This is a genomic window from Bradyrhizobium sp. ORS 86, from assembly GCF_045571475.1.
Taxonomy (GTDB): domain Bacteria; phylum Pseudomonadota; class Alphaproteobacteria; order Rhizobiales; family Xanthobacteraceae; genus Bradyrhizobium.
On sequence record NZ_CP120699.1, the window covers coordinates 5,687,207 to 5,802,549 of the forward strand.

Sequence of the window (115,343 nt, forward strand, 5' to 3'; positions counted from 1 at the left end):
GTGCGTGAGGACGTTGTCCGCTATGGGTCATTCTCGACTGAGCCAGCCGGTTCTGCCCGCCATTCGATGTCCGCTCTGACCTAAAAGCGACCCAGTTGTTGCACGCCCGCGAAACGATGCGAAGGGCCACTTCCGGACATGCTTATAACTTAGAGCAGTCCGCCGAATAGTCCCGATGACCTTTAGCTTTCGTGTCAGCGTCGCCGGGAAGCTGTGCGCTCAACATCAGCCGCGCATTGGTCATTTAGAACATCACCAAGCCTGCCCACATCCTTGATACCGAAGTACACGTTGCAAGGTGTCTCGGCCAAACGGAAGTGAGGCAATCTGCGCCAGACTTTTACGAATCTGCGGTCACGAAAAACTGGCTCGGATTCATATATTTCGTGTCTGAGTTCACCGAACGAGCCAACATAACAGCGGACGCTTACATTTCCGTAGCTCCACAAGCCGGCATAGACACGAGCGCCGTTGAGGTATCTCAAATCATAGGAAGCAAAGCCATCCGTGTCGGCGACGCTCCTGAAATACCTAAGCAATCTGACGAGCATTCTCGTCTGATCTACTTTCACCATCATTCGTCTTGTCGTGAGAATATACGCAAAGGCGCCGCCTATGTGCAGCGCGAATAACTGAGGTATGAAAGCAAATATGATTATCACACAGACAACGATCCATCGTCCTCTTACGAGCCCTTCAATGGCGTGTTGCTCGGGTGTTAGCGTATAGATTCCATGGTACGCAAAAAGCGCCAGGAAAAACGCTCCCCACGTAGGAACTGCCGTTGAGCAGAAGAAAGTACTGAACCATCCTGGCGTGCCTAAACCCGCTCGTCTTCACCCAGCTTTGGTGTGACGCCAGAGGCGTCGGCCAGGTCTTTAGGCGGATCGAATACCGACAGACCACGCTTGATCATTGATAGAAAGCTCGCTTGCAAGACATCGCGGCAGCTACCTGATTAAGCAGTCGAGGACCATCAACGACGGAATTTGGGACCATGTGGCTCCGAGAAGACAAGGGCGAGCCAACACGTACTCACTCGGCATCAGTACTGGCGAACTGTCAGCTTCAGCCTGTTTTCGAATAGACCAGTCCCACCGAATGGCGATGAAAAGCGGAAGCGCTGGTGTCGCAAGCGGCCATCCCACCAACAAACCCCACGGCGTGCCTTCGGACCAGGAAAGATGCCAGCCGGGGCATCCAGCCGGAGGGGCAACCAGAAGCGGAAGCGCCGCTACCCCAGCCGAGAAAAGCGCCGCGATGAATACAGCCATGCGAGGAAAGTTCACTAGCTCGTCCTCAGGTTGCAGTTGAGACGGAAGACTATCTGAAACCACGGACCAACGCAAAAGCGAGGTCCACAATGGGTCACGAGCGTCGCCCTCTGCAACACTCAGCTGTCCGTGAACTTCCGCTATGCCCCGTTTGCGACCGAGGTCCTGTGGCGGCGCAACACGTCGCGAAGGGCCAGAAGGCGACATCACCTAGGGTGGGCATCCGATCAGAGCACGTCTGGCACTGCCGTCGGATCCATCATAGAGTGCGCCGTCGATTAGATTGCGGGCCAATGGTACAAGAACGGCCAGTGCGGGTTGAACGCAGATTATCGGCGATCTTGGCCGCCGATGTGGCTGGCTATTCGCGGCTCATGCATGATGATGATGAGGCTACCCACGCTAGGCTAACGGCGCTCCTCGCGGACACTGTCGCCCCTGCGATTGCGGAGCACGGCGGCCGTATCGTGAAGAACACCGGTGACGGGTTCTTGGCGGAGTTTCCGAGCGCGGTCGAAGCGGTACGCGCTGCCGTGCAGTTCCAGACCCGCATCAAGGAACTTACTATCTGCGAGGAAGACAGGCGCATTGCCTTCCGCGTGGGCATCAATATCGGCGACGTAATCGTCGAGCCCCATGATGTCTTTGGAGACGGCGTTAACATTGCGGCGCGGCTTGAGAGCATCGCGGAGCCGGGCGGCATCTGCATCTCGGCTTCTGCTTACGATCAAGTCCGAGGTAAGGTTGGGGCTGAGTTTTCCGATATGGGCGAGCAAAATCTCAAAAACATCGCTTCCCCGGTCCGAGCCTATGCCATGGTCGGGGACGGATCGAACCGGACAATACAGGGTGCTCGCGCCAAGCCGAACCTGCTTTCACCGCCTCGTCTCTCCATCGTTGTGCTGCCTTTCCTCAACCTCAGCGGCAACCCCAAGCAAGACTACTTCGTCGATGGTGTGACCGAGAGCCTCACGACCGACTTGTCGCGCATCTCAGGCTCGTTCGTGATCGGCCGACACACCGCATTCACGTACAAAGGCAAAGCGGTCGACCTCAAACAGATCGGCCGCGAATTGAACGTTCGCTACGTGCTCGAGGGCTCGGTGCAGCGAGGCGGCAACCGGCTGCGAGTGAATGTGCAACTGATCGACGCAGAGACCGGCAATTACCTTTGGGCCGAACGCTTCGACGAACCCGTTGCTGATCTTTTCGATATGCAAGACGAAATCGTATCGAGACTCGCCAACACATTGAATACTCAACTTATTGAGGCTGCGGCCCGGAGAGCCGAGCGTTCGCTCAATCCGGACGCATTGGATTTGCTTTTTCAGGGGGAAGCTTGCCTCAACAAGGGGATGACGTCCGAGTACATGATGCAAGGGCGGCACTTTTACGAACGTGCCTTGGCGCTTGATCCCGACAATGTTGACGCGCTGGTCGGAACAGGAAGGGTCGACGTGACATGTGCTTCGACCTCCATGGTTGACAACCGTGACGCTCTCCTCGCAGCGGCCGAGGCTGCACTGACCAAGGCTCTGTCGATGGCTCCGAGGTATGCTCTGGCCCATCTGTTTCTGGGCGTCGTCCAGATGGTTACGAACCGTCCCGCTCAAGGCATTCGCGAATGTGAACAGGCATTGACGCTTGATCGCAATTTGGCCGAAGCTCACGCCTGCATCGGCTTGGGGAAATATTTTCTTGGTCTTGGCGCGGAAACCGAAGCGCACGTCAACGAAGCATTCCGCCTTTCTCCTCGTGATACTGGCGCGTTTCGCTGGATGCAGTTTGTTGGCATCGCCAAGTTGCAGATCGGCGCCGATGCCGAAGCAATCGCTTGGCTGCAGCGGTGCCTAGAGGCAAATCGAAATCACGCCGTTGCTCATTTTCAGCTGGCTGCAGCGCTCGCGCTGCTCGGCAAGCTAGATCAGGCACAGGCCGCCGTGAATGCTGGACTTGTTCTCAACTCGACTTTCACTATCCGCCGCTTGCGCACCACCGCCTCAAGCGACAATGCGGCATATCTCGCTGGACGCGAGCGCATCTGTGAGGGCATGCGTATGGCCGGGGTGCCTGAGACGTAAATGTCCGAGTTGGGTCACACCCCGTAAAGCTCAGGACGAGCACAAGATTTCCGCTTCGCCTCCAAGACCCGACATTTTGCACGTTTATGCGTACACGCCCTAGCCTAGTCGGTCCACACGGATCGCGTAGCCAAAACGCTTACGAGCACGACCACGCAGGTGGTCGGAAAGAATTTCCACGCGGGTGCCAGCGGCACGCCTCGGATGGCGAAGGCGCAGTTTGGCGGACGATGCCGCGACGCCGAATGCCCGCATTGTGGTGCTGCCGGCCACATGATGATGGTCGAGCAGCCCGACGAACTGTTGGCGGCGTTGCGGTAGCGCTGCCACAGACTCCACTTTCCTTCTCCCCTTGTAGGAGAAGGTGGCACAGGCGGCTAATGGCCGCCGTTTCTAAGCAACGCCGACGCGGAGCGTCGGCTACGGCGCCGGATGAGGGGTTCTCTCGGCAGACGAACTCGCGGATAGAATCCCTCACCCGGCTTCATCTCGCTTCGCTCGATTTCGCCACCCTCTCCCACATCCGCCTTCGCCAAGGCTACGGCGGACATGAGAGGAGAGGGTGCACCTCACGCGCGGCTAGGATTGTCGTCACTGTTTCGCAGGCTTGCGCTCGATCGGATGAATATCGATCGCACGAAGACGGCCGAGGCGCAGCACGTCCATCGACAGGGTCCGGCCGATCCGGCTGTGATCGAGCGCGCGGATCAGATCGTCGACGCCGTTGATCTCGATGCCGTCGAGCCTGATGACGACGTCGCCGGGCAGCAGGCTTGCCCGCGCGGCAGGACTGTCGGGTTCGATCTGCATCAGCAGCGCGCCCATCTTGTTCTCGACGCCGGCGAGCACGGCATGCCGCCGCGGCACCGGCGCGGTCTGGCCGGCGACGCCGATATAGGCGCGGCGGACATAGCCGTGGCGGATGATCTCCGACAGCACGAACTGCGCGGTGTTGCTGGCGACCGCAAAGCAGATGCCCTGCGCGCCATTGATGATCGCGGTGTTGATGCCGATCACCTCCGCCTTCGACGACACCAGCGGCCCGCCGGAATTGCCGGGATTGAGCGCGGCATCGGTCTGGATCACGTCCTCGATGGTCCGTCCGCTGACCGAACGGATCGAGCGGCCCAGCGCCGATACCACGCCGGCGGTCACGGTCGATTCAAAGCCGAGCGGATTGCCGATCGCGACCACGAGCTGGCCGCGCCGCAAGGTCTTGGAGTTACCGAGCGAGGCATAGGGCAGATCGCGCGCGCCATCGGCCCGCAGCAATGCGAGGTCGGTGTCGGGATCGACACCGAGCACATGCGCGTCGGTGACGAAGCCCTCGGTGTCACGAAGCCGGATCTCCTTCGACGATCCGACCACATGGCTGTTGGTCAGCACGAGCCCATCGGGCGAGATCACGATGCCCGAGCCGAGCCCGCCGCGCTCGCGGGCATTGCGCACCTTCGGTCCGGTTTCGACCCGCACCACCGCCGGGCCGACGCGTTCGGTCACGTCGATCAGCGCATTGGAATAGGCATCCAGCAAAACCCGGTCATCCTCCCGGGCAGCATCGGCCGTTCGCGATGACGGCCTGTCATCGGCGATATCTGAGGTAAAATCTAACATGACGAGAGTCCTTTGGTCTCCTCAGATGGTGACCGGTTCCCGCCGCCGCAAGTGGTTACATCTGGCGCAGGCCAGCCCTGCTAGGGCGCCCGCCGCAGCGTGCCGCCGCGCGCCCTGACCGGGTCGAGCAGCGACCAGTCGCCTTCGGGCAACACATGCCCCTTCGGGAATGGCGCGCGGAGCTCGAGGCCGAGCGAGCGCAGCACGCGATCGTCCCGGTAGTAGCACTGCAGCACCACGCGGACGAGCGTCGCGGCCACAGCCCCGCTGCTGGCACGAAACTCCTTTGCCACGGCATCGCGCCTGGCGTCGTCGAGCTCGGCGAGCGGCCTGCCGGCGAGCCGCGCCAGATGGTCCAGCGCCTGCGCGACCGGCGCGGTGTCGCGGCCGAGCGTTGCGAGCATGTCGGCCTGGATTGCGGGATCATCGGCGCCCGGTACCTTGTACTCGGCGCTTTCGGGAACGATCATCGCGGCGATGATGCGAAGGTCGGCGCGCTGGGCTGCGGTCAGTTCATTGCTGTGGGACATGGCGAACCTCAGTCGAACAGATTGGCAAGACGCTGCTTCATCTGGTCGGCGATGTAGAGCGCGAGGGCCTGGATGGTGGAGGTCGGATTGACGCCACCGGAGGTGACGAAGATGCTGCCGTCGACGATGAAGAGATTCTTCACGTCGTGCGAGCGGCCCCATTCGTTGACCACGGAACGCGACGGATCGGTGCTCATCCGTGCGGTACCGAGCAGATGCCAGCCGCCCCACGGGATCGGATCGTTGATGCAGATGTCGGTGGCGCCGGCAACTTCGAGAATCTCCCGGCCGCGCGCCAAGGCATGGTCCATCATCTTCCGGCTGTTTGCGCTGATCGTGTAGTCGATCTTCGGCGCCGGGATGCCATGGCCGTCCTTCAATACGGGATCGAGCGTGACGCGGTTGTGCTCTTCCGGCAGGTCCTCGCAGATCGCCGAGACCGCGAGGCGGTGACCGTTGAGCTTGCGGAAGACACGGTGATGGTCCGCGCCCCACGGCAGGATGCCTTTCTGCTCGCTCGCGACCGCCTCGAACACCGGCCCGGCGCCGCGGCCGAACTGGATGCCGTAGCCACGCACGAAGCCGCGCGACAGATCCGTGTCGTAGAACTGCTTGCTCCACAGGCAGGTCGGCGGCGCGCGGTTGCTATCGGTCGGCTCCTGCACGAAGCCGTAGATCTGCGCGTAAGGGTGGAACATCAGGTTCTTGCCGACCAGGCCGGACGAGTTGGCGAGGCCGTTCGGAAACTTGCCGGAGACGGAGTTGAGCAGCAGCCGCGGCGTGCCGACGCCATTGCAGGCGATGATCACCACCTCGGCCGGCTGAAACTGCTCGACGCCATCCTTGTCGTAATAGACGACGCCGGAGGCCATGCCGTGCTCATTGGTCAGGATCTCGCGCACCCGGCAATGCGTCTTGAGCTCGACCCCGGCGCGGATCGCATGCGGCCAGTAGGTGATGTCGGTCGATGCTTTCGCGCCTTGCGCGCAGGCCGGCGTACAATGGCCGAGATTGATGCAGCGCGCCCTGCCCTCGTAGTCCATCGTCGCCACCGTGGTGTCCGAAGGCCACCAGTGCCAGCCGAGCTTGTTCATCGCCTTGCCGATCAAAGGACCGGACAGGCCGAGCGGCTGCGGCGGCATCGGCGGATGGGTCAGGGGCGACAGCGGATCGCCTGACAGGCCCGACGTGCCCATCATGCGGTCGTTCTCTTCGTAGAACGGGGTGAGCGCGTTGTAGTCGATCGGCCAGTCGTCGGCGACGCCGTCGAGCGTCTTGACCTTGAAATCGGAGGGATGCAGCCGCGGCCAGTGCGCGGTGTACATCACCGTCGAGCCACCGACGCCGTTGAAATTGACGACCTTGATCGGGGAATTGTCGTCGTTGATCGGATAGTCCTCGGGCCGGCGGCGGATATTCGGGCTGGTCGACCAGTCACCGTAGAATTTCGCCTCCCAGTCGCGGCCCGTGCTCGGATAGTCCGCCGGGTTCATCCAGCCGCCCTGATCGAGGCAGAGGATATGCATCTTGGTGTCGGCGAGGCTCCAGGCCACCGCAGCACCGGACGCGCCGGCGCCGATGATGAGGACGTCAACGGGATCGTTCTTCATTCTTATTCCTTGACCAGACCACAGATGCGCAAATTGCGCATCGCGGAATCTCGAGATTCTGGGTTCGGTCCTGCGGACCGTCCCGGAATGACGTGCGTAAAATCGCAACAACGATAGAGGAAATCCCGACGTCGAGTAAAGGCACGGCGCGCGTTGTCCGCCGCACCTTATGTCGCGTGCGCGGGTAAACCCCGCAAATCGCGATAGCTGCCCCGCTCTGCGCGGTTTGTCGGCCGCGGCGAGACCGGCTAGCCTTGGCGGCAATCAACAGGTCAGGGAGCAACGACAGGTGGCCGCACCGCGCCAGGATCACGCCCCGTCGCAGACGGCTGCGCTCGACTACGACGTCATCATCATCGGCGCCGGGCTCTCCGGCATGTATCAGCTCTACCGGCTGCGCGAGATGGGCCTGCGCGTTCGCGTGTTCGAGACCGGCACCGGCGTCGGCGGCACCTGGTACTGGAACCGCTATCCCGGCGCGCGCTTCGATTCCGAGAGCTATTCCTACGGCTACTCCTTCTCCAAGGAGCTGCTCGAGGAATGGGAATGGTCGGAGCATTTCGCCGGCCAGCCGGAGACGCTACGCTATTGCAACTATGTCGCCGACAAGTTCGATCTGCGCCGCGACATCCAGTTCGAGAGCCGGGTCACCGCTGCGATCTACCAGGACGAGACGCGAAGCTGGACGGTCACGCTCGAAAACGGCGCGCACCACACCTGCCGCTTCCTGATCACCGCGATCGGCCCCTTGTCGACGCCGACGCTGCCGCGCATCGAGGGCCGCGACAGCTTCAAGGGCCAATCCTTCCATACCGCGCGCTGGCCGAAGCAGACGGTGGACTTCGCCGGCAAGCGCGTCGCGGTGATCGGCACCGGCGCGACCGGCATCCAGACCATCCAGACCATCGCCGGCGAGGTCGGACATCTCACCGTGTTCCAGCGCACCGCCAACTGGGCGGCGCCGCTGCACAACGGCAAGATCGAAGCCGAGACCCAGGCGAAGATCAAGGCCGGCTATCCCGAGATCTTCGCGCGCTGCAAGGAGACCTTTGCCTGCTTCGTCCATACCCCTGACCCGCGCGGCGCGTTCGAGGTCACCGACGAAGAACGCGAGGCGTTCTACGAGAAGCTCTATGGCGAGCGCGGCTTCGGCATCTGGCAGGGCAATTTCAGGGACATCCTGATCGACCGCAAGGCCAATGCGACGATCAGCGATTTCGTGGCGCGGAAGATCAGAGAACGCGTCAAGGACCAGGCGGTGGCGGACAAGCTGATCCCGAAGAACCACGGCTTCGGGACGCGGCGCCTGCCGCTCGAGACCTTCTATTACGAGGTCTACAACCGCGACAGTGTCGAACTGGTCGATCTCAAGGAGACGCCGATCGAGCGCATCACGCCCGAGGGCATCCGCACCAGCGCGAAGGACTACGCCTTCGACATCATCATCTATGCGACCGGCTTCGACGCCATCACCGGCAGCTTCGACAAGATCGATCTCCGCGGCGCCGGCGGCGCGCTGCTGAAGGACAAGTGGAAGCACGGACCCGAGACCTATCTCGGTCTGATGATCGACGGCTTCCCCAACCTGATGATGCTGATGGGCCCGCACACCGCGCTCGGCAACATCCCGCGCAGCATCGAATACAGCGTCGACTGGGTCACCGGCCTCATCCGCTTCGCGGTCGAGAACGGCCTGACCTTCCTCGACGCCACGCCCGAAGGCACCGCCGACTGGACCGATCATGTGAAGGAGCTGGGTGTCGGCCTGCTGTCCAACGAGGTCGATTCCTGGATGACCGGCATCAACCGCAACGTCGACGGCAAGCAGACCCGCATCGTCGCCCGCTACAGCGGCAGCGCGCCGGCGTATCGCGCAAGATGCGACGAGGTGGCGGCGAAGGGGTATGTGGAGTTGCGGTTGGGGTAGCGGCCTGATTCACCGCTGTCGTCCCTGCGAAAGCAGGGACCCAGACTCTGCGGCGTGCATTGTGAACAGTACTCGTCATTCCGGCGGCGCACAACGATCGGCATTTCTGGCTATGGGTCTCGGCGTTCGCCGGGACGACACTGAATTTGCGGCGGCCGATGGGACGAACCTCCGCGTCACAGCCAGCGCGCTCGCCTCACCTACCACGCGTCGATACACGGCCGCTTGCGGTGCGTGCGCGGCTCCGGCGTCGGCACCGAGCGGAGGCCCGCCATGATCCAATGCCGGGTGTCGGCAGGGTCGATCACCTCGTCGATCTCGAGCACGGAAGCGATCGAGACCGCCTTGCCGTTGGCGTAGAGCTCGGTGACCTTGGTCTGGAAGTACTTTTCGCGCTCCACCGGGTCCTCGATCGCTTCCATCTCCTTGCGGAAGCCGAGCCGGACATAGCCTTCCAGCCCCATGCCGCCGAACTCGCCGGTCGGCCAGGCCACCGTGAAGAATGAGGCGTGGAAGCCGCCGCCGATCATCGATTGCGCGCCCAAGCCATAGCCCTTGCGCAGCACGATGCCGAACAGCGGCACCGTGATGCTCGCGCCGGTGACGAACATCCGCGCGACGTGACGCACGATCGCGGTCTTCTCGGCCTCCGGACCGACCATGAAGCCCGGCGTGTCGCACAGCGAGACGATCGGGATGTCGAAGGCGTCGCAGAGCTGCATGAAGCGCGCGGCTTTGTCGCCGGCCGGCGCGTCGATCGCGCCGCCGAGATGCTTGGGATTGTTGGCGATCAGGCCGAACGGCTTGCCCTCGATGCGGATGAAGGCCGTGATCATGCCGACGCCGAAATCGCGCCGAATCTCCAACACCGAGCCCTCGTCGGCGATCAAGTCGATCACGTTGCGGACGTCGTAGACCCGCAGGCGGTTCTCCGGAATCGCGCGGCGCAACAGCCGCTGGTCCGGCGCTTTCCAGTCCTTCACCGGTCCCTGGAAATAGGACAGATATTTTTGCGCCGTGGTCGTCGCCTCGGCCTCGTCCTCGACCAGGATATCGATCACGCCGTTCGGCGCCTGGAACGAGACAGGACCGACCTCGGCCGGATGATAGACGCCGAGCCCGCCGCCCTCGATCATCGCGGGACCGCCCATGCCGATCGAGGCGTTCTTGGTGGCTATGATGACGTCGCAGACGCCGAGCATCGCCGCGTTGCCGGCGAAGCAGTAGCCGGAGACGATGCCGACCACCGGCACAAGACCGGAGAGCCTTGCGAACTGCACAAAGGACGGACCGTCGAGGCCGGTCATGCCGAGCCGGTCGGTATCGCCGGGACGGCCGCCGCCGCCTTCGGCGTAAAACACCAGCGGAAGCCGCCACTGCTCGGTGAGCGTGAGCATGCGGTCGATCTTCTTGTGGTTCATGTGGCCCTGCGTGCCCGCCAGCACGGTGTAGTCATAGGCGATCACCATGCAGCGCGCGCCTTCGGGGCCGAAGTCTTTCGCGTTGACGGTGGCGACGCCGGCGATCAGGCCGTCGGCCGGCGTGTTCTTGATGAGGTCCTCGACCTTACGGCGGCGGCGTTGCGCCGCGATCGCGAGCGATCCGTATTCGACGAACGAGCCCGCGTCGACGAGATGCGCGACGTTCTCGCGCGCGGTGCGCTGGTTGGTCTTGCGGCGGCGCTCGACCGAGGCCGGGCGGTTCTCGTCCAGCGTGATCGCCTTGCGCGCGATCAGCTCGGCGAGATCAGGGCGGATGTAGTCGAGATCGATCGCCGCCTCTTCCTCCGCATGGTGCCCGTCGACCTCGGCGGGTTCGAGGAACAGGATCGGCTCGCCATGCATCAAGGTGACGCCGGGACCGCCCGCGATCTTCATCACACGGCCACCATGCGGCGCGGTGACGAGATGCTCCATCTTCATCGATTCCAGCACCGCGATCTGCTGGCCCGGGCGGACCAGATCGCCTTCCGCGACATCGATCGCGACAATCGTGCCTTGCAGGGGCGCCGGCACCGCAAGCGAGCCTTCCGGCACAGGCTCGGTTGCCTCCAGCGTGGCGGCCACCGCCGGGTTCACTTCGACCAACGGCGCGGCAAGATCGTTCGCCGCGCCGACCAGCGCCGCGACATGGGTATCGATGAAGTTGGTGCTGATCTTGTTCCGGACAAAGCTCTGGTGCGCCAGCACGGCACCGAGGAACGGGATGTTGGTGGCGACGCCGCCGATCCGGAATTCGCGCAAGGCGCGGGCTGCCTTGTGCACGACATCAGGCCACTTTGGGCTCGGCGAATGCACGATGACCTTTGCGAGCAACGAGTCGAAGGCCGCGCTGGTCTTGTAGCCGGAATAGCCGAAGGTATCGACGCGGACGCCGGGGCCGGACGGCAGGTCGAACATGGACAATGTGCCGCCAGTCGGCTTGGTCAATCCCCTCTCGTCCATCACCTCCATATTGACGCGAAGCTGCATGGCATAGCCGCGCGGCAACGGCACCGCGGCTTGCGCGAGCCCGAGCGAGGCCAGCGTCGCGCCGGCCGCGACCGCAAGCTGCGCGCGCACCAGATCGATGCCGAGCACCTCCTCCGTCACCGTGTGCTCGACCTGCAGCCGCGGATTGGCCTCGATGAAGGCGAACGCGCCCTCGCCTTCGCCGGCGTCGTCGTCGACCAGGAATTCGAAGGTGCCGAGATTGTCGTAGCGCGCGGCGGAAGCGAGCTGCTTTGCCGCCTCGATGATGCGCGCCCGCAAGGCCTCGCTCAGCGATGGACTCGGCGCCACCTCAATGAGCTTCTGGTTGCGGCGCTGGATGGTGCATTCGCGCTCCCAGAGATGGCTGATCGTGCCGTGGCGATCGCCGATGATCTGCACCTCGATATGGCGGGCTTTCCGGATCAGCCGCTCGACATAGACATCGCCGCTGCCGAACGCGGCCTTGGCCTCCGATTGGCAGCGCGCATAGGCTTCATCCAGCTTGGCCGCGTCGTCGACCACGCGCATGCCGCGGCCGCCGCCGCCGGCAATCGCCTTGATCATGACGGCGGCGTCCGCGCCGAGCGAGGCGAAGAACGCTTTGGCCTCATCGAGCGCGGTCGCACCTGACGTGCCCGCAATGATCGGCACGCCGCATTTCTTTGCCAGCGCTTTCGCCTTGGCCTTGTCGCCGAACAGCTCGAGCGCCTCCGGCGACGGGCCGACGAAGGTGATCTTCTCCTCCGCGCAGCGCCGCGCGAGCTCGGCATTCTCGCTGAGAAAGCCATAGCCCGGGTGCAGCGCGTCGCAGCCGGCCGCCTTGGCCGCCGCGATCACCGCCTCGATATCGAGATAGGCCCGCGCGCCGCGCCCGGGGATCTCGCGGGCCTCATCGGCGGAACGGAGATGCCGCGAGGCCGCATCGTCGGCGGGATAGATCGCGACGGTGGCAAGGCCGCTCTCTCCGGCGGCGCGCGCGATGCGGATCGCGATCTCGCCGCGGTTGGCAATCAGCAATTTCTTGAAGGACATGGACGGTTCCGTGAGTTGCTCGCCTAACGATCCTTCATGGTCGGATCGAGCACGACACGCAAGGATTCTCCGAGCGCGTTGAACGCCAGGGAGACGATGAGAATGGCAAGGCCCGGCGCATACATCTGCTCCGGGGCGATTTCCATATACTGATAGGCGCGCGCCAGCATGGCGCCCCAGCTCGGGTCCGGCGGCTGGATGCCGAGGCCGAGGAAGGAGAGGCTCGCTTCCGCCAGCAGTGCTGCGGCGAGCAAGAGGGTCACCTGCACGATCACCGGCTGCAGCGTGTTTGGCAGCACATGGCGCCAGAGCACATGCCAGGTCGGCGCGCCAAAGCCTTTCGCGGCGTCGACATAGAGCTCCTGCCGCACGATCAGCGTGCGGGCGCGAACGATGCGCGAAAGCGCCGGGAACATGGTGATGCCGACTGCGATCATGCCGTTGGTGAGCCCGATGCCGAGCGCGCCGGTGACGGCAATCGCGAGCACGACCGCGGGGAACGACAGGAAGGTGTCGATGATGCGGCTGATGATGTCGTCGATCCAGCCACCGAAATAACCGGCGGCGAGGCCGACCGGCAGGCCAATCAGAACCGCGACGCCGACGGCGAGCAGGCTCGCATAGACCGTCGCCGGTGCGCCATAGATCAGGCGGCTGAGCACATCGCGGCCGAGATCGTCGGTGCCCAGCCAATGCGCCGGGCCCGGCGGCGCCAGCATGTTGTTGACGTCCTGCGCGGTCGGCGCGTAGGGCGCGATCCAGGGTGCGCCGATCGCGACGATCACCAGCACCAGCAGCACCAGGATCGACAGCGCGGCACGGAGATCGCCGGCGAGCCAGCGCAGGACGCGCCGCAGCCGGGTCGGTTTGGTGGGCCGCTTGAGCTCGGCGAGCGCGAGGTCGGTCATTGTTCGATCCTCGGGTCGATCGCGGCGCAGAGCAGATCGGTGATCAGGTTCACCGCGATCACCACGACCACCATGGTGAAGACGACGCCCTGCACGATCGGGAAATCGCGCTGGATCGCGCCGCGCACGATCAGGCTGCCAAGCCCGGGAATCGCGAACACCGCTTCGATCACCACCGTCGCCGCCAGCATGCGGTTGACCAACAGGCTGATGATCGTGAGCAGATTGACACTGACATTCTTCAGCCCGTGCTGCCAGAGGATGCGAGACATCGACAGGCCCTTGGCGTGCAGCGTGCGGACATATTGCGACGACAGCACCTCCAGCAGCGCGCCGCGGAGCTGGCGCGCGACCTCGGCCATGCCGTAGGCCGCGATCGCGATCCCCGGCAAAAGCGCGTATCTGATCGCCTCGACCGGCGAGGCGGTGAAGGACTTGGCGCCGGTCGCCGGCAGCCAGTTCAGCTTCAATGAGAATTCGGCGACCAGGATCATGGCGAGCCAGAAGCCGGGAATAGCGACGCCGAGCGAGGCGATCACGCTGACCAATTTGTCGATCCAGCCGTTCGGCTTGATCGCCGCGATCACGCCCATCGGAATGCCGGTGACGAGCGCCAGCACCATGGCGATCACGACGATCAGGAGCGTGTTCGGGAAGGCGCGCCCGATCGAGGTCGCGACATTCTCGCCGGTCAGCAGCGATTGCGACAGGTCGCCCTGCGCGACCTTGCCGAGCCAGGCGCCGTATTGCACCAGGAACGGACGGTCCAGGCCGTAGATACCCCTGATCTCGGCAATGCGCGTGTCGGTGGCATTGTCGCCCGCCAAGGTCACGGCGATGTCGCCGGGCACGAGCTTCAACAGCGCGAACACCATGAAGGTCGCAAGCAGAATCACCGGCAGCGCCTGCAACAGGCGGCTGCCGATGACCTTGACCGGTGAGCGTCGCGCCATTGTTGTCAGCTCTCCAGCCAGACGTCGTCGTATTTCGGTTTGCCCAACAGGTTGGGCTTGTAGCCCTGTACCTTCTTGTTCATGGCGACAAGCTCGAACTGGAACGCGAGCGGCGCGACGAAGGCGTTCTCCATCACCAGCCGCTGCACCGTCGCGAAGGCCTTGCGCCTGACCTCGATATCCTCCGAGGCCCGCGACTGCTTGATCGCGGCCTCGAGCTCCGGCGGCACCGGCGCGCGGCCGCCATTATAGTAGGCGTCCTTGGTGAACATCAGCGAATAGGTCAGGCTCGGATCTGGGCGCCCGGTCCACGCCGCGAGCAGGCCGGAGCCCTTTTTCTCCGGACCGAAGAACGCGGCCGAGGCTTCCGCGATCGGCGCGTTGACGAAGCGTACATTCATGCCCGCCTTGCGGAACTGCTCGATCAGGATTTCCTCGCGCTGCACCGAATCCTGATCGGAGTAGCCGCCGATCTCGATCTGGGTGCCCTCCTTGAAACCGGCCTCGGCCAGCAGCTTGCGCGCCTTGGCGGGATCGTAGGGATAGAGCTTCGCGACCTCGGCGTCATAGGCCCAATGCGACTTCGGCAGGTTCATGTAGGCCGGCTCGGCGAGACCGGCGAGCGCGGCCTTGACGAAGGATTCGCGGTCGATGGCGAAATTGAGCGCCTGGCGAACCTTGACGTTATCGAACGGCGGCTTGGCCCAGTTCAGGAAGATCTGGAACACGTAGAGCGTCGGGCCGTGCACCACCTTGACGCTGGAGGCGCGCTCGATGATCGCCTTCTGCCGCGGCGGGAGCTGATAGATCAGATCGTTCTGGCCCGCGGTGACCGACCGCGCGCCGGTGGTGAGTTCGGGGATAATCGAGAACTCGATGCCGTCGGGATAGGGCCGGTTCGGCTTCCAGTACTTGTCGTTGCGCTTGACCACGATCTTCTCGCCGTCGGCCCAGCTTACGAAACGATAAGCCCCGGCGCCGACTGGCTTGCGGGTGACCACACCGCCTTCGGCCGCCTTCAGCGCCGTCGGCGACACCATCATGCCGGCGCGATCCGACAGAATGCCGGGCAACGCGGTATCCGGCGCGTTCAGCTTCAGCGTCACCTGCTGCGGCCCGGTGACCTCGACCGAGGCCACCGACAAGAGGTCGGCCTTGATGTTGGATTTCGGATCGCTCTTGTTGCGGTCGAGGTTGAACTTCACGGCCTCTGCATCGAGCGGCGTACCGTCATGGAAGGTGACGCCGGATCGGATATTGAGCACGAGCGTGGTGGGATCGGTGAACTTCCAGCTCTCGGCCAATCCCGGCCTCGGCTTCAGCGTCTCGAATTCCCATTCGACCAGCGTGTCGTACATCGTGAACAGGAAGGCGTGATCGGAGCCGGCGCCACCGGTGGCGGGATCGAGGCTTGACGGATTGGCCGGCGCGGAGATGCGCAGCGTACCGCCCTTCTTCGCCGCTCCTTGCGCGAAGGCAGGACCGCCGAGGCTGGCGCTCGCGAGCGCGCCCGAGATCAACGCAATGGCCTCGCGTCGCGTCGTTATTGTCATGGCAGGTCCTCCATTATCTCAGGGCGTCAATTTGAATCGGCTTAGCGGCAGACTGGCTGCACCTCTCCCGCTTGCGGGGGAGGTCGGATCGCATCATAGATGCGATCCGGGTGGGGGCTCTCTCCAAGATGTGACTCGTGGAGAGAGCCCCCACCCCAGCCCTCCCCCGCAAGCGGGAGAGGGAGTGCAGTTCCTTCAGGGTCGCTAATCGAACTGATCTCATCGCGCGCTAGCTCGGCGGGAAGTTTGGGCGGTCGGCGAAGTGGCACGCCACCCAGTGATCGGGCTTCAGCTCGCGCCACTCCGGCGCCCGCTCGGCGCACAGTGGCCGCGCGTGCGGGCAGCGGGTACGGAAGCGGCAGCCGGTCGGCGGATCGATCGGGCTCGGCACCTCGCCTTGCAGCACGATCCGCGTCTCCTGCCGCATCGACGACGGCAACGGCCGCGGCTCGGCCGAGAGCAGCGCCTTCGTATAGGGATGCAGCGGCCGCTCGGACACTTCCTCGGTCGGGCCAAGCTCAACGAACTGCCCGAGATACATCACCGCGACACGCTCGCTGATATGCGAGACCACGGCGAGATCGTGGGTGATGAAGACGTAGGTCAGGCCCAAGTCGCGCTGTAAATCGGCGAACAGGTTGAGCACGTCGCCGCGGATCGACATGTCGAGCGCCGCCACCACCTCGTCGCAGACGATCAGCTTGGGCTTGAGCGTCAACGCACGTGCGATCACCACGCGCTGCTTCTGGCCGCCGGAGAGTTGATGCGGGTAGCGCTCGCCAAACTCCTGCGACAGCCCGACACGCTCCAGCGCCTCCCTTGCCTGCCGCTCGCGTGTCGCGCGGGTGCCGACCCGCGCAAGCTTGAGCGGCTCCAGCACCGAGGCGAGGATGGTCATCCGCGGATTCAGCGCGGCATTGGGATCCTGGAAGATGATCTGGTAGTCGCGGCGGTGACTCTGGAATCGCTTGCGCGACAGCGCGAGCGGATCGATGCCGTCATGCAGGATGGCGCCGGCGCTGGGCTTTAAGAGAAACACCAGCGCGCGGCCGATCGTGGTCTTGCCCGAACCGGACTCGCCGATGATGCCAAACGTCTCGCCTCGGCGGACGTCGAAATTGACACCGTCGACCGCCTTCACGGTGGCGCGGCGATCCGAGGTCTGGAAGCGCACCTGGAGGTCGCGCACCGAGACGATGGGGTCGCGACCAGGCTCGGCCGAGGCAGCGGTCATTGCGTCGCGACCCTCGCTGCGAGGGATGTCTCGGGCGGATGCAGCGCGCCGGGCAGATTGAGCTCGGCGAAGCGCCAGCAGCGGACTCTTCTGCCGCCACCGGCATCCTGTAGCGACTGCTCCGCTTCGCAGCCCTTGGTCGCATGCGTGCAGCGGGCGCGGAAGCGGCAGCCGCTCGGCATGTCAGCGATCGACGGCACGCGGCCCGGAATCGACGGCAGCCGGCCGTGGCGCGGGCTCAAATGCGGCAGCGAGCGCAACAGGCCCGACGTGTAGGGATGCAGCGGCCGCACCAGCGCCTCGTCGACGGTGGCGTCCTCGATTACCTCGCCGGCATACATCGTGATCATTCGCGTGCAGGTCTCGGCGACGACGCCAAGGTCGTGGGTGATCAGCATCAGCGCGGTGCGCGAGGTCTCGCTGATGTCACGCAACAGTTCGAGGATCTGCGCCTGCACGGTGACGTCGAGCGCGGTGGTCGGCTCGTCTGCGATCAGGAGCTGCGGCCCGCAGATCAGGGCGGCTGCGATCATCACGCGCTGGCGCATGCCGCCGGAGAGCTGGTGCGGATAGTCGTCGATGCGCCGCTCCGGCGAGGCGGTGCCGACGCGGCGGAGCATCTCCAGCGTCTTGGCGCGTGCCTCTTCGTATCCGATATTGGTGTGGACGCGCAGCGTCTCTGCGATCTGGTGGCCGACGGTGAAGACCGGATCGAGCGCGCTCATCGGCTCCTGAAAGATCATCGCGATGCGCTTGCCTCTGATGTCGCGCATCTGCCGCGCGCTGCAATTGGCGAGATCGATGCCGTCAAACATGATCTTGCCATCAAGGCCAGCGAAATTGCCGGGCAACAGCCGCAGGATCGACAGGCCGGTGATGGTCTTGCCGCAGCCGCTTTCGCCGACGACGCCGACGCGTTCGCCCGGCGCAATGTCGAAATCGATCCTACGGGTCGCCTGCCAGATACCGTGCGAGGTCTTGAAACGGATGCCGAGCCCGCGCACGGACATCAGCGGCCGCGCACCATCGCGCGCTCCCTCGGTCTTGCGCTCTGCCGGCTGGCCTGCCTGCATCAACCCGCTGCCCGCTTCTTCTCTTTCACCAGTTGTTCCTCCATCAGCATCTCGGTGCCGATGATGCCTTCCCGCGCAAGCTCGTCGAGCTCGGCATCGCTGAGGCCGAGCATGCCGCCGAGGATCTCGCGATTGTGCTCGCCGAGCGTCGGCGGCACCGAGCGGATCGCAAAGGGTTCGGCGCCCTCGCGGAACGGCATCGAGGGCTGCGGATGCTTGCCGATGAAGGCGCGGTCGACCTCCTGAATGAAACCGCGGGCATGGAGCTGCGGATCCTTCAGCAGATCGATCGGCAGCCGCGCGACACCGGAGGCAACCCCGGCCGCCTGCAATGCAACCATCGCCGCATCCGGATCGCGTGCCGAGGTCCAGGCGGTGATCGCAGCCTCGATCTCGCCTTCGATGGCGCGACGGCCGGTGGCCGTCTTGAACCTTGCATCGTCGGCCCAGTCCTCGCGGCCGAGCAGCCGCGCGAGCCGGGGCCACATCGCATCGTCGGATATCGCGACCACGATCCAGTTGTCCTCGCCGGTGCAACGGAAGCAGCCATGCGGCACGAAATCGGGATGGCGATTGCCGTATTTGACCGGCGGCGTGCCGTCGATCGAGTGCGCGACGATCCAGGGCGCCGCGAACGGCATCATGCATTCGATCTGCGCGAGATCGATGAACTGCCCCTGCCCCGTCAGCCGCGCGTGGATCAGCGCGGTCAGCACCGCGGCGCAACCGTTGAGGCCGCCGACGGCATCGCCGAACGCGGTGTGGCTCATCACCGGCGGGCCGCCGGCATCGCCGACCACGCTCGGCAAGCCCGAGCCCTGCTCCAGCGTCGAGCCGTAGGCGCGGCAATCGCGATAGACGCTGCCGGCACCGAACGCCGACATCGACATCATCACCAGCTTCGGATTGAGCTTGCTCAGCACCTCGTAGCCGAGGCCGAGCTTCGGCAGCACCTCGACCGAATAATTGTCGACCACGAGATCGGCATCGGCGAGCAGGCGTTTGGCCAGCGCAAGTCCCTTCGGCCGGGTCAGATCGAGCGTGATGCCGCGCTTGTTGCGGTTCATGATGCAGTAGCGCACCGACTTCTCGTACATCTGCTCCAGCACGTAAGCCGGGCGCCGATCGACGCCGCGCCACCAGTCCGGATACTGGATCGCCTCGATCTTGATGACGTCGGCGCCGAGATCGGCGAGCGTGCGGGTACAGATCGGCCCGGCCCAGCCCATCGAGAAATCGACGACGCGGATGCCTTCGAGCGGCAGGCGATCGGCCGTGGCAGGCTTGGGCGCCGCCACGCGTGGCGCCGCCTCGCGCTTTGCCTGCTGCTCGCCGATATCGGGAACCCGGCCACCGCGAAGCGGCGGCGTGCCTGTCAGCCGCTGCATGGTGCCGGCGCTGAAGCCGCTCTCGTCGCCCACACTGATCGGCACGATAGCGCCGCGAGCCCGCTTCTCCTCATCGGCGATCAGGTCCGAGATCTCCGGCACCGGCACGATCGGGATCTTGCGCTTGAGGCCCTCGGCGAACCATTCCTGCGCAGTCCGTTGTTTGAGCTTCGGCAATATCTTGCGCTCGATCTCGGCGACATGTTGTAGCCGGTCGACGCCGAGAAACAGCGACGGATCGTCGCGCAGGTCGGTGAGGTCAAGCATCTCGCAGAACGAGCGCCACTGCGCCGGCGTCACCGTGGTGACGCCGAGCCAGCCCTGCCTGGTCTCGTAGATGCCGACCGGAAAGGTCGGCCAGAAGCGGTTGACGCCGAGCCGCCGCATGATGTCGCCGCGCGAGAACGCCTCGAACATGATGTATTCGGTGACGGCGATGCTGGCCTCGAACAGGCTGAGATGGCTGGAGCGGCCGCGCCCGTCCTGCATGCGCCCGAGTACCGACGAACTCGCTGCGATGAAGCCCCAGAGCCCGCCGAGGATCCCGGTCTGGAAATCCGGCGCGTGCATCGGCGGTCCCTGCTCCGGGCCGACCAGCTTCACCAGGCCGGTCAGCGCGCGAATGGTGGAGTCGGTCGCGGCAAAGTCGGCGTAGGGACCGCGATCGCCGAACCAGGAGAGGTCGAGATGGATCAGGCCGGGATTGTCCCGCTTGATCGCGTCGAGATCGATCGCGGGACAATCCGCCGCATCGAGGCCGCGGCCATCGAGCAGGACGTCGCAGTCGGCAATCAGCTCGCCCAGGCGCGATGTGGCGCCCGCGTCGTTCCTGTCGAGCACGACGCTGGATTTGTTGAAGTTGAGAAACGCAAACCACGCGCTCTGCCCGCTCAGCGTCAACGGCGCGGTGCGGCGAAGCGGATCGCCCTGTGGCGGCTCGACCTTCTGCACGTCGGCGCCGAAATCGGCGAACAGCCGCGCGCAATAGCTCGTCGCAGCCGCACTACCAACTTCGACAATCCGCAGATGCGACAACGCGCCCATCACGCTTCCCCGCGAGCAAAATGCCAGCCGATGACAACGGCTGATTCAGTTTCTTGTTGTTTGAACTTGAAGCCGTGCGAGAGCGATGATGCAAGTGGAATTTTTTCTCCCGCTTGACGGAATTCATCAATGGCGACGACACTTAGCGACACGCGCATTGCTATGAGAACATCGCTCGACGGTTGCTCGGCCCGGCGCGAGGCCAATCTGCGTTGGCGGGTTGCTGCCGTGCGATTGACGCATTGCTCGATCCGCTATTCTACTTCCTCAAGTCAAACACAGCGGGCAGGAAACCATGAGCAAAGCCACAACAATCAAAAGCGTCGAAACGCTCGCCTGCGATGCCGGCTGGCGGAATTATCACTTCGTCAAGGTGACGACCCAGGACGGGCTGGTCGGCTGGAGCGAATATGACGAGGGCTTTGGTGCGCCGGGCGTGACGGCGGCGATCGAGCGGCTGTCGGCGCGGGTGGTCGGCCGGAATGCGTTCCAGCATGAGCGGATCTATGCCGAGCTGTTTGCCGCGACGCGTCCGGCCGCCGGCGGCGTGGTCGCGCTGGCGCTCGGCGCGATCGAGAACGCGCTGCTCGATGTCAAGGCCAAGGCGCTGGGCGTGCCCTGCTACGACCTGCTCGGCGGCAAGATCCGCGACCGCGTGCGGGTCTACTGGTCGCATTGCGCGACGTGGCGCATCAATCATCCCGACTGGTACAAGCCGGCGATCACCGATCTCGACGGTGTCAAGGCCATCGGAGCCGAGGTGCGCGAGAAGAAGTTCTCGGCGATGAAGACCAACATCTTCGTCTACACCGACGGCAAGCCGGTGGGTTGGCGGCCCGGCTTCGGCTCGCCGTTCGAGCCCGAGATCAATGTCGACCGCACTGTGCTGCGCAATCTCTGCATGCACCTGGAAGCGATCCGCGACGGCGCGGGGCCGGATGTCGATCTGCTGCTCGACCTCAACTTCAACGCCAAGACCGAAGGCTATCTCAAGATCCTGCGCGCGATCGAGAAGATGGACATGTTCTGGGTCGAGATCGACACCTTCAACCCGCAGGCGCTGGGCTATATCCGCCGCCAGAGCCTGCATCCGGTCTCGTCATGCGAGACGCTGCTGGGCCTGCGCGAGTTCCTGCCCTATTTCACCGAGCAGGCGATGGACGTCGCGATCATCGACACGCCGTGGAATGGGGTCTGGCAATCGATGAAGATCGCCAATGCCGCCGAGCATTTCGAGGTCAACGTCGCGCCGCATAATTTCTACGGCCATCTCTGCACCATGATGAACGCGCATTTCTGCGCGGCGGTGCCGAACCTGCGGATCATGGAGACCGACGTCGATCGCCTCGCCTGGGACCACGAGTTGTTCACCCACGTGCCGGAATACGTCGACGGCCATCTCGTGATCCCGGATCGCCCGGGCTGGGGCACCGAGCCGAACGAGGAAGGCCTGCGCGCCCATCCGCCGAAGAACAAGGGCGGCCTGTTGAATTATGGGCTGAAGAAGTAGCAACGGCTCTCACCGCATTGTCGTCCCGGCGAAGGCCCATAGGCGTTAAGTTAGGCTTGCGGTGCGGGATGGTTCGTGATTCCAGCATGGCATGAGATATGAAGCACTGGCGATCGCGACTGGGCGGGGATCGTAACCCGGCTTGGAGGGGCCGCAGCGCTCGATCGGACCGCACGGGAGACGAAGGCTTTCGTGCGTCCGCGCGAGATACGCAATGCCGTGGACTTGCTGCGGTTGATCCTGGCGTATTGCCTTGGTGAACGGGGATTTCGATTGACGGCGGCATGGGCGACGTCGGTCGGTCTTGTCGATGTTTCGAGCGTGGCTCTGTTGTACCGCTTGCGCCAGTGCGGGGATTGGCTGGCGCTCCTGATCGGGCAGGCACTCGCTGCCGCAGCTCCGAGGGCCGGCCGAGGTCGCCTGATCCGCATCATCGATGCCACGACGGTGCCGAAGAAGGGGTTGAATGGCAGGAAGAAGAACGAGGTGTGGCGCATTCACAGCGCGTTCGATCTTCCGCAAGAGCGTTTTGGCCACTTCGAACTGACCGATCAACAGGACGGCGAGAGGCTCGACCGGATTCCGGCGGTTGCGGGCGAGATCCGTCTTGCCGATCGGGCCTATTTGCAGCCGGAGCGCATGGCAACATTGATCCAGGCCGGCGCAGACTTCGTCATTCGAGCGGGTTGGAAGAGCGCACGCTGGCTCGATGGTAAGGGCTGTGCATTCAATCTGATCGCCGAACTGCGCAAGGCGGCGGAACGAGGCCTCCTCGATTGTCCGATCTGGATCAAACCCAAGCGCGGCACGCCGCTCGCCATGCGTCTGGTCGCCGTCAAGAAGCCGCAACAGGCCGCTGCCGAGGCGCGGCGCAAGGCGCGCCGGACCGCACAGAAGGGCGGCCATCAGCTCTCCAATAAAACGCTGCAGGCCGCCGATTGGGTCATCCTGGTGACCTCACTTGCGCCAGATGACTTCACCACGGATGACATTCTCGCCCTCTACCGCCTGCGCTGGCGGATCGAGCTGGGCTTCAAGCGGCTGAAGAGCCTGGTTGGTTTGAAGGGGCCGCCGGGAACTAACGAGCGATCCGCCAGATCGCATATCCTTGCTCATCTGCTGATGATTCTATTGCTCGAGCCGCTCGTCGACGAACTCGAGGACTCTCCCCGCTTGGCGGAAGCCGCCTGACCAGTCCTGGCGCCTGGCGATTGCTCCGTCAGCTCATCGTCTCACTCTTGCAGGCCGTCATTCCGCAACCCGCAATGGCTCGTCTCCGCCAATCTCTCCCCATTCTCCAGCGCCATCTTCGCGAGCCGCCGAGGAAAACCCGACGCTATCAAACCATGGTCCGCTTACCTTAACGCCTATGGGCGAAAGCCGGACCCATAGCCACAAGATTGTGTTGTTGAAGAACGCTGTGGCCCACAGCGTCGTGAAACAATTGCCATTCGGGGCAATGGGTCCCGGCCTTCGCCGGGACGACGTGCGCTAGTTATCCTCCCGAACCGTCGTGAATGCGCTGTCGATCACGTCGCCGATCGGCTGCCAGGCAGCGCCGTCGAATTGCACCAGCCGCATCTGCTCGATCGGGCGAAAATCCTGCGGGCTGGTGTTGATGACGATGCCCGGCAGCGCGACCGGGGCATGGTAGTTCTTCAGCGACGCCGCCTGCCGCATGACGTTGTCGCGCGACAGGTCGTCACCGCATTGGCGCAAGACCTGGAGCAGCGTATCCGCCGCGGCATAGCCGAACACGGCGTAGAGATCGTCCTTGTCCCCGTCGGGGAAATACTTGTCCATGAAGGCGAACCACGCCTTGATCTGCGGATCCTCCTTCCAGGAGGCATCTCCGGCATCCTTCAGAAAAGAAGTCGAGATCACGCCGAGTGAATTCTGCAAGCCCGCCGGCCGCAGCGCGCTGGCGATCGAGGCCGACGCATTGTCGAGGATGAACACCGGATGCCAGTCGAGGTTGGCGGCGCTGCGGATCGCACGCGCGGCGATCGCCGGCGCGCCGTCGAACACCAGGATATCGGCGCCGGAAGCCTTCAAGATGCCGAGCTGGTTCTCGATCCTGGTCTCCGACGCATCGAAGGCGAGATCGGCGACAATCATGCCCGCGGTATCGCCGAGGCCCTCCTGCAATCCCTTGAACAGATCGCGCCCGAACTGATCGTTCTGCCAGAGCACGGCGATCTTGCGATCGGGATAGGACGCCTGGATGTAGTTGGCATAGATGCGACCCTCGGCGCGGAACGTCGGCTGCCAGCCCATGGTCCACGGAAACGTTCTGGGCTGCGCCCACGTCTCGTCGCCGGAGGCGACGAAGAGCTGCGGGACTTTCTTCTCGTTGAGATAGGTCCGCGTCGCCAGATTGTCCGGCGTGCCGAACGAGCCGAACATCAACAGCACGTTCTGCTTCTCGACGAGATCGCGGGTCTGCTCCATCGCGGTCTTCGGATTGGAGCTGTCATCGACCGAAATGAACTTGATCTTGCGCCCGTTGATGCCGCCGCGGTCGTTGATCATGTCGAAATAGGCCGCTTCCGCCCGCCCGATGGTGGCGAATGCCGCAAGCGGGCCGGTGTAGGGCATGATGTTGCCGATGCGAATGTCGTTGTCGGCGGCCGCCGCGGGTGCCTGTTGGGCGCGCGACGGCGCGACGAAGACGAGCGCTGCCGCCAGCACAAGGGACATCGACAAGGCGGTCTGTGTTCTTGTTTGTATCAACATCGCCACAAACGCCGGCAACGTGGCCGGCGCTCCTCCCGAGCGGGCCAAGCTTATCGCCCCAGGCAACGCCGGAAAAATGAAATGTTGATGGCGGAGTTCCGCTCAGCGCAACGTTATGTCGAGCCAGCCGAGCGCATTGACCACCACGCGATCGTCAGTGTCGACCAAAACCGTCGTTGTCTCGGCCTCGATGATCGCGGGCCCAGTCAGCGACTGGCCGGGCTTGAGATCGTCAAGCGCATAGACCGGCACCTCGCGCCAGGCGCCGAACCAGGCCTTCCGCTTGCCGCGCGGCACACACGGTGCAGTTGACGTCACAGGGCCAACATCGCCGGCGGCCGGCGCGACCTTGCCGACGGCGGCGACGCGGGCGTTGACGAACACCACCTCCTGCCCAGGCGAGGCGTAGGTGTAGAGCTCCTCGTGGCGGCGATGGAAGCGATCCTCGATCTGCGCGACTAGATCTGTGGCGTGTAGGTCGAGGTCGCCGAGCGGCACGTCGATCTCGAACACCTGCTCGCCATAGCGCATCTCTGCCGAGCGCTCGATCGCGATGTCGCCCTTGAACCAGGAGCGCAATCGGCCGACGGCCTGCTGTTCCAATCCGGCATACAATGCACGCACGTCGGCGGCGGCAATCCGGCCTGTGCCGTAATGAGTGCGGCTGACCTCGTAGCGCAGGTCGCTGGTCAGCATACCCCAGGCGGAAAGCACGGAGGCGACCGTCGGCACGATGATGCGCCTGATCTCGAGCTCGCGCGCCACCTCCGCGGCATGCATGCCGGCCGCGCCGCCGAAGCTCAGCAGCGCGAATTTGCGGGGATCGACGCCGCGGCGCAGCGTCATCAGGCGGATGCCGTCGGCCATCTTCAAATTGATCATCTTGTAGATGCCGGCGGCGGCCTCGAGCCGCGACAGCTCGAGCGCCGACGCAATGCGATCGACCGCGGCGTCGGCGGCTGAGCGATCGAGCGGCCGCGCGCCGCCCATGAAGGCGGCGGGATCGAGATAACCGAGCACGACATTGGCGTCGGTGACGGTCGCGGCGGTGCCGCCATTGCCGTAACAGGCCGGGCCCGGCACCGAGCCTGCGCTCTCCGGCCCGACCCTGAGCGTGCGGCTGCCGTCGACGCTCGCGATCGAGCCGCCGCCGGCGGCAATGCTGGCGATGTCGAGGCTGCGCAGCGCAATACGCTGGCCTGCGAGCATGCCGTCAGCGGACAGCGAGGCCTGGCCGTCTGAGATCAGCGAGATGTCGGTCGAGGTGCCGCCCATGTCGAACGGCACGAGATCGGGAATGCCGAGCATGTCGGCGCAGCGGCGGCTGCCCGAGATGCCGCCAGCCGGCCCCGACAGCACCGTGCCCGCGGCGAGCCGCGAGGCCTCCTCGACCGGCGCCATGCCGCCATGCGACAGCACGACGAACAGCGAGCCCGCAAAGCCCGCTTCATGCAGGCGCTGCTCCAGATTGGTGAGATAGCGCCGCACCGTCGGCTCAACATAGGCGTTCACGATCGTGGTCGAGACGCGCTCATATTCCTTGATCTGCGGAAGCACATCGCTCGAGCGCGACACGGTGACATCAGGCAGGTCGCGCGCCAGGCGTTCGACGGCGGCGAGCTCATGCACGGGATTGAGATAGGCGTGCAGGAAGCAGACCGCGACCGAGGTCGCACCCGACCGCTTCACGTCGGCGATCGCGTCATCCAGCGCGGCATCGTTGAGCGGGATCGCCGCGCTGCCGTCGGCCTTCAGCCGCTCGCGCACGCCGAAGCGCCGCTCGCGCGGCACCAGCGGCTCGGGCGGCGGCGTGCGCAGATCGTAGCGGTCCGGCTTCAGCCCTTCGCGCATCTCGACGACGTCGCGATGGCCCGCGGTGGTGAGCAGCGCGACCTTGGCGCCCTTGCGCTCCAACAGCGCGTTGGTGGCGACCGTGGTGCCATGCACGAGGCGGTCTGTTGCCGCCAGCATCGCCGCGCGCGTCACACCGAGCCGCCGCGCCAGCTCTTCCAGCCCCGCCATCACGCCGATCGACTGATCGGCCGGCGTGGACGGCGACTTCGCGAAAACGGTACGCCCGGTTTCGTCAGTGGCGACCAGGTCGGTGTAGGTGCCGCCGACGTCTATTCCGATCGTGAACATGCTCGCCTACACCGCTTTCGAAACCAGACCCTGGGCGACATCGCGCGCCCGCGCCTCCGCCGATCGCTGCTCGGGCGGCCCCCAGCCGCCGCCGCCGGAGGAGCGGACTTCGAGGCAATCGCCGGGACGCAGCTCGATGCCGACCTCTTTTGTCTTCAGCACGCGCGGCGCGCGGCCCTCCGACAACAGGCGATAGTGATGCGGCTCGCCGTCCTTGCCGCCGAGCATGCCGCACGGGCCATGCCGCGCGCCGTCGCCGGCGGTGTTGCCCTTGGCGGGTTTGGCCGTCTCCAGCACCATGTCGAGCGCAACGCCGAGGCCGCCGCGATGCTGGCCCTCGCCGCCGGAATCAGGACGGAATTCGTGCCGGCGGAAATGCAGCGGGAAGCGCACTTCGGCGACCTCGATGCTGCCGAACTTCAAGCCTCCGACCGTGTGCCATTCGCCGATCGACGAATAGCCGTCGCCGCCGATCGAGGCGCCGCCGCCGGGCCGCGCCTGGAACATGTGCCAGATGAAGTTGCGTCCGTTGCGCGGATCCTCGCCCTGGATCGCGATGCGGAAGCGGCGGCCCCAGCCGCCCATCACGCGGTCCGGACAGGATGCCGACATCGCCTTGATGATCGCCTCGACGATCTCGTTGGAGGGATGGCTGGTGCACAAGGTCACCGGACGCCCGGGATCGGCCCAGACGATGGTGCCCTGCTTCGCCACCACCTTCAGCGGCCGCAGCGCGCCGGTGTTCTTCGGAATATCGGCGTCGATCAGATAGGCAAAGGCCATCGCGACCGCGGCCTGCATGTTGGCATGCGAGGAATTGACGAAGCTGGTCGACTGCGGATCGGATCCGGTCAGATCGACCTCGATGTCACTGCCCTTCTTCGTGACCTTGGCCGCGATCTTGATGTCGGTGCGGCCGTGGCCGTCGTCATCCAGGAACGCTTCGCCGTAGAACACACCGTCCTTCCAGCTTGCGACGACGGCGCGGGTCTGCTGTTCCGTGGCATCGAGGATCGCCTCGATCGCGGCTTCGACGACCTCGGCGCCGAACTCGCCAAACAGTTTCGACACCCGCCGCTCGCCGAGATGGGCGGCGCCGAGCATCGCGGCGAGGTCGCCGCGGAATTCTCTGGGGTTGCGAATGTTCAGCGCCAGCAGATCAAGCAGATCCTCGCGCGGCTTGCCAGCCTCGTAGAGTTTTATGGGCGGGATGCGGATGCCTTCCTGGTAGATCTCGGTCGCGCCGGGATTGTAGGCGCCATGCGTAGCGCCGCCGATATCGCTCTGATGCGCACGCACGATGGTCCAGAGCAGCCGCTTGCTGCCGTCGAAGACAGGCACGAAGGCGGTGAGATCGGGCAGATGGCTGCCGCCCTGATAGGGATCGTTGAGCAGGATGACGTCTCCCGGTGCGACATCCTTGAAGCGCTCCTCAACCGCCAGCGTCGCCCAGGGCAAGGCTCCGACATGGACCGGGATGTGATCGGCCTGCGCGACCAGCCGGCCGCGCGTGTCGCAGATCGCCAGCGAGAAATCGCGGCTGGAATTGAGGATTTGCGAATAGGAGGTGCGAAGCATGGCTTCGCCCATTTCTCTCACGATCGAAGACAGGCGGTGCTGGACGACGGAGCGGGTGATGGGATCGATCTTGGCGGGCGCGGTCACGTGACTTCCAAAGGCGATGGAACCAGCCGTTATCTTATCGCCGTCGTCGCCGAGGTATAGACCCAAAACAGCACGGTCCCGATCAGCAACGCGACAGCCATGTACAAGAGCACTGCGGGCAGTCCGTACAGCGCCGCGACGCCGGCGGTGCTCGACTGCATCAGCGCCGCGCCAAGGAAGAAGGCGAGGTTCACTGCCGACAATGCCTTGCCGGTGTTCTGGGCGTCGATCAGTTGCCGCGTCATGCCGTAGAGCAGCGGTTGCGCCGAGGTGACAAAGCCGATCAGGATCAACAGCACGAGATCATATTCCGACGGCATCGCGGCGACGCCGAACAGGTTCGAGATCGGAAAATGCGGTGCGCCGGCCGCCATCAGCACGAACAGCAGCGCTGCCAGCGCATGGCTGCCGCCGACCACGGCGCGGCGATGTCCGAACTTGCGATCGAACAGGCCGATGCAGATCGGCCCGACCGTCATCGCCAGCGTGAACAAGCCGAGCACATTGCCGGCCTCGATGCGGCTCAGGCCCTTCACATCCATCAGCCACGGCCCGCCCCACAGCGCGCGCAGCGCCAGCACGACGCCGAGCGAGACCAGCGACAACGCGATCACACCGCGCAGGCCGCGTGAGACGCCGAGCCGCAACACCTCGACCATCTGATGCAGCGGCGAGGAATCGTCGGCGTGCGCGGCGGGCTGCTGCGGCACCAGCGCGAACACCGCGATCAGCACGGCCACGCCGAGGCCGGCCGAACCCCAGAACCCGGCCCGCCAGCCGAACTGATCGACGACGAAGGCAAGCGGGCTCGACGACAGCAGCATGCCGGTGTTGCCGATCGAGAGGATCAGCCCGGACCACAATCCGAACTTCGCCGCCGACATCTGCTTGGCCGCGAGCGTCATCGGGCACATCAGCATGCCCGAGGTGGCAACGCCGAGCAGGAGCTGCCCGAGCACGAACGTGACCGGCCCGACGGCGAGCGCCGACACCAGCGCACCGACAATCGTTCCGATCAGAAGGCTGATCGACACCGGACGCACGCCGAAGCGGTCCATCGCGGCGCCGACCGGCACCTGCGCGGCGGCAAACGAGAAATGATAGATCGAGGTGAGGCTCGCCAGCACTTGTGGCGAGCTGCCGAAGTCGGACGCCATCAGGTCGAGGCTGATCCCCGGAATGGTCCGCAGCAATGTCGACAGCATATGGCCCGAGGCCAATGCCAGAAGTGCAAGAACCAGTACGCGGAAACCGATGCCCGCCTCTTCCGTTGCCGCCGCGCCGTCCACGATTCGTCCATCCCCAAGCGTTCGGGGAGGGCGTAACATTATTGGGCAGCGGCTGCCAACTTTCGAGGCAGCGCGGTTTCGGTTCGTCGTCGTTGCCTCTCCCGCTTGCTGGGGAGGCCGGATCGCATCACCAGATGCGATCCGGGTGGGAGCTCTCTCCAGGATACGACTCGCGGAGAAAGTCCCCACCCCGACCCTCCCCCGCAAGCGGGAGAGGGAGTGCACCTATCTCCGAGGCTTCCTTATCTTGGCCGCTACTGCTTGTGGAACACCAGCGTGCGCAGCTCGATGCTCTCGCGCGGCGGCGCGTCGGCTGGCGTGGTCGGATCGATGAACGCGGTGTGCGGGCCAAAGCGGGTGCGGCCGTCGGTCGCCGAGTCGTAGCATTTGAGCAGGATCGCTTCGTCCGGCGTCATCTCGGGGATGTAGAACCAGCGGTGGTTCGGATTGTACTTCACCGAATAGGTCTCACCGCTGCGGTTCGGATAGATCAGGTCGGAGGCGACGAGATCCTCCGCCGCAACCGTGGTGCCATCAGCCATCGCCAACGGTGAATCGCGCAACGGCCCACGGATCGGACGCCACAGATTGATCACCTGCACCCGGCCCTTCAGCAGCTCCTCGGCCTCGTTCGGCAGATGCTCGAACACGCGATTGCGGCCGGAGATGTCGGTCTGGTCGACATGGACGCGGGTCGCGGGCTGGCGCGGTCCGGCACCTCTGATATCGGCGGCGCCCTCCACCCGCTTGCGCACGGTGTGATCGAAGATAAGGACGCGGTCCGCCTTCAACGTCGCCTTCAGGAAAGCTTCGACCGCGGGGTAATAGACGCTGCGGACTTCGTTGTCGTCGTAGAAGTTCTTGATGACGGTCGGATGCTTGACCAGCGCGAACCCTTCGCGATCGAGCGAGAAACTGTCTGATATCAGGCGCCCGTCGAAGATCGGAACGTTGTGCGGCTCGGGCAGCGCGGTGGATTTGGGTTCGCCCGGCGGCGGATCGTAGGCGTAGGTCCGGGGCTTGCCCGGCGTCGGCGCGAGGTAGTTGAGTTCGGCGGTAACGAACGGCAGCGACTCGATGCGAGCTTCTTGAAGGCCCATGGTGATCTCCCGGACTCGATTGTTCGTATGTTTGATCTTGGCGGTGCGGGAGGGAGCGACAAGACCGCGCCGAAAATAGCAACGTTGCGGTTTTGGAATACGGGAAACGGGGAATATCCTTGCCGGGCGGCTGTCGCCGAACGAATGGATATTTTGGAGATCACGGGTTCGTTAGAGCTACGACCAGTGAAGCTAGCTCGCGTCAGCATAAATGGTCCACCTCTCCCGCAAGCGGGAGAGGGGAGTGCACTGCCTGCACGGCCCGTATGCGCGCCCTACAGCCCCGCGCCCTTCTCGACGGCTGCGGCAAACGACCGGTCGACGATGTCGGCGGCGTTGACCTTCTGCCGGATCAGGCCCCAGCGGTCGTAGAGGTCGACGGTCTTCTGCTCGTCGGCCACCACGCCGTCGTCGATCGGAACGATGCGGATCCTCGCCCGCGTCAGCCAGTTCAGCGGCACCGCGGGCGGAATGTTCATCAGCTTGCCCCAGGTTGCAGCGTAGCTTTCGACATTGTACTGCGACCAGGCGCGCGCCGCAGCCAACCGCCGCACGAAATCCTCGAGCTCTGCGCGCTTGTCCTTGATCGCGTCAGGTGTCGCCACCTGGAAGCCGAGGCCGGGCGTGATACCCTCGGCGGTGATCACGCGGCGCGACTTGAACAGCACCTCTTCCTGGCTGACATACGGCTCCCAGGTTGACCAGGCGTCGACCGATCCTTGGCTGTACGCGACCTTCGCATCTGACGGCGCGAGGAACACGATCTGCACATCGCTCGCCTTCCATCCCCGCGACTCCAGCGCCGCCAGGATGAGCTGGTGGCCGATCGAACCGCGGCCGGTCGCGATCTTCCTGCCACGCAGATCGTCGAAACTCTTGATCCCCGAGTTCTCCGGCACCAGGATCGCCAGCCCCTCGCGCGACTGGCGCACCGCGGCGATGGCCTTGACCGGGACCTTGGCGGCGGCCGCAAAAGTGAACGGCGCATCGCCGACCAGGCCGGTGTCGATCGCACCTGCCCCCAATGCCTCCAGCAGCGGCGCCGCCGCGGCGAACTCCTTCCATTCGATCTTGTAGGGAACGTCCTTCAAGACGCCGGCCGCTTCCATCACGGCCTGCGAATTGCCTTTCTGGTCGCCGACGCGCAAGGCGCTCTGCGCGGCGGCGGCATCGAGACTGGCGAGCGCAAGCGCCGCCGCAACAATCAACCGGATCATTCCGCGGCGATCCCGCGTTGCTCGTCGCGCGCCGCGATCAGCTTGCGCGTCAAGGGGATCAGCTCGCGGCCGTATTCGATCGCATCGACCAGCGGATTGAAGCCGCGGATCAGGAAGTGGTTGATGCCGAGGTCGTAATAGTCGCCAAACACCTCGGCGACCTGCTCGGGCGTGCCGACCAGCGCCGTGGTGTTGCTGTTGGCGCCGGTGAGCTTGGCGATCTCGGTCCACAGCCGCTTGTCGATGCGCGTGCCCTGGTCGGCGAGCGCGAGCAGCCGCTTCGCGCCGGCGGTCGCGTGGTTGGGACGGCGATAGCCGGTCTGGTCCTGCAGCGCGGTGGCGCGCTCCAGGATCTCGTCCGCCTTCTTCCAGGCCTTCTCCTCGGTGTCGGCGAGGATCGGCCGCACCGAGAGGCTGAAGCGCGGAGCCGGACGGCCATATTTGGCGGCGGCAGCGCGCACCCGCGCGGTGACGTCGCGCACCTGCGCATAGGATTCACCCCACAGCGCAAACGTATCCGCGTGCTTGCCGGCGACCTCGACCGCGGCGTCCGAGCCGCCGCCGACGAAGGTGTAGATGCCGCCCTTCTGCAGCGGCTTCACTTGCGAGAACCCGTTCTCGACGGTGTAGTACTTGCCGCTATAGTTGAACGGCTTCTCGCTGGTCCATTCCAGCCGCACCACATCAAGGAATTCGCTGGTGCGGGCGTAACGCTCGTCTTTGTCGTCGAGCGTGTTGCCGTCCTGGCGCAGCTCGATGGCATTGCCGCCGGTGATGACGTGGAGCGAGACGCGCCCGCCGTAGAGCTGATCCAGCGTCGCGAGCTGGCGCGCGAGCAGCGTCGGCGCGGTGAAGCCCGGCCGCTGTGCGATCATCACCTTCAGCGATTTGGTGATGGTCAGCACATGCTGCGCGACCTGAAGCGCATCTGGTGTCGTCGAATGGAACGCCAGCAACGCGCGGTCGAAGCCGGCAAGCTCATGCGCCTTCGCGACCGTCTCGATATAGGGCGGGTCGAGCACCGGGCCGGAGCGGACGATGGTCTCGGAGGCATTGTTGTTGGTGATGAAGCCGATGAACTCGACCGACATATGGGAACTCCGGTTTGTTGACTGTTGTTGTCAAACGCCCAGCGCGTGGCGTCCGGCGGAGATGCGGGTGGAATCGTCCTGCGGGGTATGAACACGGCCGCACAGCACGTCGCGATAATGCCGCTCCAGCGGATTGGTTCGCGACAGACCGTGATTGCTGGTCAGCGACAACGCATCCTCCACCGCCTTGACGGCGTTGTTGGTCACCGTCAGCTTGACGATGTTAGACTCGATCGCCGAGAGCTGGAAGCCGCGATCGAAATCGGCGGCAAAGCTTTCGATCAGCCGTGCGTTGACGGCCAGCCGCGCCTCGATGCCGCCGACCACCTCCTGGACGCGCGGCAGCGTCGCCAGCGGCGCGCCGAGATTGGCGGGCACGCGCTCCTTCAGGAACGTGACGAGCCAGTCGCGCGCGGCGCGGGCGATGCCGTCATAGATCGCAGCGACGAAGATGGTGTGCACGGTCGCCTGGGTCGGGTCCGGTGCCTTCCAGTCGTCCGGCTTGCGGACGTCGATCTCGTGGTCCAGAGGAAACACCACGTCGTCGAAGACCACGGTGTGACTGCCGCTGGCGCGCAGGCCGAGATGGTCCCAGCTCTCCTCGATCCGCGTGCCCGGCAAGCCTGCCGGAACCAGAAACAGCCCCACGCGCGTTTCGGCTTCGTCCGTCCTGGCCCACACCACGTACCATTTCAGGATCGGCGCGCCGGTCGAATAGATCTTGCGGCCGGAGAGCCGCCAGCCGGTTTCGGTACGTCGCGCGATCGTTGCCGGCAGACCGCCGCGCGCCGGTGAGCCGAGCTCAGGCTCGACCCGCAACGCGTTGATCAGCGCCACGCCCTCGATCGTCTCCCTGGCGAGCTTGCGCGACAGACGTGCGGGCCAGCGCGCGCTCCGCGCCATCACCAGATGCTGGATGTAGTGCATCGACAGCACCAACGCCGTCGACGGGTCGGCCTTGCCGATGATGCCGAGCACGCGCGCGACATCGCGGGCGCCCGCCCCGACCCCGCCGAGCGCCGCCGGCACGGTCAATGCCAGCAGGCCTTCGCGCGAAAGATCGGCAAAGTTCTCGAACGGAAAGCTGGCATCGCGGTCGTGCGCCGGAGCGCGCACGGCAAATACCTCGGCCAGCCGCAGGGCGCGCGCGATGTACTCGGGCTCACTTGCATGAAAGACCTCTCTTGCGGCCGTCGTCACCATGTCGCCTCCAGTCCGAGCAGCCCGAGGATCTGCTTGCGCAGCTCTCCGAGATAGGGATCGCCGCGATGCCGCGGATAGGGCCGGGCCACGGCGATATCGGCCTTGATCCGCGCCGGCCGGTCGGAGAGCACGATGACGCGGTTGGCGAGCACCAGCGCCTCCTCGACGTCGTGGGTGACGAGCAGCGTGGTGAAGCCCTTGCGCTGCCAGAGCGCGACGATCTCGGACTGCATCGCGATCCGGGTCAGCGAGTCGAGCTTGCCGAGCGGCTCGTCGAGCACCAGGATCTTCGGGTCGTTGACCAATGCGCGCGCCAGCGCGACGCGCTGCGCCATGCCGCCGGAAAGCTGGTGCGGATAGGCATTACGGAACGACGACAGGCCGACCAGATCGATGACAGCATCGACCCGGTGCCGCTCCGCCTTCAGAATGCCCTGCGCCTCCAGCCCGAGCGCGACATTGTCCCAGACCGAGCGCCATGGAAGCAGCGTCGGATCCTGGAACACGACGACGCGCGACGGATGCGGGCCGGCGATGCGGATCTCATCCTCGCGCAGCGCGCCGGCGCGCGGCTTCTCCAGCCCGGCCACCAGCCGCAGCAGCGTCGACTTGCCGCAGCCGGATGGACCGAGCAGCGCGACGAACTCACCGGGCGCGATCGCGAGGTTCACATTGTCGAGCACCGGCAGCGTGGCGCCGTCGATATCGAAGGCGTGGCTGACGCCCTCGACATCGAGCGCCGCTCCGACCGCGGGATAGGTGATCGCCTCGGCGGCGGATTGCATTACCATTTGACGACGCCCTTCTGCCAGACCAGCAACCGATCGCGGGTCCGGAACAGCAGCGTGATCGCGCCGGAGCAGAGCAGCGACATCACGATCAATGCCGCATACATGTTGGCATAAGCGGCCCAGCCCTGCGCCCATTGCAGGTACCAGCCAAGCCCGGCCTTGACGCCGATCATCTCGGCGACGACCAGCACTGCGAACGACGAGCCGAGCCCCATGAACAGACCGACGAACACATGCGGCAGCGCTGCCGGAATTGCGACCTTCAGCACCAGGAACGACGGCCTGGCGCCAAGCGTGCGCGCGACGTCGTAATAGGCACTGCTGACGCTCGCGACGCCCGACCACGTCAACACCGTCACCGGAAAGCCGGTGGCGAGCGCGATCAGGAAGGTCGAGGCGCTCCAGCTCGACGGAAAGGTGAAGAACGCGATCGGAAGCCAGGCGGTGGCCGGCAGCGGACCGATGAAGCGCAGCACCGGATGTACCCAGTAGCCGACCTTCTGCGACCAGCCGATCGAGACGCCGGTCACGAAACCGATGGCAGCGCCGATGATGTAGCCGCCGAGCTGCAACTTGACCGAGGCGATGACGCTGTCGAGCAGCTTGGGCAGATCGTCGGTATAGACCTCCAGGATCGCCTGCGGCGGCGGAAAGAACGGCAAGGGCAGCCACGCGAACTTCGCGGTCGCGACCTCCCACAAAGTGAAGAGCGCCCCGAGTGCGACCAGCCACGGCGCGCGCCTGCGCAGCGCCTCGCCGGGGCCGCCGAGATAATCCGCACCGAAGGTGCCGAACAGCACGAAGGCGGCGATGACGATCGCACCGATGCCGAGCGAGCTGGTCCGCGACCAGTCGCCGACATCGGGCCAGTACAGGCAGGACAGCCCAAAGGCCGCCCAGGCCAGGCTCGCGGCCAGCCCGATGCCGTAGCCACCACCGCGGACATCGGCGAGCGTCGGTGCCGCGCGCGGCGCGGCTGTCGCGTCAGACACTGAATACGTCGACATAGATCCGCTCCGCGAATTTCGCCGTGTCGGTGCTCGGCTTGAACACCTGGACGGATTTCAGGTCGTCGGCGTAGCCCTTGAGCTCGCGCTTCAGCGCGTCGCCCGTGGGATGGTGGTGATGGGTGTGGTAGCGCACCATCGCCTCGAGATCGGCGAGGCTCGCCGCCTTCGGCGCATAGGGCTGGAACGACTTTGCCGCCTTGTCCGGGTTCTGCGAGGTGAACATTGCGGCATCGAGCAGCGCCTGCGTCACGGCGCGCGCGACCCTCGGCTCGTCGCGCACCAGGCTGCCGCGCAGACCGACGATGCAGCAGGTCCGGTCGCGATACTCGCCATCGAGATTGGAGGCGACTTCCTTGTATTGCGGATCCTTCAGCCAGAGATAGGCCAGCGGATCAGACGACAGGAACGCCTGCACCTCACCCTTCTCGACCGCGACGTTGAGCAGGTTGCCCGGATAAGCGCGCCAGTCGACATCCTTGATCGGATCAATGCCGAGCTTGGCGAGCTGGATCGAGAAGAAGTTCTTGTCCGGCCCGGCGAGATCGCCGACCGCGACGATCTTGCCCTTGAGATCGGCCAGCTTCTCGACGCCGGAATTGGCGCGGGTCAGCACCCGCATGCAGCCGCCATGGGTGCCGGCGGCGATCTTGACGTCGAAGCCCTGCTCCAGCGGCTTCAGCCAGCGCAGCGCCATGCCGAGGCCTGCGTCGCTCTTGCCGGTGGCGATCGCCTCCAGCAGTTGATCGGTCGAGCCTGAGTAATTGACGAGCTCGACGTCGAGGTTCTGTTTCTGGAAGAAGCCATGGTCAATCGCGACCGGCAGCGGCGCGAGGCACACCGCGCCGGCGTTCCAGGACAGTTTCAGCTTGCGCGCGCTGCCCGTGAGCGGCGGCGCGTCGGACGCGGTCCTGCAGATCGGGAATTCAGAGAAGTCGATCGCCGGCGCCACCGCACGCGGCGTGAAGGCCTGCGCGCCGAAGGTCCCGATCGGCGCAGCGAACGCCGCGGCGGCCCCCGCCCGCAGCAATGTGCGGCGATCCATCACCGTCTTCTTGTTGTCGGTCGACATCATCACTCCTGCATTTCGGCAAGGCTCCGCCCCGCGCGCAAAACGGCTCCGTCTGCACGCCCCATCGTTCGAAGCTTGTGGTTTAGAAAAAGCGGATTTCTCCGGCGCTATCGCACTCAACGCAACGTGCAAATGATGCGGCGCGATAGCGTCATCGTCAATGAAATGGAATTTCGAATGTCGCCCGCGCGAAAGGCGTTATCTCCATGATTGCCTTGCGCAACGATGAAACGATTTCCGCCAAAATCGGCGGTCGCGCAGATTGGTCGGAGATTCGAACTGCTCGGAATGTGAGCGCTGCATGATCTCGCACATCAAGCGTTCTATTCGGTGATGCAAAACGAGAGCTTCTTTGTGACGGCTGCCGCGAATTCAGTTTTCCGTTTCGTTGACGGCAAACGCACCGCTCATAGACTTGCTCAAACGCCGAGGCGTCTTCCACGCCCCGGCGAATGAATCAGAAAGAAACGGATATGCGCAAACTCATACGTTCGGGCTTCCCTCATTCCTTAACTCGCCGCGCGGCGGCCGCGTTGTTCGCGACCGCCGTCGCGCTGTCGACGTCGGCTGCGGCTCTCGCCGCCGACACAATCGTGCTTCGCGTAGGCGACCAGAAGGGCGGCAACCGCTCGCTGCTGGAGATTTCCGGACAGGCCAAGGACCTGCCTTACAAGATCGAATGGTCGGAATTCCCGGCGGCAGCCCCGATCCTCGAAGCGCTCAACGCCGGCGCGCTCGATGTCGGCTATACCGGCGATCTCGCATTCCTCACCGTCTATGCCGCCGGCGCGCCGATCAAGGCGATCGGCGGCACGCGCGCCGACCCGAAGACGCAGGCAATCCTGGTGCGCGCGGACTCCCCGATCAAGACGGCCGCCGATCTCAAGGGCAAGCGCCTTGCCGGCACCCGCGGCGGCTGGGGTCAATTCCTGATCGACGCGACCCTCGAGAAGACCGGCAACCGGATCGAGGACGCGACCTTCGCGCCGCTCGGCCCGGTCGATGCCAAGATCGCGCTGCTCGCCGGCTCGATCGACGCCTGGGCGGTCTGGGAGCCCTACGTCTCCTATGCCAAGTTGAAGGACAACGCGCGTGTCGTCGCCGATGGCGAAGGCCTGACGCCGACCGTCACCTTCATCGTCGCCTCCGACAATGCGATCGCGACCAAGCGCGCGGCGGTGCAGGATCTGGTGCAGCGGCTGAACAAGGCCCGGCTGTGGTCGCTCGATCATCTTGCCGAATATGCCAAGAACACCGCCGACCTGACCAGGCTGCCGGAGGACGTGCTGCTCGCCGCCTACACTGCGCAAAAGACGAGCCCGATCGTGATCGACGAAGCGGTGGTGCAGGAGGTGCAGGCGGCCTCCGACCGCGCCACGCGTTACGGCATTCTCGGCAAGACGCTGGATGTCGGCAAGGCCGTCGATCGCAGCTTCACGGCGGGTGCGAGCTTGAATTAGCTAGCAGGCGCGCCTTCACCTCCCCTTGCAAAGGGGAGGTCGGTTTGCGCAGCAAACCGGGTGGGGATCCTACCTCCGCGAACGCCAGCGCTCGCGGAGAGCAACCCCCACCCCGCCCTCCCCCTTTCAGGGTGAGGGAGCCGAACGGCGGTGCTCACCTGACGCCCCATGAGACCGCGCACGATCATGGAGACCTCCCATGTCCGGCCCGCTCCATCTATCGCTCATCGTCGCAGCACACCTGCTCTGCATGACCTTGTTGGTCGCACTTTCGGTTTGATACGCTTCTCTCCGGGCCAGCCTCAGGGAGAGAACAACAATGAACTTGTCAATGAAGGACCGCGTCGCCGTGGTGACCGGCGGCAGCAAGGGCATCGGGATCGCGGTGGCGCGGCGATTTGCCGAATCCGGCGCCAGGGTCGCGATCCTCGCCCGCGGCGCGGCCGACCTCGCGGCCGCGCGCGACACGCTGGCCAAGGACGGACTCGTGGTGCGCGATTACGTCTGCGACGTCTCGAAGGCCGCCGACATCGCCAAGGCCCATGAGCGGATCGTCGCCGATCTCGGTGGGATCGACGTACTCGTCAACAATGCCGGCACGGCGCGCACCTTGGCATTCGAGAGCATCAGCGATGAGGCCTGGCAGGAAGACTTCGATCTGAAGCTGTTCGCGGCGATCCGCTTCAGCCGGCTGGTGTGGGGAGGGATGAAGCAGCGCAAATGGGGCCGCATCATCAACGTGCTCAACACCTTTGCCAAGGCGCCGGCGGGCCATTCCGCGCCGACCTCGGTGTCGCGCGCGGCCGGCATGGCGCTGACCAAGGTCATGGCCAACGAGGGTGGCGAGCACAATATTCTGGTGAATGCGCTGCTGGTCGGCCTGATCATGAGCGATCAGTGGGTCAAGCGCCACGCAGCGCAAGCGCCGAACATGGATTTCGAGGAGTTCGCGAAGGGCCTTGCCAGGGGCACGCCGCTCGGCCGCATCGGCACGGCGGAGGAGTTCGCCAACCTCGCCTGCTTCCTCGCGTCCGAGCAGGGCTCCTACATCACCGGCACCGCGATCAATGTCGACGGCGGCCGATCGCCGGTGGTCTAGGGCGCCGATCCCGATTCAGTCAGGACCGGCGCTCCAGGTTGTGCTTTGGCGCGCTTTCTTCACGCGAACCGGTGTCCGCTTCGCTCGAAAACGCTCTGGCGGGCAGGCAACCGACGGCTCAAAAAGCAAAAGGCCTCCGTCACCGGAGGCCTTCTATTCTTAAACCGCGTCCTTGGCGGCCTTGACCGGCCGTGCGCGGACGATCTTCCGGGCCGGCTTGGCCTTGAACATCATCTCTTCGCCCGTGAAGGGGTTGGTGCCCTTGCGCGCCTTGGTCGCAGGCTTCTTGACCACGACGAACTTCGCGAAGCCGGGGACGAGGAACACCCCGTTCTTCTTCAGCTCCTTGTGGCCGACATCGACGAGCGTGTCCAACACGTTCTTGACATCGCGCTTGGAGAGTTCGGTGGTGGTCGCGATCTTCTCGATCACTTGCGACTTCGACAATTGGGTAGCCATGGTTGCTCCATTGATTCTGGAGTGGGCACGATATGGCGGAAAATGCCGAAAAAGACAGGGTTTTCTGCACTCCCCCCAGCAATATCGCTGTGGACAGCCTCCGAATCAGCGATTTTTTCGGGGTTTTTCCAAGTCAAGGCGCTTCAGACCCCTGAAAAAACAGTGTTTGCGCGCATCGCGGCACGCGCAAAACCGGCCCCCTGAGAGAATCACCGCGCACGATTGATGCCGTCAATGCGCGGCGTGATGCAGGGCAAATGCCAGTTGCGGAGCGCAGTGGCGTGCGACTTCAGGTTTTGGAAATGATCCTCCAAAAGGCCGAGGCTTTAGAAAATGACTTGCGTTCCCGTTCCATCGTAACATCGGCGAAAGCCCGCCGTGACCAGATGGCAGGCGATCCGATGTAGCCTTTATGTAAGCCTTGGAGACCCGCGTATGGACTTGACCCGTCTCGAGATCAACCGCCGCATGGCCCTTTTGACCTCGGCCGCCATCGCGGCCAACGTCATCAATCCGGTGCGAGCCTTTGCGCAGGAGACCCCGCGCAAGGGCGGCGTGTTCAACGTCCATTACGGTGCCGAGCAGCGCCAGCTCAACCCGAGCATCCAGGCTTCGACCGGCGTCTACATCATCGGCGGCAAGATCCAGGAGAATCTGGTCGACCTCGATGCCAACGGCCAGCCGGTCAGTGTGCTCGCCGAAAGCTGGGAGGCGACGCCGGACGGCAAGACCATCACCTTCAAGCTGCGCAAGGGCGTCACCTGGCACGACGGCAAGCCGTTCACCTCGGCCGACGTCGAATTCACGGCCATGAACATGTGGAAGAAGATCCTCAACTACGGATCGACGCTGCAGCTGTTCCTCACCGCCGTCGACACGCCCGATCCGCAGACCGCGATCTTCCGCTACGAGCGGCCGATGCCGCTGAACCTGCTGCTCCGGGCTCTGCCCGACCTCGGCTACGTCTCCGCCAAGCATCTCTATGAGAGCGGCGACATCAGGCAGAACCCGGTCAATCTGGCGCCGGTCGGCACCGGCCCGTTCAAATTCGTCAAATACGAGCGCGGCCAGTACATCATCGCCGACCGCAATCCGGATTACTGGCGACCCAACGCCCCCTATCTCGACCGCATCGTCTGGAAGGTGATCACCGACCGCGCTGCCGCAGCCGCGCAGATGGAGGCCGGCGAGCTGCAGTACAGCCCGTTCTCCGGGCTGACGATCTCCGACATGGCGCGGCTCGGCAAGGACAAGCGCTTCATTGTCACCACCAAGGGAAATGAGGGCAACGCCCGCACCAACACCATCGAGTTCAACTTCCGCCGCAAGGAGCTGTCCGACATCCGCGTCCGCCGCGCCATCGCGCACGCGATCAACGTACCGTTCTTCATCGAGAACTTCCTCGGCGATTTCGCCAAGCTCGGCACCGGGCCGATCCCCTCGACCTCGACCGACTTCTATCCTGGCCCCAACACGCCGCAATACCCCTACGACAAGGCCAAGGCGATCGCGCTGCTCGACGAGGCCGGTTACAAGGCGACCGGGGGCAATCGCTTCTCGCTGAAGCTCTTGCCGGCGCCGTGGGGCGAGGACATCTCGCTGTGGTCGACCTTCGTGCAGCAGTCGCTCTCCGAGGTCGGCATCCAGGTCGACATCGTGCGCAATGACGGCGCCGGCTTCCTCAAGCAGGTCTATGGCGACCACGCCTTCGACCTCGCCACCGGCTGGCACCAGTACCGCAACGACCCCGCGGTCTCGACCACAGTCTGGTACCGCTCCGGCCAGCCCAAGGGCGCACCGTGGACCAACCAGTGGGGTTGGGAGAACAAGACGGTCGACACCACCATCGACAACGCCTTGACCGAGCTCGATCCGGCCAAGCGCAAGGCGCTCTATGCCGAGTTCGTCAAGGAGGTGAACACCGAGCTGCCGGTCTGGATGCCGATCGAGCAGATCTTCGTCACCGTCATCACGGCGAAAGCACGCAACCACTCCAACACGCCGCGCTGGGGTTCGACGAGCTGGTACGATCTTTGGCTTTCGACCTGAGGGTTCACCCCTCATCGCGAGGAGCGCGAAGCGCGTCTCCGGACGATCCTCGGATCGCCAGGCGAACCATGAGGCGCGGCCAGCGGCCTCATCCTTCGAGATGCTTGCTGCGCAAACTCCTCAGGATGAGGAGTTGGCCGGCGCGGACTAGTCGGCTGAAATTAGTTTCTTGACGAATAGATCGAAATGGCGCGACGAAAATCGTCGCGCTCTAACCCCTTATCAGCCACAATAAGGCATGCGTATCCTGAGCCTCGCGGGGCGGCGACTTGCCGCCTCGATACCGACCCTGTTCCTGATCCTGATCGGCGTGTTCCTGCTGCTGCAGCTCGCGCCGGGCGACACCGTCGACGCGCTGATGGCGCAGATGGGCAGCGGCGACGCCGCGACCGCGGAGGCGCTGCGCAAGTTCTACGGCCTCGACGTCTCGGTCCCGGTGCAGCTTGCGCAATATCTCTGGCGGTTGGTGCGGCTCGATCTCGGCTTCTCCTCGATCTACGGCAAGCCGGTGGCGACCGTGATCCTGGAGCGGCTCCCGCCGACCATCCTTTTGATGACCGCGTCGCTGTCGTTCGCGTTCTTCTTCGGCCTGGTGTTCGGCGTGATCGCGGCGCGCGGCGTCAACCGCTGGCCTGATACGCTGATCTCGACACTGGGCCTGATCTTCTACGCCACGCCATCCTTCTGGTTCGGCCTGATGGCAATCGTGGTGTTCTCGGTTTACCTGCAATGGCTGCCGCCGGGCGGTTTCGAGGACATCGGCACCGTGCAGACCGGGATCTGGCACCTGCTCGACATCGCCGCTCATCTCGTGCTGCCGACGCTGACGCTCGGGCTGATCTTCCTCGCGGTGTATCTGCGCATCATGCGCGCCTCGATGCTGGAGGTGCTGAACCTCGATTTCGTCCGCACCGCGCGCGCCAAGGGGCTGGACGAAACCCATGTCATCACCCGCCACGTGCTGCGCAACGCGCTGCTGCCGATGGTGACGCTGATCGGGCTGCAGGCCGGCACCATGCTGGGCGGCTCGGTGGTGGTGGAAAGCGTGTTCTCGCTGCCCGGTCTCGGACGCCTCGCCTATGAGTCGGTCGTGCAGCGCGACCTCAACACCCTGCTCGGCATCGTGTTCGTCTCCGCCCTGCTCGTCATCGTCGTGAACTTCGTGGTCGACCTGCTCTACGCGCGGCTCGATCCGCGCATCGCGGCGGAGGGCTAGCGATGGACGCCGTGAAACGCTACTTCCGCAGCCCCGCGGCCGTCGTCGGCCTGGTCCTGCTCCTGCTCGTCATCGCGATGGCGATCAGCGCGGGCTGGCTCTATCCGCGCGATCCGCTGGCGCTCGCCGGGCGCCCACTGATCTGGCCGTTCTCCAACCCGCGCTTCCCGCTCGGCACCGACAATTCCGGGCGCGACATCGCCGCGCAGATCTTCCATGGCGCGCGGATCTCGCTTCTAATCGGCGGGGTCGCCACCGTGATCGCGATCCTGATCGGCATCCTGGTCGGCGCCTTCGCCGGCTATTACGGCGGCTGGGTCGACAATGTGCTGATGCGGATCACGGAAGCGTTCCAGACCTTGCCGAATTTCGTGCTGCTCCTGGTGTTGGTCGCCGTGTTCGGCTCGACGCTGACGACGGTGACGATCGCGGTCGGCGTGGTCTCGTGGCCGGCGCCGGCGCGGCTCACCCGCGCCGAGTTCCTGTCGCTGCGCAATCGCGAATTCGTGCAGGCCGGCAAGACGCTTGGCATGCGGGACATTCAGCTCATCCTCGGCGAAATCCTGCCCAACGCGCTGCCGCCGGTGATCGTCTATGCCAGCGTGGTGATGGCGGTCGCGATCCTGCTGGAAAGCGCGCTCGCTTTCCTGCGGCTGTCCGACCCCAACGTGGCCTCCTGGGGCAATCTGATCGGGCTCGGCCGCGACGTGCTGCGGGTGCAGTGGTACGTCTCGGCGATCCCCGGCATTGCGATCCTCGTCACCGTGCTCGCGGTCTCGCTGGTCGGCCAGGGCCTCAACGACGCGTTCAATCCGAGGTTGAAGAGCCGATGAGCGACGCTGTTCTTTCGCTCGACGGGCTGACGGTCCGCCTGCCGAAAGGCGCGGACCGGACGTATGCGCTCGCCGATGTCTCGCTCTCGATCGCCTCCAACGAGATCCTCTGCGTGGTCGGAGAATCCGGCTCCGGCAAGTCGATGATGGCCAACGCCATCATGCGGTTGTTGCCGAACGAGGTGACCATCGAGCGGGGCCGGATGATGTTCGACGGCCGCGATCTCTGCGCGGCAAGCCCTGCGGAGATGCGCGACGTGCGCGGCGCCGGGATCGCAATGGTCTTCCAGGAGCCGATGACGGCGCTCAATCCACTCCGCACCATCGGTGACCAGATCGGCGAGATGTTCTCGATCCACTCCCGCCTGTCGAAGGCCGAGATCAATGCGCGGGTGCTGGCGCTGCTCGACGACGTCCGCATCCCCGATCCCAAGGCCGCCGCGAAGGCCTATCCGCACGAGCTCTCGGGCGGACAGCGCCAGCGCGCCATGATCGCGATGGCGCTCGCGCTCGACCCGAAGCTCCTGATCGCAGACGAGCCGACCACGGCGCTCGACGTCACCACGCAGGCGCAGATCCTGAAGCTGATCCGCGACCTGCAGCAGCGCAAGAAGACCGCGGTGCTGTTTATCACCCATGATTTCGGCGTGGTCGCCGAGATCGCCGATCGCGTGGTGGTGATGCAGCACGGCGCGATCGTCGAACAGGGTACGGCCGACGGTGTGCTGAGCGATCCGCAGCATGCCTATACCAGGCAGCTGATCGCCGCCGTGCCGCCGCTCAAGGCGCCGCCGCCACGTATCCTCTCGGGCAAGGACGTCCTGACCATTGATCGCGTCTCCAAGACCTACCGCACCGGCGGCTTCCTCGGCCGCGGTGCGCGGGTGACGGAAGCGGTGAAGAACGTCTCGCTGCATTTGCCGCGCGGTGCGACGCTCGGCATCGTCGGCGAATCCGGGTCGGGCAAATCGACGCTGGCCCGCTGCATCGTGCGGCTGATCGATCCCGACACCGGATCAATCCTGCTCGACGGCAAAGATTGGGCGAAACTCAGACACGACGAGGTCCGCCGTGAGACCCGCCACATCCAGATGGTGTTTCAGGATCCCTTCGCCTCGCTCAACCCGCGCCGCAAGGCGGCCGAGCTGGTCGCGCAGGGACCGATCGTGCATGGCGCGGATCCGGCCGTGGCAATCGCGGAAGCCAAGACGCTGTTCGAGCTGGTCGGCCTCGACCCATCCGCCAGCGATCGCTTCCCCCATGAATTCTCCGGCGGCCAGCGTCAGCGCATCGGACTGGCGCGCGCGCTTGCGCTGAAGCCGGATGTGCTGGTCGCCGACGAGCCGGTATCGGCGCTCGACGTCTCGGTGCAGGCGCAAGTCCTTAAATTGCTCGCCGGGCTGCGCCAGCAGCTCGGGCTCTCCATCATCTTCATCACGCATGACCTGCGCGTCGCCGCGCAGATCTGCGATCTCGTCGCCGTGATGAAGGATGGCGTCGTGGTCGAGCAAGGTCTGACCGCCGAGGTGTTCGGCAACCCGCAAAACCCCTACACCCAGGCATTGCTCGCCGCGATCCCCGGTGGCGTGTTCGCTCGCGAGCACGACACGGCGATCGTGTAGCCAGCGCGCGCGGGCCCGCGGGGGCTCCCCACTCGGCCGCCTCCGGCGTGCGCTCCTCGCGCAGCCGCAAACGCTTCAGCAGTCCGGACGGCATCACGTGCGAGCCGCGGGCAAACGGCGCATTCGGAATAGTCGGTCGTGCTCGACGGGGTTACCACCTCCCGGGTTATGAAGCGCGGTTGAGAAAGATCGGCAATCCCCGCTTGTTCGAATAGAGCGGACGGTAGCGCTCCGTGTTGTACGAACTTGCGACGTCCAGCTTGCGCGGCCCGAGCTTGGGATCGGGGATCGGCACGAGGTCGTAGCGGCCCTCGACCAGCGCCGACATGAGGCCGGTCTTGCCTTCCAGCACGGCGTCGTAGGCCATGTTGCCGAACGTCAGCGCCACAAGCTTGTCGATGAAGTCCGGATCGCCCGATCGCAGGTCATAGGTGAGGTCAGAGACGATAGTCTCCTCGCCGGCGCGCCGCTTGATCTCATCGGCGAACGCTTCGGCGACGCTCGCCTTCCTGCGGTGACCGTAGGCGTCAGGCTCGCCGAATTCCTGTACCTTGTAGTCCTCCCACTCCGCGCCCTCGCTGAGCACGATCAGCGCGTAGTTGCTCGGATTGGCGTGCTTGTCCTCGAGGAGAAGCTGGATCAGTTTGTCGAGACTGACCTTGTACTCCGGTATGGCGCAGCGGATCGAGGTCGCGTATGCGGTGTAGAGTGCCGTAAATCCGGCATCGCGACCGAAGATGCGAAAAATGCCAATTCGCTCGTGCGAGCCGACGGTGGTACGTTGCCGCTGGATGGCATCGCTCGCGCGCGTGATCGCGGTCGAGAAGCCGATGCAGTACTCGGTGTTGCGGACGTCGTTGTCCATCGTCTTCGGGATGGCAATGATCTTGACGCCGAGTCCATTGAGCTTGTCCGCATAGCTGAGCGTATCATCTCCGCCGATGGCGATCAGATGTTCGATGCCGAGCCCGGCGAGGTTTGCCAGCACCTGGCCGGTGAGGTCCCATGTCCTGGTTGCGATACCCCCCTTGGTGCTCTCTGAAACCGGAAAGTCCTCGCCCGCGAGATGATCGGGCAACTTCTTCATCTTGGATGGATTGGTGCGGCTCGAATGCAGCACGGTGCCGCCGCGCCGGTCGATGACGCGCGTGTTTTCCCGGTTCAGTGGGATCACGTAGTGAGACTTGCTCGCAGGGTCGTCGAGGTCCAGGTGGGTAAGGGCTTCCCAACCACGGCGGAGACCGACGACCTCAATGTCATCCTCACTGCCGCGATAAGTCACGCTCTTGATCACCGCGTTGAGGCCGGGGACGTCACCGCCGCCCGTGAGAATACCAATGCGCTTCCTCGCCATACCCACCTCCCAGGATCGGTACGTGGCAATAATGCCTGCGTCAGGTCGTGGTTTCCATGAAACTATCCGCCAGCGGCCGAATCCTCGAGAACACAGCGCTCGGCCGGCCCCTCCATTCTCTACATCTCCCGCGCGTCCCGCCGGCGATAGACCAAGAGCATCAGCGGCGCGAGCTTGCGCATCAGGCCGTGCGCCGGGATCGTCACCGGCTCGGTGAACGGCAGCGCGAGCTCCCCCTCCGGCACGCCCTGCACCGCCTTCGCGAGTTCCCGGCCGAGCGGCATTGTCAGCGCCACGGCGCGGCCGTTGCAGCCGGTCCAGCCGAACGCATTCGGGCCGAGCCGGTGGATCCGCGGCAGGAAGTCCGAAGTCATGCCGACATAGCCGTTCCAGACATAGTCGAACGAGACGTCGCCGATCTGCGGCCATAGCCGCTGTAACCGCTCCGTCACCCGCGCCTTCAGCCGCGCGGCCTTGTCGCCGGGGCCGATCACCGCGCCACCGGTAACGAGGCGGTTGCGGGCGTCGTAGCGCGCGAAATAGAGCTCACCATGAGTATCCGACATCGCAAGCCGGCCAGGGATGATGGTTTTGCGGACATTGTCAGACAGCGGCTGGGTCGCCATCTGCCAGGATAGCACCGGCATCACCTCATGGGCGATTTGCGGCACCAGCGATGTCGAAAACTCGCCGCTATAGGCGTTGGTCGCGACCACCAGCGCGCGGCCGGAGATTTCGCCCCTCTCCGTCTTCACCACCCATCGGTCACCGCGACGCTCGAAACTCGTCGCCGGTGAACGGGCGTAGATGCGCGCACCAAGCCCGAGCACGGTGCGCGCCAGGCCCCTCGCCAGCGCCAGCGGATTGATATGCCCGCCGGTCCTGTTCCAGAATCCGCCGTACCATGCATCCGATCCGAGCATGTCGCGGACCTGGTCGCGCGACAGCAGTTCGACCGGCGCGCCGAATTTCGACCATTGCCGCACCCGCCGCTCCGCGATCTTGATGCGGCCCGGCGAGTGCACCGGCTGCACCCAGCCGGCCTGCTCGTGCTCGGCTTCGATATTGTAGCGCCTGACGATATCGAACAGCGTCGACGCGCTGTCGCGGAGCATCGCCACGAAACGCTCGCCGGCGGCACCATGCCTGGCGACGATGTCCTCGGGATCCGGCCGCGACAGCGTCGGGATCACCTGCCCGTTGTTGCGGCCCGATGCGCCCCAACCCGGCTCGGCGGCCTCGACGATCGCGACATCGATATTGGCCTCGCGCAAATGCAGTGCCGTCGACAGACCCGTGAAGCCGCCGCCGACGATCACGACATCGGCCTGTTGCGCACCGGTCAGCTCGGGGCAGTCAGGACCGGACGGTGTCACCGCGGCCCAGAGCGAATTGGGCCAGCGTACGGCATTGCTGCTCATCCACGATCCTTTCTTGCGGGCGCTCGATCATTCTGGTTAGCTTTATAGCGTTTTCGAGCGAAGTGGATACCGGTTCGCGCGAAGAAGACGCGTCAGAACAAATTCCAGCCGGGAAGACAACAAGTGGCACTCAAGAACGTCATCGGAATTGATCACGCCGTGGTCATGGTGAAGGACCTCGACAAGGCCGCCGAGAACTACAAGCGGCTCGGCTTCACCGTGTCGCCGCGCGGCACCCATAGCGCGCATATGGGATCGGGCAACTACACCATCATGTTCGATCCCGACTACATGGAATTGCTCGGCGTGCTGACGCCGACAGAAAACAATGCTCCGGCGCGCGCATTCCTGGAGAACCGCGGCGAAGGCATCGAGCGGATCGCATTCACCGCGGTGGATTCGGCCGCCGGCGCCGAGGAAATCCGCGCCCGTGGCTATGCGCCAATCGGCCCGACCGATTTCGAGCGTCCGGTGACGCTGCCGAACGGCACCGTCTCGGCGGCAAAATTCCGCACCTTCCAGTGGCCGGTCGCGGAAGCGCCGGGCGGCGTCCGCATCTTCGCCTGCCAGCACAAGACGCGGGAGACGGTGTGGATTCCCGAGCTGATGAGGCACGCCAATGGGGCAAAACGCCTCAGACAGGTGCTGATCGTCTCGCCGGACCCTGCAACCGACGCGGCACATCTTTCCAAGATGATCGATGTCGCCGTGAGGAACGAGGCCGATGGTGCCGCCGCAGTACCTTCCGGCGGGGATCGTGCCGATTTCGTCTTCCTGACCAAGGAGCAGCTCGGCCAGCGCTATCCGGGCGTCTCGCTGGATGGCCTTGCCGATCGCGGCGGCGCGGGCCTTGTGATCGCGGCCAATCTCGCCGCGACGAAGGCCGCGCTGGGCGGGACCGGCGTCGGCAGCGGCAGCAGCATCTGTGTGCCGCCCGCCGTGGCAAACGGCACCCTGCTCGCGTTCGTCCAGGCCTAACTGCTAGTTCCCGTCATCCTGAGCAACGCCAACGGGTCCGCGCGCAGCGCGGCCCGATGACAGGCTCCGCGCGTCTCGAAGGATGGACGGTCGGCTGGTGGTCGTGCATCCTTCGAGGCTCGCTCCGCTGGCGCCTCCAGCGACAAACGCGAAGCCTTTGCGCGAGCATGATGGGTTTAAGAGGATGCGCGGCGCGGCGTTATGCAGCAGTGCCGCGCATGTGGGGACTAGGCAGACGGAGTTCACACGCTAGTATCTCTCCCAATAAGAACCGTCCCTTGGGAGAGAAACATGTCGCATCACCTGATCTCGCGCCGGCAGATGCTGGCGGGCACGGCCGCCGCGGGCGCGCTTGGACTGACCGGATTTCCCGCCCGCGCCGAGGTCAACTGGAAGAAATATTCCGGCACCACGCTCGAGGTGATCCTCGCCAAGGGACCGCGCGGCGACAATCTGCAGAAATACATCAAGGAATTCACTGACCTGACCGGCATCAAGGTCGAGTCTGAGCAGATCCCGGAGCAGCAGCAGCGCCAGAAATGCGTGATCGAGCTGTCGTCCGGAAAACCGAGCTTCGACGTCGTTCACCTCAGCTATCACGTGCAGAAGCGCCAGTTCGAGAAGGCGGGCTGGCTCGCCGACATGTCCGGCTTCCTCAAGGACCCGAGTCTCACGCTGCCCGATCTCGTCGAGAGCGATTTCTCTGCTGCCGGCCTGCAATATGCGCGCAACGACAAGGGCCAGATGCTGTCGCTGCCGTGGTCGGTCGACTATTTCATCCTCTACTACAACAAGGAGTTGTTCCAGAAGAAAGGCGTCGAAGTCCCGAAGACGCTGGACGAGATGGCGGTCGCCGCCGAGAAGCTGACCGATCCGAAGGAAGGCATCTACGGCTTCGTCGGCCGCGGCCTGCGCAACGCCAACATGGCGATGTGGACCAACTTCTACCTGAATTATGGCGGCGAATTCCTTGACGCCAAGGGCAACATCCTGACCGACGGGCCGGAGGCGATCGAAGCGACAAAGCTCTATCAGCGCCTGCTCACCAAGTCGGCGCCTCCCGGCGTCGCCGGCTTCAACTGGATGGAGTCGATGGCCTCCTTCACGCAAGGACGCTCGGCGATGTGGATCGATGCCGATGGCTGGGCACCTCCGCTGGAAGATCCAACCGCCTCGCGCGTCGTCGGCAAGGTCGGTTACACCCTGGTGCCGGCGGGTCCCAAGGGCCAGTTCTCATCGACCTATGGCGACGGTATCGGCATCGCCGCGGCCAGCAAGAACAAGGAAGCCGCCTACCTGCTGTGCCAGTGGGTGGTCTCGAAAGGACAGGGCGCGCGCATGCTGCAGGCCGGCGGCGGCGTGCCGTTCCGCAACTCGATCGTCGACGATCCCGAGGTGAAGAAGGGTGTGAAGACCAAGGAGTGGCTGCAGTCGGTGATCGACTCTGCCAAGATCTCCAAGCTCGGTCTGCCGGTCATCATCCCCGTCGCCGAGTTCCGCGACATCGTCGGCGCGGCGCTGACCGCAACGCTGTCGGGTGCCGATCCGGCCACCGAGCTGAAGAAGGCGCACGAGCAATTCCGCCCCATCCTGGAGCGCAGCGAAAAAGCGTGAGTGTGGTGACACAGACTGAGTCGGTCGCAGCCGAACAGGCTGCGCCGGCGCGCGAATGGCGTCCGCCGTCCTATTGGCCGTTCGTGATCCCGGCACTCGTCGTCGTATTGGCGGTGATCATCTTTCCGTGGGTGTTCACGATCTGGATGAGCATGCACGAGTGGAAGGTCGGCTCGCCGACCACCTTCGTCGGGCTCGCCAATTACCTGCGGCTGCCGACCGACCCGCGCTTCGTCGAGGCGGTCGGGCACACCTTGCTCTACACCGCGCTGTCGGTGCTGCTGCCGCTGGTCTTCGGCACGCTGGCGGCGATCGTGTTTCACCAGAAGTTCGTCGCGCGCGGCTTCCTGCGCGGCATCTTCATCATGCCGATGATGGCAACGCCAGTGGCGATCGCGCTGGTCTGGACCATGATGTTCCATCCGCAGCTCGGCGTGCTCAACTATCTGCTCTCGCTGGTCGGCCTGCCACCGCAGCTCTGGGTGTTCAACCCGACGACGGTGATCCCGTCGCTGGTGCTGGTCGAAACCTGGCAGTGGACGCCGCTGGTGATGCTGATCGTGCTCGGCGGCCTCGCCGCGATCCCCACCGAGCCCTACGAGAGCGCGCAGATCGACGGCGCCAATTTCTGGCAGGTGTTCCGCTTCATCACGCTGCCCCTGATCATGCCGTTCTTGTTCATCGCCGGCATGATCCGCATGATCGACGCGGTGAAAAGCTTCGACATCATCTTCGCGATCACGCAAGGCGGACCAGGCTCGGCGTCGGAGACCATCAACGTCTATCTCTACAGCGTGGCCTTCGTCTATTACGACCTCGGCTACGGCTCGGCCATCGCGGTGGTGTTCTTCCTCTTGATCGTCGCGTTGGCTGCCCTCCTGCTCTATCTGCGCAAGCGCATGCTGTGGACGGCTGAGCTCGGAGGCGGCGCATGAACCCGCGTCAAATCCTGGGCCGGGTCGGGCTGTGGCTCTCGGTGCTCGTCATCGTCTCGCCGGCGATCCTGTTCTTTCTGTGGATGGCCTCGCTGTCGCTGAAGTTCGAGATCGACAATGCAGCCTATCCGCCGGTGTTCATCCCGGAGCATTTCGCCTGGAAGAACTATGCCGACGTACTCGCTTCCAACCGCTTCCTCACCTACTTCGCCAACAGCCTGATCGTCACCGGCTCGGCGACCGGGCTCGCGATGCTGGTCGGCGTGCCCGCCGGTTACGGCATCGCGCGGATGGCCGCGCATAAATCCGCGATCGTGATCCTGATCGCGCGCATCACGCCGGGCCTGTCCTATCTGATCCCGCTGTTCTTGCTGTTCCAGTGGCTCGGCCTGCTCGGCACGCTGGTGCCGCAGGTCATCATCCATCTCGTGGTCACGGTGCCGATCGTGATCTGGATCATGATCGGCTATTTCGAGACCACGCCGCTGGAGCTGGAGGAGGCGGCGCTGATCGACGGCGCCACGCGCTGGCAGGTGTTCCGCCACGTCGCGCTGCCGATTGCCAAGCCGGGCCTCGCGGTCGCCTTCATCCTCGCGGTGATCTTCTCCTGGAACAATTTTGTGTTCGGCATCGTGCTGGCCGGGCGCGAGACGCGCACGCTGCCGGTCGCCGTCTACAACATGATCTCGTTCGACCAGTTGAGCTGGGGCCCGCTCGCCGCCGCTGCACTGATCGTGACGGCGCCGGTGCTGCTGCTCACGGTGATGGCGCAGCGGCAGATCGTCGCCGGCCTCACCGCGGGCGCGGTCAAGGGCGGTTAAAGCAATATGTGGCCGTCGCAGGGGCGCTAACCAAAATGTCGAAAACAACCCCATGCAAAGTAGCCGGCGGCGGTCGGCGTTCGAACAAGCAACTTGACACGTCGGGCAACTTAGGGATACTCTTCTAATATTCCGAAATTGCGCAAGACGTCCCTCGCCCCGAGGCTATCGCATATGGCATTTGCGCGTTTCACTGACGCTTCCACGTCGCAGACGCGGACGGTGGGGTCGGCGGTCCCGATCCGGGGGCCACGTTGATATGTTAGGCTTCCAGCCGGGATCGGAGATTGTGGAAGTCCGCAAGGCCCGCGAGGGGAGAAGAGACCCCCGCTGACACTATCGGTGCGGCGATCATGGTTGCGAAGATCGCTACGGGCGAAAGAACCGAGTCGCAACTGAGCCGCGAGTCGGGTAAGACCTATATCCGATTTGGGCTGGGATGGGGGCTTAAGGGCGGCAAGTCGAGAGCTGAGAGGCTTTCGTCCGAAGAAAGAAAAGGGATTGCCCGTAAAGCCGCCGCATCGCGTTGGCGGAAGAATGACGACTGAAATTGCAGTAGCGAATAGATTAGGCATTGCTCTAGCAACTGATAGCGCGGTCACGATCAGTGGTGGCGGCCGGGTAAAGGTATTCAACACCGCCGACAAACTATTCGAGCTAAGTCCTCAATTCCCAATCGGCATTATGATCAACGGGAACATGGACTGCATCGGAGTTCCTTGGGAGATCCTCGTCAAGGATTTCAGAGAGGGAAAGGGGCTCGAGGCCAGAGACACAGTCCAAGACTGGGCTAAGGACTTCCTTACGTATGTCGAGGGCCACTCTCTTATGGCCACGCAGGAAGCTGCTCAACACATAGATGATATAATCATCTCCGAGATTTTTGAGCTTCAAATGTCGGTGGTGTCCACCGTAAGGGCTTCGATTTTCGAGCTTGCGAGCAACAACAAGAAGATCAAACTCCCCCCGTTTGAGCAGATCGTAGATGCTTATCTTACGGACAGAAGCAAACTCATCTCTCAGTATCCAATCGCCGACAGCTTAGAAGGCGTCGCAGAAAGTGACGTGATTTCTGGTTATTCGGATCGGATTGATGAGCTTTGCAAACCTCGTTTTGAGGGTAGACAATTGAACGAAGGAGAGGCCATTAAGTTCAAGTCGATAGTGGCCAATGTTCTTTTGCGCATCGTTCCAAGCCCAACCATCACCGGCGTTGTTGTTGCGGGATATGGATCTACCGAGACGTTTCCAGCGGTGCATGCCTTTGAGGTGGATGGCCGCGTCTTGGGAAAGATGAAAGTGACGGCGCGCGACTCTAATTCGATCGCAACATCGCTGGATGGCGGCCAGGTAACTTCATTCGCGCAAACGGACGTTATTCAGCGCCTCTTGGGAGGCGCCGATCCCAAGTTCGTTGATAAGACGGCTGACTATATCCAGACGGCAGTTCGAAAGGTGGCCGAGACCATCGAATCTCAAACTCGGCCGAAACGGCTTTCGCGCGCTGAGCGACAAAAGCGCGCTGAGCTTGTTGAAGACTTGGCCGATGTCATTCGTGACGAATATGAAAACGAAACGACAAAGTCGTTGACGGATGAATTTTCGCGTGAGTTCGACCGAATGATCGCGATGATGCCGAAGCAGGAATTGATCGAACTCGCGGAGGCTTTGGTAAGCATCACGGCCGTAGAAAGAAAGGCAACCACGGACGAAGGCACGGTGGGTGGGCCCATCGATGTGGCCTTCATCACACGGCACGAGGGGTTTGTTTGGATAAAACGCAAACATTACTTTGAAGCTGAGAGAAACCCGCGCTACTTCTGGCGCAAATACGGGAACCCACCGGCTCGCATAGGAGGTTCAGGTGCGCACTAAAATTCCATCCCACAGGGACCGAAAACCCACCCGTACACAGTCGAACCCAAATGATTCCAATGAGTTAGAGCGTGGTCTGACCGAGGCTGTGAGGCGCTCCAGTGACTCCGTGAATGAGAAAATAAACCGGCTGATGCGAGAGAAGTACAAAATTCAAATTGAACAAATGCCTGACGCATAAAGTTCAGTATAGCGGGAGCCATGAACAAGCTCCCGGTTCAGGCCCGCGTCCAAATCCTCAGCATGCTTTGCGAAGGCTCAAGTATGCGGTCCGTTTCGCGGGTCTGCGACCTTTCAATCAATACCGTCCTCAAAGCTGTTGGTTGACGCTGGCGAGGTCTGCATCGCCTATCACGACCAGTACGTGAAAGGACTGCAAAGCAAGCGGTCCACTGCGACGAAATTTGTTCGTTCTGGTGTACCGAGAGCGAGAACGCTCGGAATGCAAGTCACCGGTAGACGATGCTGGCGGCCTTTGGACTTGGGCCGCGCTGGACGCTGATTCTAAGATGATCGTTTCTTAGGGCGCCGGCGGCCGCGATGCGAGCGCCCTTCGCTCACGCATCAAGACGCGCGTCGATGGGTGTAGGCGTGAGCGACAAGCTTCTGAGCATGGAAGATATCGTTGGTCTGATCGACGCGAGCGACTCTCGCACCAAGGCCAAGCCCGTTAGCTAAAAAGTTCAGTTTCCGAAAGTGAGGCACTCCGGGTGCCTCAGTTTGAGTTTTCGGACCGATTCGATATGGATATGATAGTGACCGGGTATAGGTTTTTTAGCCGATTCAACTATATTTGGTCAGGATTCCCGCCAAAGGTTGATTTCATGCCAGCCCCCTTCCCAGTTAAGGCCGTCGCGAACGCGATACTGGATAGGTCATTCGCAGAGAAATGTCCTGTCAGCCCCTTGAAACTCCAGAAGCTCCTATACTACGCACACGGATATTATTCAGCGGCCTACGGCGAGCCGCTGGTAGATGAGGCATTTGAGGCTTGGCAGTACGGCCCCGTTGTGCCGGCGATCTACCATGAGTTTAAGGAGTTCGGGAACTCACCTATAACGAGAGAAGCCACCGAGTTTAGCTGGGACGAGGAAGACAGCATCCCCGTTCCTCCGATATTTGACCGACCTGAGGTCCAGAGGGTCATTGATTACGTGTGGAAGCAGTATGCGCACTTGCCAGCCGTCACGCTTTCGGAAATGACGCATCGCGTTGATAGCCCCTGGGACAAGACAATGAAGGCGAATAAATTTGGCCTGAAAAATATAGATATCCCGCAACCCTTAATCGATGAGTACTTCGGAACGCTGGTTAAGAAGGGTCCGAAAGCTGCATGAATGACGCCTCTGGCGAACCGACGTTCGAGCCGGATGAGCCGCCGTCGGCGCCAACCTCATCGATTGCCGCAGCGGAACAGAAAGCGTTTGGCGCCGGTCCCACGCCGCCCAACAGCCTATCTCTTTTCTTTGGAAGATTTGGTCAGCTATCTTGGCACAGCGACAGCAGCACCGCCGTGCTGGCCCTGATTGTTTTGGTGATTTTGTGCTTCCTGGTCTTATCCACGATCATGGTCTCGACTGTTGTGACCGACAAATCTTGGCTGGGCGGTCTTTTGCAGGCGCTCGGGAACGCGATCTCTGGCGTGGCTGGCGCCATCGTCGGTGCTAGCGCAGCCGGCAATAAGAAGAAGCGCTAGACAGCGAGCGCCTCCACCACCGCGGGTGAATCGGTGACCCAGCCGAAAATGCCGCCCTGGGCCTTAATCATCTTCAGGCCCATTTCGTGAACTTCCGGGAAGTAGTGTGCGCAGCCATCGGAGATCACGACGCAGCGATAGCCGCGGTCGTTGGCCTCGCGCACCGTGGTACTGACGCAGACCTCGGTGGTGACGGCCACAGACCTGGAGATTCTCGATGCGTATTTCTGCAGGATGTCGTCGAATTCGGTGGCGTAGAACGCGCCCTTGCTGAGCTTTGTCAATCACGATCTCGCCGTCCAGCGGACAGAGCTCAGGGATGATGTCGCTGCGGACCAGGATGCGTGCCGTCGGCCCGGGATCGCCGATCCGCAAGCAAAGCGCGCCGCGCTCGATCCTCGCCGCCGGCGCGTCCGAGAGGTCTGGGAGATGCCCCTCGCGGGTATGGACCACGACCAGCCCGGCCTCGCGCACCGCTGCGATCGGCTTTATCGCGCGGGCAAGCTGGCTGACATCATTGCCGAGCGTCTCGCCGAAGCCGCCGGGCCCCATGAAATCGCGCTGCATGTCTACGATGACGAGCGCGGTCTTGCTCCAGTCGAGCGTGATCGGCTGCGGCGCCGCCGCGATTGTCTCCGTGCTCTCCATCACGTCTTCCCTGCGCCAAACTTCGCCGATCCAGCAAAGCAAGCGATGTGCCAGTGCACAATCCGGCAGGCTGAGATGTTACCTGAAGAAATGCACCAGCCCGATGCTCAGGCCGAGCAGCAGCAGGAGCGACAGCGTGACCGCTGCCGTCACCCGGCCGCCGACGGTCGAGAGCACGCGCACATCGACGCCGAGCCCGAGCGCCGCCATCGAGACCACGGTGAGGATCGCCGCGGTCTTGGTCACCGGGGCGATCACGATGTCGGGCACGAGCTGGAGCGAGCGCAGCGCGGCGAGCACCAGGAAGCCGATGATGAACCAGGGCACCAGCTTGAACGGGCTGATCGACACCGCCTTGACGGCGTCCGCCTGGCGCTTGCGGCGCCGCGCGACGAACAGTGAGAGGCCGACCACGATCGGGCCCAGCATCAAGACCCGCACCAGCTTCACCAGCGTGCCGAGCTGCGTGCTGACGATGCCCGCCGGGACAGTCGCCGCCAAGACCTGCGGCACGGCGTAGACGGTGAGTCCGGCCAGGATGCCGTATTGCGTCGCCGAGAGCTGCAAGAGCGGAATTAGCAGCGGCAGGCCCAATACCATCAGCACGCCGAGAATCGCCGTGAACGAGATCGAGGACGCGATGTCGTCGCCGTCGGCCTCGATCACGGGGGCAACCGCCGCGATCGCGGAGTTGCCGCAGATCGAGTTGCCGCAGGCGATCAGGACGGAGAGCTTTGCCTTGAGGCCGAGCATCCGGCTGAGGCTGTAGCTCACCGCCAGCATGATGACGACGGTGACCGCAATCGCGCCGATCAGGAGATAGCCCGATGCCACGATCGCGGCGAAGCTGATGGAGGCGCCGAGCAGCATCACCGCGACTTCGAGCAACTGCTTGGCGCTGAAGGCGATGCCCGAGCGCCAGCGCTCAGACGGCTGCCAGACGGTACGCACCGCCATGCCCAGGAGGATCGCGACGACCAGGGCCTCGATATAGGGATGATCGAACATGCGCTCCTCGGCGAACTGCACGCCGAGCGAGATGACCGTGATCACGCCGCAAAGCAGGATGCCGGGAATGAGGTTGAACACCCGCTTGAGCGGGCCTTGCTTCTGCCCCTGATCTTTGGATGGTTCCGGCACGAAATCTCCTTTTCGGAGAAGATTTTATGCGGCATAGCAGGCTCATTGGCTAATATCTTTTCGTATTGGCCCAATAGAGAGAAGTTATGTCCCTCAACCTGCATCTGCTTCGCCTGTTCGCGGCCGTGGCGAAGACCGGGAGTTTCTCCCGAGCCGCCGACCTCTTGCACATCAGCCAGCCGGCGATCTCCAAGGGCGTGCGCGATTTCGAGCTGCAGGTCGGCTGCCGTCTGCTCGACCGCACGCCCAAAGGGGTGCGGCCGACCCGGGAAGGTGCCGCGCTGGCCCGGCACGCGGAGACGCTGTTCGCGGCCGAGCGGGCCGCCGAGGACGAGTTGCAGGCGTTACGGAACCTCGACAGCGGCTCGCTGCGGATCGGCGCCAGTACGACGATCGCGACCTACATGATCCCGGAATATCTCGGCATCTTTCATCGCGCCTTTCCCGGCATCGACCTGCACGTGGTCAGCGCCAACACCAGCGATATCGCCGCGCTGATGCTGGGGCATGAAATCGAGATCGCCCTGGTCGAGGGGCCGGTGGAAGACGAGAACCTGACCAGCTCGGCCTGGCGCACCGACGTGATGGGCCTGATCGCAGGCCCCGACCACCGCTTCGCGGCGGCCGCCGGGCCGATCGACATCCGCCAGCTCAACGACGAGATCCTGATCGTGCGCGAGCCCGGTTCAGGCACGCGCGAGGTGGTCGCGCAGGCATTTGCCGCCCACCGCGTCCGGCCGCAACGGACCCTCGAGATCGGCAGCACCGAGGCGATCAAGCAGGCCGTGGCCGCCGGCGTTGGGGTTGCCATGGTGTCGATGGCGACAATCGACGATCAGGTCAGGCTCGGAAAGCTGAAGGTCATCCCGATCAGGGGCGTCCACATCGAGCGCACGCTGTGGCAACTCAAATCGCCCGGTCGGCTGGAGGTGCCCGCGGCGGTCGCGTTCGAAGGCATCATTCGGGAGAAGCAGGCCGCGAAACCGGCACCGCGCAAACCGGCGCTCAAAGCGCGGCAAACAGCCCCTGTGCCCAGGCCACGGCATGCTCGAAGCTGAACACGCCGGGCTCGAAATAGACGGCACGCGCCAGCACGATGCCGATCACCAGCACCCAGAACACGCTGGTGCCCGCGGTCTTCAGCCATTTCGACGCGCGCCCGCTCGCGATCGAAGGATCGATTGCAGGGACCGGCTCGCCGAAGGGATCGAATGCGGATTGGCTCATTGTCGCGACCATCAGGAATACCGTGAAGATGTCGCGACAACGGGTGCGGAAGCAAGGGTAGCGCAGTGCCTTTTACGGCAGCACCTTGGAAGGAGCTTTCGTTCGAGCGGGAGTAAGGAGAGTTTTCTTCTCCACTTGCCGAGATCGCGTGCCACACTCCGTGTCGTCCCTGCGGAAGCAGGGACCCATAACCACGAAAGCTGGTGGTAGCGTGACGCTGGAACGACGAATTCCGTTCACAACATCCGCTGCGGAGTATGGGTCCCTGCTTTCGCAGGGACGACAATCTTTGCAATCAACTATCGGTGCCACGTTGCGGCGCTACGCGCGGCAGCGTGATCCGCACGCTTGTCCCCCTGCCCGGGGCACTGTCGAGATGGATCTCTCCGCCGAGCCGGTTGGTGACGATGTTATGAACGATGTGCAGGCCGAGCCCAATGCGGCCGTTGTCGCGACGGGTGGTGAAGAACGGATTGAAGGCCTGCCGGCGTACATCGTGCTCCATCCCGCAGCCATCGTCGGCGAACAGGATTTCGACGTGCTCTGCGCCTGACGCACACAGCCGGATCGTAATCGTGCCGCCCTTGCCATCCGGAAATGCGTGCGCGACCGAATTGACAAACAGGTTGGTGAGGACCTGGCCGTAAGGGCCGGGATAGCTGTTCATCGCAAGATCAGGCGGGCAATCAACGCTGAGCGTCAGGTTGTTCTTCGGCAATGCCGGGCGCAGCTTGGCAAGAACCTGCTCGGTTGCCTCGCCGAGATCGAACTGGCTCCGGTCGAAATAGCTTCGATCGACCGCCACCTGCTTGAACGATTGCACCAGATCGGCCGCGCGCTTGAGATTGCCGACCAGCAGCGAGGAGGCGCTTTCGACGACCTCGATGAAATCGCTCAGGCTGGACCGCTTCAATTTGCCGCGCGCAGCCTCGGCAGCAAAGTCGGCGCATTTTTGCTCCAGTACCGAAGCGACCGTGAGGCTGGTGCCGACCGGGCTGTTGATCTCGTGCGCGACGCCGGCCACCAGCCGGCCCAGCGCCGCGAGCTTCTCCGCCTCGATCAGCGACGCCTGGGTCTCCTGCAAGTGGTGCAAGGCGCGCTCGGCCGCATCCCGGGCGGCGCGGATATCGCGTTCGCTGCGCTTGCGCTCGGTGATCTCCTCGGCCGCAACGTTGACGCCGACAATGTTCCCATTCGGCCCGCGCTGCGGGTGCCAATGCGTGATCCAGCATCGCTCGTCATTGTGGCCCGGGCGCTGGCCGTACACCTCCACGCCGGTCACGGGCTCTCCGGTCTCCATGATCGAACGAACGATGCCTTCGACCGCCGGAGCCAGTGCCGGCACACAATCGCGTACCGTACGTCCAAGATGGCCCTCGACCGAAATGCCGCAGATCTCGGTCAGGCGGTGGTTGATCTGAAGATAGCGGCAGTCGGGAGAGAGGTAGGCAAGGCCGATCGGCGCCGTGTCGTAAATCAACTGCAGCGCCGGTTGCTTTGGGAATTGAATCTCTTGGACGACGGACGACCTCATGTCCCCCTCCCGCTCAGGCAAGTCTAACGGTTCATGGCAGCCCGCAACAGTCTCACGTTGGTTTCGGAGCCGGATCCGTTCGGATTTGGCACGAAGTGCATAGTGGGGCCGACAAAGCCTGTGCGATCGTACCGCATCCTCGCACCAGAACACAACCCATGGTTGGGTGCATGCAACGCGAACGACGGCAAGCCCCGGCGCCGACAGCGCGCGCGCCAGGTTCAGCTATTGGCTGACTTGCCCGGCTTGAAGTTCTCGATGACGCGCAATAGCACCCGCGCACCGATTTCGGCGTCGGGGAGTTCGACATGCTCGGCCGGATTGTGGCTGATCCCGCCGCGGCACCGCACGAAGATCATGCCGATATCGGCAATGTCGGCCATCGCCATGCCGTCATGCCCTGCCCCGCTTGGCAGCTCGAATAGCGTAAAGCCTTCGGCAGTGACCGCGTCAGCAATTTGCGATGTCAGCCATGCAGCGCAGGGCACGCTGCGGTTCTCATGGGTGACCTCGACCTGCAATGTGAGTGCGCGACGTTTTGCGATCGCTTCGATCCGCTGCAAGATGTCAGCCACCGCGCGCGTGCGGTGTGCGTCGCTTTGCGAGCGGATATCGATGGTGAAGGACGCTTTCCCGGGGATCACGTTGGTGGCGCCCGGCATCGCGCTGACACAGCCGACGGTGCCGAGCAGGCCTGTCTGATCGTCCCCGCAGAACTCCTCGATCGCGATGATGCACTCGGCCACGCCAGTCAGTGCGTCGCGGCGCAGCGCCATCGGCACGGTTCCGGCATGACCGGCGACACCCGAGATCTCAGCCGCAAGCCGGGTTGCGCCTGCGATCGCGGTGACGACGCCAACCGGCAATCCCTTCTGTTCCAGCACCGGTCCCTGCTCGATGTGCACCTCGACATAGCCGAGCAGCTCGCCACGGGCGCGCGCCGCCTTGCCGACATGATCGGGATCGAGCCCGAACTGGATCAGCGCGTCGCGCATCGATATGCCGGTGCGGTCGCGCGTGTTGAGCACGCTCTCGTCGAAGGTGCCGGCCACGGCGCGGCTGCCGAGCAGGGTCGAGGCGAAGCGCACGCCCTCCTCGTCCGCGAAGCCCACGACCTCGACCGCGAATGGCAGCCTTTTGCCACGCCGGTTCAGATCGGCGACGCAGGCGATCGCGGTGATGACGCCGAGCGGACCATCCCATTTGCCGGCATCTCGAACCGTATCGTAGTGCGAGCCCAGCATCAGGCACGGCAGGCCCGGCCGATCGCCTTCGTAGCGGCCGCAGACATTGCCGATCGCATCGAGATGCGCGCTCATGCCGGCCTCGCGCATCCAGGCCAGGATCAGATCGGCGGCCTTGCGGTGTTCTTCCGTCAAGAAGATCCGCGCCAGATGCTCCGGCGTTTCGGAGATCGCCGCGAGCGCATTGATCCGCGCCACGATCTCTTCGCCGAGCGATGGCTGCTTCGTTTCGTTTGCAGTGCCCAGCTCGCTCATGCTCTTCCTGTGTAAACGTATCGATCCTGTCCGCCCGAACTGACGCGACCGGCCCGCGGCGATGGCCTGCTAAAGCGCGATGAGATTGGGTCGTATCATCATCGCGCTTTAGCTCCTTGTTTGCGCATGATCTTTTCGGAAAACCGCTTCACACTTTTCCGGATCATGCTCTAGCCAATCTCGAATGCCTCACCTGCCAGATGCTTCAGGTGGGCGTGCCAGTGCTCGGCGATCGCCAACCGGGTCGGCACCCACACCCGCTCGTGCTTCTGGATATAGTCGAGGAAACGCATCAGCGCGGCGGTCCGGCCGGGGCGGCCGACCACCCGGCAATGCAGGCCGACCGACATCATCTTCGGAGATGTCGCGCCTTCGGCATAGAGCACGTCGAAACTGTCCCTCAGGTAGGTGTAGAACTCATCACCACCGCCGAAGCCCTGCGCGTTGATGAAGCGCATGTCGTTGGCATCGAGCGTGTAGGGGATCACCAGGTGCGGCTCGGTGCCCGGGGCCTTGATCCAGTACGGCAGGTCGTCAGCATAGGAGTCGCAGAGATAACGCAGGCCGCCGGTCTCCATCAATAACCGCAGCGTGTTGATCGAAGAGCGGCCCGTGTACCAGCCGAGCGGCCGGGCGCCCGTCGCCTCGGTGTGGACGGCGATGGCGCGAGCGATTTCGTCGCGCTCCTCGGCCTCCGACATATCCTTGTGCTCGACCCAGCGCAGGCTGTGACTTGCGATATCCCAGCCCGCCTCCTGCATCGCGGCGACGACGTCCGGATTGCGCTTCAGCGCCATCGCGACGCCGAATACGGTGGGCGATATCTTGCGCTCAGTAAATATCCGCCACAATCGCCAGAAGCCCGCGCGCGAGCCGTATTCGAACATCGATTCGATGTTGGCGTGACGCTTCCCGGCCCAGGGCCGCGCGCCAAGCACGTCCGAGAGGAACGCTTCCGAGGCGCTGTCACCATGCAGGATGTTATTCTCGCCGCCCTCCTCGAAATTGACCACGAACTGCACGGCAACCCGCGCCCCATCCGGCCACTTCGGATCAGGCGGATTGCGGCTATAGCCGCGGAGATCGCGCGGATAGCGGGGCTCGGTCACATCAGACTTCCTCGAAGCGGATGTTCTGCGCGCCCTTCCAGAGCACGGTCTTGCCGAAGGTGGTGAGGTTCTGCAGTCCTGAGGTCAGAGTGATGAAATGGTTACCGGCAAGCTGGCCCATCTTGCTCGCGAAATGCACACCGCCATAGGCGAGCAGGATTTCGGTCTCGCTGATGCCGCCGGGATAGAGGATGATCTGGCCCGGCGCCGGGTAGCTGGTGTGGTTCTCATAGGAGACACCGAAATCGAGATCGCCGAGCGGCATCCAGACGCCCTCGCCGCTCCAGCGCACATGGATCGCCTGGCTCTCGAACGGCATCGCCTTGCGGAAGGCGGCGACCGTTTTCGGCGCGAGCTGCTCTTCGAAACGGGCGTCAAAGGTGAACTCGCCGGCGCGGACAATCAGTTTGCTCATCGGTCTCTCGTAGGTGGCGTCTGCAGGAATGATACCTCCAGCATTGCCGCCGGGCGACGCCCGACGCAAGGCCGATTCCGGCCGCAGGCCCGGTTTTTCGCCGCCGACCGGTCCGCAACGCAGATGTGAGCAAGGTTGCATTGCGCCGCGCGGCGCGGTTTGCGAACCTCAGACGACACGCGAAAGAGGTGTCTCCATGACAACAAACAGCCTGCACGGACATGTGGCGCTTGTGACCGGTGGATCGCGCGGCATCGGCGCGGCAATCGTCAAGACGCTGGCAGACGCCGGCGCGGCAGTCGCGATCAACTATCACGCGCGATCGACCGAGGCGGAGACGCTGGCGAAGAGCATCAGCGCGGCCGGAGGCCGGGCTGTCGCGATCGGCGCCGACGTGTCCGAAACCCCAGCCGTCGCCGACATGGTCGCGCGCGCACGGTCCGAGCTCGGCCCGATCGACATCCTCGTCAACAATGCCGGGATCGCAATCGTCAAGGGCGTCGATGATCTCACGGAAGAGGATTTCGATCGCACCATCACGGTCAATCTCAAATCGGTTTTCCTGTGCACGCAGGCGGTGCTGCCGATGATGCGAACCAAGCAATGGGGCCGCATCGTCAACATCTCGTCAGGGGCCGCGCGCGGCGGAGGCGCGATCGGGCCGCACTACAATGCGTCCAAGGCCGGCATCGAAGGCCTGACCCGCGGCTATGCGGCGCGGCTTGTCAAGGAAGGCATCACCGTGAATGCCGTCGCGCCGTCCCTGATCGAGACCGACATGATGAAAGGACAGACCGGGCTGGTTAGCCGGATCCCCATGGGACGTTTCGGCACGTCCGAGGAGGTCGCGCAGGCCGTGATGCTGCTGGTCAACAATTCATACATGACAGGACAGACGATCGCGATGAGCGGCGGCATGGCGTTCAACTAGGCGCCGGCGCGCTGGACGCGGCGCACCGAACTGGCGGCAGATCCCGATCACGTCATCGATATCATCAGGCAGGGAACCCTGACGGCCAGGGAGATCACGGAACGCACCAAGCGTGACGTGATGGAGGGGCTCGGCCTGTTCCAGCTCTGATGCTTCAAGATGTCATCAAACCGTGTGGGAACCGTGCTTGTCTGCTGTCGTTGACTGGCAGGCGAAGAACGGATTTGGAGTTTGTCGTGATCGATCCGAAAGCGCTTCTCGAACGCGCCTCGCAGCTAACTGACCAGGCCAAGGATGAGAAGGACCAGAGCATCCGGGAACGGCTGCTGCGCATGGCGGAGCATTACCGGGATCTGGCAGCGCATGAGGCCTGGGCGCGCGAGAACCCGCCCTCGGTCAGCGGGATCACGAGCGTGCTCGGAGGCCGCGCATCCTGATCAGCCGAATGCCGTCGATCAGCCGCGATCCGGCGCTTCAGCTCACACGAATGCAATAGCTCAGCGACTGCCGCGCGCCCGGCGCGATGTGCATCAGGCCGGGCTTATCGACGAACTCGCCGTCGAATTCCGTCGGGCTTGCGAAACCGTGCCATGGCTCGATGCAGAGAAACGGCGCACCGCCTACCTTCGACCAGATCCCGAGCTCTCGAAAGCCGTTCCACGAGACGTCGATCGCCGGACCTTGCCCAGCCGCGAAGCGAACCGACCTGCTCGCGACCTGGTCGAGGATCATGGCGTCGTCGTCGAACAGCCGTTCCGACAATGCGAGCGTCCTTCCCCTGATCGCGCTGGGTTCGGATTGCGGCCGCATCAGCCCATCCTTCAAACGGCGGACCGGTGCAGGCTCATCTTTCGCGAAATTCAGCGAGTAAGCTTCCTTCGGCAGCTCCGGCAGCAGCGGCCAGTTGAAGGCCGGATGACCGCCGAGCGAGGCCGGAAGGGTGACATCGCCGGTATTGATGACATCGAAAGCGACGTCGAGGTCTGCGCCGTCGATCCGGTAAGTGACTTCGAGCCTGAAGGCGAAGGGATAGCGTGCGCGGGTTTCTGCGTCGTCGGTGAGCACGAGCTTGCAAGAGCGCGGCCCCCGCTCCAGCCACGCAAAGCGCCGGTCCCTCGCAAAACCATGCTGCGTCATCGGATAGGTTTTACCGTGGTGACGCAGCGTGTCGTTCTTCAGCCGGCCGACGATCGGGAACAGCACCGGCGCGTGGCGCGGCCATTGCGGCCCGGCCTGCCACAGCAGCTCGGCGCCATCGGCCCCCTTAAGAGACGACAATTCGGCGCCCCGTGCCAGGACGGTCGCAGCGATCTTGTCGCCGCGCAGTGTGTGACTGTCGCTCATGCTTCGCCTCGCCGGACTGCGGTGTGACACGAAACGAGATGTTCGATCATGGCCGCGGCGTCAACCCCGTTGACGCACGCGGCCCAATTTCGATCTGCAGTGCCGGCGGAGTTTCGACACCTACCCGGTGATCTTCGAGAAATCCGGCTGACGACGTTCGGCAAAGGCGGCAAAGGCCTCACGCGCCTCTGCGCTCATCAGCCGCTCCTGGAAAATCTCGCCCTCGCGCGCCATTTGCGCTGATATCCGGGCGGTGTCGCGCATCAGCGCCTTGGTGTGCAGGAGCGACCCGAACGGCCGCTTGGCGAGCGCCTCGGCCGCCGCCCTTGCCTTGGCGCGGAGATCGTCGAGCGGCACGAGCGCGTTGGCAAGGCCGATGGCGACCGCAGCCTCGGCCTCGACCGGCTCGCCGAGCGCGAACATCGCATAGGCGCGCGCATAGCCGATGCGCTGCGGCAGGAGATAGGTCGAAGCGGCTTCCGGCACCAGCGCAAGATTGACGAATGGCGTGATCAGCCGCGCATTCGACGCGAGATACACGAGATCGCAATGCAACAGCATCGTGGTGCCGATGCCGACCGCATTGCCTTGCACGGCGGCAACCAGCGGCCGCGTCGCAGCCGCAAGCTTGGCGAGAAAGCGCGTCACATGGCGCTCGCCCCCCGCACCCTGCGAGACCGCGGCGAAGTCAGCGAGATCGTTACCGGCGGTGAAGCTGTCGCCGTCACCCTGGAACAGCACAGCGCGGATCGCGGGATCGCTCTCCGCGCGTTCCAGTGCATCGGCCATCGCGCCGTACATCGCGTTGGTGATCGCATTCTTCTTGTCCGGACGTGCCATCGTCACAGCAAGGACGCCCGCGTCCAGCGCCACCTTGACCAAATCACTCATGTCTCACTCCTGTTGCTTGCTAGGCGTCTTTGTCTTTTGGAAACTTCTCTTGCAGGCTGGTCAGCCAGCGCGACACCACGTCGATCTCGGCTTCCGAGAACCCGTCCATCAGGCGGTTGTTGATCACTCGGGTCCGCGTCGCCGCGCGCTTGCCGAGCTCCTGTCCTGCCACGGTCAGATAGAGCCGCTGGCTGCGCCCATCGTCTCCGTCGCGCCGGCGCTTGACGAGGCCTGCACGTTCCATCCGGTCGGCAAGCCCGGTCATCGCCGACGGCACGATGTCGAGCGCCTGCGAGACGTCGCCGATCAGCGCACCATCGTTGCGCCCGAGAAAGAACAGCACTCCCGCCTGAGCCGACGTCAGCTCGTGCGCGGCCGTCTCCTGCTCGATGGCGCGCTGCAACCGCCGATAGGCCACGGTCAAAAGAAAGATCAGCCGATGCTCTGCCTTCATGTGCATCGGTATATATTTCGCATACGAAATAGCAAGATATTGCGTGCACGAAATATCTAAAATCTACTCTCGCGAAATCGTGGACAAGACCAGCGGGCTGTCTCCAGACACGGACTTGCGTCCATGCAGTCGGTGGATTCGCCAGCGCTCTCGCGCGTCAGTTGCACGTGCGCTATTTTTCGTCGCTATGCAGCATTATTGGGGCGGTTCTTTTCAGAAAACCCTTGATCGAAATCAAGCAACCCGGAAAGCTTCGGACCCAAGGTGCCGCCTTGTCGCGTTTGCGGCTCCGACCGGGTCGCGAGAGGGTTCATGACGCTATCGGCAAATCCGGCCAAGGGGCGCGCTGTCCGCTCGAAGCGGCCGCGCCTTCTCAGTCCAGCCATGCGTTGTGAGACCGCGTTTCGTCTGATTCTGTCCGAATGCCTCGAGGAAGTCGCAACCAATCACGAAGCCGTCCGTGCCGGCGATCCGGCAGCGCTGCATCACACGCGCGTCGCGCTGACGCGGCTGAAGGCTGCGATCGCGTTTTATGGACGTATGGTCGCGGACCCCGAATGGTCACGCCTGAAATCCGAGCTGAAATGGTTGAGCGGATGCCTCGGGACGACGCGCGACCTCGATGTCGCAATCGAGAACAGCAAGGGCCGGCCCGAAGAGCGCGTGTTCGTGGCTGCGCGGGTCGAAGCCTTCGAGCGGCTCAAGGATGCGCTCGGCAGCGAGCGTTACACGCAATGGTTCGACGCGATGTGGGACTGGGTCGGCAGTGGCCCATGGACCGCAAGGCAGGATCGCGCGGCGCAACGGCGCGCCGTGCCAGTATCGGAATTTCATGCCCGACGTCTTGCGCGATGGCACAAGCAACTTGTGCAAAAGAGCCGCGGCTTGCAGGGCATGGGCAAGAACAAGCGGCATCGTGTCCGGCTGGCAGGCAAGCGGCTGCGCTATGCCATCGAATTCTCCGAAGGAGGATTGCCCGAGGATGAGTACGCAGCGTGGAAGGTCGTTCTGAAGCATCTGCGCAAAGGGCAGCAGGTGCTCGGCGAACTGAACGATGCGGAAGTTCGCCGCGCGCTCATCGAAAGTGTCGACGACCCGGACTGGCAAAGCGGGACAGCCGCGCACAAGAACCTGGACGAGCGAAAAAAGAAGAGCCGGCTCTTGCGCCGTGCTGCGGCGATCTATCGAAAAATCTCCGGCTAAGTGCATCGACCAGCTTGCATCGGCACGCAGCGCCGCTCGATTACCGGCTTGCACAAAACTGATGTGTGAAACATCATTTATTGCACTTGCAACATCATTACTTGGCGTGCATAAATGACAGCCAAACGGACCTGAGTCTCAATCGACGGTCAGCCTGATGATCACTGCCGCGCAGCTACGAGCTGCAAGGGCTCTGCTTGGCATCGACCAGCGGCAGCTCGCCGAACTATCCGGACTTTCGGTGCCGACCATCCAGCGCATGGAGGCAAGCGAGGGCACCATCCGGGGCAATGTCGACTCGCTGGTGAAGCTCATCGATGCGCTCGGCGCCGCCGGCGTCGAGGTCATCAACGAGGGAGCCGTCAGTAGCGGTGGTGGCCGCGGCGTCCGACTGAAGGCCGGATCGAGTACGCCGAAGGTGCAGATGTGATGCCGGCGGTCGACCAGCAGATTTGGTGTGTAGCCGCACTGCTGGGAACGACCCTTCTCGCGCTCGCAACGAACAGATCGCGCAAATCGACAACGATCGTCTACGGCGCAACGTTGGTGGTTTCGTTGATCGCCCTCGCCGGCGCGCTGCTCTCTCTCGTTACCCACGCCGACGCGACAGAATTGGTGCTGCCGATCGGCCTGCCTTGGCTCGGATCGCATTTCCGTCTCGACGCGCTTGCCGCATTCTTTCTTGCCGTGGTCAATCTCGGCGGCGCGGCGGCAAGCCTTTACGGCCTCGGCTACGGCAGCCACGACTCTGCGCCGCACCGCATCCTTCCGTTCTTTCCGACGTTCCTGGCCGGGATGAACCTCGTGGTGCTTGCGGACGACGCGTTCACCTACTTGCTGTGCTGGGAGTTCATGTCGCTCGCATCGTGGGCGCTCGTCATGGCGCACCATCGCGACGCGGACAATGCGCGAGCGGGCTACGTCTATCTCGTAATGGCAAGCTTCGGGACGCTGGCGCTGTTGCTGGCCTTTGGCCTGTTGTCGGGAGGCGGCGTCGGCTACGGATTTGCCGCCATGCGCAGCGCCCATCACACGCCATCCCAAGCGGGGCTGGTGCTCGCGCTGATGTTGCTCGGTGCCGGATCGAAGGCCGGCCTGGTCCCGTTGCACGTGTGGCTGCCGCTCGCCCACCCCGCGGCTCCGAGCCATGTCTCGGCGCTGATGAGCGGCGTCATGACGAAGGTCGCGATCTACGGATTCGTTCGGGTCGTGTTCGACCTGCTCGGTCCACCAAGCTGGTCGGCAGGGGTCGTCGTGCTGGTCCTCGGCGGTGCGACCGCCGTCATGGGAATTCTCTATGCGCTGATGGAGAACGACCTCAAGCGCCTCCTCGCCTACAGCACGATCGAGAACGTCGGCGTCATCTTCGCCAGCCTCGGCCTTGCGCTCGCATTCCAAGCGAATGGCCTTGGCCTGGCCGCAGCCCTCGCCTTCACGGCCGCGCTCTTCCACGTCCTCAACCACTCGATCTTCAAGAGCCTGCTGTTTCTCGGGGCTGGCGCCGTGCTGACCTCGACCGGCGAACGCGACCTGGAGAAACTGGGCGGCCTGATCCATCGTATGCCGCTCACGACCTTCGCCTTTCTCGTCGGCTGTGTCGCGATCTCGGCGCTGCCGCCGTTCAATGGATTCGCGTCGGAATGGCTGATCTTCCAGGCCGTTCTGCAAAGCCCCAATCTGCCGCAATGGGTGCTGAAGATCATGGTGCCCGCGGTCGGCGCATTGCTGGCACTAGCGGCGGCACTCGCGGCCGCTTGTTTCGTCAAGGCGTTCGGCGTCACATTCCTTGGACGCGCGCGGAGCCCCCTCGCGGCAGCGGCCGGCGAGGTCGATCGTTATTCGGTGGCGGCGATGTACAGCCTCGCGGCGCTCTGCTTCCTGGCCGGAATTCTGCCGGGCCTCGTCATTGACGCTCTTTCGCCCGTCGCGCTGGCCATCATCGGCCACCGGATGCCGATCCAGGCGAACGCCCCATGGCTCTCGATCGTCCCGATCGCGGAGAGCCGCAGCTCCTACAACGGATTGCTCGTCTTTGTCTTCATCACGGTCGCGGCGTCGCTTGCAGTCTATTTCATCCATCGCTTTGCGTCGCGCGCGATCAGACGGGGTCCCGCCTGGGGTTGCGGCTTCGGTGATCCGACACCGGCGGCGCAGTATTCCGGGGCCAGTTTCGCGCAGCCAATCCGCCGCGTCTTCGGCACGTTGGCCTTCCAGGCCCGCGAGCATGTCGACATGCCGCCGCCGGGCGACCTGCGGCCCGCTCGGCTCACGGTCGATATGCACGATCTGGTCTGGGAGCGACTGTACACGCCAGTGAGCAAGGCGGTGTGGTTCGCCGCCGACTGGCTGAACCAGCTCCAGTTCCTGACCATCCGCCGCTATCTCAGCCTCGTCTTTGCAACGCTCGTCACATTGCTGCTGGTGCTCGCGATATGGTCGTGATCTCCGACATACTCGTGCAGTTGGGACAGATGACGCTGGTGCTGCTGCTGGCGCCGCTACTGACGGGCTTCGTACGCAAGATCAAGGCGCGCCTCTTGCGCCGCAAGGGACCGTCCGTTTTCCAACCCTATCGCGACCTGCTGCGACTGCTGCGCAAGGAGGTCGTGCTCACGGAGAACGCGTCCTGGCTGTTCCGCGTCACACCCTATGTGACGTTTTCAGCCATCTGGGTCGCGGCGGCGCTGGTCCCGACGTTTGCGACCGGCCTGCAATTCAGTTGGAGCGCCGACCTGATCGCGATCGTCGCCCTGCTCGGAAGCGCGCGTTTCTTCCTTGCGCTCGCGGGCATGGATGTCGGCACCAGCTTCGGCGGCATCGGCTCCAGCCGCGAGGTGATGATCGCCGCTCTCGCCGAGCCCGCGATGATGCTGATGGTGTTCTGCGTGGCGCTGATTGCCGGCTCGACCCAATTGTCGACCGTCGCAACCTTCATGGCGTCGTCGGAGGTGGGACTGCGTGTCTCGCTCGGAATGGCGATGATCGCGCTCATCATGGTGGCGCTCGCCGAGAACGCTCGCATTCCGGTCGACAACCCGGCGACGCATCTCGAGCTCACCATGGTGCACGAGGCGATGATCCTGGAGTATTCCGGGCGTCATCTCGCCATGATCGAGTTCGGCGCCTTCCTCAAGCTCCTGCTCTACGTCTCCTTGATCATCTGCGTGTTCTTCCCTTGGCAGATCACGATCGTCGGCGCGGGCCCGCTGTCCTACCTGGTGAGCGTCGGCGCTTATTTCCTCAAGCTTGCCCTCGCCGGCTTTCTCCTCGCCGTGTTCGAAACCGCGACGGCAAAGATGCGCGTCTTCCGGGTTCCCGAGTTTCTCGGCGCGGCGCTGATGCTTGGCCTGCTCGGTACGCTTCTTCGATTCGTGTCAGAAAGCTTCTGATGCCCAATCTCGCTTTTGACATTGCCCATTTGCTCGCCGGCGGCCTCGTCCTGATCAGCTTCATGATGCTGTACCAGGACCGCCTGTACGCGCTACTGAACATCTTCGCGCTTCACGCATTGGTGCTCGCGTTTTCGGTCGGCTGGCAGGCGTTCATCCAGGATGCCCCGCATCTCTACGTGACCGCGGTCATCGCGCTGGTGTTCAAGGCGATCATCATCCCGGTGGCGCTGCATCGGATCATCAAGCAGCTCGGCATTCACCGCGATATCGAGACTGCCGTGGGCATCGGGCCCACCATGCTGGCGGGGATGGGGCTCGTCGCGCTCTCCATGGTGCTGATGCTGCGCGTGACCGGCGCGGCCGATCCGCTGGCCCGCGAAGACCTCGCCTTCGCGCTGTCGGTCGTGCTGCTGGGATTGCTGGTGATGGTGACACGGCGCAACGCCGTCAGTCAGGTCGTCGGCTTCATGTCGCTGGAGAACGGACTGGTGCTGGCGGCCACGGGCGCCAAGGGCATGCCGCTCGTCGTGGAGATCAGCGTCGCGTTTTCGATTCTCATCGCCTTCATCGTGATCGGCGTGTTCCTGTTCCGCATCCGGGAGCGGTTCGACACCGTCGACATCGGCGCTCTCGACGAATTCAGGGGAGAGCGGCGATGACCGCCGCGTCGGATGCCGTCGCCTGGGTGCTGTTGATCCCGATCTGCGCCGCGGCGGTGCTTGCGGCGCTGCCCGGCTACCGGCTGACCGCCGCGCTTAACGTTGTTGCAAGCCTCGGCACCTTTCTGGCCGCCCTGTCGCTGTTGGTCATCGCGCGTCCGCAGCCTGGCCAGTATCTGCTGGTAGATGACCTCAACATCGTCTTCATCGTGCTCAATACCTTCGTGGGCTTCACCACCAGCGTGTTCAGCGCGAGCTACATCGCCCACGAAATCGAGACAGGACGACTGACGCCGGGCTATTTGCGGTTCTACCACGCCATGTATCAGGTCATGATGTTCGGCATGAATCTCGCATTCGTGTCGAACAATATCGGCCTGATGTGGGTTGCGGTCGAGATCGCCACACTCACCACCGTCATGATGGTCGGCATCTATCGGACACACGCCGCGCTCGAGGCCGCCTGGAAGTATTTCATCCTCGGCAGCGTCGGCATCGCGCTCGCATTGTTCGGCACGATCCTGGTCTACATGGCGGCGCGACCGGTCGTCGGCGAGGGTCAGGACGCCATGGTCTGGACCGTCCTGATCGATCGCGCCGCGACGTTCGATCCGGCGCTGCTCAACGTCGCCTTCATCTTCTTGCTGTTCGGCTATGGCACCAAGGTCGGCCTCGCGCCACTGCACGCCTGGCTTCCGGATGCGCATGCCGAAGGCCCCACCCCGATCTCCGCCGTACTCTCCGGCCTGCTGCTCAACGTAGCGCTTTATGCGGTGCTCCGCTTCAAGATCCTGCTCGCCGCCAATCCGGACGCGATCTCGCCGGGTCCGCTGATGGTGACGATGGGGCTGACCTCGCTGCTGTTCGCGGCTTTCATGCTGTACCGCCGCCGCGACATCAAACGGCTGTTTGCCTATTCCTCGATCGAGCACATGGGCATCATCGTGTTCGCGTTCGGGATGGGCGGCCCGCTCGCCAACTTCGCCGGCCTGCTACACATGGTGATGCACAGCCTCACCAAGTCGGCGATCTTCTATGCCGTTGGCCACATCGCGCAGGTGAAGGGCACGCAGCAGATCGCCAACATCCGCGGCCTGACCGAAACGCATCCGGCGCTCGGCTGGGGACTTGCGATCGGCGTGGTCGCGATTGCCGGTCTGCCGCCGCTCGGCATCTTCATGAGCGAGTTTCTCATCGTCAGCTCGACCTTTGCGCGCCAGCCGCTGCTCGCTGTCCCGCTGGTGTTCGGCCTGCTGCTCGCCCTTGGCGCGCTCGTGCTGCGCCTGACGGGTGTGGCCTTCGGCGAGCCGCGCGGCAGCACCGCCCCGGCGAACGCATCCTACCTGCCGATGTTCGCGCATTTCGCGCTTGTCCTAACTGCGGGCATCTATCTTCCGGGACCGCTCGTCGTCTGGTTCCAGCACGTCGCCACCCTTCTGGGCTAGCGCGAGGGAGAAACAGCATATGCCGGCGCTGATCGATCTGATCCAGGCGGGTTGCAAGGTTGAACGGCACCATCCATGGGCGCGTGCAGTCGTCGACGATGAGATCTGGCTCTCCGCCGCCGGCGCCCTTGCGGATGGCACCCTGAGTCTGCTCGGGCTATGGGGCGAGCCATCACGCGTGAATATGGCCGTCCTCGACGACAGCACGTCCGATATCGGCGTGATCAGCCTGGATTGTCCGGATCGTCGCTATCCGTCGGTCGCGGCCTGCCACCGTCCGGCGCTTCGACTGGAGCGCGCCATCCGCGACCTGTTCGGACTGGAGGCTGTGGGAACACCGGATGCCCGCCCCTGGCTCGATCACGGCCGCTGGCACAAGCGCGCCCCGCTGGGCAAACGCCTCGATGCATCGCCGGAGGCTTCGCCCTATCCGTTCCTTCCGGCCGAGGGTGATGGCTTGCATCAGGTTGCGGTCGGCCCAGTGCATGCCGGCATCATCGAGCCCGGGCATTTCCGCTTCACCGCAAGCGGAGAGACGGTGGTCCGCCTGGAGCAGCGACTCGGGTACACGCACAAGGGTGTCGAAGGACTGATGGCGGCGAGCACCGTCGAGCAGGCGGCACGCCTCGCCGGCCGGATATCCGGCGACAGCACCGTCGCCTACGGGATCGCATTCGCGCAAGCCGTCGAAGCCGCGTTGCAGATCACCGTGCCGCGCCGCGCGCTGTGGTTGCGCGCGCTGATGGCCGAACTCGAGCGCCTCGCCAATCATCTCGGCGACATCGGCGCGATTTGCAATGATGCGTCGTTTGCGCTGATGCACGCGCATTGCGGCGTACTGCGCGAGCGCGTGCTGCGCGCCGCCGACGCTGCGTTCGGCCACCGCCTGATGCGGGATATTGTCCTCCCGGGCGGCTTGGCGCGCGACATCGCGGGCGACGGACCGGCTGCGATCCGCACAGCGCTCGGCGAGATCCGCCGGCACTTCCCGGCGCTGGTCGATCTTTACGACAACACCGCCTCGCTCCAAGATCGCACTGTCGGTGCCGGCAGCCTCAATCCTGCGCTCGCCCGGCAATTCGCGGCCGGCGGTTATGTCGGGCGCGCGAGCGGCCGCAATTTTGATGCCCGCCGCAAGCCCGGCTATCACCCCTACGACATGCTGCGCTTCGAGGTCCCTGTCCTCGACGACGGCGACGTCAACGCCCGCGTCTGGATTCGAATCCGCGAGGTCGAGCAAAGCCTGTCGCTCGTGGATCAGATCATGGGTGGGCTTGAACCCGGTCCGGTCAAAGTGCCGTTGCAAGCCGCATCCGAGCCTTCCGAAGGCATGGCGCTCGTCGAGGGTTTCCGGGGCGACATCCTGGCATGGCTGCGCCTGAGCGGTGACCGGGTCGAGCGATGCCATCTGCGCGATCCGTCATGGTTTCAATGGCCGCTGCTGGAGGCCGCCATCGAAGGCAACATCGTGGCGGATTTTCCCCTCTGCAACAAATCGTTCAACTGTTCCTATTCCGGGCAGGATCTCTGAGGACGAGGCAGCATGCGCAAACTTCTGTTTCAGAGCCTGCTTCGCCAGCCCCTGACCGAACAGGCGCCACGTCCTGACGACGCCGCGCTCGCGGAGCTCGCAGGCTTGGTCGGCCACGCCGCAAGACGCCGCCTCGGCCGTAGCCTCTCGATCCGAGAGGTTGACGCGGGCTCATGCAACGGCTGCGAGCTGGAAATTCACGCCCTGAACAACGCGTATTACGACGTCGAACGGTTCGGCATCCGGTTCGTCGCCTCGCCCCGTCATGCCGACGTCCTGCTCGTCACCGGTCCCGTCACGACAAACATGCGCGAAGCACTGGAGCGCACGTATCACGCGACTCCCAATCCCAAGTGGGTTGTCGCCGTAGGCGATTGCGCCAGAGACGGCGGATGCTTTGCCGGCAGCTACGCGGTGGTTGGTGGGGTCTCGGCAGTCGTGCCAGTCGATCTCCACATTCCGGGCTGTCCTCCAAGCCCGACGGCCATTCTGCGTGGCCTTATTGCCTTGCTGGTCGAAGTGGACTCTGGCATCGCAGCACGGTGAGAAGAGAAGTGGCGGCCTGCAGTCACGCGGCACCCGCGACTAGGTTGACCTGAAACAGCGTTGGAGGTCACCTCTCCCTTGGGAGAGGTCGATTTGCGCAGCAAATCGGGTGAGGGGTTATGGTCTATCGAGAGCGCAAGGGCCCTCACCCGGATTGCATCTGACGATGCAATCCGACCTCTCCCCGACGGGGAGAGGTCGACCGAAGCCGCGGCGAGTCGATTCCACCCAAACTCATCCCGCTCTAGCCGCTGTCGCGCAGCACCAGCTCGAAACCGAGGTCGATGCGACGCTCGCCACCGCGCTCCAGCGTCAGCGTTGCCGCGGTGCGGCCGATCGCGTCGCCATGCACGCTGATGGTGCTCAGCGCCGGTGAGATCAGCCGGCCCATTTCGAGATCGCCGAGACCGATGACGGCAACCGGTTGCTCCGACGCCGGCCCGTCGCGCAACAGCCTTGCCTTGCGCAAGCCCGCCATGAAGCCAATCGCGTGCGCATCGTTGGCGGCGAACACCGCATCGACATCAGGTAGGCGCGCATGCGCTGCGACACTGCCAGAGGCGTTGCGATCGAGGATCAGCCGGCGCGGCTCCGCTAGGCCGCTCGCCAGGATCTCGTCCCTGAAGCCGAGCCAACGCCGCGTCGCGCGCGGATCGTCGCCGCCGATAAACGCGAGTTGCTTGCGTCCCCGCGCGACCAGATGTTTCGCGACGGCCACGCCGGCCTGGTAATTGTCGAAGCCCGCGACCGCATCGATCGGCGTTGCCGGCAAATCCCAGGTCTCGACAATCGGAATGCGCGCATTGCGCAGCAGGCGGCTGCCTTCCTCCGTCGCCGGCGAACCGACCATGATGATCGCTTCCGGCCGCCGCGACAGCAGCGCTGCGAGCATGCGGTCCTCGCGCGCCGCGTCATAGCGCGACTGCGCCAGGATAACCGAAAAGCCGAGCGGCTCGAGCTTGTCGGATAGTCCCTGCACCGTGTCGGCGAAGATCGAGTTGGCGATCGTCGGCACCAGCACGCCGATCGAATTGGTTCGCGCGCTCGCCAGCGCGCCCGCGACCAGGTTCGGGACATAGCCGAGCTCGCGCATCGCCTGCTCGACCCGTGCTCGGGTCTCAGGAGCGACCAGATCGGGCATCCGCACCACGCGGCTCACCGTGATCGAGGAGACACCGGCGCGCTTGGCGACCGCCGAAAGCGTGGGCGCGGCATCGGCCGGAGCGACCTCGGGATCGGTCTGTTCGGAGTTCATGGCCCAACCCTGCCCGATTCCGGGTTGCCAAGCCATGATGTTAGCGCTAACATGCCTATATGTTAGCGCTAACATAGAGACAGGAAAGGGAGAAACGGCATGATTTCGGACGAACTGGTTCAGGCCTACAAGCGCGACGGGGTGATCGTGGTCCCCGAGGTGCTCGACCAGGAGACCCTCGGGCGGGTGCGCGCGGTGCTCGCAGAGCTGGTCGCCGGCGCCGCTGACGTCACCGAGCACACCGACGTCTACGACCTCGAGCCGGGTCATACTCGCGAAACTCCCCGCGTCCGCCGCATCAAGGCGCCGCACAAGGTGCATCCGATCTTCGACGAGATCGTCCGCAGCCCGGCCGTGATCTCGATCCTCACCAAGCTGATCGGCCCCGGGCTCCGCCTGCACGGCTCCAAGCTCAACATGAAGTCGGCGCAATACGGCTCGCCGGTCGAGTGGCACCAGGACTGGGCATTCTATCCGCACACCAATGACGACATCCTGGCGATCGGTGTGCTGCTCGACGATTGCGATCTCGAGAACGGTCCGATGCTGGTGACGCCGGGATCACACACCGGCAGCACCATGTGGGACCATCATGGCGATGACGGTTGCTTCGCCGGCCTGATCGATCCCGACCTGATCCAGGACGACATCAAGCGCGCGGTGCCCTGTATGGGCAAGGCCGGCAGCATGTCGTTCCACCATGTGCGCGCGCTGCACGGCTCGGCGACCAACACCTCGAGCAAGCCGCGCAATCTCTTGCTCTACGAAGTGGCCGCCAGCGACGCCTGGCCGCTGATGGGGGTGAAGGACTTCGACGAGTTCAACAGCCGGTTGCTCGCCGGTCCTCCGGTGGTCTCCCCGCGGCTCACCGATGTGCCGGTGCGAATGCCGCTGCCGCCGGCGAAGCGGCAGGGATCGATCTATGAAACCCAATCGGCGTCGAAGAAATCCTACTTCACCCGCGCCGCCTAAGACCGATGACGATGCCCGCGGCAACGCTGCGGGCATTGCCGCTTTCTCGAGCATGATCCGGAAAAGTGGATACCGGTTTTCCGAAGAGATCATGCTCAAACAAAACGATCATAAGAACACACAGAACGGGGAAACGAATGACCAAGATGGCAGATGGCGCCAGCAAATCGCGCCTGCGTGTGATTCTGGCCGCAAGCGTCGGCTCCGCGCTCGAATGGTACGACTTCTTCCTCTACGGCACCGCCGCTGCGCTGGTGTTCGGCGAGCTGTTCTTTCCGAAGAGTGATCCCATCGTCGGCACGCTGTTGTCGTTCCTCACCTTCGGCGTCGGTTTCGTGGTGCGGCCGCTCGGCGGCCTCTTGTTCGGCATCCTCGGCGATCGCTACGGCCGCAAGCCGGTGCTGGTCGCGACGCTGCTGATGATCGGCATCGGCACCACCGCGATCGGCTTTCTGCCGACCTATGCGCAGGTCGGGATCTGGGCGCCGCTCTTGCTGGTGGCGATGCGCGTGATTCAGGGCCTCGGCGCCGGCGCCGAATATGGCGGCGCGGTAATCTATCTGGTCGAGAACGCTCCGCCGAGACACCGCGGCTTCTGGGGCGGCTTTGCGCCGCTCGGTGTCTCCGTTGGCAATCTGCTCGCCGCCGGCGCGTTCGCGCTGGTGACGATGCTGCCGCGCGAGGACCTGATGAGCTGGGGCTGGCGCCTGCCATTCCTCGCAAGCTTCCTGCTGATCGTCGTCGGCATTTTCGTCCGCATGCGCGTGACCGAGACGCCGGTCTATACCGAAGCCGTGGTCGAACGCGGCAAGGTCGAGAGCAATCCGGCAATGGAAGCGCTGCGGCGTCATCCGCGCAACTTCCTCGTCGTGCTCGGCGCGCGAATGGCCGAGAACGGGCTTGGCTATTTCTTTCCGGTGTTCGGCCTGAGCTACGTCATCACCACCCTGGGCGTGCCGAAATCGGAAGCGCTCAGCGCGCTGATGCTCGCCTTCACGATCGAGCTGTTCGCGATCCTCGGCTTCGCCGCTTTGTCCGACCGGATTGGGCGGCGGCCGGTCTACATGTTCGGCGCAGTGGCGGGCGTGGCGCTGGCCTTCCCGTTCTTCTGGATGGTCGGCACCAAGAGCTGGATCATGATTGCGCTCGCTTTCATCCTGGCACGCGCCGTCGTGACCGCCGCGATGTTCGGACCACAGGCCGCCTACTTCGCCGAACTGTTCCCGCCGCAGCGCCGCTTCGCCGGCTTCGCCTTCGCACGTGAACTCGGCTCGCTGCTGTCGGGCGGTCCGGCGCCGTTCGTCGCCACTGCGCTGGTAGCGGCCTACGGCACCTGGTGGCCGGTCGCCTGCTACGCCATGTTCCTCTCCGCCTGCACGGTGGTCGCGATCTGGATCGGGCCCGAGACCTATCAGGAAAGCATCTCGGCCGACGACACCGCGCGCGAGGAGTTGCCCGCGGCGATTCCGGCCCGGGCCTGAGCCGTGACGCAGCAGCTTCGTGTCCTGCAGTCGCTCTGGGCGATGGAACGGCGGCTGGCCGACGAGCCGGAGTGGCGGCTCGAGACCCAGCTCGCGATGATCCGCGATGCCGGCTTCGACGGCGCCGGCGTGCGCTTCATCGATCGGGCCTTCGCGCATGAGGTCACGAGCTTCCTTCGCGCGCACGGCATGATCTGGCAAGCGCAGTGCTATCCGAAGACAGTCGACGAGCTGAAGCCGGTGCTCGAGCTGGTTGCGCAGCTCGGCGCCGATCACGTCAATCTGCAGGCGGATGTGCGTCCACGGCGGCTTGCGGATTGCATTCCGCTGCTCGAAGGCTGGCGGCGGCTTGCCGAGCAGGCGGGCGTTGCGGTGCACGTCGAAACCCATCGCGACCGCATGACGACCGATCTGTTCTTCATGCTCGACCTGCTCGACTGCTTTCCCGACCTGCGGCTGACCGCCGACTTGTCACACTATCTGGTCGGCCGCGAATTCGCCTGGCCGGTCGACGATGTCAACCACGCGCTGATCCATCGCATCCTCGACAATGCCTGGGGCATCCACGGCCGCATTGCAAGCCGCGAGCAGGTGCAGATCTCGCTCGGCTTTCCGCAACATCAGGGCTGGGTTTCCCTGTTCATGGGCTGGTGGGACTACGCCATCCGCTCCTGGCGGAAGCGCGCCGGCCCCGATGCAACGCTGACTTTTCTCTGTGAGCTCGGTCCTCCGCCCTATGCCATCACGGGGCCTGACGGCCGGGAACTCTCCGACCGCTGGCAGGACGCGCTCGTCATGAAGGACATGATCCGCGCGCTCTGGGATCGCATCGCGGACGAGCCGCAAGACCAAGCCTCGCGTTGATTCCGTCTCACCTCGGCGGCATCCTGACACAAACCGAAGTTCAGGACGCCGCGAGGACCCTTGCCCGTGCACGGCCGAACCCAATCGCTCCGACGCTTCGCGTGCACGGTGGCAGCGATCTTCGCCTGCACACAGGCGCCCGCGGCCGAGCCGACGCTCAATGTCGCGACCATGCCGCGCGTTGCGACCATTGACCCGCGCTTCCAATCCTACAACATCGAGATGGTCGAGGTAACCGGCGGACGGTTCTGGAAGCCCTATGCATCCAACGCCCAAGCCGGCGCTACAAGGGACGACAGGTTCGCGGCACGTGCGCCGATCGATCTTCACGATGGCAGGCTGCGCAGGCTCGCTGCGGCGCTGGCTCCCGCCTATCTTCGCGTCAGCGGCACCTGGGCCAACAGCACGTTCTTTGCAGATACCGACAGCCCGCCATCCGCGCTGCCCGCAGGCTTCAAGGGCGTTCTTACACGCCAGCAGTGGCGCGACGTCATTGACTTTTCCCACGCCGTCGACGCGCCGGTTGTCACATCATTTGCAATCAGCGCCGGCACGCGCGACGCCGGCGGGCGTTGGGCCTCGGAGCAGGCCGGGCACCTCCTCACTTTCACGCAATCCGTCGGTGGACATCTCGCCGCGGCCGAATTCATGAACGAGCCCGATCTTCCCGCGATCGGCGGCGCGCCTCGCGGCTACGATGTTGCGGCTTACGGCCGGGACTTCGCGACGTTCCGCGCTTTCATGAAGAGCACCGCGCCTGACGTCACGATCCTCGGCCCGGGCGCGGCCGGCACCGGCGCGGACGCCGCGTCGCTGTTCGCCGCCGTGGCACCACGCGTCGATGCGATTTCGTATCATCACTATGGTGCGGTCTCGGCCCGATGCGGCGGCGATCGCACGCCCGAGGCGGCATTGTCAGAGGAATGGCTGGCAAGTACCGACAGGACGCTCGCCGTCTACGAGGCGCTGCGCCATCGCTTCGCAGCGGGCAAGCCGATCTGGTTGACCGAGACCGGAGAGACGGCATGCGGCGGCAACCGCTGGGCGGCTACCTTCGCCGATACGTTCCGCTACCTCGATCAGCTCGGACGGCTCGCGAAGGCCGGCGTTCGGGTCGTGATCCACAACACGCTCGCCGCAAGCGATTATGGGCTGCTCGACGAGCAAACCCATTTGCCGCGGCCGAACTATTGGGCCGCACTGCTCTGGCGACGATTGATGGGAACGACCGTGCTGGATCCCGGCATCGCAGCGCGCCCCGGTTTCCACGTCTACGCCCATTGCGCGCGCGACACGCCGGGCGGCATCGCCCTGCTCGTCATCAACAACGACCGCGACAAACCGGGCGAGCTGATGCTGCCGACCGCCGCGCAGCGCTATACGCTGGCAAGCGACAAGCTCGCCGATGGCTCGGTTCGGCTCAATCGAACAACGCTGGCGCTGGATGCCTCGGACCAGCTCCCGCCGCTCACCGGCGAAGCGACCACGGCAGGAACGATCAAATTCGCGCCGGCAACGATCACGTTCTTGGTCGTTGCCGGGGCTGGCAATGCGACCTGTTCGTAGCGACCGGATGCCTCACGCGGCGCTGCGGTCGGCCTCGGATGTCTCAGGCGGACGCGCAATGAGATGGCCGAGCATGATGGCGGTCATCAGCCGCTCCATCTCGAGCCGCGCGGTGACGTGCGACATCGTTGGACGCGCGCCGGGCCCGAGCTGGCTGATGTCGTCGATCGCCGTCAGTCCGCGCGGATAGAATTCGCGGAAGATCACACGCTCGGCCAAGCCATCGACCAGACGGAAGTTCAACGTCTTCGACAGCTCTCCCAAGGCATCCCCGACCAGGCGCTTGTTGCGCGAGCCGAGCATGGACAGGCGATTGCGCAGCACCACCCATTCGAATGCCGGCTGATCATGCGTACTGCGCTCGCGCCGCGCCTCCTCCACCATCTTCGAATAATGGCTGATGCCGGTCACCTTGAAGTCATTAGGGTCGATAGTGCCGAGCACATCGAAATCGAGGAAGCTGTCGTTCAGCGGCGTGATCAGCGTATTCGCCAGGGAATGCATGAACGATGTCAGGTAAGTATCGTGACCGGGACAGTCGACGACGACGAAATCATGCGACCGGCTGAGCCGCTCGACGATTTCGCCAAGCGCGCTGCGCCCGAGCGTCTCGACCTCACTGGTCCTTCCGTTCACCGTCTCGAAGCACATATGCGTGGGGACCCCGAGCTCGAGCGAGGTTTCTCGCGCCCAGTCACGCCGGTTATCGATGTAGTGCGTCAGCGACTTCTGCTTGTTGTCGAGATCGATGGTTGCGACGCGCTGACCTGCCTTGATCAGCGCGATGGCGACATGCATGGCAATTGTCGATTTGCCCGAGCCACCCTTGTTGTTTCCTACGACAATTACACGTGCGTTTGTCATGCGATTCCAGACCGGACGCTTGAGCCAAAGCAGGATGCAGTAGAATTCAAGTATTGGAGTCGAATCTCCCTGATTCGACGAATCCCGACAAGAGTCGTCGCAGCGCCGTCATGATCGAAACGCAGTGGTTGCGACATGATTGCCACAACCAGACTTTGCCAGGCACGTATCGTGAACGCGGCTAGCGGCCCTGGAAGGTTGCGGCGCGGCGCTCGACGAACGACCTGATGCCCTCGGCCGCATCGGCGGTGTTGAGCACGCGCTCGCGGATCTGCGGAATGATCGCGATCGCGGCCTGCTCGCCGGCCTCGATGAACTTGCGGCCCGCTTCCTTCGTCACCTGGATCCCGAGCGGTGCGTTCCGCGCGATGATCTCTGCGAGCACCATCGCGCGCTCGACCTGCTGCCCCGCCGGTACGACTTCCTGCACCAGGCCGATCCGATGTGCTTCGGCAGCCGAGAATTCGTCGCACAGCAGCAGGTGATACATCGCATCACCCCACCCTGCACGGCTGATGTAGCGGAAATGCGCGCCCGCGAGCGGCGCGATCCCGCGCTTTGCCTCCATCTGGCAGAAGCGGCAGTCATCGGCGGCGACAACGATGTCGCCCGCCAGCATCATCTCGATGCCGACAGTGAACACGATGCCCTGCACCGCGGTGACGATCGGCTTCCGGCATCGCTTCGAGAGCCCGAACGGATCGACATTGCCTTCCGGCAACGGCTTGCGCGTTGCGGTCGGACCGAAGAATTTCGGCATGTCCAGGCCGGCGGTGAAATTGTCGCCGGCTGCGCAGAGCACGCCGACCCAGAGACTGTCGTCATGATCGAGCAGCGTGAGCGCATCCGACAGCTCCGCCATCATCTCCGGGCTGAACGCGTTCTTCTTCGCGGGGTTATCGATGACGATCTTCAGGATCCGGTCGTGTCGTTCGTAACGGACCCGCCCTTCGCTCGCGCTGCCAGGCATCGGCTCCTCCCGTTCTTGTGACCCATCAAATTCTGCATGATGCTTGTCATCCTGATATATGATGGGCATAATTCAAATGCAGAGTCAAATTGCCGAGGAAGACGATGGGGCATTCCCGGGCAGATAAGGCCAGGAGCCGCGAGCGGATACTGAACGAGGCCGCGACACAGATCCGCGACAAGGGACTGGACGCCGTGAGCATCGGCGGCCTGATGCAGAAAGTGAATCTCACGCATGGCGGCTTCTACGGTCATTTCGCGTCCCGCTCCGAGTTGATCGCCGCCGCCCTGGAACAGGCATTGGCCGCCGGTGAGGCCGCGGCCCGCGCATCGCGCGATCCCGACACACGGGTCAGCCTGAGTTCGATGGCCCGGAGCTATCTCAGCCGCACACATCGCGACACCCGCAAGTCCGGCTGTGCGATCGCCGCATTGATTTCGGACGTCGGCCGCGCGGACGAAGCGTGCCGCGCGGTGATGGAGCCGCATATAGAGGCGTTCATCGCCGGGGTCGCCGAGGCGTTCGGCGACGACGACGATACCCGCGCGACGATCGCCGTCAGTGCGATGGTCGGTGCGCTCGCGATCTCTCGGGTGGTCACGGATCAGAAGCGGTCCGATGCCGTACTGCGCACGGTGCGCGACGGAATCATTGCCATGGCGTCGGACGAATGAATTGGCCCGCGTCGCGGGCGGTGTCGGTGGAGTGAGCAATGAACGATCGATCCATCCCTGGGTCCACGGCGATGCAGGGCAGCGTTCTCATCGCAGGCGTTGGTGCGTCAAACGGGCTCGGCGCCGCGATTGCGCGACGCTTTGCCGCCGGCGGTTATCCGGTTGCGATCGCGGGCCGCAATGCCGACAAGTTGGCGGCGACCGCAGCCGAGCTCGCTGCGACCGGCGCGGAGGTCGCCCATGTCGTCGGCGATGCGTCCAGCGCGGCGGATGTTGGGCGCTTCGTCGAGGTGGCAGAGCAGCTCGCCCCGCTCGCCATGGCCGTTCACAACGCGGGGTCCAATCGGCCGGCGCCGTTCCTCAAGGTCAGCGAGCAGCGCTTCGAGGAACATTGGCGCGAGCATGCGCTCGGCGGCTTCCAGTTGGCGCAGGCCACGATCCCAGCTCTGCTGAAGCGCGGCGGCGGCACGCTGGTGTTTACCGGTGCAAGCGGCTCGCTGCGCGGCAAGGCCAACTACGCGCCATTCGCCGCAGCCAAGGCCGCACTCCGCGCGCTGGCACAGAGCGTGGCGCGCGAGTTCGGCCCGCAGGGCATCCATGTCGGTCACGTCGTGATCGATGGCGGCATCGAGGGTGATCGCCTGCTCAGCGTGCGGCCGCAGTTGAAAGATGATCGCGGACCGGACGGGCTGCTCAACATCGCGGCCATCGCGGATGCCTATTGGGTGCTGCATCACCAGCATCGTAGCGCCTGGACGCTGGAGCTCGATCTGCGACCATGGGCGGAGTCGTTCTGACAGCGCCCTGCCTTTCCGACGGAAACCCAGCGTTTCGCGGCACAGCCTTGTCCGGCTGCGAACAGCCACTAGTTGCTTGCCATCCCAACCCAAGCCGCCATCGCGCACGGACTTGCGGACAGGTTGCCGCAGGCGGACCTCCCGACTCGTACGGATGGGCGGTGCGTGGCGAATGCCCGCCGCGCCGACAACTGGATTGACAGATGACCACCTCCCTCGAATTTGGGCTCGATACGTTCGGCGACGTCACCAAGGACGCTGCCGGAGAGCCGCTGCCGCATGGTCAGGTGATCCGCAACGTCGTCGACGAAGCTGTGCTCGCCGACGAACTCGGGATCGACTTCATCGGGCTCGGCGAGCATCACCGGGCCGACTTCGCAATCTCCTCGCCCGAAACCGTGTTGGCGGCGATTGCCGCGCGCACCAGGACCATCCGGCTCGGCTCGGCGGTGACCGTGCTGAGCTCGGACGACCCGATCCGGGTGTTCCAGCGCTTTGCGACGGTCGACGCGGTCTCGAACGGCCGCGCCGAAGTGATTCTCGGCCGCGGCTCCTTCACCGAGTCGTTTCCGCTGTTCGGCTTCGACCTACGGCAATACAACGAGTTGTTCGAGGAGAAGCTCGATCTGTTCACCGAACTCCTGAAGCAGGAGCCGGTGACCTGGCAGGGCAAGCTGCGTCCGCCGCTCAACAATCAATCGGTCTATCCGCCGGTCGAGCACGGTCGGCTGAAGACCTGGATCGGTGTCGGCGGCAGCCCCGAATCGGTGGTGCGCGCGGCGCACTACGACCTGCCGCTGATGCTCGCCATCATCGGCGGCGATCCAAAGCGCTTTGCGCCCTATGTCGAGTTGCACCAGCGCGCCTACCGGCAATTCGGCCGCGAGCCGAAGCCGATCGGCGTGCACTCGCCGGGTTACGTCGCCGAGACCGACGCCCAGGCCAGGGAAGAGCTGTGGCCCGACTACAAGATCATGCGCGACCGGATCGGCAAGGAGCGCGGCTGGCCGCCGATGGGGCGCGACGAGTTCGTAGCGGAGGCCGATCACGGATCGCTCTATGTCGGCGGTCCGGAAACCGTCGCACGCAAGATCGCGGCCACAGTGAAAGCTCTCGGCCTGGCGCGCTTCCAGTTGAAATATTCGGCGGGGCCGCTGCCGCACGAGAAGCTGATGAAGAGCATCGAGCTCTACGGCCGCAGGGTGGTGCCGATGGTCCGCGACATGCTGGCGTCGTGACTCACTATCGTCAGCACTCAAAAGCAAAACCCCCGGCGTTTCCACCGGGGGCTCTGTTAGATCCTGATCAGATCAACCGGTATTACCAGTTACGCTGAGCGCGGAGCAGAAGCATGTAGGTGTTCTGGTCCTTCAGCTCGTACACGGCAGCCGGCTTGCCGATCGACGCAGTGCCGGGGAAAGCGATGGTACCGGCATAGTTCTGATCCAGATGGGTGTAGGTGAAGTCGGCCGAGAAGGTCAGGTTCTTCACCGGGGTCCACTGGGTCTGCGTACCGAGCTGCGCAATGTTGTAGTCGGGGTTGCAGGAGGTCAGACCTGCGGTGCCGAACAGAACGCCGAACGTGCCACCCACACCGTTGCCGGCCGGGCCGCAGATGTAGCCCTTGGCCGTGCTGTTGTAGTTAACCTGAGCCCAGGCACCGTAGATGCTGGTGTTCCAGTTCGGGCTCCAGTTGTGGACATACGCGCCGCGGACGCCCCAGGTCTTGATCGTCTGCTGCTGCCCACCGGTGACGAACACGGTGTCCGGCGCAACGCCGAAGCCGATGCTCTGGTAGGCACCAGGGATACCCGTGCCGCCGAAGATGGTGTTGGCACCAGCCGAACCAGCAAGGTCCTGGATGTTGTAGCGGGTCGCACCATCCGTGTAGACGCCCTGCAAGTTGATGGTGTCGCCAGGTCCGGTCGGGATGTTCTTGATCGACAAGGCCAACTGACCAGCCCAGCCCCACTTGTCGTCCGGATGACCGGTCAACTCGGTGCCGCCGTAGTAGGCCGCATGGTTGTCATGCGCCGCAAACGACGCCTGGAACAGACCCCAAGCCTGATCGACGCGCAGCATCGCGACGAGATCAGGAGCAACCGTGCCGGCATAGTCCGACGCACCGTAGGGCGACGTCAGAACGGCCAGATTCTGCACACCAGCCTGATAGTACTGGGTCTGATCCTGAGCCGACAGAGACAGCGACACGCCGTTGCCGAACTGCGCAGTGTAAGTGAACTGGTTCACACCAGTGACCGTGCCGCCGCCGCCGACGAGACCGTCGTAGCTGTTGCCCGGATAGTTGGTCCACGGAGCCGAGAACTGCGAGACCGCCTTACCGATGGTGAAACCCGCGAACTGGATGAAGGCGTAGTAGACGCCGAGCGCACCGGTGGCGACGCCGCCAGAAGTGGCGTTACCCGTTCCGGCGGACGTGCCGATCGGGGCGTACACGGTCGCGCCGTTGCCGAGACCCGCATAGGTGTCCGACGTCCAGGTGAAGGTGGCATCGAAGAAGGTGCGGACCACGCCGTATTCGGTCGCGGTGCGCGTATCGATGTTCAGGTCTTCACGAGAGCGCCAGGTATAGCCGTTGGTGAACCGGTTGTTCGCACCACCAGCGCCCGAGGTGTTGCCGGTGTGGTCCGAGTTCGTGTTGATCACGACGTCGCCGCGCAGGTAGCCGCCCAGCTTGATACAGGTGTCGGTGCCCGGAATGTAGTAGAACCCGGGACCATACAGGGAGCAGACCTTCACGTATTCAATGGCCTTGGCCTTGACGGGAAGGTCAGCCGCCTGAGCTCCGCCGACCGCGACCAGAGCCGCCGCCGAGCCGAGGATAAGGCTCTTAACCATCTTCATGTTAAACCTCCAAGTTGCTCTATCTCAGGGAAGGTTCCGGATCCGCCGGGTAGAACACCCTCAGGTTGGTTCCCTTGTCCCTTAATCCCCGCTCAGTCGCTTCGCGCCTTCGGACACACCCGCATGAACGCGAGGGACTTAAGCGAACCACCTAAAACGGGACGACCTCGGGATGCCCCCCTCCGTCGTAGTTCCATATGAGACAGAAGCCCCCCGATCACGCAACAAAAGACCGCTCGGTTTCGGATCAGTTGCGGCTGTTTTCGGGCAGATGTTGCACAAATATCACGGACTTTTGAACTGCGGCAATTACGCAAGTCTTTGATATTTAAAGATAATATCTGAGACGGGATGGATCGTCGCAAGCCTTGGGCAGCACCCTGGGGAACGGCGCGCAGGACACATAATACAAGGGAGCGCACGCAAACTTGCGTCCGATCGAGCCGCGCTGATTCCGATCTTCGGGCTCGGCTTTCCAGAGAAAGTGCCGATATCTGAGCGACATAGCGGCCATACAATACCGCCGACTCATGCACGGAACCGTGCACAGCAGCGGCCGATAGGCCGGATCGCAGCCGCTGAAGTTGGCGCTAGCCAACAAATAAGGCGCACCAATCCGAGTTATTTCGCCCGGACGTGCTGGAAACCCTGATCTTGCACCTTCGACGCAAGAGAAGCCATCCACTGAGGTCAGCCATTCCGTCACAGAGATGGAGCGCACGATCACGCGTCTCAGCAAAGCGCAACTCAAGGGGCTCGAAGCGGCCGCACGTGGATACGGACCAGCACAGGCTCGGTTTGGACAATCACCGGCCCGGCCGGCAGCAAGGTATTGTGGCGCTTATTCCGCGAGGACTTGGTCGAAGTTGAACCCGCGAACGAGCATCAAACTCAAGTCCCCATGGTTTTGACCGCGAAAGGCCAGGCGCTTCTAGCCGCCATTCGATCTCAACCTCATACCTGAGGCAGCGCGATGATCGTGCAGGTGCAACCGAAGTTGGCGATCGCTCTTGATCGGTGACGGTGCCATCGCGATTCACTAGCGATTGATCGACGATGGCCGTATCGCTGGGTCTGTCCTGATTCAAATGAAGCGCAACGGTCTGCGACCAAGTCACCGGTCGCCATAACACAGCGCACGCATGCTACGGCGGCAACTTGTCGAGCTCGCGCAAAAGTCTGTTGCGGACCGCACCACGCTGCGCGCTCCGTTCGCGAGATCAAGCGGCGATAGTCGCCGCCCCTGCGACGGCCCCGGCGGGATCGAGATTGACGCCGGGGCCGCTTGCACCACCTGTCGGTCGACTTGGGAGGAGTAAAATCGACGAAGGTAGCCATGATAACAAAGCACAACCAGTGTTTGAGGCAAGGGCAGATCGTGCCGAGTTCCCCGTTGCATCAATTTGACGCGCCGGCCGAGCTTGCAAGAAAGGCCCGCCAAGAGACAACCGCCCTCCTACGGGTTTTGCCAATGCACTCGGTCGGCAAGAGTGCCCTCGCGCTCGCATCACATAGCTTCGACGATGAAGTTGATGCTGTCCATCGGGCGACGACTTGCCTCCGTTGCATCACAATTGATGCACAACCAAAACCATGAAAGCCATTGCCGGTGCACCCGATCCGGTTCAAGGCTAGCTTTCCTCGGCATGGCGGTTTGGCGCATCCCTCACGGCCCCCAGCCCCATGCGGCGGCCTCCATTGCCGGGGAACCGTACCAGCGTTCTGCCTGCGCAACGCACGATCTTGAGCCATTCGTTCAGGGGACAAACTTTCCGCAAAACCAACCGGGTTGTGGCGGCGCTGCGCCAAAGCGTCAACCCTACTACGGCTCACGCGACGCCGGCTGTTCCGGCCAGTCGCGCTTTGCAATTCGTCTCGCCCGCGATCGCTTCCTTCTCTTGTGTACCTCACGCAGCAAATCGCCTGATTTGATCTCAGCCCATGCGCGCTTGCCAAACTTGCTCTGCTCACGGTGGTATGGTTGATTATTTACACCTAAGCGTGTTGCCACGTCGACGGTGGCTTTTGGCTTTGGCGAGGGTTCCGGTGCAGCCGGCGGTGCGCGGTGATGGTGGTGATGATGCCGAGAATGGCGCTGAATATCGAAGAGAAAGAATTGATTCTAATGCTGCGCGAGTGGAAACGTGAGGTTGGCGGGTTTGGATGGTCGGCGGTGCACATCATCCGCCAAGATGGTCGCGGTTGGGAGGTCAAGTTCAAGTTCGCGGTTGGCGGAGCGCGTTGCGGCACCGGCCAGAGCTTTAGTTCAGCCTGGAATGCGCTGAGACCTGAGTGATTTGATTTGTTGTCGCGCGACGGGGCCTGGCTCGATGCCGCATCTGCGTCGGATCGTTTGCTTGAGTTCGTTGCAGTCGGCGACAAGCATTGGACGGAGAGCCCAGCCAAGTATGGCTCGTTCAGATGGGCCAAGGCCTCCTGTTTCAATTCCGCGACAACCTGTTCGCGATGCGCGGCGTTTCGACTTCCTTCGGGATCTCCCTCGCTGGCCGCTGGTTGCCAGTGGCGGAGTGCTCGCATCGTCTCCTCATAGTCCGCGCAAATCCCTCTAAACTGCTCGTCACGAATGAAGCGACGCCGAATATCAAGTTCGCGACGCGGGAAGCGGGCCACGATCGAGCGGAGGTTCTCCATGGCTTGAACCCGCTTCTCACATTGCCCAGCATTGGTCCAACGGCGAGCGCGTCAAGGTACGAACATGTTCACACCTCGCGTCACATGTCCGGACAAGACACCGCCCAGCGAGTGGGAGAGCTCCCTCGGGTCCTTGCGAAGAGAGGTCAACGCGGTGCGGGAGGCGGCGCGTCGCACCAGGAGGAACCCACGCAAGAGTCGTAGACGCGGCAATTCGACGGTCCGGCAGAGACATATTGGCTGAATTTAGAACAGATCGTCTCGAGGCATCTCGAGGTGAACGAGTTCGCGATATTTTCTCCGCCTCTGCAAAGGCGGCAAATGAATAGACCGCCTGAACGGCGGGCTACCAAATATGCCGTGAAGCGACGGACAGGAAGAGTCCAGGTATCGCGTTTGATGCAACGCCACGAACCACCTCCAGGCAAATTCGTCGAAGCGTCACGGCCAAGTCACCTCGGGCCGAAGTGTGATTTCCGCCGCGCATTCAGGTGCCAACATCGGCGCAGATGAACATGCCTAAAAGCAACGGCCCCAGCGTCTGTCGGACGCTGGGGCCACTGGAGATCATCGGGCCGGGTACATCCGCCGCGCCCTTCGATCCCTTGACGTGCCAATTAGTGCACCCGATCATGGACCCGATGTGACAGGAACGCGGCATCCGGGTGATGATATTTCGCCAGCACCTATTATCGACCATCGCGCATCGACGGAACACCTGGCCAACCAGTTTGGCCGCCAACGTCACTGGACTCTGAAGCCATCTCGATTCTTCTTCGCAAGAGCAGATTTCCGACATCAAAGACGTTGAGGCCGTTTTGACCGAAGACGATCGCAAAGCCCGAAGTCTGGCACGATTTGCATAGTCAACCTCAAGGAGTCGTCGCTAGACTATGGGATCTGAGAACGGATCGTGACCCGCCACTTGCCTGCTGAATCGCAACGCGAGGGGGTCACCATCGTTTGCGAGTTCGTCATTGATCCGGTGCCACCGCAGCGCCGACTTTCGCGCTCTCATCGCTTCGCAACCAGTGAACGGCTGCCGGTGGTACGATCACCTGCATGGGCTTGGGAGGTGAGAACGTGTCGATCTACCTGCATTTGCAGATCCGCGAGATGAAGCCGAAAGAAATCAGCCGTATCATGACGGCTTACCGGCAAACGCTACAAACGCTCTGCGTCAAGGACGGCGACGATCCGCTTACGGAGATGATCGCAAAAGCAATCATCAAGGTTGCGCAAGCCGGCATCGACGATCCCGCAGAGATTTCGGCTGAGGCGATCAAGGAGCTGGAAGTTCGGTGACCGATGCTGGTCTCTGAGAAGCGCTTGTTCGTCGTTCCAAGGAGCAGAATCAAAAACCTCCGGCAGGGCATTGCCGGAGGTTTGGGAGGCTTAGCACGAAGCTAAGAGCCAGCATTCATATGTTGGCCGCTGCTTATATATTTTAGTAAGTCAGCTAAGTAAATGAATTCGACCGCAGATGAATCGCATGGCTAATCTTCGTTTAGCGTAGACCGCAACGGTCTCTCATCTTTGGCAAAAACCCCGGCAGTTTCCTGCCGGGGTTCTTGTTACATCGTGATCAGATCAACCGACCTTACCAGTTGCGCTGAGCGCGAAGGAGCAGCATCACAGTATCCTGATCCTTCAGCTCGTAGGTCGCGAGCGGCTTGGCGATCGCGGTCGAGGACGTGGTGACCACGCCCGCGAACTTCTGATCGAGGTGGGAGTAGGTCACGTCGGCCGAGAAGGTCAGGTTCTTGACCGGGGTCCACCGGGTGATCACACCGATCTGCGCCAGGTTGTAGTCCGGGTTGCAGGTGGTCACGCCAGCGCCGAACGCGGTGCGGAACGAGCCGCCCACGCCACCAACGCCGCAGATGTAGGACTTAGCCGTGTCGTTGTACATGACCGCGGCATAAGCACCGTAGAGGCTGGTGTTCCAGTAGGGATCCCAGTTGTGAGTATACGCACCGCGCATACCCCAGGTCTTGATGGTCTGCTGCTGACCGCCGGCAATGAACACCGTGTCGGGTGCCGTGCCGAAGCCGACGCTGCCGTAGACGCCGGGCAGGTTCGAGCCGCCGTAGATGGCGATCGCGCCCGCCTGGCTGGCGAGGTCCTGGATGTTGTAACGGGTCGCACCATCCGTGTACACGCCCTGGATGTTGATCACGTCACCAGGTCCGGTCGGGATGTTCTTGATCGACAGAGCCAGCGCACCAGCCCAGCCCCACTTGTCATCCGGATGACCGCTCACCTCGGTGCCGCCGTAGTAGGCCGCGTGGTTGTCATGCGCCGCGAACGACGCCTGGAACAGACCCCAGGCCTGATCGACCTTGAGCGACGCGATCAAGTCCGGCGCAACCGTGCCGGCATAGTCGCTGGCACCGAACGCACCGCCGGCGCTGATGTTGTTCACGCCAGCCTGCGAGTACTGGGTCTGATCCTGGGCCGACAGCGACAGCGACACGCCGTTGCCGAACTGCGCGGTGTAGGTGAACTGGTTCACACCGGTGGTGGTGTTGGCGCCACCGACGAGACCGTCGAAGTTGTTGCCCGGATAACCGGTCCAAGGAGCAGCGAACTGCGAGACCGCCTTACCGATGGTGAAGCCGGCGAACTGGATGAAGGCGTAGTAGACGCCGAGCGCACCGGTGGCGACGCCGCCAGCAGTGGAGTTACCCGTTCCGGCGGACGTGCCGATCGGGGCGTAAACGGTCGCGCCGTTGCCGAGCCCGGCATAGGTGTCCGAGGTCCAGGTGAACACCGCGTCGAAATAGGTGCGGACCACGCCGTACTCGGTCGCGGTGCGCGTATCGATGTTCAGGTCTTCACGCGAACGCCATGTGTAGCCGTTCGTGAAGCGGTTGTTGGCACCGTTGGCGCCGTTGTAGTTCGGGCCGGCGACCGAGTTCGTATTCGCCAGAACGTCGGCGCGCAGATAGCCGCCCAGCTTGATACAGGTGTCGGTGCCCGGGATGTAGTAGAAGCCGGGGCCGTACAGGGAGCAGACCTTCACGTACTCGACCGCCTTGGCCTTGACGGGAAGATCAGCCGCCTGAGCGCCGCCGACTGCGACGAGGGCAGCCGCCGAGCCCAGGATAAGGCTCTTCACCAATTTCATATTAACCTCCAAGTTGCTCATATGCGGAGAGTCCGGGCCGCGAGCGCCCCGAGATCCCCCGCATGTCGCAAAACCATTCAGCGCGTTCACGCCTCCAGATGAATTCCCCAGGAGAGGGTGAACATGAGTGATCAAACGAACGGGACGATCGAGATTCCCCTACCGCCGGGGATCAATATGCCTGCGCTGAATTCCCAATCAAAATGGTTTATAAAATCAGCTATACGAATGAGGTCACACTGTGGCTCAATGGCAACGCCCTCCACACCCCGTTGCCTTCAAACGACAATTTGTCGCACCGAAAGAATCTTGGGTGTCGCAGAAGTATCACAAATCATTCAAGGTCACTTGCGCCGCACCCGTCTGGCGTGAACAATCCTAGCCGCCCACAAGGGTCACAAGAATCAAAGCAGCGAAAAGCTGTGCCGGGCACGAGGAAGGGGAAGCTGTGTCAGCGACAGGGACGGATGCGACGCGTCAACGCGTCATAGAAAATCTCGACATCATCAAACGCTTCACCCTCGAGATTTCCTCCATCAACTCCCACCTCGAAGAGGTTCGCCAGCTCTGGGGGAAGACGCTTGGCATCACCGGCCCGCAATGGATGATCCTGATGGCGGTCTCCGACCTCGACAAGAATGACGGTGTGCCGGTCAACGTGGTGTCGAAACTGCTCCGCGTCGATCCTTCCTTCGTGACCCCCCAGTCGAAGATGCTCGAGCAGAAAGGGCTGCTGTGTCGCGCGCCCTCGCCATCGGATGCTCGGGTGGTCCGGCTGTCGCTGACCGACAAGACCAAGAAGCACCTGGCGAGCCTCACCGAGCAGTACGACACGTTCAGGGAATTGGTCTTCGACGAGTTCAGCGAAAAGGAGCTGGCCGAGTTCGCAGCCAAGCTCGCCACGCTCAACACCCGCCTCGAAAAGGCGTGCATGAGGGTCGCGCTGACCTACGATTTTTAAGGCTGTGTCCTGGCATCCTGCCAACCTCAAGCGAAATTGTGCCGATCTCCCACGACGGCAGCGCAAACCTTAATGGAAGATGTTTCGGATCAATCAACCAAAGACTCCGCGCGTCGTCTTCTCTGAAAAACAAGGTCAAATTCTGCACTCGCTATTCCCGATCATGATTCTGTCATCCGAGCTGACGCAGTCACGACAAGTTGTCGCAGGGGGCGAGCCTGCTGCTGATTTCGACTCCTTTGGACGGCTAGAATAATCGCGTTGCGGTTGCAGGCGGGAGAGATGGGCGAACATCTGTCGGTCAGCACGGGCGAGCTGGACAGCTTCGAGGGGCTTCATCAGGCGGTCAAAGGCTCGCATGTCGATGTCATGCAGCTCGAGCGTGGCAAGCTGCGGGGCAGGCTGTCCCATGTCGGGATCGGCGATTTCTCGCTGAGCATCGGCACCTTCAATGTCGGTATCCGCACGCAGCGGATCGCGACCGACGACAAGCTGATCATCGGAATGCTGCTCGGCGCCAGGAGCCGCGTCACGCATTGGGCGTTCGACATGCGGCCGGGAGACGTGCTCGTGATCCCGCCGGCCTGCGAGCACGACGGGGTTTTCCAGAGCGCCTCGTCCTATGCCGCGATCCGTTTCGACTTGGCCGAACTGCCCGCGGTGTTCGGCGGGGAGCCGCGGCTGAGCGATGCCGAAACCTGGCGGGAGAAGAACCACTATCGCGCGAACAATGCGATCGGCATGGTCGCAGCGGACAGGTTGCCGCAAATCGTCTCGCATCTCGTGCGACGTCCCGGCGCGCTGACCGGTTCGTCGGCGGAATTCTGGAAGCGCATGATCGTCGACTGCTTGACCGCAACGGTCGTGACCTCGCTCCCGCCAGACGATTTCGGCCACCTGCCGTCGGCGATGAAACTGGTTCGAGACGTCGAGGACTATCTGCAGGAGGCGGGAATTCGGCCGGTCCATGTCTCGGAGATCTGTTCGGTGCTTCGCCTGTCACGGCGCAGCCTGCATCGCGCTTTCCACGAAGTATTCGGCATCGGGCCGGTGACATTCCTGCGTCACAAACGGCTCTGCGCGATTCACTCCATTCTGCGCGACAGCGGCCCAAGAGACACCACGGTCACGGATGTCGCACTTCAGCAAGGCTTCTCCGAACTCGGCCGCTTCTCGCAATATTACCGCGCGATGTTCGGTGAGTATCCCTCGCAGACCCTCGGTCACGCCGCTTAGAGATGCCGCGCGGAAGGCATGAAGACCTCGTCGTTCTCCGACCGGCGGTTTCCTCGCCGCCCGGCGACTTTCTCTGAAACCGTCCGGGCCTCCGGCGCGTAGGTCCGGGTGCCCGCTTGTCGACGGCCCAGGGAATCGGCAACCGCGCGACGGTCGTCACCCGCAGAAGGGCATCTCAAAGCCGCTGGGTGTGTCGGCGAGCCGGGCACCGGCTTCCAGTCGAGCCGATTTCATGAGTATTTTCAGCGTGATAAGTCTGGCTGGGGCGGGAGGGATCGAACCTCCGAATGGCGGAATCAAAATCCGCTGCCTTACCGCTTGGCTACGCCCCAACAACGCGCCGATCGAGGGCAACGCCGGTCTATAGAGTGAGCGCGGCCATTTCAACAGGGCGCCGACCGAAATCACGCGAAAGCCGTGGGACGATTGCGCTGACACTATATTAAAAGGGCGTCGCGACGGCCGAAACCGGCCGGCTTCGGAGAGTTGAGAGGCGGCGGGTTTCATGGGAAGACAAATCCCAAACGCCTCGCCTGGAGCAACGCCATGACCTACCGTGCCCCGATCAACGACATTCTGCTGTCCCTCAATCACGGTGCGGGGCTCGCGGCCGCCGTGAAGGCCGGCCACTATGGTGATTTCGACGGCGACATCACCGCCGCTGTGCTGGAGGAGGCCGGCAAGTTCGCCTCCGACGTGCTGGCGCCGCTTAACCGGGTCGGCGACGAGCACGGCATCAAGCTCGACAACGGCAAGGTCACGACCGCGCCCGGCTGGCCCGGCGCGTATCAGCGCTGGACCGCCGCAGGCTGGAACGCAGTGTCGGGACCGGAAGCCTTCGGCGGCCAGGGCCTGCCGCTGGCGATCAACGCCGCCTGCACCGAGATCTGGAGCGCATCGAACATCGCCTTCGGCCTTTGCCCGCTGCTGACGCTGTCGGCGATCGAGGCCCTCGATGCCCATGGCAGCGAGGAGCTGAAGAGCATCTATCTGGCGAAGATGATCAGCGGCGAATGGACCGGCACGATGCAGCTCACCGAGCCCAACGCCGGCTCCGATGTCGGCGCGCTGCGCACCCGCGCCGAGCGGACGGCAGACGGCACCTACCGCATCAAGGGCACCAAGATCTTCATCACCTACGGCGAACACGACATGACCGACAACATCGTGCATTTCGTGCTCGCACGCTTGCCCGATGCGCCGGCCGGCACGAAGGGCATTTCGCTGTTTCTGGTGCCCAAATTCCTGGTCAACGCCGACGGCTCGCTGGGTGAGCGTAACGACATCTATGCCTCCGGCGTCGAGCACAAGCTCGGTATCCACGCTTCGCCGACCTGCACCATGACCATGGGCGACAAGGGCGGCGCGATCGGCTACCTGATCGGCGAGGAAAATCAGGGCATGCGCTGCATGTTCACGATGATGAACCAGGCGCGGCTCGGCGTCGGCCTCGAGGGCGTCGGCATCGCCGATCGCGCCTACCAGCAGGCGCTGGCCTACGCGCAGGAGCGGCGCCAGGGCAAAGCCGTCGGCCGCAAGGGCGACGGGATGGATCCGATCATCGTGCATCCCGACATCAAGCGCATGCTGATGCAGATGCGCAGCATGACGGCCGCCGCCCGCTCGATCTGCTACGCCACCGCGGTGGCGCTCGACATCTCCGTGCGCGCCAAGGACGCGAAGGTGCGCGCTGACGCCGCCGCGCGCGGCGCGCTGCTGACGCCGATCGCGAAGGCGTTCTCCACCGACATCGGCAACGAGGTCGCCTATCTCGGCGTCCAGATCCATGGCGGCATGGGCTTCATCGAGGAGACCGGCGCGGCGCAGCACTATCGCGACGCCCGCATCACCTCGATCTACGAGGGCACCAACGGCATCCAGTCGATCGACCTCGTCACCCGCAAGCTCGGCGCCAATGGTGGCGCCTCGGTGTGGGCGCTGCTCGATGAACTCGCCGCTGTGATCAAGCAGGTCGAGGCCTCCAACGATCCGGCGTTCGGCACGACAGGCGCAAAGCTGCGCGACGCGCATGCCGCGCTCGAGCGCACCAGCAAATGGCTGCTCGAGCGGCTCGCGGCCGCGCCGAATGACGCGCTCGCCGGCGCAACGCCCTATCTCCGGCTGTTCGGCGCCACCCTCGGCGGCTGCATGCTGGCCGGCGAAGCTCTGGCCGCGAAGTCCAACGCCGAAGCCGAGCCGCAGCGCTACATCGCGCTGGCACGCTTCTTCGCCGAGAACATCGCCGTGCAGGCGCCGTCGCTGGAACGAACGGTGACCGACGGTGCAGACGCCGTGAATGCCGCCGACGCGGTGCTGGCGGGGTAGCCGATCGTCTCGGTTCGTCGTCCCGGCCGGGTGCGCAGTTGGGCACGGGGGGCCGGGACCCTGAACCAGCGCGCCTGCTGATGAGCGGGATCGAGGCGCCGAGCGTCGTGCAATAATGAACATTCGGGGTAATGGGTCCCGGCCTTCGCCGGGACGACGGTGGGGATAGTTCTCGCGCGATGTCTCCGGCCGTCATTGCGAGGAGCCAACGGGTCGGGCGAGCGTGCCCCCGATGACAAGCTCCGCGACGCAACCCATCGCTCCGCCGTCATCCCCCGCGCATGCGGGGGATCCAGTACGCTGCGGCCTCTCGGATCAACCACCGCTGCCTCTGGAATACCGGATCGCCCGCCTTCGCGGGCGACGACAGTTGTGATGAGGACACCGCATCGCGCTCTCGCGACAGGATTTGTCCGAGCTCTGCCCTTCGTTTCGCCTCTCTTGAACAGGGCGCAGCGATGGTGGGGGCTGCGACCGCAACGCGCGCGTTTTTCGCTGCCATGCATGCTAAAACCCGCCGGCGTCACCCCGATCCGGTGAGGACCGACATGCCGGCCGATCTTGTTCAGACCTATCGCGCCTTCGCTTACAACAACGCGTGGGCCAACCACCGCCTTCTGACTGCGTGCGCTCGGCTCAGTCAGACCGAGTTTGCCGCCGAGCGGACCGGCTTCTTCCCGAGCCTGCAGCGGACGCTGAACCACATCTACGTCATCGATCTCTTCTACGTCGACGCGCTGGAGGGCGGCTGGCTCGGGCCAAAGGCCTGGGCGAACGAAGTCCCCTGCCCGTCGGTCGCGGAGCTCAAGCCAGCGCAGCGCGCGATCGATCAGCGCCTGATTGCCGTCTGCGATGCGTTGACGCCGGGCCGGCTAAGCGATGTCGCCCGGATCAATCGCGACACCACGATCCAGATCGAGCGGCGCGACCGTCTGCTGATGCATCTCTTTCAGCACGCGATCCATCATCGCGGCCAGGCCCACGCCATGCTCTCCGCAACGAGCGTCGCACCGCCGCAACTCGACGAGTTCTTTGCCGCCGGCGAAGCGCCGCTCAGGGCAAGAGAGTTCGCCGAACTGGGGTGGACCGAAGCTGTCGTGTGGGGCGGGTGACCGCAGCAGAGGCGAGCTGCCTACCAACTCAGGTAGGTGAAGACGGCGGTGGCAATCACCAGGGGCGAAAGGCCGAACGTCATGACAATCCAGAACTCGCGCTCCAACAATGCTTCCATATTGCGCCTCCCACTACCCGACGCTTACGCCTACTGGAAAGGCGGCATGGTGCTGGCGTCGTCGGGTTCCGGCTACAACCCAAGTGAATCGCCGGAACGATTTTGGCGAATTCGGTCTGATTGTTTGTTCGCTGCGTGCGGAACCGACCTGGCAAGTTTCAGCGCGAATGGCGGCTGCGGATCGGGGAACCAGGGTGATCGGAACCGAGGCCTTGTTTCCTAGCTTCATTGCTCGCGGTGGCTGTGCCACCGCTTACGCAGTCTCCGGCAGCCCTCCGAGCAGCTTGTCGAGCGTGATCGGATAGTCGCGCACGCGCACGCCGGTCGCGTTGTAGACCGCGTTGGCCACCGCCGCCGCCACGCCGCAGATGCCGAGCTCGGCGACGCCCTTGGCCTTCATCGGCGACGATATCGGATCGGTCTCGTCAAGGAAGACCATGTCGAGATGCGGGATGTCGGCATGGACGGGCACCTCGTAGGCGGCGAGGTCGTGATTCACGAACAGGCCGTGACGCTTGTCGACCACCAGATCCTCCATCAGCGCCGCACCGACGCCCATGGTCATCGCGCCGATGACCTGGCTGCGCGCAGCCGTCGGATTCAGGATGCGGCCAGCGCCGCATACCGCGAGCATCCGCCGCACACGCACCTCCGCCGTATCGGCATCGACACCGACCTCGACGAAGTGCGCGCCGAAAGTCGACTGCTGATAGGTCTTGGCGAGGTCGCCGTACTCGATGGCATCCTCCGCCGAGATGCCGCCGTTGCCGGCAGCCTGCGCCAGCGGCACGCTGCGATTGCCGGCGCGAACCACACCGTCTGCGAAGACCGCCTCGGCGGAGTTGAAGCCGAGTTTCTGCGCGATGCTGTCGCGCAGCTTGACGCAAGCGGCGTAGACGCCGGCCGTGGAGTTGTTGCCGCCCCACTGCCCGCCGGAGCCGCATGACACCGGAAAATCGGAGTCACCGAGCCGAACCACCACCTTGTCCAACGGCACGCCCATCATCTCGGCCGCGGTCTGCCCGATGATGGTGTAGGAGCCAGTGCCGATATCGGTCATGTCGGTCTCAACCGTCACCTTGCCGTCCTGGTCGACGCGCACGCGCGCCGCAGACTTGGTGAGGAGATTGTTGCGGAAGGCTGCGGCAACGCCGATGCCGACCAGCCAGCGTCCGTCGCGAACCTTCGCGGGTTGCGGGTCGCGCCGGCTCCAGCCGAACCGCGCAGCGCCTTCGCGCAGGCATTTGACGAGCTGGCGCTGCGAGAATGGCCGCTCCGGATGTTCAGGATCGACCTGGGTATCGTTCTTGATGCGCAGCTCGATCGGATCCATGCCGAGCTTCTCGGCGAGCTCGTCGATCGCGATCTCCAGCGCCATCATGCCGGAGGCCTCTCCGGGAGCACGCATCGCGTTGCCTTCGGGCAGGTCAAGCTCCGCGAGCCGCATCGTGCTCATCCGGTTGGCGCCGGCATAGAGCAGCCGCGTCTGATTGACTGCGACCTCCGGCTCGCCGTCCTTCACGTTGCCGGACCAGCTCTCATGCCCGACCGCGGTGATTTTGCCGTCGCGTTCGGCGCCGAAGCGGATCCGCTGGATCGTCGCCGGCCGGTGCGTGGTATTGTTGAACATCAGCGGACGTTGCAGCGCCACCTTGACCGGGCGGCCCGCGGCGCGGGCCCCGAGCGCGGCGAGCAGCACGTCGGCGCGCAGGAACAATTTGCCGCCGAAGCCGCCGCCGATATAGGGCGAGATGAGCCGGACATTTTCCTTCGGGATACCGAGCGTCTTCGCCATGTCGGTCGCGCCCCAGGCGATCATCTGGTTGGAGGTCCAGACCGTGAGCTTGTCGCCGTCCCACTTGGCGATCGAGGCGTGCGGCTCCATCATCGCGTGGCCCTGATCAGGGGTGGTGTAGGTCGCGTCGAGCTGGACCGGGGCCGCGGCGAACGCCGCCGCAAAATCGCCCACCGCGGTGTCGGCCGGGCCGCCGATCTTGGGATTGGGGACGAAGGCCTTGTCCCGCGACGCCGCAAGGTCGAACCGGCCATCGCCCGGCGCGTAGTCGACACGGACCAGTTGCGCGGCGGACCGCGCCTGCTCGAAGGTCTCGGCGACGACCACGGCGATGGCTTGATGGTAGTGCGCGATCTCGGGGCCGCCGAGCAGCGGCGCTGCGTTGCGCTCACCCTTGTCGAGTTTTCCAGCGTTCTCCGCGGTGACGATGGCGAGCACGCCCGGCGCCGCCTTGGCGGCTTCGAGATCGATCGCCTTGATCCGTCCCTTGCCGATCGCCGATCCCACCACATAGCCATAGGCCTCGCTGGTCACGACGTCGTGCCGTTCATAGGCGTAGGGCGCAGTGCCCGTCGTTTTCAACGGCCCCTCGATCCGGCTGGTCGGATGGCCGACCACCTTGAGCTGGTCGATCGGATTAAAGGTGGCTGGATGTTCGAATCGCATGCTCTAACCCTTATCTAGGCCTTGATTCTAGGCTTTGGCCTCGCGCAGCACCGCCGACAGCGTTCGCTCGGCGAGCGGCAGCTTGAATGCGTTGTCCTGCGTCGGCTTCGCGTCGGCGAGCAGCCGCGCAGTGACGGCCTTGGCGCCACGCGACAATTCCGCCTCCGCCGCCTCGACGCGCCATGGCTTGTGCGCGACGCCACCAAGCGCAACGCGGCCCGAGCCGTCGGGCTGCACGATCGCCGCGACCGAGACCAGCGCGAAGGCATAGGAGGCACGGTCGCGAACCTTGCGATAGGCCTGCGCGCCGCCGACCGGCCTCGGTAGCACCACGGCGGTGATCAGTTCGCCCGGCTCGAGCGTGGTCTCGATCTCGGGATGGTCGCCCGGGAGCCGGTGCAGCTCGGCGATCGGGATCATCCGCGCGGTGCCGTCCGGCCGCACCGTCTCCACCATCGCGTCGAGCGCACGCATTGCCACCGCCATGTCGCTTGGATGGGTCGCAATACACGCATCACTGGTGCCGACCACTGCGTGCTGCCGGCTGAAGCCGCCGATTGCGGCGCAGCCGCTGCCGGGCTTGCGTTTGTTGCACGGCAGATTCGTGTCGTAGAAGTACGGACAACGCGTCCGCTGCAGGAGATTGCCGGCGGTGGTTGCCCTGTTGCGCAACTGGCCGGAGGCGCCAGCCAGCAGCGCGCGCGCCAGCACGGCATAGTCGCGGCGCACCCGCGCGTCTGCCGCGAGGTCCGTATTGCGGACCAGCGCGCCGATGCGCAGGCCGCCGTCCGGCGTCGGTTCGATCCGATCCAGCGCCAGGCCATTGACGTCGATCAGGTGTGCCGGCGTCTCGATCTCGAGCTTCATCAGGTCGAGCAGGTTGGTCCCGCCGGCAATGAATTTCGCGTTCGCGGTCTGCGCAGCCGCCGCGGCGGCCGCGCCCGGCGACGCCGCGCGCTCATAGCTGAACGTTCTCATGCGCTCCTCCCGGCGACCTCAGCGATCGCCTCGGCGATGTTGGAATAGGCGCCACAGCGGCAGATGTTGCCGCTCATGCGCTCGCGAAGCTCGGCATTGCTCAGTCGCATCGGCGCATTGAGATCACCGGTCACATGGCTCGGGATGCCGGCCCGGATCTCGTCGAGCACGCCGACCGCCGAGCAGATTTGCCCGGGCGTGCAATAGCCGCACTGGTAGCCGTCATGCTTGACGAATGCCGCCTGCATCGGATGCAGATGCTCCGGCGAGCCCAGTCCCTCGATCGTGGTGATCTCGTCGCCCTGATGCATCACGGCGAGTGTCAGGCAGGAATTGATGCGTCGGCCGTCGACGATGACGGTGCAGGCGCCGCACTGACCGTGATCGCACCCCTTCTTGGTGCCTGTCAAATGCAGGTGCTCGCGCAAGGCATCGAGCAGCGTGGTCCTGGTGTCGAGTTCGAGCTGATGGGTTTCGCCGTTCACGTCAAGGGACACTCTTGTCATCACGGGCGCTCCGGTCGGGGTTGTTGGGTTGGTCGCCGCCGGTGACGCGCGCGTTGCGACGGACGACGCGGCAAGCGAAGCGGCGCCGACAATCAACAGATGGCGTCGGGATAGTTCCAAATGGCCGGAAATCTGCATTTGACTCTCCTGAGGCATTTGGCTCTCCTGAGAATGGCTCTCGCTCGTGCCGCTCGTTCTCCCGGTGCCCAGCCCCGATCGAGGCCGGAACCGGCAACGGGACTGACATCCGAACATGTCTGCGGGCCGCATGGTGTGAATGCGATCGGCTGCGGAATGTTTCTCGCAAGCCGCCGAAACTAAACCGCAGGCGACATGAGCATTGCCGGGCGGACACGCACGGGAGCTCAGTGACAAAGGATCGCGCGGGCCGGTGCTATCGTCCGCATGCGCGCCGAAAGGGAAAAGCAGCACGAAACCCTTTGGGCCTGCAGAAGATCATGTAGGATGACGACGGGCACGAACTGGCCGCCCGCCGACCGCAGGACCGTCTGATATGACCGCGCATGTGATCGTGACCGATGAAGCCGCCACACGTGTGATCCGGCTGCGCCGGCCTGAGAAGAAGAACGCGATCACGCATGAGATGTTTCGTGCGATGCGCGAAGCGATCGACACGGCGCAGAACGATCCGAAAATCCGCTGCCTGATCGTCACCGGCGGCTCCGGCGTGTTCACCGCCGGGAACGACATCGAGGACTTGCTCGAGCAGAGCACATCGGGCCAGCCACCGCCTGCCTCCGATTTGGTCAAGTTCCTCTACTCGCTGGCCCACAACGTCAAGCCGATCATCGCCGCCGTCGACGGGGCTGCGATGGGCATCGGCACCACCATGCTGTTCCACTGCGACTACGTGCTCGCCAGCACGACCGCGCTGTTCTCAACCCCCTTCTCCAGTTTCGGCCTGGTGCCTGAGGGCGCCTCCAGCCTGCTGATGCCGCGCAGCATGGGTCACCAGCGCGCGTTCGCAATGCTGGTGATGGGACGCACCATGACAGCCGATGACGGCCGCGATGCCGGCTTCGTCAACACGGTGGTGGCGCCGGGCCATGCCGAGGTCGAGGCGCGCAAGGTGGCGCGGGAGATCTGCGCGCTGCCGCCCGAAGCAGTCGCGATTTCCCGCCGGCTGCTCAGGCTGCCGCCCGAAGACATCACCCGCCGGATCGACCAGGAGAATCATGTGTTCACCGAGCGCATGCGCTCGCAGGATGCGATCACCGCTTTCAAGACGTTCATGGCGCGCACGAAGGATTGAATGTTCGCGTCGCAAAAATGTAGTGGCACGGCCTCATGATGGCATGTTCCATGGACAGGTCATGAAGCGCCCCCGCCGTTCACTCCTCGCCGCCGCCATCTGCTCACTCGCCGCCATCGCGGCCTGTCCCGCACCGGCGCAGACCGTGGCGCCGGTGGATTTGCGCATTCTCGCGATCAACGATTTCCACGGCTATTTGCGGCCGCCGCCGGGCGGCATCCGCATCACCGATCCCGCCGACAAGACGAAGAAGGTCATGGTGCCTGCCGGCGGCGCCGAGCGGATGGCGACCGCGGTCAAGCAGCTCCGCGAGGGGCACAAGAACAACATCTTCGTCGCGGCCGGTGACCTGATCGGTGCCAGCCCCTTCCTGTCGGCGATGTTTCACGACGAGCCGACCATCGAATCGCTGTCGATGATGGGGCTCGCGATCTCCTCCGTCGGCAATCACGAGTTCGACGAGGGCAAGGACGAGCTGCTGCGGATGCAGAACGGCGGTTGCCATCCGGTCGACCAATGCCAGGGGCCGCATCCCTTCGCGGGCGCCAAATTCCACTATCTGGCCGCCAGCACGCTGGACAGGACCACCGGCAAGACGGTGTTTCCGCCTTACGAGATCAGAGAGTTCGACGGCATCCCGGTCGCCTTTATTGGGCTGACGCTGAAGAACACGCCGAACCTGGTGTCGCCGGCCGGCGTTGCGAGCCTCGAATTCGGCGACGAGGCCGAGACCGTCAATGCGCTGGTCCCGGAATTGAAGGCGAAGGACGTCGAGGCCATTGTGGTCTTGATCCACGAAGGTGGCTTCCCGACCGGCGACTACAATGAATGCCCCGGCATCTCCGGGCCGATCGTCGACATCGTCAAGAAGTTCGATCACGCCGTGGATGTCGTGATCTCAGGTCACACCCATCAGGCCTATGTCTGCGAGATCGACGGACGGCTCGTCACCTCCGGTGACAAATACGGCACGCTGGTCACCGCGATCGATCTTCAGCTTGATCGGAAGTCCCATGACGTGATCAGCGCCAAGGCCGACAACACCATCGTTCGCCTCAACGGGTTCGAGCGCGATCCCGAGCAGAGCGCGCTGCTCGAAGCCTACGACCGGCTGGCCGCGCCGATCGCGAACCGTACAGCAGGCGCAGTGACGGAAACGCTGTCGCGCAGGCCGAACGAGGCCGGCGAAAGCTCGCTCGGCGATATCGTCGCCGACGCGCAGCTCGTAGCAACCAGCTCGGAGCCGAATGGCGGCGCGGTGATCGCCTTCACCAATCCGGGCGGCCTGCGCACCGACATCACCAAGCGCGACGACGGCGCAGTGTCCTATGCCGACATCTTCGCGAGCCAGCCGTTCCGCAACCAACTCGTAACGATGACGCTGACCGGCAAGCAGCTCAAGGACGTGCTGGAGCAGCAATGGGCCGACCCGAAACGCCCGCGTCCGCTGCAGGTCTCCAAGGGCTTTTCCTATGCGTGGGACGCGACCAAGCCCGACGGCGAGCGCATTGTCGCCGCACGGATGTCGCTCCATGGCAAGCCGATCGACGCGATCAGTAGCTATCGCGTGACCGTGAACAATTACCTCGCCGAGGGCGGCGACGGTTTCACGGTGTTCAAGGGCGGAACAGCGCAGCAGTTCGGCGTCTACGACGTCGACGCGCTCTATGCCTATTTCAGGGCCAACAGCCCGGTGGGACCGACGGCGGGCCACCGCATCGAGAAGATCAACTGAGCGAGGCGCGTGGAACACCGTGCATCCCCGTCATTACGAGCCAACGGTTCGCACGAATGCGCGCCCGATGACAGCCTCCGCGAAGCGACCCATCCTTCCGCGCGTGCGGTGACGATGGATTTGCTCGGCTTGCGCTCGCAATGACGCGGAAAGAGTTGGGCTCTCACCCAGCCACCGCATCCGGGAAGAATGAGGACGGAGAGACGGAGCCAGGGCTTCCCGCCGAGCCGGTAACGGCCTACATTGGCCTTTCCTCGTACGCGCATCGGTAGCGCCGGGAATTTGCATGACACTGCTTCTGACGCATTCCGCTTGCCTCAACCATCTCACCCCACCCGGACATCCCGAACGCCCCGACCGGCTGCGCGCGGTCGACGAGGTGCTGGCCGAGGACCGCTTCGAGGCGCTGGTGCGTGACCAGGCGCCGGAAGGCGACCTGGATTCCGTGCTGCTCTGTCATGGCGAGCACTATGTCGGCGAATTGCGCCATATCGCGCCGACCTCGGGCATGATCTATCTCGACGGCGATACCTCGATGTCGCCAGGCACCTGGGAAGCCGTGATGCGCGGTGTCGGCGGCGCGCTCGCCGCAACCGACGCGGTGATGAAGGGCCAGCATCGCAATGCCTTCGTCGCGGTGCGACCGCCCGGTCATCACGCCGAGAAATCGACGCCGATGGGCTTCTGCTTCTTCGACAATGCCGCGATCGCCGCGCGCCACGCGCAACGCAAGCACGGCATCGCACGCGCCGCGGTGGTCGATTTCGACGTCCATCATGGCAACGGCACGCAGGACATCTTCTGGGCCGATCCGACCGTGATGTATTGCTCGACGCACCAGATGCCGCTGTTTCCGGGCACCGGCGCGATGAGCGAGCGCGGCGAGCACGACACCATCGTCAATGCGCCGCTGGCGCCGGAAGACGGCAGCGCCAGGTTCCGCGCCGCGTTCGAGAACCTGATCTTGCCGCGGCTGCAGCAGTTCTCGCCGGAACTCATCATCATCTCAGCCGGCTTCGACGCGCATCATCGCGATCCGCTGGCGTCGATCAACCTGAAGGCCGACGATTTTGGCTGGGTGACGCGCAAGCTGATGGACATCGCCGACAAGAGCGCCGGCGGCCGCGTGGTCTCGGTGCTGGAAGGCGGCTACGATCTGCAGGGATTGAAAGAGTCGGTGGCTTCCCACGTCAGCGCATTGATGGACGTGTGAATCCTCGCCACAATAAGCTCGCAAAAATTCGATTGATTCTGCACGGGGACGAGCATGGTCCCGAACGGCGGGAACCGGTTTTCGCTCGCGTCAGACGTATGGCGTTTGCGCGGAGATCATGCTCAAACACGTCTGTGCAACCGGGAACACGAGATGGCCGAAAATACTCAAGCCGACGTCAAGAAGCTGTCGTTCGAACGCGCGATCGAGGAACTCGAATCGATCGTCAAGCGGCTCGAGGACGGCAAGGTCCCGCTCGAGGAGTCGGTCGCGATCTATGAACGCGGCGAGGCGCTGAAGCGCCGTTGCGAGGAATTGCTGCGCCAAGCCGAAGCCCGCGTCGACAAGATCACCACCGACGCCTCGGGTCAGCCGACCGGTACCGAGCCGCTCGACGTGCAGTAGCGCCGCGCGCGGCGATCGCGACAATCCGGCAGCCAACGCGATCGCGCCGACTGGCAATTGTTGCTGTGCATTTCTGCCTCCGGGGATGGCGATCGCCACCGCCGGCGGCTTTTGCGTGCACATCCATCATCCGCGTGATCGGCTGATCCCGGAGCGGCCGACTGCCTCCAAATGATCATAATGGAACGCAGCGGCCCTCCAGGCCATTGGCCGACCGTTGAAAAATCTAGCTTTTTTGGCGTGGGGCATGGGAACCCAGCGCGCCGAGCGGCTTGGCTTTGGCCACAACTTTGGTGTAATGCTTCCAGCTCTATGGGCATTTGAAGGTAGCGGGCGGCCAGCTTCTTCCGGCGGCAAGCACCTCAAATGGTTCGATAAAACTGAACCGGGACGGGTGAAGAGCGACCAAAGTGATGCTTATCACGTGGTTCAATCCGGAGTGCATCTAGGCTTTCAACCAGGCACCGGCGCCGCCGGGGCGGCACCCAGTGTCTGTCATTCACTGCGCGGAATGCGCGCAACCCTTCTCGCGCGGGGCCGTTGTCCCGGCATGCAAAATTGGAATATGGCTGTGACCACATTTAGTAAGACGCCGCTTCTTGACACCATTCGCACGCCCGAAGACCTGCGCAAGCTGAAGATCGAGCAGGTGCGGCAGGTCGCCGACGAGCTGCGCCAGGAAACCATCGACGCCGTGTCGGTGACCGGCGGGCATTTCGGCGCCGGCCTCGGCGTGGTCGAGCTGACCACCGCCATCCACTACATCTTCGACACGCCGCGCGATCGTCTGATCTGGGACGTCGGCCATCAGGCCTATCCGCACAAGATCCTGACCGGACGGCGCGACCGCATCCGCACGCTGCGCACCGGCGGCGGCCTGTCCGGCTTCACCAAGCGCACCGAGAGCGATTACGACCCGTTCGGCGCAGCGCACTCCTCGACTTCGATCTCGGCCGGCCTCGGCATGGCGGTGGCGCGCGACCTTTCCGGCGGTAACAACAACGTCATCGCCGTGATCGGCGACGGTGCGATGTCGGCCGGCATGGCCTATGAGGCCATGAACAACGCCGGCGCGATGAACTCCCGCCTGATCGTGATCCTCAACGATAACGACATGTCGATCGCGCCGCCGGTCGGTGCGATGAGCGCCTATCTGTCGCGGCTCTATTCCGGCAAGACCTACCGCACGCTGCGCGAGGCGGCCAAGCAGATCAACAAGCGCCTGCCCAAGATCCTCGCCAACCGTGCCAACCGCGTCGAAGAATATTCCCGCGGTTTCATGATGGACGGCGGTACGCTGTTCGAGGAGCTCGGCTTCTACTATGTCGGCCCGATCGACGGTCACAATCTCGATCACCTGCTGCCCGTGCTGAAGAACGTCCGCGACATGGAAACCGGGCCGATCCTGGTTCACGTCGTGACCCAGAAGGGCAAGGGCTATGGTCCGGCCGAGGCGTCCGCAGACAAATATCACGCCGTGGTCAAGTTCGACGTCGCCACCGGCACCCAGGCCAAGGCCAAGCCGAATGCGCCGGCCTACCAGAACGTGTTCGGCCAGAGCCTCGTCAAGGAAGCCGAGAAGGACGACAAGATCGTCGCGATCACCGCGGCGATGCCCTCCGGCACCGGCGTCGACATCTTCAACAAGGCGTTCCCCGACCGCACCTTCGACGTCGGCATCGCCGAGCAGCACGCGGTGACCTTCGCCGCCGGTCTCGCCACCGAAGGCTACAAGCCGTTCTGCGCGATCTATTCGACCTTCCTGCAGCGCGGCTATGACCAGGTGGTCCACGACGTCGCGATCCAGAGCCTGCCGGTCCGGTTCGCGATCGACCGCGCCGGTCTGGTCGGCGCCGACGGCGCGACCCACGCCGGCTCGTTCGACAATGCCTATCTCGGCTGTCTGCCGAATTTCGTCATCATGGCCGCGTCCGACGAGGCGGAACTGGTTCACATGGTGGCGACGCAGGTCGCGATCGACGATCGCCCGAGCGCGCTGCGCTATCCGCGCGGCGAAGGCCGCGGCGTCGAGATGCCGGAAGTCGGCGTCCCGCTGCCGATCGGCAAGGGCCGCATCATCCGCGAAGGCAAGAAGGTCGCCCTGCTCTCGTTCGGCACCCGTCTCGCCGAGTGCGAGAAGGCCGCCGACGAGCTCGCCGCCCACGGCCTTTCGGCGACCATCGCCGATGCGCGCTTCATGAAGCCGCTCGACGAGGACATGATCCTGAAGCTCGCGCGCGAGCATGAGATCCTGATCACGATCGAGGAAGGCTCGATCGGTGGTTTCGGCTCGCACGTGGTGCAATTGCTGACCGACCAGGGCATGCTCGACAGCGGCATGTTGAAGTTCCGCTCGATGGTCCTGCCCGACGTGTTCCTCGACCACGACACACCTGCGGCGATGTACGCCCGCGCCGGGCTCGACGCCAAGAGCATCGTTGCCAAGGTGTTCGACACGCTTGGCAAGGATTTCAAGTCCGAGACGGTGAAGCTCGCATAGTCCGCCCGGGCGGCGCATTGGCGTCGGCAAGTCCATGATCATCTATCTGGCAGGTCCTGACGTGTTCCTGCCGGATGCCGTGGAGATCGGCCGCCGCAAGGCGGAGATTTGCGCGCTGCATGGACACACCGGGCTCTATCCGCTCGACAATGCGGCGAGCCATGCGGCCACCAGCGCGTCGCTTACCATTTTCAAAAGCAACGAAGCGATGATGGAGTCCGCCGACGCCATCATCGCCAACTTGACGCCGTTTCGCGGCCCAAGTGCCGACGCAGGCACTGTCTACGAACTCGGCTACATGGCGGGACGCGGCAAGCTGTGCCTCGCCTACTCGAACGATCCCGCCTCCTACGCCAATCGCGTGGCGCGGCTGCAGCAGGTTGCGGAGGCGCCCGATGGACGCCTGATCGATGCGGAGGGGCTCACGGTGGAAGAATTTGGATTGCCCGACAATCTGATGATGATACACGCGCTCGATCTGCACGGCAGTCCGCTGGTGACACCGAGCGAAGCGCCGCAGGATATCTGGCACGATCTCGCCTCGTTCGAGGCCTGCGTGCGGCTCGCCGCCCCGCGCGCGCGACGCTTTCCGGGCTTCACCAATTGACCGGCAGCGGCGACAGCCATGGGCCGGCCGGCAAGCGCGTCGATGTGCTGCTGGTCGAGCGCGGCCTGTTCGAAAGCCGGGCGCGGGCGCGCGCGGCGATCGACGCGGGTCTTGTCACGGCCGGCGGTAAGCACGTCGCCAAGGCCTCCGAGATCGTGGCGCCCGACGCCGAATTGTCCGCTGAGCCCGCGCACCCTTACGTCTCGCGCGGCGGCGTCAAGCTCGCCGGCGCGCTGGAGCACTATCCGATCGACGTCGAGGGCCATGTCTGCCTCGACGTCGGCGCCTCGACCGGCGGTTTCACCGAGGTGCTGCTCGCCAACGGCGCGAGCCTCGTGTTTGCCGTCGACGTCGGCCGCGGCCAACTACACCCCTCGCTGCGGGGACATCCGAAGATCGTCTCGATGGAGGAGACCGATATCAGGAGCTTCGAAGGCAAGCGCCTGCCGGCACGGCCGGACATCGTCGTGATCGATGTCAGCTTCATCTCACTCAAGGCGGTGCTGCCAGTGGCGCTGTCGCTCGCCGCTGCGCCGATGCATCTGCTGGCGCTGATCAAGCCGCAATTCGAGGCTGCGCGCAAACATTCCAAGCGCGGCATCATTCGCAATGCGATGGTGCACCAGGAAATCTGCGACGATATCGCCGCCTTCGCCGCCTCGCTCGGCTGCACCGACATCCAGGTGTTCCCGTCCTCGATCAAGGGCGGCGACGGCAATATCGAGTTCTTTCTCGGCGCGCGGCGTGGCTGAGCTGCTCACCATCGACCACGTCGGCCACCGCGGCGACGGCGTCGCGATCGATGGCGCGCAGTCGATTTATGTGCCTTACGCGCTGGCCGGCGAGATCGTCGAGGTCGCCGACGTCCCCGGTCACCATCCGGACCGGCGGCGACTGGTGCGGGTCGCGCGCGCCAGCCCGGAGCGCATCGCGCCGTTCTGTCCGCATTTCGGCGTCTGCGGCGGCTGCGCGATCCAGCACTGGAGTGACGAGGGCTACCACGCCTGGAAGCGCAACATCGTCCTCGAGACACTGGCACAGGCGAAGATTGCGGCCGAGGTCGCGCCGGTGGTAGACGCCCACGGCGCCGGACGCCGCCGTATGACGCTGCATGCCCGCATGGGCACCCACGAGATCCTCATGGTCGGCTTCGCCGCGATAGGCTCGCACGAGATCATCCCGATCGATCGCTGTCCGATTCTCGATCCGGCACTCGACGGCGCGCTCGAGGCGGCCTGGGCCATCGCTGAACCGCTGATGACCTCCAGCGGCAAGCCGCTCGACATCCAGGTGACCGCGACCCTCAACGGTCTCGACATCGACGTGCGCGGCTCCGGCGCGCTGCCGACCAGCATGATCACCGCCTTGTCACGCATCGCGGGGAAACACCGGCTGGCGCGGCTGACGCGGCACGGCGAACTGGTGCTGATGCGCGGCTCACCGGAGATCGCGATCGGAAAGGCGAAGGTCGTGCTGCCACCGGGAGCATTCCTGCAGGCGACCGGCAAGGGCGAGGAGACGCTTGCCGCGCTGGTCATCGAGCGTTGCGGACGCGCGAAACACATCGCTGATCTGTTTTGCGGCGTCGGCCCGTTCGCGCTCCGCCTGGCGGAGCGGGCACGCGTCGCGGCTTTCGACAGCGATGCCGGCGGCATCGCGGCGCTGCAAAAGGCCGCGAAGTCGACGCCGGGGCTCAAGCCGCTCAAGGCCGAGGCGCGCGATCTGTTTCGCCGCCCGCTGGTGCCGCAAGAGCTGCGCGACTTCGATGCTGTCGTGTTCGATCCGCCGCGGCAGGGCGCGCAGGCGCAGGCCACGCAGCTTGCGGCGAGCAAGGTGCCTGTGGTCGTCGCGGTGTCCTGCAACGCCGCCACCTTCGCACGCGATGCGAAGATCCTGATCGACGGCGGCTACAGAATCGAAGGAGCCACGCCCGTCGACCAGTTCCGCCACAGCCCGCATGTCGAGCTGGTGGCGCGGTTTGTGCGCTGAAGCCGTGTGACTGATGCCGCCGGGCGCGGTAGAGTGCGCCTTCCATGCCGCACGATCCGCTGCTCGCCCGCCTCACTCCTGTTCTCGCTGATGTCCCTGGCCTCGCCGCCATCGTGCTCGGCGGCTCGCGGGCGCGAGCAACGGCGCACGATGCGTCCGACTACGACGTCGGCCTTTATTACACGGAGGCCGCTCCTCTGGATGTCGATCGGCTGCGCGAAGCAATCGCGCACCTTGTCGATGAGCCCAGCGCCGCGCAGGTGACTCCCGTCGGCGAATGGGGCCCGTGGATCGTCGGCGGTGCGTGGCTATCGATCGGCGGCCGCAAGGTCGATCTGCTCTATCGCAGCGTTGACAGGGTGAGCGCGACGATCGACGCCTGCCGGAACGGCGATATCGCCATGCACTACCAACCGGGCCATCCGCACGGCTTCTGCTCGGCGACCTGGATGGGTGAAGTCGCACTGTGCCAACCCCTGCATGACCCGAGCGGCGTCGTCGCGGAGCTGAAAGCGAGGACCGCGCCCTACCCGCCCGCCTTGCGCGACGCGCTGATCCGGCGCTTTCAATGGGAAATCCTGTTCAGCATCGAGAATGCCGAGCTCGCCCTACCGCGCGGCGACGTCACGCATATCGTGGGCTGCGCCTATCGCGCACTCGCCTGCTTGGGGCAGGTGCTGTTCGCCCTCAACGAACAGTACCTCATCAACGAAAAGGGCGCGCTGATCGTAGCCGCAGGCTTTCCCGTGACCATCCACGGTCTGACGGAGCGCGCCGCGGAGGTTTGGCGATCAATCGGATCAGGCCAGTACGAGAACGCATTGCGGGTGCTGCGCTTGTTGGAGAACGAGCTTCGGGGAGATTTGCACGGTCGGTTGTACTAACCCACCTTGCGAGATCGCTACCGCCCCCATCTGT

General features: G+C 64.1%; 95 protein-coding genes, 1 tRNA gene and 1 pseudogene (1 of these 97 cut by a window edge). 50 read left to right on the top strand and 47 right to left on the bottom strand.

The features are described from left to right. The first annotated feature begins 1,567 nt into the window (after nt 1-1,567). Entirely contained in the window at nt 1,568-3,355 is a 1,788-nt protein-coding gene (locus tag P6U25_RS26255) for an adenylate/guanylate cyclase domain-containing protein (protein WP_407147663.1), read from the top strand. 99 nt (nt 3,356-3,454) lie between these two features. On the opposite strand, the gene P6U25_RS26260 is transcribed toward P6U25_RS26255, so the two are convergent. The 4 genes from P6U25_RS26260 to P6U25_RS26275 form a co-directional block, all read right to left on the bottom strand. Further along, nucleotides 3,455-3,694 (bottom strand): hypothetical protein, encoded by a 240-nt coding sequence (locus P6U25_RS26260; RefSeq protein WP_280976623.1) that lies wholly within the window; start codon nt 3,692-3,694, stop codon nt 3,455-3,457. Between the two features lie 252 nt (nt 3,695-3,946). After that, nucleotides 3,947-4,969, bottom strand: coding sequence for a S1C family serine protease (locus tag P6U25_RS26265; protein ID WP_407147664.1), 1,023 nt, complete (start codon nt 4,967-4,969; stop codon nt 3,947-3,949). 80 nt (nt 4,970-5,049) lie between these two features. Continuing rightward, a complete protein-coding gene (locus tag P6U25_RS26270; protein ID WP_407147665.1) occupies nt 5,050-5,499 on the bottom strand; it encodes a hypothetical protein in 450 nt (149 codons plus the stop codon). An 8-nt stretch (nt 5,500-5,507) separates the two neighbouring features. Beyond that, nucleotides 5,508-7,109 (bottom strand): GMC family oxidoreductase, encoded by a 1,602-nt coding sequence (locus P6U25_RS26275; protein ID WP_407147666.1) that lies wholly within the window; start codon nt 7,107-7,109, stop codon nt 5,508-5,510. Nucleotides 7,110-7,398: 289 nt separating this feature from the next. On the opposite strand from P6U25_RS26275, the gene P6U25_RS26280 reads away from it, so the two are divergent. After that, a complete protein-coding gene (locus P6U25_RS26280; RefSeq protein WP_407147667.1) occupies nt 7,399-9,036 on the top strand; it encodes a flavin-containing monooxygenase in 1,638 nt (545 codons plus the stop codon). 200 nt (nt 9,037-9,236) lie between these two features. Here the strand turns inward: P6U25_RS26280 and P6U25_RS26285 are convergent, their stop codons facing one another. The 8 genes from P6U25_RS26285 to P6U25_RS26320 all read right to left on the bottom strand — a co-directional run bounded on the left by P6U25_RS26285 (nt 9,237) and on the right by P6U25_RS26320 (nt 20,850). Next, nucleotides 9,237-12,539: a carboxyl transferase domain-containing protein gene (locus P6U25_RS26285; protein WP_407147668.1), complete on the bottom strand. Its 3,303-nt coding sequence runs from the start codon at nt 12,537-12,539 to the stop codon at nt 9,237-9,239. A gap of 23 nt (nt 12,540-12,562) precedes the next feature. Then, nucleotides 12,563-13,447 (bottom strand): ABC transporter permease, encoded by an 885-nt coding sequence (locus P6U25_RS26290; RefSeq protein ID WP_407147669.1) that lies wholly within the window; start codon nt 13,445-13,447, stop codon nt 12,563-12,565. After that, the gene (locus P6U25_RS26295) at nt 13,444-14,400 is read right to left on the bottom strand and encodes an ABC transporter permease (RefSeq protein WP_407147670.1); all 957 of its coding nucleotides are present in this window, start codon (nt 14,398-14,400) and stop codon (nt 13,444-13,446) included. Before P6U25_RS26295 ends, P6U25_RS26290 begins: the two co-directional genes overlap by 4 nt. A 5-nt stretch (nt 14,401-14,405) precedes the next feature. Further along, nucleotides 14,406-15,953: an ABC transporter substrate-binding protein gene (locus P6U25_RS26300; RefSeq protein ID WP_407147671.1), complete on the bottom strand. Its 1,548-nt coding sequence runs from the start codon at nt 15,951-15,953 to the stop codon at nt 14,406-14,408. Between the two features lie 229 nt (nt 15,954-16,182). Beyond that, nucleotides 16,183-17,187, bottom strand: coding sequence for an ABC transporter ATP-binding protein (locus P6U25_RS26305; RefSeq protein ID WP_407147672.1), 1,005 nt, complete (start codon nt 17,185-17,187; stop codon nt 16,183-16,185). Then, nucleotides 17,184-18,260, bottom strand: coding sequence for an ABC transporter ATP-binding protein (locus P6U25_RS26310; RefSeq protein ID WP_407147673.1), 1,077 nt, complete (start codon nt 18,258-18,260; stop codon nt 17,184-17,186). The genes P6U25_RS26305 and P6U25_RS26310 overlap by 4 nt, the downstream gene beginning before the upstream one ends. After that, nucleotides 18,260-20,692: a CaiB/BaiF CoA transferase family protein gene (locus P6U25_RS26315; RefSeq protein ID WP_407147674.1), complete on the bottom strand. Its 2,433-nt coding sequence runs from the start codon at nt 20,690-20,692 to the stop codon at nt 18,260-18,262. Before P6U25_RS26315 ends, P6U25_RS26310 begins: the two co-directional genes overlap by 1 nt. Then, the gene (locus P6U25_RS26320; RefSeq protein ID WP_407147675.1) at nt 20,692-20,850 is read right to left on the bottom strand and encodes a hypothetical protein; all 159 of its coding nucleotides are present in this window, start codon (nt 20,848-20,850) and stop codon (nt 20,692-20,694) included. The genes P6U25_RS26315 and P6U25_RS26320 overlap by 1 nt, the downstream gene beginning before the upstream one ends. Nucleotides 20,851-20,987: 137 nt before the next feature. Here P6U25_RS26320 and P6U25_RS26325 point away from each other — a divergent pair, with 137 nt between their 5' ends. Next, nucleotides 20,988-22,202 carry a mandelate racemase/muconate lactonizing enzyme family protein gene (locus P6U25_RS26325; protein WP_407147676.1) on the top strand — a complete coding sequence of 405 codons (1,215 nt, stop codon included), beginning with the start codon at nt 20,988-20,990 and terminating at the stop codon, nt 22,200-22,202. A gap of 219 nt (nt 22,203-22,421) precedes the next feature. Continuing rightward, nucleotides 22,422-23,393 (top strand): transposase, encoded by a 972-nt coding sequence (locus P6U25_RS26330; protein ID WP_407146425.1) that lies wholly within the window; start codon nt 22,422-22,424, stop codon nt 23,391-23,393. Between the two features lie 300 nt (nt 23,394-23,693). On the opposite strand, the gene P6U25_RS26335 is transcribed toward P6U25_RS26330, so the two are convergent. The 11 genes from P6U25_RS26335 to P6U25_RS26385 form a co-directional block, all read right to left on the bottom strand. Continuing rightward, entirely contained in the window at nt 23,694-24,902 is a 1,209-nt protein-coding gene (locus P6U25_RS26335) for an ABC transporter substrate-binding protein (protein WP_407152617.1), read from the bottom strand. 138 nt (nt 24,903-25,040) lie between these two features. Next, entirely contained in the window at nt 25,041-27,080 is a 2,040-nt protein-coding gene (locus P6U25_RS26340; protein WP_407147677.1) for a hydantoinase/oxoprolinase family protein, read from the bottom strand. Nucleotides 27,081-27,086: 6 nt separating this feature from the next. Beyond that, nucleotides 27,087-28,745, bottom strand: a complete 1,659-nt coding sequence (locus P6U25_RS26345; protein ID WP_407147678.1) for a hydantoinase B/oxoprolinase family protein — start codon at nt 28,743-28,745, stop codon at nt 27,087-27,089. Between the two features lie 29 nt (nt 28,746-28,774). Next, nucleotides 28,775-30,034 (bottom strand): MFS transporter, encoded by a 1,260-nt coding sequence (locus P6U25_RS26350; protein WP_407147679.1) that lies wholly within the window; start codon nt 30,032-30,034, stop codon nt 28,775-28,777. A gap of 254 nt (nt 30,035-30,288) precedes the next feature. Then, on the bottom strand, nt 30,289-31,134 hold the full coding sequence (locus tag P6U25_RS26355; RefSeq protein WP_407147680.1) for a CmcJ/NvfI family oxidoreductase: 846 nt from the start codon (nt 31,132-31,134) through the stop codon (nt 30,289-30,291). 275 nt (nt 31,135-31,409) lie between these two features. After that, the gene (locus P6U25_RS26360) at nt 31,410-32,351 is read right to left on the bottom strand and encodes an ABC transporter substrate-binding protein (protein ID WP_407147681.1); all 942 of its coding nucleotides are present in this window, start codon (nt 32,349-32,351) and stop codon (nt 31,410-31,412) included. Next, a complete protein-coding gene (locus tag P6U25_RS26365) occupies nt 32,348-33,442 on the bottom strand; it encodes an LLM class flavin-dependent oxidoreductase (RefSeq protein WP_407147682.1) in 1,095 nt (364 codons plus the stop codon). Before P6U25_RS26365 ends, P6U25_RS26360 begins: the two co-directional genes overlap by 4 nt. 30 nt (nt 33,443-33,472) lie before the next feature. After that, nucleotides 33,473-34,645: an acyl-CoA dehydrogenase family protein gene (locus tag P6U25_RS26370; protein WP_407147683.1), complete on the bottom strand. Its 1,173-nt coding sequence runs from the start codon at nt 34,643-34,645 to the stop codon at nt 33,473-33,475. Beyond that, nucleotides 34,639-35,430, bottom strand: coding sequence for an ABC transporter ATP-binding protein (locus tag P6U25_RS26375; protein WP_407152618.1), 792 nt, complete (start codon nt 35,428-35,430; stop codon nt 34,639-34,641). Before P6U25_RS26375 ends, P6U25_RS26370 begins: the two co-directional genes overlap by 7 nt. Beyond that, entirely contained in the window at nt 35,430-36,443 is a 1,014-nt protein-coding gene (locus P6U25_RS26380; RefSeq protein WP_407147684.1) for an ABC transporter permease, read from the bottom strand. The genes P6U25_RS26375 and P6U25_RS26380 overlap by 1 nt, the downstream gene beginning before the upstream one ends. After that, nucleotides 36,421-37,515: an ABC transporter substrate-binding protein gene (locus P6U25_RS26385; protein WP_407147685.1), complete on the bottom strand. Its 1,095-nt coding sequence runs from the start codon at nt 37,513-37,515 to the stop codon at nt 36,421-36,423. The genes P6U25_RS26380 and P6U25_RS26385 overlap by 23 nt, the downstream gene beginning before the upstream one ends. Nucleotides 37,516-37,988: 473 nt before the next feature. Between P6U25_RS26385 and P6U25_RS26390 the strand changes: the two genes are divergently transcribed. After that, nucleotides 37,989-38,975 (top strand): ABC transporter substrate-binding protein, encoded by a 987-nt coding sequence (locus tag P6U25_RS26390; RefSeq protein ID WP_407147686.1) that lies wholly within the window; start codon nt 37,989-37,991, stop codon nt 38,973-38,975. A 319-nt stretch (nt 38,976-39,294) separates the two neighbouring features. Then, the gene (locus P6U25_RS26395) at nt 39,295-40,074 is read left to right on the top strand and encodes an SDR family oxidoreductase (protein ID WP_407147687.1); all 780 of its coding nucleotides are present in this window, start codon (nt 39,295-39,297) and stop codon (nt 40,072-40,074) included. Between the two features lie 159 nt (nt 40,075-40,233). On the opposite strand, the gene P6U25_RS26400 is transcribed toward P6U25_RS26395, so the two are convergent. Further along, on the bottom strand, nt 40,234-40,533 hold the full coding sequence (locus P6U25_RS26400) for an HU family DNA-binding protein (protein ID WP_280976603.1): 300 nt from the start codon (nt 40,531-40,533) through the stop codon (nt 40,234-40,236). Nucleotides 40,534-40,968: 435 nt separating this feature from the next. On the opposite strand from P6U25_RS26400, the gene P6U25_RS26405 reads away from it, so the two are divergent. The 4 genes from P6U25_RS26405 (at nt 40,969) to P6U25_RS26420 (ending at nt 46,253) form a co-directional block, all read left to right on the top strand. Next, on the top strand, nt 40,969-42,582 hold the full coding sequence (locus P6U25_RS26405; RefSeq protein ID WP_407147688.1) for an ABC transporter substrate-binding protein: 1,614 nt from the start codon (nt 40,969-40,971) through the stop codon (nt 42,580-42,582). 238 nt (nt 42,583-42,820) lie between these two features. Continuing rightward, nucleotides 42,821-43,798, top strand: coding sequence for an ABC transporter permease (locus tag P6U25_RS26410; protein ID WP_407147689.1), 978 nt, complete (start codon nt 42,821-42,823; stop codon nt 43,796-43,798). A 2-nt stretch (nt 43,799-43,800) separates the two neighbouring features. After that, nucleotides 43,801-44,631: an ABC transporter permease gene (locus P6U25_RS26415; RefSeq protein WP_407147690.1), complete on the top strand. Its 831-nt coding sequence runs from the start codon at nt 43,801-43,803 to the stop codon at nt 44,629-44,631. Further along, nucleotides 44,628-46,253, top strand: coding sequence for an ABC transporter ATP-binding protein (locus tag P6U25_RS26420; RefSeq protein ID WP_407147691.1), 1,626 nt, complete (start codon nt 44,628-44,630; stop codon nt 46,251-46,253). Before P6U25_RS26415 ends, P6U25_RS26420 begins: the two co-directional genes overlap by 4 nt. A gap of 166 nt (nt 46,254-46,419) precedes the next feature. On the opposite strand, the gene P6U25_RS26425 is transcribed toward P6U25_RS26420, so the two are convergent. Next, entirely contained in the window at nt 46,420-47,607 is a 1,188-nt protein-coding gene (locus P6U25_RS26425; protein WP_407147692.1) for a 6-phosphofructokinase, read from the bottom strand. A 119-nt stretch (nt 47,608-47,726) separates the two neighbouring features. Next, entirely contained in the window at nt 47,727-49,028 is a 1,302-nt protein-coding gene (locus tag P6U25_RS26430) for an NAD(P)/FAD-dependent oxidoreductase (RefSeq protein ID WP_407147693.1), read from the bottom strand. A 123-nt stretch (nt 49,029-49,151) separates the two neighbouring features. Here P6U25_RS26430 and P6U25_RS26435 point away from each other — a divergent pair, with 123 nt between their 5' ends. From P6U25_RS26435 to P6U25_RS26465, 7 genes are all read left to right on the top strand, one after another. Further along, nucleotides 49,152-50,006: a VOC family protein gene (locus P6U25_RS26435; protein ID WP_407147694.1), complete on the top strand. Its 855-nt coding sequence runs from the start codon at nt 49,152-49,154 to the stop codon at nt 50,004-50,006. Nucleotides 50,007-50,297: 291 nt separating this feature from the next. Continuing rightward, the gene (locus P6U25_RS26440; RefSeq protein WP_407147695.1) at nt 50,298-51,620 is read left to right on the top strand and encodes an ABC transporter substrate-binding protein; all 1,323 of its coding nucleotides are present in this window, start codon (nt 50,298-50,300) and stop codon (nt 51,618-51,620) included. Beyond that, entirely contained in the window at nt 51,617-52,555 is a 939-nt protein-coding gene (locus P6U25_RS26445; protein WP_407147696.1) for a carbohydrate ABC transporter permease, read from the top strand. The genes P6U25_RS26440 and P6U25_RS26445 overlap by 4 nt, the downstream gene beginning before the upstream one ends. Then, the gene (locus P6U25_RS26450; protein ID WP_407147697.1) at nt 52,552-53,376 is read left to right on the top strand and encodes a carbohydrate ABC transporter permease; all 825 of its coding nucleotides are present in this window, start codon (nt 52,552-52,554) and stop codon (nt 53,374-53,376) included. The genes P6U25_RS26445 and P6U25_RS26450 overlap by 4 nt, the downstream gene beginning before the upstream one ends. Before the next feature lie 537 nt (nt 53,377-53,913). Beyond that, nucleotides 53,914-55,251 carry a hypothetical protein gene (locus tag P6U25_RS26455; RefSeq protein ID WP_407147698.1) on the top strand — a complete coding sequence of 446 codons (1,338 nt, stop codon included), beginning with the start codon at nt 53,914-53,916 and terminating at the stop codon, nt 55,249-55,251. A gap of 743 nt (nt 55,252-55,994) precedes the next feature. Further along, complete coding sequence (locus P6U25_RS26460) at nt 55,995-56,588, top strand: Panacea domain-containing protein (protein WP_407147699.1); 594 nt, start codon at nt 55,995-55,997, stop codon at nt 56,586-56,588. Continuing rightward, entirely contained in the window at nt 56,585-56,947 is a 363-nt protein-coding gene (locus tag P6U25_RS26465; RefSeq protein ID WP_407147700.1) for a hypothetical protein, read from the top strand. Before P6U25_RS26460 ends, P6U25_RS26465 begins: the two co-directional genes overlap by 4 nt. Here P6U25_RS26465 and P6U25_RS26470 read toward each other — a convergent pair. From P6U25_RS26470 to P6U25_RS26480, 3 genes and pseudogenes are all read right to left on the bottom strand, one after another. Continuing rightward, the gene (locus P6U25_RS26470) at nt 56,944-57,147 is read right to left on the bottom strand and encodes a cysteine hydrolase family protein (RefSeq protein WP_407147701.1); all 204 of its coding nucleotides are present in this window, start codon (nt 57,145-57,147) and stop codon (nt 56,944-56,946) included. The genes P6U25_RS26465 and P6U25_RS26470 overlap by 4 nt on opposite strands. 55 nt (nt 57,148-57,202) lie before the next feature. Beyond that, nucleotides 57,203-57,595 (bottom strand): annotated as a pseudogene (locus P6U25_RS26475) (cysteine hydrolase family protein); the annotation flags it as partial. 78 nt (nt 57,596-57,673) lie between these two features. Continuing rightward, nucleotides 57,674-58,735, bottom strand: coding sequence for a YeiH family protein (locus tag P6U25_RS26480; protein ID WP_407147702.1), 1,062 nt, complete (start codon nt 58,733-58,735; stop codon nt 57,674-57,676). An 86-nt stretch (nt 58,736-58,821) separates the two neighbouring features. Here P6U25_RS26480 and P6U25_RS26485 point away from each other — a divergent pair, with 86 nt between their 5' ends. Continuing rightward, nucleotides 58,822-59,793 carry a LysR substrate-binding domain-containing protein gene (locus P6U25_RS26485; RefSeq protein WP_407147703.1) on the top strand — a complete coding sequence of 324 codons (972 nt, stop codon included), beginning with the start codon at nt 58,822-58,824 and terminating at the stop codon, nt 59,791-59,793. Here P6U25_RS26485 and P6U25_RS26490 read toward each other — a convergent pair. From P6U25_RS26490 to P6U25_RS26510, 5 genes are all read right to left on the bottom strand, one after another. Next, a complete protein-coding gene (locus P6U25_RS26490; RefSeq protein WP_407147704.1) occupies nt 59,741-59,962 on the bottom strand; it encodes a hypothetical protein in 222 nt (73 codons plus the stop codon). The two genes, P6U25_RS26485 and P6U25_RS26490, sit on opposite strands and share 53 nt — an antisense overlap. 295 nt (nt 59,963-60,257) lie before the next feature. Further along, a complete protein-coding gene (locus tag P6U25_RS26495) occupies nt 60,258-61,496 on the bottom strand; it encodes a sensor histidine kinase (RefSeq protein ID WP_407147705.1) in 1,239 nt (412 codons plus the stop codon). A 221-nt stretch (nt 61,497-61,717) separates the two neighbouring features. Then, nucleotides 61,718-62,995 (bottom strand): allantoate amidohydrolase, encoded by a 1,278-nt coding sequence (locus tag P6U25_RS26500; protein ID WP_407147706.1) that lies wholly within the window; start codon nt 62,993-62,995, stop codon nt 61,718-61,720. A 170-nt stretch (nt 62,996-63,165) separates the two neighbouring features. Further along, nucleotides 63,166-64,104: an allantoinase PuuE gene (gene puuE / locus P6U25_RS26505; protein ID WP_407147707.1), complete on the bottom strand. Its 939-nt coding sequence runs from the start codon at nt 64,102-64,104 to the stop codon at nt 63,166-63,168. A gap of 1 nt (nt 64,105) precedes the next feature. Continuing rightward, nucleotides 64,106-64,519 (bottom strand): DUF3830 family protein, encoded by a 414-nt coding sequence (locus tag P6U25_RS26510; protein ID WP_407147708.1) that lies wholly within the window; start codon nt 64,517-64,519, stop codon nt 64,106-64,108. A 196-nt stretch (nt 64,520-64,715) separates the two neighbouring features. On the opposite strand from P6U25_RS26510, the gene P6U25_RS26515 reads away from it, so the two are divergent. Both P6U25_RS26515 and P6U25_RS26520 read left to right on the top strand, forming a co-directional pair. After that, complete coding sequence (locus P6U25_RS26515) at nt 64,716-65,450, top strand: SDR family NAD(P)-dependent oxidoreductase (protein ID WP_407147709.1); 735 nt, start codon at nt 64,716-64,718, stop codon at nt 65,448-65,450. Nucleotides 65,451-65,686: 236 nt separating this feature from the next. Further along, nucleotides 65,687-65,887 (top strand): hypothetical protein, encoded by a 201-nt coding sequence (locus P6U25_RS26520; protein WP_407147710.1) that lies wholly within the window; start codon nt 65,687-65,689, stop codon nt 65,885-65,887. A 37-nt stretch (nt 65,888-65,924) separates the two neighbouring features. On the opposite strand, the gene P6U25_RS26525 is transcribed toward P6U25_RS26520, so the two are convergent. The 3 genes from P6U25_RS26525 to P6U25_RS26535 all read right to left on the bottom strand — a co-directional run bounded on the left by P6U25_RS26525 (nt 65,925) and on the right by P6U25_RS26535 (nt 68,139). Further along, nucleotides 65,925-66,794 (bottom strand): aldose 1-epimerase family protein, encoded by an 870-nt coding sequence (locus tag P6U25_RS26525; protein ID WP_407147711.1) that lies wholly within the window; start codon nt 66,792-66,794, stop codon nt 65,925-65,927. A gap of 120 nt (nt 66,795-66,914) precedes the next feature. Then, on the bottom strand, nt 66,915-67,685 hold the full coding sequence (locus P6U25_RS26530) for an enoyl-CoA hydratase-related protein (protein ID WP_407147712.1): 771 nt from the start codon (nt 67,683-67,685) through the stop codon (nt 66,915-66,917). Between the two features lie 19 nt (nt 67,686-67,704). After that, nucleotides 67,705-68,139: a MarR family winged helix-turn-helix transcriptional regulator gene (locus tag P6U25_RS26535; RefSeq protein ID WP_407152619.1), complete on the bottom strand. Its 435-nt coding sequence runs from the start codon at nt 68,137-68,139 to the stop codon at nt 67,705-67,707. 312 nt (nt 68,140-68,451) lie between these two features. Here P6U25_RS26535 and P6U25_RS26540 point away from each other — a divergent pair, with 312 nt between their 5' ends. From P6U25_RS26540 to P6U25_RS26575, 8 genes are all read left to right on the top strand, one after another. Then, on the top strand, nt 68,452-69,342 hold the full coding sequence (locus tag P6U25_RS26540; RefSeq protein WP_407147713.1) for a CHAD domain-containing protein: 891 nt from the start codon (nt 68,452-68,454) through the stop codon (nt 69,340-69,342). Nucleotides 69,343-69,499: 157 nt separating this feature from the next. Further along, entirely contained in the window at nt 69,500-69,772 is a 273-nt protein-coding gene (locus tag P6U25_RS26545) for a helix-turn-helix domain-containing protein (protein WP_407147714.1), read from the top strand. Further along, nucleotides 69,772-71,784: a hydrogenase 4 subunit B gene (gene hyfB, locus P6U25_RS26550; protein WP_407147715.1), complete on the top strand. Its 2,013-nt coding sequence runs from the start codon at nt 69,772-69,774 to the stop codon at nt 71,782-71,784. Before P6U25_RS26545 ends, hyfB begins: the two co-directional genes overlap by 1 nt. Then, the gene (locus P6U25_RS26555) at nt 71,775-72,731 is read left to right on the top strand and encodes a respiratory chain complex I subunit 1 family protein (RefSeq protein WP_407147716.1); all 957 of its coding nucleotides are present in this window, start codon (nt 71,775-71,777) and stop codon (nt 72,729-72,731) included. The genes hyfB and P6U25_RS26555 overlap by 10 nt, the downstream gene beginning before the upstream one ends. Beyond that, nucleotides 72,731-73,393, top strand: coding sequence for a hydrogenase-4 component E (locus tag P6U25_RS26560; protein WP_407147717.1), 663 nt, complete (start codon nt 72,731-72,733; stop codon nt 73,391-73,393). The genes P6U25_RS26555 and P6U25_RS26560 overlap by 1 nt, the downstream gene beginning before the upstream one ends. Beyond that, nucleotides 73,390-74,838 carry a hydrogenase 4 subunit F gene (locus tag P6U25_RS26565; protein WP_407147718.1) on the top strand — a complete coding sequence of 483 codons (1,449 nt, stop codon included), beginning with the start codon at nt 73,390-73,392 and terminating at the stop codon, nt 74,836-74,838. Before P6U25_RS26560 ends, P6U25_RS26565 begins: the two co-directional genes overlap by 4 nt. Before the next feature lie 19 nt (nt 74,839-74,857). Continuing rightward, complete coding sequence (locus tag P6U25_RS26570; protein WP_407147719.1) at nt 74,858-76,369, top strand: NADH-quinone oxidoreductase subunit C; 1,512 nt, start codon at nt 74,858-74,860, stop codon at nt 76,367-76,369. A 12-nt stretch (nt 76,370-76,381) separates the two neighbouring features. Continuing rightward, nucleotides 76,382-76,915 carry an NADH-quinone oxidoreductase subunit B family protein gene (locus P6U25_RS26575; protein ID WP_407147720.1) on the top strand — a complete coding sequence of 178 codons (534 nt, stop codon included), beginning with the start codon at nt 76,382-76,384 and terminating at the stop codon, nt 76,913-76,915. A 244-nt stretch (nt 76,916-77,159) separates the two neighbouring features. Here the strand turns inward: P6U25_RS26575 and P6U25_RS26580 are convergent, their stop codons facing one another. Then, entirely contained in the window at nt 77,160-78,170 is a 1,011-nt protein-coding gene (locus P6U25_RS26580; RefSeq protein ID WP_407147721.1) for a LacI family DNA-binding transcriptional regulator, read from the bottom strand. A gap of 99 nt (nt 78,171-78,269) precedes the next feature. On the opposite strand from P6U25_RS26580, the gene P6U25_RS26585 reads away from it, so the two are divergent. The 4 genes from P6U25_RS26585 (at nt 78,270) to P6U25_RS26600 (ending at nt 83,053) form a co-directional block, all read left to right on the top strand. Then, nucleotides 78,270-79,142, top strand: coding sequence for a phytanoyl-CoA dioxygenase family protein (locus P6U25_RS26585; RefSeq protein ID WP_407147722.1), 873 nt, complete (start codon nt 78,270-78,272; stop codon nt 79,140-79,142). A gap of 137 nt (nt 79,143-79,279) precedes the next feature. Then, a complete protein-coding gene (locus tag P6U25_RS26590; RefSeq protein ID WP_407147723.1) occupies nt 79,280-80,623 on the top strand; it encodes an MFS transporter in 1,344 nt (447 codons plus the stop codon). A gap of 3 nt (nt 80,624-80,626) precedes the next feature. Next, complete coding sequence (locus P6U25_RS26595; protein ID WP_407147724.1) at nt 80,627-81,487, top strand: sugar phosphate isomerase/epimerase family protein; 861 nt, start codon at nt 80,627-80,629, stop codon at nt 81,485-81,487. 108 nt (nt 81,488-81,595) lie between these two features. Beyond that, nucleotides 81,596-83,053, top strand: a complete 1,458-nt coding sequence (locus P6U25_RS26600) for a hypothetical protein (protein WP_407147725.1) — start codon at nt 81,596-81,598, stop codon at nt 83,051-83,053. Nucleotides 83,054-83,065: 12 nt separating this feature from the next. Here P6U25_RS26600 and P6U25_RS26605 read toward each other — a convergent pair whose 3' ends face one another. Both P6U25_RS26605 and P6U25_RS26610 read right to left on the bottom strand, forming a co-directional pair. After that, nucleotides 83,066-83,851 (bottom strand): division plane positioning ATPase MipZ, encoded by a 786-nt coding sequence (locus tag P6U25_RS26605; protein WP_407147726.1) that lies wholly within the window; start codon nt 83,849-83,851, stop codon nt 83,066-83,068. 247 nt (nt 83,852-84,098) lie between these two features. Next, complete coding sequence (locus P6U25_RS26610) at nt 84,099-84,887, bottom strand: crotonase/enoyl-CoA hydratase family protein (protein WP_407147727.1); 789 nt, start codon at nt 84,885-84,887, stop codon at nt 84,099-84,101. Between the two features lie 89 nt (nt 84,888-84,976). Here P6U25_RS26610 and P6U25_RS26615 point away from each other — a divergent pair, with 89 nt between their 5' ends. From P6U25_RS26615 to P6U25_RS26625, 3 genes are all read left to right on the top strand, one after another. Continuing rightward, on the top strand, nt 84,977-85,561 hold the full coding sequence (locus P6U25_RS26615) for a TetR/AcrR family transcriptional regulator (protein ID WP_407147728.1): 585 nt from the start codon (nt 84,977-84,979) through the stop codon (nt 85,559-85,561). Nucleotides 85,562-85,599: 38 nt separating this feature from the next. After that, entirely contained in the window at nt 85,600-86,358 is a 759-nt protein-coding gene (locus tag P6U25_RS26620) for an SDR family NAD(P)-dependent oxidoreductase (RefSeq protein WP_407147729.1), read from the top strand. Between the two features lie 203 nt (nt 86,359-86,561). Beyond that, nucleotides 86,562-87,596: an LLM class flavin-dependent oxidoreductase gene (locus P6U25_RS26625; RefSeq protein ID WP_407147730.1), complete on the top strand. Its 1,035-nt coding sequence runs from the start codon at nt 86,562-86,564 to the stop codon at nt 87,594-87,596. A gap of 82 nt (nt 87,597-87,678) precedes the next feature. Here P6U25_RS26625 and P6U25_RS26630 read toward each other — a convergent pair whose 3' ends face one another. After that, a complete protein-coding gene (locus tag P6U25_RS26630; protein ID WP_407147731.1) occupies nt 87,679-89,223 on the bottom strand; it encodes a porin in 1,545 nt (514 codons plus the stop codon). Between the two features lie 2,068 nt (nt 89,224-91,291). Between P6U25_RS26630 and P6U25_RS26635 the strand changes: the two genes are divergently transcribed. Together P6U25_RS26635 and P6U25_RS26640 are read left to right on the top strand one after the other, a co-directional pair. After that, complete coding sequence (locus P6U25_RS26635) at nt 91,292-91,519, top strand: hypothetical protein (RefSeq protein ID WP_407147732.1); 228 nt, start codon at nt 91,292-91,294, stop codon at nt 91,517-91,519. A 1,439-nt stretch (nt 91,520-92,958) separates the two neighbouring features. Beyond that, entirely contained in the window at nt 92,959-93,180 is a 222-nt protein-coding gene (locus tag P6U25_RS26640) for a hypothetical protein (RefSeq protein ID WP_407147733.1), read from the top strand. A 295-nt stretch (nt 93,181-93,475) separates the two neighbouring features. Here the strand turns inward: P6U25_RS26640 and P6U25_RS26645 are convergent, their stop codons facing one another. Continuing rightward, nucleotides 93,476-95,005, bottom strand: a complete 1,530-nt coding sequence (locus P6U25_RS26645; RefSeq protein WP_407147734.1) for a porin — start codon at nt 95,003-95,005, stop codon at nt 93,476-93,478. Nucleotides 95,006-95,453: 448 nt separating this feature from the next. Between P6U25_RS26645 and P6U25_RS26650 the strand changes: the two genes are divergently transcribed. Then, nucleotides 95,454-95,966 carry a MarR family winged helix-turn-helix transcriptional regulator gene (locus tag P6U25_RS26650; RefSeq protein WP_407147735.1) on the top strand — a complete coding sequence of 171 codons (513 nt, stop codon included), beginning with the start codon at nt 95,454-95,456 and terminating at the stop codon, nt 95,964-95,966. 282 nt (nt 95,967-96,248) lie between these two features. Next, nucleotides 96,249-97,202 (top strand): AraC family transcriptional regulator, encoded by a 954-nt coding sequence (locus tag P6U25_RS26655; RefSeq protein ID WP_407147736.1) that lies wholly within the window; start codon nt 96,249-96,251, stop codon nt 97,200-97,202. A gap of 257 nt (nt 97,203-97,459) precedes the next feature. On the opposite strand, the gene P6U25_RS26660 is transcribed toward P6U25_RS26655, so the two are convergent. Beyond that, nucleotides 97,460-97,534, bottom strand: a tRNA-Gln gene (locus tag P6U25_RS26660). A 214-nt stretch (nt 97,535-97,748) separates the two neighbouring features. Between P6U25_RS26660 and P6U25_RS26665 the strand changes: the two genes are divergently transcribed. Continuing rightward, nucleotides 97,749-99,527 (top strand): acyl-CoA dehydrogenase, encoded by a 1,779-nt coding sequence (locus tag P6U25_RS26665; RefSeq protein ID WP_407147737.1) that lies wholly within the window; start codon nt 97,749-97,751, stop codon nt 99,525-99,527. 548 nt (nt 99,528-100,075) lie between these two features. Continuing rightward, nucleotides 100,076-100,639, top strand: coding sequence for a DinB family protein (locus P6U25_RS26670; protein WP_407147738.1), 564 nt, complete (start codon nt 100,076-100,078; stop codon nt 100,637-100,639). A 372-nt stretch (nt 100,640-101,011) separates the two neighbouring features. On the opposite strand, the gene paoC is transcribed toward P6U25_RS26670, so the two are convergent. From paoC to paoA, 3 genes are read right to left on the bottom strand one after another with little or no spacing between them, the layout of a single operon-like run. Continuing rightward, nucleotides 101,012-103,219 (bottom strand): aldehyde oxidoreductase molybdenum-binding subunit PaoC, encoded by a 2,208-nt coding sequence (gene paoC / locus P6U25_RS26675; RefSeq protein ID WP_407147739.1) that lies wholly within the window; start codon nt 103,217-103,219, stop codon nt 101,012-101,014. A gap of 27 nt (nt 103,220-103,246) precedes the next feature. Continuing rightward, a complete protein-coding gene (locus P6U25_RS26680; protein ID WP_407147740.1) occupies nt 103,247-104,197 on the bottom strand; it encodes an FAD binding domain-containing protein in 951 nt (316 codons plus the stop codon). Then, complete coding sequence (paoA, locus tag P6U25_RS26685; RefSeq protein WP_407147741.1) at nt 104,194-104,841, bottom strand: aldehyde dehydrogenase iron-sulfur subunit PaoA; 648 nt, start codon at nt 104,839-104,841, stop codon at nt 104,194-104,196. Before paoA ends, P6U25_RS26680 begins: the two co-directional genes overlap by 4 nt. Before the next feature lie 376 nt (nt 104,842-105,217). On the opposite strand from paoA, the gene P6U25_RS26690 reads away from it, so the two are divergent. The 9 genes from P6U25_RS26690 (at nt 105,218) to P6U25_RS26730 (ending at nt 115,309) form a co-directional block, all read left to right on the top strand. Continuing rightward, nucleotides 105,218-105,976: an enoyl-CoA hydratase-related protein gene (locus P6U25_RS26690; RefSeq protein ID WP_407147742.1), complete on the top strand. Its 759-nt coding sequence runs from the start codon at nt 105,218-105,220 to the stop codon at nt 105,974-105,976. A gap of 61 nt (nt 105,977-106,037) precedes the next feature. Next, nucleotides 106,038-107,711 carry a bifunctional metallophosphatase/5'-nucleotidase gene (locus P6U25_RS26695; RefSeq protein WP_407147743.1) on the top strand — a complete coding sequence of 558 codons (1,674 nt, stop codon included), beginning with the start codon at nt 106,038-106,040 and terminating at the stop codon, nt 107,709-107,711. Nucleotides 107,712-107,997: 286 nt separating this feature from the next. Next, on the top strand, nt 107,998-108,924 hold the full coding sequence (locus tag P6U25_RS26700; protein ID WP_407147744.1) for a histone deacetylase family protein: 927 nt from the start codon (nt 107,998-108,000) through the stop codon (nt 108,922-108,924). Between the two features lie 153 nt (nt 108,925-109,077). After that, on the top strand, nt 109,078-109,329 hold the full coding sequence (locus P6U25_RS26705; RefSeq protein WP_028334494.1) for an exodeoxyribonuclease VII small subunit: 252 nt from the start codon (nt 109,078-109,080) through the stop codon (nt 109,327-109,329). Between the two features lie 565 nt (nt 109,330-109,894). Beyond that, on the top strand, nt 109,895-111,829 hold the full coding sequence (gene dxs / locus P6U25_RS26710; RefSeq protein WP_407147745.1) for a 1-deoxy-D-xylulose-5-phosphate synthase: 1,935 nt from the start codon (nt 109,895-109,897) through the stop codon (nt 111,827-111,829). Between the two features lie 34 nt (nt 111,830-111,863). Further along, a complete protein-coding gene (locus P6U25_RS26715; RefSeq protein WP_407147746.1) occupies nt 111,864-112,436 on the top strand; it encodes a nucleoside 2-deoxyribosyltransferase in 573 nt (190 codons plus the stop codon). After that, nucleotides 112,433-113,188: a TlyA family RNA methyltransferase gene (locus P6U25_RS26720; protein WP_407147747.1), complete on the top strand. Its 756-nt coding sequence runs from the start codon at nt 112,433-112,435 to the stop codon at nt 113,186-113,188. Before P6U25_RS26715 ends, P6U25_RS26720 begins: the two co-directional genes overlap by 4 nt. Continuing rightward, nucleotides 113,181-114,425 (top strand): class I SAM-dependent RNA methyltransferase, encoded by a 1,245-nt coding sequence (locus P6U25_RS26725; protein WP_407147748.1) that lies wholly within the window; start codon nt 113,181-113,183, stop codon nt 114,423-114,425. The genes P6U25_RS26720 and P6U25_RS26725 overlap by 8 nt, the downstream gene beginning before the upstream one ends. A gap of 113 nt (nt 114,426-114,538) precedes the next feature. Next, nucleotides 114,539-115,309, top strand: a complete 771-nt coding sequence (locus P6U25_RS26730; RefSeq protein WP_407147749.1) for a DNA polymerase subunit beta — start codon at nt 114,539-114,541, stop codon at nt 115,307-115,309. Between the two features lie 17 nt (nt 115,310-115,326). Here the strand turns inward: P6U25_RS26730 and P6U25_RS26735 are convergent, their stop codons facing one another. Further along, on the bottom strand, nt 115,327-115,343 hold the final stretch of the coding sequence (locus tag P6U25_RS26735; protein WP_407147750.1) for a DUF1194 domain-containing protein. The gene runs 835 nt beyond the window's last position; 17 of the gene's 852 nt are visible here — the last part of the coding sequence; its start codon lies beyond the right edge, outside the window — the gene reads right to left on this strand; it ends in the stop codon at nt 115,327-115,329.

Coding starts and splice junctions, on each gene's coding strand:
- P6U25_RS26530 (WP_407147712.1), bottom strand. CDS start 67,685: ATGAGTGATTTGGTCAAGGTGGCGCTGGACGCGGGCGTCCTTGCTGTG.
- P6U25_RS26385 (WP_407147685.1), bottom strand. CDS start 37,515: ATGTCGACCGACAACAAGAAGACGGTGATGGATCGCCGCACATTGCTG.
- P6U25_RS26465 (WP_407147700.1), top strand. CDS start 56,585: ATGAATGACGCCTCTGGCGAACCGACGTTCGAGCCGGATGAGCCGCCG.
- P6U25_RS26690 (WP_407147742.1), top strand. CDS start 105,218: ATGACCGCGCATGTGATCGTGACCGATGAAGCCGCCACACGTGTGATC.
- P6U25_RS26545 (WP_407147714.1), top strand. CDS start 69,500: ATGATCACTGCCGCGCAGCTACGAGCTGCAAGGGCTCTGCTTGGCATC.
- P6U25_RS26705 (WP_028334494.1), top strand. CDS start 109,078: ATGGCCGAAAATACTCAAGCCGACGTCAAGAAGCTGTCGTTCGAACGC.
- P6U25_RS26375 (WP_407152618.1), bottom strand. CDS start 35,430: ATGCAATCCGCCGCCGAGGCGATCACCTATCCCGCGGTCGGAGCGGCG.
- P6U25_RS26565 (WP_407147718.1), top strand. CDS start 73,390: ATGACCGCCGCGTCGGATGCCGTCGCCTGGGTGCTGTTGATCCCGATC.
- P6U25_RS26430 (WP_407147693.1), bottom strand. CDS start 49,028: ATGAGCAGCAATGCCGTACGCTGGCCCAATTCGCTCTGGGCCGCGGTG.
- P6U25_RS26440 (WP_407147695.1), top strand. CDS start 50,298: ATGTCGCATCACCTGATCTCGCGCCGGCAGATGCTGGCGGGCACGGCC.
- P6U25_RS26610 (WP_407147727.1), bottom strand. CDS start 84,887: ATGCCTGGCAGCGCGAGCGAAGGGCGGGTCCGTTACGAACGACACGAC.
- P6U25_RS26295 (WP_407147670.1), bottom strand. CDS start 14,400: ATGGCGCGACGCTCACCGGTCAAGGTCATCGGCAGCCGCCTGTTGCAG.
- P6U25_RS26630 (WP_407147731.1), bottom strand. CDS start 89,223: ATGAAGATGGTTAAGAGCCTTATCCTCGGCTCGGCGGCGGCTCTGGTC.
- P6U25_RS26255 (WP_407147663.1), top strand. CDS start 1,568: ATGGTACAAGAACGGCCAGTGCGGGTTGAACGCAGATTATCGGCGATC.
- hyfB (WP_407147715.1), top strand. CDS start 69,772: ATGCCGGCGGTCGACCAGCAGATTTGGTGTGTAGCCGCACTGCTGGGA.
- P6U25_RS26450 (WP_407147697.1), top strand. CDS start 52,552: ATGAACCCGCGTCAAATCCTGGGCCGGGTCGGGCTGTGGCTCTCGGTG.
- P6U25_RS26390 (WP_407147686.1), top strand. CDS start 37,989: ATGCGCAAACTCATACGTTCGGGCTTCCCTCATTCCTTAACTCGCCGC.
- P6U25_RS26635 (WP_407147732.1), top strand. CDS start 91,292: ATGGTGGTGATGATGCCGAGAATGGCGCTGAATATCGAAGAGAAAGAA.
- P6U25_RS26680 (WP_407147740.1), bottom strand. CDS start 104,197: ATGAGAACGTTCAGCTATGAGCGCGCGGCGTCGCCGGGCGCGGCCGCC.
- dxs (WP_407147745.1), top strand. CDS start 109,895: ATGGCTGTGACCACATTTAGTAAGACGCCGCTTCTTGACACCATTCGC.
- P6U25_RS26335 (WP_407152617.1), bottom strand. CDS start 24,902: ATGTCCCTTGTGCTGGCGGCAGCGCTCGTCTTCGTCGCGCCGTCGCGC.
- P6U25_RS26460 (WP_407147699.1), top strand. CDS start 55,995: ATGGATATGATAGTGACCGGGTATAGGTTTTTTAGCCGATTCAACTAT.
- P6U25_RS26370 (WP_407147683.1), bottom strand. CDS start 34,645: ATGGTGACGACGGCCGCAAGAGAGGTCTTTCATGCAAGTGAGCCCGAG.
- P6U25_RS26420 (WP_407147691.1), top strand. CDS start 44,628: ATGAGCGACGCTGTTCTTTCGCTCGACGGGCTGACGGTCCGCCTGCCG.
- P6U25_RS26500 (WP_407147706.1), bottom strand. CDS start 62,995: ATGAGCGAGCTGGGCACTGCAAACGAAACGAAGCAGCCATCGCTCGGC.
- paoC (WP_407147739.1), bottom strand. CDS start 103,219: ATGCGATTCGAACATCCAGCCACCTTTAATCCGATCGACCAGCTCAAG.
- P6U25_RS26360 (WP_407147681.1), bottom strand. CDS start 32,351: ATGATCCGGTTGATTGTTGCGGCGGCGCTTGCGCTCGCCAGTCTCGAT.
- P6U25_RS26340 (WP_407147677.1), bottom strand. CDS start 27,080: ATGTTCACGATCGGAATAGACGTCGGCGGCACCTACACCGACCTGGTC.
- P6U25_RS26305 (WP_407147672.1), bottom strand. CDS start 17,187: ATGACCGCTGCCTCGGCCGAGCCTGGTCGCGACCCCATCGTCTCGGTG.
- P6U25_RS26715 (WP_407147746.1), top strand. CDS start 111,864: ATGATCATCTATCTGGCAGGTCCTGACGTGTTCCTGCCGGATGCCGTG.
- P6U25_RS26585 (WP_407147722.1), top strand. CDS start 78,270: ATGATTTCGGACGAACTGGTTCAGGCCTACAAGCGCGACGGGGTGATC.
- P6U25_RS26310 (WP_407147673.1), bottom strand. CDS start 18,260: ATGCAGGCAGGCCAGCCGGCAGAGCGCAAGACCGAGGGAGCGCGCGAT.
- P6U25_RS26490 (WP_407147704.1), bottom strand. CDS start 59,962: ATGAGCCAATCCGCATTCGATCCCTTCGGCGAGCCGGTCCCTGCAATC.
- P6U25_RS26380 (WP_407147684.1), bottom strand. CDS start 36,443: ATGTCGACGTATTCAGTGTCTGACGCGACAGCCGCGCCGCGCGCGGCA.
- P6U25_RS26560 (WP_407147717.1), top strand. CDS start 72,731: ATGCCCAATCTCGCTTTTGACATTGCCCATTTGCTCGCCGGCGGCCTC.
- P6U25_RS26655 (WP_407147736.1), top strand. CDS start 96,249: ATGGGCGAACATCTGTCGGTCAGCACGGGCGAGCTGGACAGCTTCGAG.
- paoA (WP_407147741.1), bottom strand. CDS start 104,841: ATGCAGATTTCCGGCCATTTGGAACTATCCCGACGCCATCTGTTGATT.
- P6U25_RS26510 (WP_407147708.1), bottom strand. CDS start 64,519: ATGAGCAAACTGATTGTCCGCGCCGGCGAGTTCACCTTTGACGCCCGT.
- P6U25_RS26365 (WP_407147682.1), bottom strand. CDS start 33,442: ATGTCGGTCGAGTTCATCGGCTTCATCACCAACAACAATGCCTCCGAG.
- P6U25_RS26695 (WP_407147743.1), top strand. CDS start 106,038: ATGAAGCGCCCCCGCCGTTCACTCCTCGCCGCCGCCATCTGCTCACTC.
- P6U25_RS26570 (WP_407147719.1), top strand. CDS start 74,858: ATGCCGGCGCTGATCGATCTGATCCAGGCGGGTTGCAAGGTTGAACGG.
- P6U25_RS26700 (WP_407147744.1), top strand. CDS start 107,998: ATGACACTGCTTCTGACGCATTCCGCTTGCCTCAACCATCTCACCCCA.
- P6U25_RS26410 (WP_407147689.1), top strand. CDS start 42,821: ATGCGTATCCTGAGCCTCGCGGGGCGGCGACTTGCCGCCTCGATACCG.
- P6U25_RS26265 (WP_407147664.1), bottom strand. CDS start 4,969: ATGTTAGATTTTACCTCAGATATCGCCGATGACAGGCCGTCATCGCGA.
- P6U25_RS26645 (WP_407147734.1), bottom strand. CDS start 95,005: ATGAAATTGGTGAAGAGCCTTATCCTGGGCTCGGCGGCTGCCCTCGTC.
- P6U25_RS26580 (WP_407147721.1), bottom strand. CDS start 78,170: ATGAACTCCGAACAGACCGATCCCGAGGTCGCTCCGGCCGATGCCGCG.
- P6U25_RS26525 (WP_407147711.1), bottom strand. CDS start 66,794: ATGAGCGACAGTCACACACTGCGCGGCGACAAGATCGCTGCGACCGTC.
- P6U25_RS26575 (WP_407147720.1), top strand. CDS start 76,382: ATGCGCAAACTTCTGTTTCAGAGCCTGCTTCGCCAGCCCCTGACCGAA.
- P6U25_RS26535 (WP_407152619.1), bottom strand. CDS start 68,139: ATGAAGGCAGAGCATCGGCTGATCTTTCTTTTGACCGTGGCCTATCGG.
- P6U25_RS26395 (WP_407147687.1), top strand. CDS start 39,295: ATGAACTTGTCAATGAAGGACCGCGTCGCCGTGGTGACCGGCGGCAGC.
- P6U25_RS26290 (WP_407147669.1), bottom strand. CDS start 13,447: ATGACCGACCTCGCGCTCGCCGAGCTCAAGCGGCCCACCAAACCGACC.
- P6U25_RS26665 (WP_407147737.1), top strand. CDS start 97,749: ATGACCTACCGTGCCCCGATCAACGACATTCTGCTGTCCCTCAATCAC.
- P6U25_RS26515 (WP_407147709.1), top strand. CDS start 64,716: ATGACAACAAACAGCCTGCACGGACATGTGGCGCTTGTGACCGGTGGA.
- P6U25_RS26270 (WP_407147665.1), bottom strand. CDS start 5,499: ATGTCCCACAGCAATGAACTGACCGCAGCCCAGCGCGCCGACCTTCGC.
- P6U25_RS26485 (WP_407147703.1), top strand. CDS start 58,822: ATGTCCCTCAACCTGCATCTGCTTCGCCTGTTCGCGGCCGTGGCGAAG.
- P6U25_RS26285 (WP_407147668.1), bottom strand. CDS start 12,539: ATGTCCTTCAAGAAATTGCTGATTGCCAACCGCGGCGAGATCGCGATC.
- P6U25_RS26300 (WP_407147671.1), bottom strand. CDS start 15,953: ATGACAATAACGACGCGACGCGAGGCCATTGCGTTGATCTCGGGCGCG.
- P6U25_RS26455 (WP_407147698.1), top strand. CDS start 53,914: ATGACGACTGAAATTGCAGTAGCGAATAGATTAGGCATTGCTCTAGCA.
- P6U25_RS26315 (WP_407147674.1), bottom strand. CDS start 20,692: ATGGGCGCGTTGTCGCATCTGCGGATTGTCGAAGTTGGTAGTGCGGCT.
- P6U25_RS26495 (WP_407147705.1), bottom strand. CDS start 61,496: ATGAGGTCGTCCGTCGTCCAAGAGATTCAATTCCCAAAGCAACCGGCG.
- P6U25_RS26405 (WP_407147688.1), top strand. CDS start 40,969: ATGGACTTGACCCGTCTCGAGATCAACCGCCGCATGGCCCTTTTGACC.
- P6U25_RS26325 (WP_407147676.1), top strand. CDS start 20,988: ATGAGCAAAGCCACAACAATCAAAAGCGTCGAAACGCTCGCCTGCGAT.
- P6U25_RS26400 (WP_280976603.1), bottom strand. CDS start 40,533: ATGGCTACCCAATTGTCGAAGTCGCAAGTGATCGAGAAGATCGCGACC.
- P6U25_RS26590 (WP_407147723.1), top strand. CDS start 79,280: ATGACCAAGATGGCAGATGGCGCCAGCAAATCGCGCCTGCGTGTGATT.
- P6U25_RS26275 (WP_407147666.1), bottom strand. CDS start 7,109: ATGAAGAACGATCCCGTTGACGTCCTCATCATCGGCGCCGGCGCGTCC.
- P6U25_RS26625 (WP_407147730.1), top strand. CDS start 86,562: ATGACCACCTCCCTCGAATTTGGGCTCGATACGTTCGGCGACGTCACC.
- P6U25_RS26320 (WP_407147675.1), bottom strand. CDS start 20,850: ATGCGCGTGTCGCTAAGTGTCGTCGCCATTGATGAATTCCGTCAAGCG.
- P6U25_RS26620 (WP_407147729.1), top strand. CDS start 85,600: ATGAACGATCGATCCATCCCTGGGTCCACGGCGATGCAGGGCAGCGTT.
- P6U25_RS26355 (WP_407147680.1), bottom strand. CDS start 31,134: ATGGGCCTTCAAGAAGCTCGCATCGAGTCGCTGCCGTTCGTTACCGCC.
- P6U25_RS26415 (WP_407147690.1), top strand. CDS start 43,801: ATGGACGCCGTGAAACGCTACTTCCGCAGCCCCGCGGCCGTCGTCGGC.
- P6U25_RS26540 (WP_407147713.1), top strand. CDS start 68,452: ATGACGCTATCGGCAAATCCGGCCAAGGGGCGCGCTGTCCGCTCGAAG.
- P6U25_RS26605 (WP_407147726.1), bottom strand. CDS start 83,851: ATGCATGTCGCCATCGCGCTGATCAAGGCAGGTCAGCGCGTCGCAACC.
- P6U25_RS26555 (WP_407147716.1), top strand. CDS start 71,775: ATGGTCGTGATCTCCGACATACTCGTGCAGTTGGGACAGATGACGCTG.
- P6U25_RS26425 (WP_407147692.1), bottom strand. CDS start 47,607: ATGGCGAGGAAGCGCATTGGTATTCTCACGGGCGGCGGTGACGTCCCC.
- P6U25_RS26670 (WP_407147738.1), top strand. CDS start 100,076: ATGCCGGCCGATCTTGTTCAGACCTATCGCGCCTTCGCTTACAACAAC.